This is a genomic window from Vibrio sp. Y58_MX_L22, from assembly GCF_024181865.1.
Taxonomy (GTDB): domain Bacteria; phylum Pseudomonadota; class Gammaproteobacteria; order Enterobacterales; family Vibrionaceae; genus Vibrio; species Vibrio alginolyticus.
Window position 1 is genome coordinate 1 of the sequence record NZ_JAMZAN010000010.1, and the last position, 115,343, is coordinate 115,343.

At 45.5% G+C, this 115,343-nt stretch carries 95 protein-coding genes, 1 tRNA gene, 1 other RNA gene and 1 other annotated feature (1 of these 98 running past the window's edge); of the genes, 62 read left to right on the forward strand and 35 right to left on the reverse strand.

Annotation, left to right across the window (positions count from 1 at the left end; genetic code table 11):
- Positions 1–76 precede the first annotated feature (76 nt).
- The 5 genes from NL626_RS19065 to rpsU form a co-directional block, all read right to left on the reverse strand.
- Positions 77–152 (reverse strand) — tRNA-Ile (locus NL626_RS19065).
- Positions 153–307: 155 nt separating this feature from the next.
- Complete coding sequence (rpoD, locus tag NL626_RS19070; protein WP_005395986.1) at positions 308–2,170, reverse strand: RNA polymerase sigma factor RpoD; 1,863 nt, start codon at positions 2,168–2,170, stop codon at positions 308–310.
- Between the two features lie 99 nt (positions 2,171–2,269).
- Positions 2,270–4,036: a DNA primase gene (gene dnaG, locus NL626_RS19075; RefSeq protein WP_253657652.1), complete on the reverse strand. Its 1,767-nt coding sequence runs from the start codon at positions 4,034–4,036 to the stop codon at positions 2,270–2,272.
- A 149-nt stretch (positions 4,037–4,185) separates the two neighbouring features.
- The gene (locus NL626_RS19080) at positions 4,186–4,629 is read right to left on the reverse strand and encodes a GatB/YqeY domain-containing protein (protein WP_253657653.1); all 444 of its coding nucleotides are present in this window, start codon (positions 4,627–4,629) and stop codon (positions 4,186–4,188) included.
- Between the two features lie 27 nt (positions 4,630–4,656).
- Positions 4,657–4,872: a 30S ribosomal protein S21 gene (gene rpsU, locus NL626_RS19085; protein ID WP_001145625.1), complete on the reverse strand. Its 216-nt coding sequence runs from the start codon at positions 4,870–4,872 to the stop codon at positions 4,657–4,659.
- A 230-nt stretch (positions 4,873–5,102) separates the two neighbouring features.
- Here rpsU and tsaD point away from each other — a divergent pair, with 230 nt between their 5' ends.
- Both tsaD and NL626_RS19095 read left to right on the forward strand, forming a co-directional pair.
- A complete protein-coding gene (tsaD, locus tag NL626_RS19090) occupies positions 5,103–6,119 on the forward strand; it encodes a tRNA (adenosine(37)-N6)-threonylcarbamoyltransferase complex transferase subunit TsaD (RefSeq protein WP_005379854.1) in 1,017 nt (338 codons plus the stop codon).
- Between the two features lie 176 nt (positions 6,120–6,295).
- The gene (locus NL626_RS19095; RefSeq protein WP_237306519.1) at positions 6,296–7,111 is read left to right on the forward strand and encodes an alpha/beta fold hydrolase; all 816 of its coding nucleotides are present in this window, start codon (positions 6,296–6,298) and stop codon (positions 7,109–7,111) included.
- A 34-nt stretch (positions 7,112–7,145) separates the two neighbouring features.
- Here NL626_RS19095 and plsY read toward each other — a convergent pair whose 3' ends face one another.
- Positions 7,146–7,757, reverse strand: coding sequence for a glycerol-3-phosphate 1-O-acyltransferase PlsY (gene plsY / locus NL626_RS19100; RefSeq protein WP_005379857.1), 612 nt, complete (start codon positions 7,755–7,757; stop codon positions 7,146–7,148).
- Between the two features lie 250 nt (positions 7,758–8,007).
- On the opposite strand from plsY, the gene folB reads away from it, so the two are divergent.
- From folB to NL626_RS19115, 3 genes are read left to right on the forward strand one after another with little or no spacing between them, the layout of a single operon-like run.
- Positions 8,008–8,367 (forward strand): bifunctional dihydroneopterin aldolase/7,8-dihydroneopterin epimerase, encoded by a 360-nt coding sequence (gene folB, locus NL626_RS19105; RefSeq protein ID WP_025768390.1) that lies wholly within the window; start codon positions 8,008–8,010, stop codon positions 8,365–8,367.
- Positions 8,364–8,846, forward strand: coding sequence for a 2-amino-4-hydroxy-6-hydroxymethyldihydropteridine diphosphokinase (gene folK, locus NL626_RS19110; RefSeq protein WP_005387457.1), 483 nt, complete (start codon positions 8,364–8,366; stop codon positions 8,844–8,846). Before folB ends, folK begins: the two co-directional genes overlap by 4 nt.
- 14 nt (positions 8,847–8,860) lie before the next feature.
- On the forward strand, positions 8,861–9,664 hold the full coding sequence (locus tag NL626_RS19115; RefSeq protein WP_137281697.1) for an undecaprenyl-diphosphate phosphatase: 804 nt from the start codon (positions 8,861–8,863) through the stop codon (positions 9,662–9,664).
- Positions 9,665–9,716: 52 nt separating this feature from the next.
- On the opposite strand, the gene NL626_RS19120 is transcribed toward NL626_RS19115, so the two are convergent.
- Entirely contained in the window at positions 9,717–10,937 is a 1,221-nt protein-coding gene (locus tag NL626_RS19120; protein WP_253657654.1) for a multifunctional CCA addition/repair protein, read from the reverse strand.
- 138 nt (positions 10,938–11,075) lie between these two features.
- On the opposite strand from NL626_RS19120, the gene NL626_RS19125 reads away from it, so the two are divergent.
- From NL626_RS19125 to ggt, 3 genes are all read left to right on the forward strand, one after another.
- Entirely contained in the window at positions 11,076–12,692 is a 1,617-nt protein-coding gene (locus NL626_RS19125; RefSeq protein WP_033906082.1) for an ExeA family protein, read from the forward strand.
- Complete coding sequence (locus NL626_RS19130) at positions 12,692–13,378, forward strand: general secretion pathway protein GspB (protein WP_005387437.1); 687 nt, start codon at positions 12,692–12,694, stop codon at positions 13,376–13,378. The genes NL626_RS19125 and NL626_RS19130 overlap by 1 nt, the downstream gene beginning before the upstream one ends.
- Positions 13,379–13,660: 282 nt before the next feature.
- Positions 13,661–15,391 (forward strand): gamma-glutamyltransferase, encoded by a 1,731-nt coding sequence (gene ggt, locus NL626_RS19135; protein ID WP_253657655.1) that lies wholly within the window; start codon positions 13,661–13,663, stop codon positions 15,389–15,391.
- 88 nt (positions 15,392–15,479) lie between these two features.
- Here the strand turns inward: ggt and NL626_RS19140 are convergent, their stop codons facing one another.
- From NL626_RS19140 to NL626_RS19150, 3 genes are all read right to left on the reverse strand, one after another.
- A complete protein-coding gene (locus NL626_RS19140; RefSeq protein ID WP_005379900.1) occupies positions 15,480–16,091 on the reverse strand; it encodes a TIGR04211 family SH3 domain-containing protein in 612 nt (203 codons plus the stop codon).
- A 178-nt stretch (positions 16,092–16,269) separates the two neighbouring features.
- Entirely contained in the window at positions 16,270–17,529 is a 1,260-nt protein-coding gene (locus NL626_RS19145; RefSeq protein WP_005379898.1) for an inorganic phosphate transporter, read from the reverse strand.
- A 131-nt stretch (positions 17,530–17,660) separates the two neighbouring features.
- Positions 17,661–18,341: a TIGR00153 family protein gene (locus NL626_RS19150; RefSeq protein ID WP_005379896.1), complete on the reverse strand. Its 681-nt coding sequence runs from the start codon at positions 18,339–18,341 to the stop codon at positions 17,661–17,663.
- A 212-nt stretch (positions 18,342–18,553) separates the two neighbouring features.
- Here NL626_RS19150 and NL626_RS19155 point away from each other — a divergent pair, with 212 nt between their 5' ends.
- Positions 18,554–20,086, forward strand: coding sequence for an inorganic triphosphatase (locus tag NL626_RS19155; RefSeq protein ID WP_253657656.1), 1,533 nt, complete (start codon positions 18,554–18,556; stop codon positions 20,084–20,086).
- 41 nt (positions 20,087–20,127) lie between these two features.
- Here NL626_RS19155 and NL626_RS19160 read toward each other — a convergent pair whose 3' ends face one another.
- A complete protein-coding gene (locus NL626_RS19160; protein WP_213967418.1) occupies positions 20,128–20,901 on the reverse strand; it encodes a potassium channel family protein in 774 nt (257 codons plus the stop codon).
- A 105-nt stretch (positions 20,902–21,006) separates the two neighbouring features.
- On the opposite strand from NL626_RS19160, the gene NL626_RS19165 reads away from it, so the two are divergent.
- The 3 genes from NL626_RS19165 (at position 21,007) to hldE (ending at position 26,718) form a co-directional block, all read left to right on the forward strand.
- Positions 21,007–22,263, forward strand: coding sequence for a methyl-accepting chemotaxis protein (locus NL626_RS19165; protein ID WP_005379890.1), 1,257 nt, complete (start codon positions 21,007–21,009; stop codon positions 22,261–22,263).
- Between the two features lie 113 nt (positions 22,264–22,376).
- Positions 22,377–25,220 carry a bifunctional [glutamate--ammonia ligase]-adenylyl-L-tyrosine phosphorylase/[glutamate--ammonia-ligase] adenylyltransferase gene (glnE, locus tag NL626_RS19170; RefSeq protein ID WP_253657657.1) on the forward strand — a complete coding sequence of 948 codons (2,844 nt, stop codon included), beginning with the start codon at positions 22,377–22,379 and terminating at the stop codon, positions 25,218–25,220.
- 67 nt (positions 25,221–25,287) lie between these two features.
- Positions 25,288–26,718: a bifunctional D-glycero-beta-D-manno-heptose-7-phosphate kinase/D-glycero-beta-D-manno-heptose 1-phosphate adenylyltransferase HldE gene (gene hldE / locus NL626_RS19175; protein WP_017633601.1), complete on the forward strand. Its 1,431-nt coding sequence runs from the start codon at positions 25,288–25,290 to the stop codon at positions 26,716–26,718.
- A gap of 176 nt (positions 26,719–26,894) precedes the next feature.
- Here the strand turns inward: hldE and tolC are convergent, their stop codons facing one another.
- A complete protein-coding gene (tolC, locus tag NL626_RS19180) occupies positions 26,895–28,223 on the reverse strand; it encodes an outer membrane channel protein TolC (RefSeq protein ID WP_005379884.1) in 1,329 nt (442 codons plus the stop codon).
- 229 nt (positions 28,224–28,452) lie between these two features.
- Between tolC and nudF the strand changes: the two genes are divergently transcribed.
- The 6 genes from nudF (at position 28,453) to parC (ending at position 35,465) form a co-directional block, all read left to right on the forward strand.
- Positions 28,453–29,103 carry an ADP-ribose diphosphatase gene (gene nudF / locus NL626_RS19185; RefSeq protein ID WP_017633602.1) on the forward strand — a complete coding sequence of 217 codons (651 nt, stop codon included), beginning with the start codon at positions 28,453–28,455 and terminating at the stop codon, positions 29,101–29,103.
- Complete coding sequence (locus NL626_RS19190) at positions 29,103–29,546, forward strand: DUF1249 family protein (RefSeq protein WP_017633603.1); 444 nt, start codon at positions 29,103–29,105, stop codon at positions 29,544–29,546. Before nudF ends, NL626_RS19190 begins: the two co-directional genes overlap by 1 nt.
- Before the next feature lie 61 nt (positions 29,547–29,607).
- On the forward strand, positions 29,608–30,414 hold the full coding sequence (cpdA, locus tag NL626_RS19195) for a 3',5'-cyclic-AMP phosphodiesterase (RefSeq protein WP_005387419.1): 807 nt from the start codon (positions 29,608–29,610) through the stop codon (positions 30,412–30,414).
- A 47-nt stretch (positions 30,415–30,461) separates the two neighbouring features.
- Positions 30,462–31,046 carry an esterase YqiA gene (gene yqiA / locus NL626_RS19200; RefSeq protein WP_005379875.1) on the forward strand — a complete coding sequence of 195 codons (585 nt, stop codon included), beginning with the start codon at positions 30,462–30,464 and terminating at the stop codon, positions 31,044–31,046.
- Positions 31,047–31,295: 249 nt separating this feature from the next.
- On the forward strand, positions 31,296–33,176 hold the full coding sequence (gene parE / locus NL626_RS19205; protein ID WP_005379872.1) for a DNA topoisomerase IV subunit B: 1,881 nt from the start codon (positions 31,296–31,298) through the stop codon (positions 33,174–33,176).
- Between the two features lie 3 nt (positions 33,177–33,179).
- Positions 33,180–35,465: a DNA topoisomerase IV subunit A gene (gene parC / locus NL626_RS19210; RefSeq protein ID WP_005379870.1), complete on the forward strand. Its 2,286-nt coding sequence runs from the start codon at positions 33,180–33,182 to the stop codon at positions 35,463–35,465.
- Positions 35,466–35,502: 37 nt separating this feature from the next.
- Here the strand turns inward: parC and degS are convergent, their stop codons facing one another.
- The 3 genes from degS to zapG form a co-directional block, all read right to left on the reverse strand.
- Positions 35,503–36,567, reverse strand: a complete 1,065-nt coding sequence (degS, locus tag NL626_RS19215) for an outer membrane-stress sensor serine endopeptidase DegS (RefSeq protein WP_017633606.1) — start codon at positions 36,565–36,567, stop codon at positions 35,503–35,505.
- Between the two features lie 190 nt (positions 36,568–36,757).
- Entirely contained in the window at positions 36,758–38,125 is a 1,368-nt protein-coding gene (locus NL626_RS19220; RefSeq protein WP_025768400.1) for a Do family serine endopeptidase, read from the reverse strand.
- 200 nt (positions 38,126–38,325) lie between these two features.
- Positions 38,326–38,769 carry a Z-ring associated protein ZapG gene (zapG, locus tag NL626_RS19225; RefSeq protein WP_005379861.1) on the reverse strand — a complete coding sequence of 148 codons (444 nt, stop codon included), beginning with the start codon at positions 38,767–38,769 and terminating at the stop codon, positions 38,326–38,328.
- 196 nt (positions 38,770–38,965) lie between these two features.
- Between zapG and zapE the strand changes: the two genes are divergently transcribed.
- The 8 genes from zapE (at position 38,966) to sspB (ending at position 45,676) form a co-directional block, all read left to right on the forward strand.
- On the forward strand, positions 38,966–40,069 hold the full coding sequence (zapE, locus tag NL626_RS19230) for a cell division protein ZapE (protein ID WP_005387411.1): 1,104 nt from the start codon (positions 38,966–38,968) through the stop codon (positions 40,067–40,069).
- Positions 40,070–40,320: 251 nt separating this feature from the next.
- Positions 40,321–40,749, forward strand: coding sequence for a 50S ribosomal protein L13 (gene rplM, locus NL626_RS19235; RefSeq protein ID WP_005372872.1), 429 nt, complete (start codon positions 40,321–40,323; stop codon positions 40,747–40,749).
- A 15-nt stretch (positions 40,750–40,764) separates the two neighbouring features.
- Positions 40,765–41,157, forward strand: a complete 393-nt coding sequence (gene rpsI, locus NL626_RS19240; RefSeq protein WP_005372876.1) for a 30S ribosomal protein S9 — start codon at positions 40,765–40,767, stop codon at positions 41,155–41,157.
- A 694-nt stretch (positions 41,158–41,851) separates the two neighbouring features.
- Positions 41,852–42,442 (forward strand): ubiquinol-cytochrome c reductase iron-sulfur subunit, encoded by a 591-nt coding sequence (gene petA / locus NL626_RS19245; protein ID WP_005372877.1) that lies wholly within the window; start codon positions 41,852–41,854, stop codon positions 42,440–42,442.
- Positions 42,442–43,707, forward strand: a complete 1,266-nt coding sequence (locus tag NL626_RS19250) for a cytochrome bc complex cytochrome b subunit (RefSeq protein WP_005372880.1) — start codon at positions 42,442–42,444, stop codon at positions 43,705–43,707. The genes petA and NL626_RS19250 overlap by 1 nt, the downstream gene beginning before the upstream one ends.
- The gene (locus NL626_RS19255) at positions 43,704–44,441 is read left to right on the forward strand and encodes a cytochrome c1 (protein ID WP_005372881.1); all 738 of its coding nucleotides are present in this window, start codon (positions 43,704–43,706) and stop codon (positions 44,439–44,441) included. The genes NL626_RS19250 and NL626_RS19255 overlap by 4 nt, the downstream gene beginning before the upstream one ends.
- A gap of 96 nt (positions 44,442–44,537) precedes the next feature.
- On the forward strand, positions 44,538–45,173 hold the full coding sequence (sspA, locus tag NL626_RS19260; protein WP_005372897.1) for a stringent starvation protein SspA: 636 nt from the start codon (positions 44,538–44,540) through the stop codon (positions 45,171–45,173).
- Positions 45,174–45,190: 17 nt separating this feature from the next.
- On the forward strand, positions 45,191–45,676 hold the full coding sequence (gene sspB / locus NL626_RS19265) for a ClpXP protease specificity-enhancing factor (RefSeq protein ID WP_005387408.1): 486 nt from the start codon (positions 45,191–45,193) through the stop codon (positions 45,674–45,676).
- A gap of 71 nt (positions 45,677–45,747) precedes the next feature.
- Here the strand turns inward: sspB and NL626_RS19270 are convergent, their stop codons facing one another.
- From NL626_RS19270 to NL626_RS19285, 4 genes are read right to left on the reverse strand one after another with little or no spacing between them, the layout of a single operon-like run.
- The gene (locus NL626_RS19270; protein WP_017633609.1) at positions 45,748–46,416 is read right to left on the reverse strand and encodes a BON domain-containing protein; all 669 of its coding nucleotides are present in this window, start codon (positions 46,414–46,416) and stop codon (positions 45,748–45,750) included.
- A 21-nt stretch (positions 46,417–46,437) separates the two neighbouring features.
- Complete coding sequence (locus NL626_RS19275) at positions 46,438–47,028, reverse strand: phosphoheptose isomerase (protein WP_005372901.1); 591 nt, start codon at positions 47,026–47,028, stop codon at positions 46,438–46,440.
- Between the two features lie 3 nt (positions 47,029–47,031).
- A complete protein-coding gene (locus tag NL626_RS19280) occupies positions 47,032–47,400 on the reverse strand; it encodes a YraN family protein (RefSeq protein WP_005372903.1) in 369 nt (122 codons plus the stop codon).
- Positions 47,387–49,198 (reverse strand): penicillin-binding protein activator, encoded by a 1,812-nt coding sequence (locus tag NL626_RS19285; protein ID WP_005372905.1) that lies wholly within the window; start codon positions 49,196–49,198, stop codon positions 47,387–47,389. Before NL626_RS19285 ends, NL626_RS19280 begins: the two co-directional genes overlap by 14 nt.
- A gap of 68 nt (positions 49,199–49,266) precedes the next feature.
- On the opposite strand from NL626_RS19285, the gene rsmI reads away from it, so the two are divergent.
- The 16 genes from rsmI to lpxC all read left to right on the forward strand — a co-directional run bounded on the left by rsmI (position 49,267) and on the right by lpxC (position 67,575).
- Positions 49,267–50,130 (forward strand): 16S rRNA (cytidine(1402)-2'-O)-methyltransferase, encoded by an 864-nt coding sequence (gene rsmI, locus NL626_RS19290; protein ID WP_005372907.1) that lies wholly within the window; start codon positions 49,267–49,269, stop codon positions 50,128–50,130.
- 167 nt (positions 50,131–50,297) lie between these two features.
- Positions 50,298–50,728: RNase P RNA component class A (gene rnpB, locus NL626_RS19295), an RNA gene on the forward strand.
- 175 nt (positions 50,729–50,903) lie between these two features.
- Positions 50,904–51,854, forward strand: a complete 951-nt coding sequence (rsmH, locus tag NL626_RS19300; RefSeq protein WP_005372918.1) for a 16S rRNA (cytosine(1402)-N(4))-methyltransferase RsmH — start codon at positions 50,904–50,906, stop codon at positions 51,852–51,854.
- A 5-nt stretch (positions 51,855–51,859) separates the two neighbouring features.
- A complete protein-coding gene (gene ftsL, locus NL626_RS19305) occupies positions 51,860–52,177 on the forward strand; it encodes a cell division protein FtsL (RefSeq protein WP_005372920.1) in 318 nt (105 codons plus the stop codon).
- Positions 52,174–53,967: a penicillin-binding transpeptidase domain-containing protein gene (locus NL626_RS19310; RefSeq protein WP_213883601.1), complete on the forward strand. Its 1,794-nt coding sequence runs from the start codon at positions 52,174–52,176 to the stop codon at positions 53,965–53,967. Before ftsL ends, NL626_RS19310 begins: the two co-directional genes overlap by 4 nt.
- 62 nt (positions 53,968–54,029) lie before the next feature.
- A complete protein-coding gene (murE, locus tag NL626_RS19315; RefSeq protein WP_253657658.1) occupies positions 54,030–55,511 on the forward strand; it encodes a UDP-N-acetylmuramoyl-L-alanyl-D-glutamate--2,6-diaminopimelate ligase in 1,482 nt (493 codons plus the stop codon).
- A complete protein-coding gene (gene murF, locus NL626_RS19320; RefSeq protein WP_017821486.1) occupies positions 55,508–56,872 on the forward strand; it encodes a UDP-N-acetylmuramoyl-tripeptide--D-alanyl-D-alanine ligase in 1,365 nt (454 codons plus the stop codon). The genes murE and murF overlap by 4 nt, the downstream gene beginning before the upstream one ends.
- Entirely contained in the window at positions 56,872–57,954 is a 1,083-nt protein-coding gene (gene mraY, locus NL626_RS19325; RefSeq protein ID WP_005372931.1) for a phospho-N-acetylmuramoyl-pentapeptide-transferase, read from the forward strand. Before murF ends, mraY begins: the two co-directional genes overlap by 1 nt.
- Positions 57,955–57,993: 39 nt before the next feature.
- Positions 57,994–59,307 (forward strand): UDP-N-acetylmuramoyl-L-alanine--D-glutamate ligase, encoded by a 1,314-nt coding sequence (gene murD / locus NL626_RS19330; RefSeq protein ID WP_253657659.1) that lies wholly within the window; start codon positions 57,994–57,996, stop codon positions 59,305–59,307.
- 18 nt (positions 59,308–59,325) lie between these two features.
- On the forward strand, positions 59,326–60,522 hold the full coding sequence (gene ftsW, locus NL626_RS19335) for a cell division protein FtsW (protein WP_005372933.1): 1,197 nt from the start codon (positions 59,326–59,328) through the stop codon (positions 60,520–60,522).
- Positions 60,509–61,576, forward strand: a complete 1,068-nt coding sequence (murG, locus tag NL626_RS19340; protein WP_031781122.1) for an undecaprenyldiphospho-muramoylpentapeptide beta-N-acetylglucosaminyltransferase — start codon at positions 60,509–60,511, stop codon at positions 61,574–61,576. The genes ftsW and murG overlap by 14 nt, the downstream gene beginning before the upstream one ends.
- A 23-nt stretch (positions 61,577–61,599) precedes the next feature.
- Entirely contained in the window at positions 61,600–63,057 is a 1,458-nt protein-coding gene (murC, locus tag NL626_RS19345) for a UDP-N-acetylmuramate--L-alanine ligase (RefSeq protein ID WP_005387395.1), read from the forward strand.
- Positions 63,058–63,249: 192 nt separating this feature from the next.
- The gene (locus tag NL626_RS19350) at positions 63,250–64,032 is read left to right on the forward strand and encodes a cell division protein FtsQ/DivIB (RefSeq protein WP_005387393.1); all 783 of its coding nucleotides are present in this window, start codon (positions 63,250–63,252) and stop codon (positions 64,030–64,032) included.
- The gene (gene ftsA, locus NL626_RS19355; RefSeq protein ID WP_005372946.1) at positions 64,025–65,287 is read left to right on the forward strand and encodes a cell division protein FtsA; all 1,263 of its coding nucleotides are present in this window, start codon (positions 64,025–64,027) and stop codon (positions 65,285–65,287) included. The genes NL626_RS19350 and ftsA overlap by 8 nt, the downstream gene beginning before the upstream one ends.
- 30 nt (positions 65,288–65,317) lie before the next feature.
- Positions 65,318–66,556, forward strand: coding sequence for a cell division protein FtsZ (ftsZ, locus tag NL626_RS19360; protein WP_017633617.1), 1,239 nt, complete (start codon positions 65,318–65,320; stop codon positions 66,554–66,556).
- Between the two features lie 101 nt (positions 66,557–66,657).
- Positions 66,658–67,575, forward strand: a complete 918-nt coding sequence (gene lpxC, locus NL626_RS19365; protein WP_005381871.1) for a UDP-3-O-acyl-N-acetylglucosamine deacetylase — start codon at positions 66,658–66,660, stop codon at positions 67,573–67,575.
- Positions 67,576–67,688: 113 nt separating this feature from the next.
- Here lpxC and NL626_RS19370 read toward each other — a convergent pair whose 3' ends face one another.
- Positions 67,689–68,147, reverse strand: a complete 459-nt coding sequence (locus NL626_RS19370; RefSeq protein ID WP_005381869.1) for a DUF721 domain-containing protein — start codon at positions 68,145–68,147, stop codon at positions 67,689–67,691.
- Positions 68,148–68,554: 407 nt separating this feature from the next.
- On the opposite strand from NL626_RS19370, the gene secA reads away from it, so the two are divergent.
- The 5 genes from secA (at position 68,555) to carB (ending at position 77,629) form a co-directional block, all read left to right on the forward strand.
- Positions 68,555–71,284 (forward strand): preprotein translocase subunit SecA, encoded by a 2,730-nt coding sequence (secA, locus tag NL626_RS19375; RefSeq protein WP_176311268.1) that lies wholly within the window; start codon positions 68,555–68,557, stop codon positions 71,282–71,284.
- A gap of 155 nt (positions 71,285–71,439) precedes the next feature.
- Positions 71,440–71,838, forward strand: coding sequence for an 8-oxo-dGTP diphosphatase MutT (gene mutT, locus NL626_RS19380; protein ID WP_005387387.1), 399 nt, complete (start codon positions 71,440–71,442; stop codon positions 71,836–71,838).
- 110 nt (positions 71,839–71,948) lie between these two features.
- Positions 71,949–72,758 carry a 4-hydroxy-tetrahydrodipicolinate reductase gene (dapB, locus tag NL626_RS19385; RefSeq protein ID WP_053304339.1) on the forward strand — a complete coding sequence of 270 codons (810 nt, stop codon included), beginning with the start codon at positions 71,949–71,951 and terminating at the stop codon, positions 72,756–72,758.
- A 481-nt stretch (positions 72,759–73,239) separates the two neighbouring features.
- Positions 73,240–74,379, forward strand: a complete 1,140-nt coding sequence (gene carA / locus NL626_RS19390; RefSeq protein ID WP_017821483.1) for a glutamine-hydrolyzing carbamoyl-phosphate synthase small subunit — start codon at positions 73,240–73,242, stop codon at positions 74,377–74,379.
- Positions 74,380–74,395: 16 nt separating this feature from the next.
- Positions 74,396–77,629 carry a carbamoyl-phosphate synthase large subunit gene (gene carB / locus NL626_RS19395; RefSeq protein ID WP_213912405.1) on the forward strand — a complete coding sequence of 1,078 codons (3,234 nt, stop codon included), beginning with the start codon at positions 74,396–74,398 and terminating at the stop codon, positions 77,627–77,629.
- A gap of 323 nt (positions 77,630–77,952) precedes the next feature.
- On the opposite strand, the gene NL626_RS19400 is transcribed toward carB, so the two are convergent.
- Both NL626_RS19400 and NL626_RS19405 read right to left on the reverse strand, forming a co-directional pair.
- Entirely contained in the window at positions 77,953–78,378 is a 426-nt protein-coding gene (locus tag NL626_RS19400) for a hypothetical protein (RefSeq protein WP_017633621.1), read from the reverse strand.
- The gene (locus NL626_RS19405) at positions 78,375–79,244 is read right to left on the reverse strand and encodes a hypothetical protein (RefSeq protein ID WP_017633622.1); all 870 of its coding nucleotides are present in this window, start codon (positions 79,242–79,244) and stop codon (positions 78,375–78,377) included. Before NL626_RS19405 ends, NL626_RS19400 begins: the two co-directional genes overlap by 4 nt.
- 304 nt (positions 79,245–79,548) lie before the next feature.
- Here NL626_RS19405 and NL626_RS19410 point away from each other — a divergent pair, with 304 nt between their 5' ends.
- Positions 79,549–80,328, forward strand: coding sequence for a TSUP family transporter (locus NL626_RS19410; RefSeq protein ID WP_017821480.1), 780 nt, complete (start codon positions 79,549–79,551; stop codon positions 80,326–80,328).
- On the opposite strand, the gene NL626_RS19415 is transcribed toward NL626_RS19410, so the two are convergent.
- The 10 genes from NL626_RS19415 to gltB (NL626_RS19460) form a co-directional block, all read right to left on the reverse strand.
- On the reverse strand, positions 80,270–81,124 hold the full coding sequence (locus NL626_RS19415; protein WP_064353625.1) for a LysR family transcriptional regulator: 855 nt from the start codon (positions 81,122–81,124) through the stop codon (positions 80,270–80,272). The two genes, NL626_RS19410 and NL626_RS19415, sit on opposite strands and share 59 nt — an antisense overlap.
- A gap of 128 nt (positions 81,125–81,252) precedes the next feature.
- On the reverse strand, positions 81,253–81,873 hold the full coding sequence (locus NL626_RS19420) for a TRIC cation channel family protein (protein WP_005387377.1): 621 nt from the start codon (positions 81,871–81,873) through the stop codon (positions 81,253–81,255).
- A 69-nt stretch (positions 81,874–81,942) separates the two neighbouring features.
- Positions 81,943–82,764, reverse strand: a complete 822-nt coding sequence (btuF, locus tag NL626_RS19425) for a vitamin B12 ABC transporter substrate-binding protein BtuF (RefSeq protein ID WP_017633625.1) — start codon at positions 82,762–82,764, stop codon at positions 81,943–81,945.
- Positions 82,764–83,717, reverse strand: coding sequence for a cobalamin biosynthesis family protein (locus NL626_RS19430; RefSeq protein WP_167415015.1), 954 nt, complete (start codon positions 83,715–83,717; stop codon positions 82,764–82,766). Before NL626_RS19430 ends, btuF begins: the two co-directional genes overlap by 1 nt.
- An 11-nt stretch (positions 83,718–83,728) precedes the next feature.
- On the reverse strand, positions 83,729–84,424 hold the full coding sequence (gene mtnN, locus NL626_RS19435) for a 5'-methylthioadenosine/S-adenosylhomocysteine nucleosidase (RefSeq protein ID WP_005381837.1): 696 nt from the start codon (positions 84,422–84,424) through the stop codon (positions 83,729–83,731).
- 63 nt (positions 84,425–84,487) lie between these two features.
- Entirely contained in the window at positions 84,488–84,916 is a 429-nt protein-coding gene (locus NL626_RS19440) for a DUF1499 domain-containing protein (RefSeq protein WP_025768418.1), read from the reverse strand.
- Positions 84,917–85,007: 91 nt separating this feature from the next.
- Positions 85,008–86,420 carry an FAD-dependent oxidoreductase gene (locus NL626_RS19445; protein ID WP_005381833.1) on the reverse strand — a complete coding sequence of 471 codons (1,413 nt, stop codon included), beginning with the start codon at positions 86,418–86,420 and terminating at the stop codon, positions 85,008–85,010.
- Positions 86,421–86,440: 20 nt separating this feature from the next.
- Positions 86,441–90,904, reverse strand: coding sequence for a glutamate synthase large subunit (gene gltB, locus NL626_RS19450; RefSeq protein WP_213968476.1), 4,464 nt, complete (start codon positions 90,902–90,904; stop codon positions 86,441–86,443).
- A 448-nt stretch (positions 90,905–91,352) separates the two neighbouring features.
- Positions 91,353–92,822 (reverse strand): glutamate synthase subunit beta, encoded by a 1,470-nt coding sequence (locus NL626_RS19455; RefSeq protein WP_025768420.1) that lies wholly within the window; start codon positions 92,820–92,822, stop codon positions 91,353–91,355.
- Complete coding sequence (gltB, locus tag NL626_RS19460; protein ID WP_213968475.1) at positions 92,822–97,372, reverse strand: glutamate synthase large subunit; 4,551 nt, start codon at positions 97,370–97,372, stop codon at positions 92,822–92,824. The genes NL626_RS19455 and gltB (NL626_RS19460) overlap by 1 nt, the downstream gene beginning before the upstream one ends.
- 551 nt (positions 97,373–97,923) lie before the next feature.
- On the opposite strand from gltB (NL626_RS19460), the gene NL626_RS19465 reads away from it, so the two are divergent.
- The 4 genes from NL626_RS19465 to NL626_RS19480 all read left to right on the forward strand — a co-directional run bounded on the left by NL626_RS19465 (position 97,924) and on the right by NL626_RS19480 (position 103,707).
- Positions 97,924–98,883 carry a TIGR01212 family radical SAM protein gene (locus NL626_RS19465; RefSeq protein ID WP_238952208.1) on the forward strand — a complete coding sequence of 320 codons (960 nt, stop codon included), beginning with the start codon at positions 97,924–97,926 and terminating at the stop codon, positions 98,881–98,883.
- 35 nt (positions 98,884–98,918) lie between these two features.
- The gene (locus NL626_RS19470; protein ID WP_054728787.1) at positions 98,919–100,664 is read left to right on the forward strand and encodes a GGDEF domain-containing protein; all 1,746 of its coding nucleotides are present in this window, start codon (positions 98,919–98,921) and stop codon (positions 100,662–100,664) included.
- A 237-nt stretch (positions 100,665–100,901) separates the two neighbouring features.
- On the forward strand, positions 100,902–103,256 hold the full coding sequence (gene arcB / locus NL626_RS19475) for an aerobic respiration two-component sensor histidine kinase ArcB (RefSeq protein ID WP_005381826.1): 2,355 nt from the start codon (positions 100,902–100,904) through the stop codon (positions 103,254–103,256).
- A 1-nt stretch (position 103,257) separates the two neighbouring features.
- Positions 103,258–103,707 carry a hypothetical protein gene (locus NL626_RS19480; RefSeq protein ID WP_005381825.1) on the forward strand — a complete coding sequence of 150 codons (450 nt, stop codon included), beginning with the start codon at positions 103,258–103,260 and terminating at the stop codon, positions 103,705–103,707.
- A gap of 85 nt (positions 103,708–103,792) precedes the next feature.
- On the opposite strand, the gene arcA is transcribed toward NL626_RS19480, so the two are convergent.
- Positions 103,793–104,509 (reverse strand): two-component system response regulator ArcA, encoded by a 717-nt coding sequence (gene arcA, locus NL626_RS19485; protein WP_005381824.1) that lies wholly within the window; start codon positions 104,507–104,509, stop codon positions 103,793–103,795.
- A gap of 361 nt (positions 104,510–104,870) precedes the next feature.
- On the opposite strand from arcA, the gene NL626_RS19490 reads away from it, so the two are divergent.
- The gene (locus NL626_RS19490; protein WP_005381823.1) at positions 104,871–105,278 is read left to right on the forward strand and encodes a DUF3293 domain-containing protein; all 408 of its coding nucleotides are present in this window, start codon (positions 104,871–104,873) and stop codon (positions 105,276–105,278) included.
- A 64-nt stretch (positions 105,279–105,342) separates the two neighbouring features.
- The gene (locus tag NL626_RS19495) at positions 105,343–105,825 is read left to right on the forward strand and encodes a putative 4-hydroxy-4-methyl-2-oxoglutarate aldolase (RefSeq protein ID WP_005381822.1); all 483 of its coding nucleotides are present in this window, start codon (positions 105,343–105,345) and stop codon (positions 105,823–105,825) included.
- Here NL626_RS19495 and NL626_RS19500 read toward each other — a convergent pair.
- Positions 105,822–106,292: a hypothetical protein gene (locus tag NL626_RS19500; RefSeq protein ID WP_005381821.1), complete on the reverse strand. Its 471-nt coding sequence runs from the start codon at positions 106,290–106,292 to the stop codon at positions 105,822–105,824. The genes NL626_RS19495 and NL626_RS19500 overlap by 4 nt on opposite strands.
- A 423-nt stretch (positions 106,293–106,715) precedes the next feature.
- Here NL626_RS19500 and thrL point away from each other — a divergent pair, with 423 nt between their 5' ends.
- The 5 genes from thrL (at position 106,716) to NL626_RS19525 (ending at position 112,414) form a co-directional block, all read left to right on the forward strand.
- Positions 106,716–106,793 (forward strand): thr operon leader peptide, encoded by a 78-nt coding sequence (thrL, locus tag NL626_RS19505; RefSeq protein ID WP_074192076.1) that lies wholly within the window; start codon positions 106,716–106,718, stop codon positions 106,791–106,793.
- Positions 106,729–106,848, forward strand: a sequence feature (Thr leader region). It overlaps the preceding gene by 65 nt.
- Before the next feature lie 53 nt (positions 106,849–106,901).
- The gene (gene thrA / locus NL626_RS19510) at positions 106,902–109,361 is read left to right on the forward strand and encodes a bifunctional aspartate kinase/homoserine dehydrogenase I (RefSeq protein ID WP_017821509.1); all 2,460 of its coding nucleotides are present in this window, start codon (positions 106,902–106,904) and stop codon (positions 109,359–109,361) included.
- A 20-nt stretch (positions 109,362–109,381) separates the two neighbouring features.
- Positions 109,382–110,338: a homoserine kinase gene (gene thrB, locus NL626_RS19515; RefSeq protein ID WP_017635074.1), complete on the forward strand. Its 957-nt coding sequence runs from the start codon at positions 109,382–109,384 to the stop codon at positions 110,336–110,338.
- Positions 110,335–111,615: a threonine synthase gene (gene thrC / locus NL626_RS19520; RefSeq protein ID WP_005381818.1), complete on the forward strand. Its 1,281-nt coding sequence runs from the start codon at positions 110,335–110,337 to the stop codon at positions 111,613–111,615. Before thrB ends, thrC begins: the two co-directional genes overlap by 4 nt.
- 139 nt (positions 111,616–111,754) lie before the next feature.
- The gene (locus tag NL626_RS19525) at positions 111,755–112,414 is read left to right on the forward strand and encodes an NADPH-dependent FMN reductase (protein WP_017635073.1); all 660 of its coding nucleotides are present in this window, start codon (positions 111,755–111,757) and stop codon (positions 112,412–112,414) included.
- 110 nt (positions 112,415–112,524) lie between these two features.
- Here NL626_RS19525 and grcA read toward each other — a convergent pair whose 3' ends face one another.
- On the reverse strand, positions 112,525–112,902 hold the full coding sequence (gene grcA, locus NL626_RS19530) for an autonomous glycyl radical cofactor GrcA (protein ID WP_005381814.1): 378 nt from the start codon (positions 112,900–112,902) through the stop codon (positions 112,525–112,527).
- Between the two features lie 326 nt (positions 112,903–113,228).
- On the opposite strand from grcA, the gene nfo reads away from it, so the two are divergent.
- From nfo to NL626_RS19545, 3 genes are all read left to right on the forward strand, one after another.
- Complete coding sequence (gene nfo, locus NL626_RS19535) at positions 113,229–114,113, forward strand: deoxyribonuclease IV (protein WP_005382844.1); 885 nt, start codon at positions 113,229–113,231, stop codon at positions 114,111–114,113.
- Positions 114,114–114,402: 289 nt separating this feature from the next.
- Positions 114,403–115,083, forward strand: coding sequence for a uracil-DNA glycosylase (gene ung / locus NL626_RS19540; RefSeq protein ID WP_005382846.1), 681 nt, complete (start codon positions 114,403–114,405; stop codon positions 115,081–115,083).
- Between the two features lie 113 nt (positions 115,084–115,196).
- A protein-coding gene (locus NL626_RS19545; protein WP_005381807.1) for a hemerythrin domain-containing protein crosses the window boundary here: on the forward strand, positions 115,197–115,343 show its start. It continues 405 nt past the right edge of the window; the window shows 147 of its 552 coding nt (coding positions 1–147); the start codon lies at positions 115,197–115,199; the stop codon falls past the right edge of the window.

Sequence of the window (115,343 nt, forward strand, 5' to 3'; positions counted from 1 at the left end):
AGTAATTGCGGACCGGATATGGAAAGGACTAGAACGAAAAAAGGCTTACGGATTTCTCCATAAGCCTTCTGCAATATGGTGGCCCCTCGCAGACTTGAACTGCGGACCAATCGATTATGAGTCGACTGCTCTAACCACTGAGCTAAGGGGCCTTAATAGGACAACGATTATAGGGGAAGCGTTGCAAGGTGTCTAGATACCAACTAGGGCAATTGCGCTTAGTTTTTATCCACTTAGAACAGTAGATAATAAAAAAGGTGACCTAAAGTCACCTTTTTTGATTTCTAAAAGCTTGTATGCGCTGCGATTATTCGTCTAGGAAGCTGCGCAGAGTCTCTGAGCGGCTTGGGTGACGAAGTTTACGTAGTGCTTTTGCTTCGATCTGACGGATACGCTCACGAGTAACGTCGAACTGCTTACCAACTTCTTCTAGAGTATGGTCAGTGTTCATGTCAATACCAAAACGCATACGAAGTACTTTCGCTTCACGTGGCGTTAGACCTGCAAGCACGTCTTTTGTTGCCACTTTAAGGCTAGTTGCTGTTGCAGAATCTAGCGGAAGTTCTAGCGTTGTATCTTCGATAAAATCACCTAGATGCGAATCTTCGTCGTCACCGATTGGTGTCTCCATTGAGATAGGCTCTTTAGCGATTTTTAGAACTTTACGAATCTTGTCTTCTGGCATTTGCATGCGCTCTGCCAGTTCTTCCGGTAGTGGCTCGCGACCCATCTCTTGCAACATTTGACGAGAGATACGGTTTAGCTTGTTGATCGTTTCGATCATGTGTACCGGAATACGAATCGTACGTGCTTGGTCCGCGATTGAACGAGTGATAGCCTGACGGATCCACCACGTTGCGTAAGTCGAGAACTTGTAACCACGACGATATTCGAATTTATCTACCGCTTTCATCAGACCGATGTTACCTTCTTGGATCAGATCCAAGAACTGTAGGCCACGGTTGGTGTATTTCTTAGCGATAGAAATTACAAGACGCAAGTTCGCTTCAACCATCTCTTTCTTCGCACGGCGAGCTTTTGCTTCACCGATAGACATACGACGGCTGATGTCTTTAATGTTCTGTACGTTTAGAGAAGTCTCTTCTTCAATCATTTTTAGCTTAGCGATTGAACGACGGATTTCTTCTTCGTTACGTTTGATCTTTTCAGCGTATGGCTTGTCTGAAGCAAGAACTTCATCCAACCAAGCTTCACTTGATTCATTACCAGTGAACAGCGCGATGAATGATTTCTTCGGCATTTTGCCGTATTCAACGACAGACTTCATGATCAGGCGCTCTTGAGTACGAACGCGATCCATAGCAGTACGCAGTTCATTCACTAGGTGATCAAACTGTTTAGGCGTTAGACGAAACTCGCGGAATACGTCTAGCATCATTTCATTAGCAACGGTTGCTTTCGGGCTGTTATAGCCGTACTCGTTGATTGCTAATTGAAGATTTTGATAGGTGCTGCGTAGTTGGTTGAATTTCTCTAGCGCTAATTCTGGATCGATACCTACATCTTCTTCAGAATCATCTGAATCGTCATCGCTATCTTCGTCGTCATCAACGTCTTCATCGTCTTCTTCTTCTAACTGAGATTCAGTCAGTTCAGAACCGATGTGTGTTGCCGTTGGTGCAGCGGTGTCGTCAGCATCTGGATCTACAAAACCTGAAATTAGGTCTGTAAGACGTAGTTCTTCAGCTTGAACTTTGTCAAATTGCTCAAGAATGTACGGAATTGTGCCTGGGTATTCAGCAACAGACGATTGAACTTGGTTAATACCTTCTTCAATACGTTTTGCGATGTCGATTTCGCCTTCGCGAGTTAGAAGTTCGACAGTACCCATCTCACGCATGTACATACGTACTGGGTCTGTTGTACGACCAATCTCACTCTCTACGCTAGAAAGTGCAGCGGCTGCAGCTTCGGCTGCATCTTCATCGGTAATATTTGTGTCATCGTTCAGTGCTAAATCATCAGCATCAGGAGCAGTTTCTACTACCTTAATGCCCATGTCGTTGATCATCTGAATGATGTCTTCTACCTGTTCTGAATCTACGATTTCAGCAGGTAGGTGGTCATTTACTTCGGCGTAGGTCAGATAGCCTTGTTCCTTGCCTTTAATAACAAGTGACTTTAGCTGTGACTGCGGATTGTGATCCATAGACGGTATCCAACTTCGTAATCTGGTGAAGGAATCAGTATGCGAAATGCAAACCACTTACTATAACAAATTAAATCGTTGCTGACTAATTAAACAGGGTTACGCTTTTAAATCTAGCATAAGTGCTAGCAGCTCCCTTTTCTCTTCGGCTGATAAACCGACACTTCTTGCTTTGGCCTGCAGGTTTTCAATTTGTTTTTCTACGCACTGGGCAATAATTTTATCCAGTGAGTCTAAAAAGATTTCTTCTTGGTTGTCCTCATCGAGTGGAATGTCCCAACTCGCGAGACGAGACAGAAGGGTCTCATTTTGGCTGTTTCGCCAATGCTCTAATAATTGGCCTGTGTTGATATGGGGATGCGCTTGGCATTTATCAAGTACATCAACAAATAAACTTAGACCAGGAATGGGCAAATCTCTAACGCTAGTTAGATCTGGCACCATACTTACGTATTGTGGGTTTTGAATCAGTAACGCGATCACTTCTCGCATCGGCGTTCGCTTGATTTCTTTATGAGGTTGAGGCCTTTTATCCTCTTTACCTTGTTTTGAAATTAGCTGCTGTAGTTGGCGTTCATCAACCAAACCCAAACGGCGGCCAAGCAATTCTCTCAAGTATAGTCTTAAAGTGCCGCCAGGGACTTTATCAATGAGAGGAACCGCAAGAGTACTCAGTTTTGCCATGCCTTCTTTCGTGCTCATATCGACCTGCTGAGTCAATGAGCTGAACATGAATTCAGACAAGGGCATGGCATTAGACACTTGCTGCTCAAATGCTTGTTTTCCGTTTTGTCGGATATAAGAGTCGGGATCTTCTCCATCCGGCAAAAACATGAATTTTAACTGGCGACCATCCGTTAGGTAAGGCAATGCATTTTCCATGGCACGCCACGCGGCTTCACGGCCTGCGCGGTCACCGTCATAACAACACACGACGGTGCTTGTTTGCCTGAATAACACCTGCAAGTGATCGCCCGTTGTCGAGGTTCCCAATGAGGCAACGGAATAATCTACGCCATATTGAGCAAGCGCGACAACATCCATATAGCCTTCAACCACTAAAATTTGTGGTGGCTCACGATACGCTTGTAGTACTTCATAAAGGCCATACAACTCTTTACCTTTATGAAATATCGGGGTTTCGGGTGAGTTGAGATATTTTGGTGTCCCATCACCTAATACTCGACCACCAAAGCCTATTACTCGGCCGCGTCTGTCTCGAATAGGAAACATCACTCGACCACGGAATCGGTCGTAGCGGTTGCCTTTATCGTTTTCAATCAACATGCCGCCTGTGACGAGCATGTCTTGGTTTTCTTTATTCTGGCCAAAGTTCTTACGAACTAAATCCCATTCATCAGCCACATAGCCGATGCCAAACTTCTGGACGATTTCACCAGACAGGCCACGATCTTTTAGATACTCAATCGCCACCTTACTTGCTGGCTGTTTGAGTTGGTTACGATAAAATTGAGCAATGCTGCCCATTAAGTCGTATAGGTTACGTTTTTCACTGCTGCTTGCTTGTGGGCCTGATTTAAACGAACCATTACCGCCGCTACGTTGTTCGCGAGGAACATCTAAACCCAAGTATGAAGCGAGTTCTTCAATGGCTTCGACGAATTCTAGTCGGTCGAATTCCATCAAAAAATCGATGGCATTTCCATGCGCGCCACAACCAAAACAATGGTAGAACTGCTTTTCTTGACTGACACTGAATGAGGGTGTCTTTTCGTTGTGGAAAGGGCAGCATGCGCCGTAGTTTTTGCCTTTTTTCTTAAGTTTCACACGTGCGTCGATGATATCGACAATATCAAGTCGAGCTAGAAGGTCATCGATAAAACTGCGAGGGATGTGTCCAGCCATAAAACCTAACAAAAAAAGAAGATGATGAGTGGAGTGAATGCCTTAAAAGAATGAGCGTATTGCCCATTGATTTCATTCCATCCATCCAGATACAAACAAGCCGTGCGCTCCAAAGGATAGCACGGCTTGCTGCAATTGGGTGGGGTACCTTAAGCCAATTTAGCGCGAACTAAACCGCTTACTTTACCCATATCTGCACGCCCTTGAATTTGCGGTTTCAGAACGCCCATTACTTTGCCCATGTCTTGCATGCCAGCTGCGCCAGATTCAGCAATCGCGTTCTCGATGAGAGTCGCTACTTCTTCGTCTGTCAGTGGTTGAGGCATAAAGTCCTCAAGAACGGTAATTTCTGCTTGTTCCGCATCAGCAAGATCTTGACGACCCGCTGCTTCAAACTGCGCTACAGAATCGCGACGTTGTTTAACCATCTTGGTCAATACTGCAAGAATGTCGTCATCGTTCAGAGTAATCTGTTCGTCAACTTCACGTTGCTTGATTGCTGATAGGGCTAAACGAATAGTACCAAGGCGCAATTTGTCCTTGGCTTTCATCGCTAATTTTTGCTCTTCTTTGAGTTGATCAATCAGAGCCATAACTAAATTCCTTTTGGAGCTCAGTTATTAGTACAGGCGAACGCGACGAGCGTTTTCGCGAGCTAGCTTCTTAGCGTGACGCTTTTGAGCTGCTGCTTTAGCGCGTTTGCGAACTGTAGTTGGTTTTTCGTAGTGCTCACGACGACGCACTTCAGAAAGGATACCTGCTTTTTCGCAAGAGCGCTTAAAACGACGTAGAGCAACGTCGAACGGTTCGTTTTCACGTACTTTAACTACTGGCATATGCCTTTCACCTCAGGGGTTATTCGTTAACGCTGGTATTCAACAGACCAAATCACAATTGTTAGGTCTCTTACCAGCTTGATCAAAAATGGTGCGGAATTTTAATCCGATCACAACTACTTTGTAAAGCCTTTTGTCGATTATTGTCTGTACAAAATTTGTTTGCAGCACCAAGGCGAGGTAATATGACGCCCAAATTTCCTCTATACAGAAAGCATACTGAGAAAACCATGCGCATTATTGGTATTGAAACCTCTTGTGACGAGACTGGCATCGCAATTTATGACGATGAAAACGGTCTCTTGTCACACAAGCTATACAGCCAAGTAAAACTGCACGCAGATTACGGCGGTGTGGTGCCTGAGTTGGCTTCACGTGACCACGTAAAGAAAACCATTCCTCTTATTAAAGAGGCACTAAAAGAAGCGAACTTAACTTCAAAAGACATCGATGGTGTCGCGTATACCGCGGGGCCTGGTCTTGTTGGGGCGCTATTAGTGGGTGCGACTATCGGTCGCAGTATTGCTTATGCTTGGGGAGTGCCAGCGGTACCTGTTCATCATATGGAAGGTCACCTATTGGCCCCAATGTTGGAAGATAACCCTCCACCGTTCCCGTTTGTGGCGGTATTAGTATCGGGCGGTCACTCTATGATGGTGGAGGTGAGAGGCATCGGTGAGTACAAAATTCTAGGTGAGTCGATTGATGATGCGGCGGGCGAAGCGTTTGATAAAACAGCGAAGCTAATGGGTTTGGATTACCCAGGCGGTCCACTATTATCTAAACTGGCGGAAAAAGGTACACCGGGCCGCTTTAAGTTCCCGCGCCCAATGACGAATGTGCCAGGTTTGGACATGAGTTTCTCTGGCCTAAAAACCTTTACGGCTAACACGATTGCTGCAAACGGTGATGACGAGCAAACTCGCGCGGACATCGCATTGGCATTTGAAGAGGCTGTGTGTGCTACGTTGGCTATTAAATGTAAGCGCGCGCTTGAGCAAACAGGCATGAAACGCATTGTTATTGCTGGTGGTGTGAGTGCTAACCGTCGTTTGCGAGCTGAGTTAGAGAAGTTAGCGAAGAAAGTTGGCGGCGAAGTTTACTACCCACGTACTGAGTTCTGTACAGATAACGGTGCGATGATCGCTTACGCAGGCATGCAGCGCTTGAAGAATGGCGAAGTGGCTGATATGTCAGTAGAGGCTCGTCCACGTTGGCCAATTGATCAACTAACACCTGTCGCTTAATCAAATTTATGCAGTAAGTTTGAAACCGGTTCTGTGTAATAAAGGTCTCTGCTCCTCAGAGGCCTTTATTTTTAATTATTCAATGAACCGCCTCGTTTTACATTCTGACTGATGCGAGCAGTTCGCTATTGTTTCAGTGCTAGGATGACGTGGAAGAATAAGAAATGGATATAACAATGAATAAGTTTGAAATTGAAGGTCAGCAACTTGCTTATCTAGATAAAGGTGAGGGCCCTGTGCTTTTATTTGGTCATAGTTACCTTTGGGATAGCCAAATGTGGGCGCCGCAAGTTGAGGTTTTAAGCCAGTCATTCCGTTGTATTGTGCCAGATCTTTGGGCACATGGTGAATCGGACGCTGCACCTGCATCGACACAGTCATTGGCCGACTATGCACAACATATGTTGGCATTGATGGATCATTTAGATATCGAAGAGTTCTCGATAGTGGGCTTATCTGTTGGCGGCATGTGGGGAGCAGAGCTAACGGCTCAAGCGCCGCAACGTGTTAAGTCACTGGTATTGATGGATACCTTCATTGGCTGGGAGCCAGAAGTTACGTATAAGAAGTATTTTGCAATGCTTGATACCATCAGCCAAGTCCAAGCAGTGCCTGCGCCAATTATTGAAGCCGTTGTGCCGCTGTTCTTTGCCAACAACGTCAATCAGGATAACCCTAAACTTGTCGCTTCATTCAAACGCAGTTTAGAAGACCTGAATGGTGAGCGTGCGGTGGAAGTAGCTCGCATAGGGCGCATGGTGTTTGGTCGCCGTGATGTGATTGAGGATTCGGAAAAATTTGCTCTGCCGACGTTAATTGCAGTGGGCTGTGAAGATAAACCCCGTCCAGTTTTTGAATCTTATTTAATGAAAGACTGTATCACAGGCAGTGAGTTGGTGGAGATTCCTCAAGCGGGACACATCAGTTGTTTAGAGCAACCTGAGTTCGTCAACCAGATGTTGTTGAGCTTCCTGAATCGAGTTCATGCGTAACCAATACATCCTTCTTTAAACGAAAAACTCGGCATTAAGCCGAGTTTTTTTGTGTCAGTTTTTTCTCGCCGATTTTTGGCTCGTCGCCAGACAAAAGCCGACGAATATTTTGATGATGCTTAAATACGATTAAGCAGCACAGCATAGCAACAGGTAACGTGTATTGCGGTTTAAACATCCAAGTATAAAACGGAGTGACCAAAACCGTGACGAGAGCCGCTAAGGATGAATAGCGGAATAGCGCGGCTACTGACAGCCAAGTTAACATTACCAATCCTGTTAAGTCCAAACCAATCGGAGCGATAGCGCCAAGCGCGGTTGCGACACCTTTTCCGCCTTTAAAGTGGAAAAAGATGGGGTACATGTGGCCAAGACAGGCAGCAATGGCGATGACGCCAAGAATGATAGGGTCGATACCAAGAAAGTATCCGCCCCACACGGGGATAGTGCCTTTGAGCATATCGCACAACAAGACTGAAACAGCGGCTCCTCGTCCGCCAATACGCAATACGTTCGTTGCTCCAGGATTGTTAGATCCCACACTGCGTGGGTCTGGCAGTTTTAAGAGTCGACAGATCAAAACCGCACTGGAAACCGAACCTAATAAATAGGCGGCCATTGTCATTATCAGTGCCAGTGCGTCCATAGAAGTCCTTGATGGATTGGAATTTAATGCTCGGTTCCCGCGTAGTTGCTATCATACCCCGAATTTACATAATGCAGAAATCCTCACTGTGATAGAGCTTGCATTATGTGATTTCTTGTATATAAAGATGCTTTCGCAGTTTATACCTAAGTAACATTGTGATGACCAAAGTAAATGTTACTTAGGTATAGAATACTACGATCAAATTACCCCTCACGGGTATCCGACCTCTGTAATAGAAGGACATAAGATGGCTCTGGATAAAGTTTTTATTGAACAGTTAGAAGTAATCACCACCATTGGCGTGTACGACTGGGAACAACAAATCAAACAAAAGTTGGTTCTGGATATTGAAATGGCACACGATAATAAACCTGCGGGCAAAAGTGATGATGTGCAAGATGCACTGGATTATTCGCAGGTGAGTGAGGCGGTACTTAACCACGTTGAAAATGGTCGTTTCTTACTGGTCGAGCGCGTGGCTGAAGAAGTAGCAGAGCTTATCATGCTGCGTTTCTCAGTGCCTTGGGTGAAAATCCGCCTAGCGAAGCCTGGCGCCGTGCCACAAGCACGTGCTGTTGGTGTGGTGATTGAGCGAGGCCGAGCATGATCACCACCTATATCGGTGTTGGGACGAACGTAGAAAGAGAGCAACATGTGCTTGCTGCGTATCAGGAGCTGCAACGGCTTGGAGAAAATCTCCTCGTATCACCGATATATGAATGCGAACCTATTGGTTTTAGCAGCAAGAATTTCTACAACTTTGTCGTTGCAATGCGTACCGAGTTGTCATTAGAAGAGTTGAGCCATCAACTACGCGAGATTGAATTTAAGTGGGGACGCGAAGAAAACGCGCAAAAGTATCAGGATCGAACACTGGATCTCGATATAGTGTTGTTCGGTGAGCGCGTCTCCAAGAAAAAACCTGAGCTACCTCGCAGTGATATCTACAAATATCCTTTTGTCACAAAGCCGCTGTATGATCTCGAACCGCAATTAGTGATCCCAGGCGATGGACGCACAGTCGCAGACATTTGGCATGCTATGCAGCCAGTCGATTCGCTCAAACCCGTTTCCTTTCATTTTTAATTTGAGTTGTTTACATGAGTTATTTTGAAGCCTTTATTTTGGCTCTGATTCAGGGGCTGACAGAGTTTTTGCCTATCTCAAGCTCTGCCCATTTGATCCTGCCTTCCGCTATTTTAGGATGGGAAGACCAAGGTCTGGCCTTTGATGTTGCTGTTCACGTCGGTACATTAATGGCTGTCGTGATCTATTTTCGTCATGAAGTAATCACTTTGTTTCAAGCGTTATTTGCTTCGATCTTTAAAGGAGATCGCAGTAAAGAAGCTAAATTGGCTTGGATGATCGTGATTGCGACAATTCCAGCTTGTGTGTTCGGCTTATTGATGAAAGACATCATTGAAGTGTATCTACGTAGCGCTTACGTCATCGCGACTACCACGATCGTATTTGGCTTGTTGCTATGGTGGGTAGACAAAAACGCTGAACTCGTTGCCGATGAATACCAAACGGGTTGGAAGAAAGCTGTATTTATCGGTATTGCCCAAGCCTTAGCGATGATTCCTGGAACTTCACGTTCAGGGGCGACCATTACAGCAGCGCTTTACCTTGGCTTTACTCGAGAAGCGGCTGCCCGCTTTTCATTTTTAATGTCGATCCCAATCATTACATTAGCTGGTAGCTACTTAGGTATGAAGTTAGTGACCAGTGGTGAACCTGTCCATGTTGGTTTCTTACTGACTGGCATTATCACATCGTTTATCAGTGCGTACATCTGTATCCACTTCTTCTTGAAGATGATTTCACGCATGGGCATGACACCGTTTGTGATTTACCGTCTGATTTTGGGCGTCGGTTTGTTCGCTTTTCTATTAAGTGCATAATTGATGTTAACGAAAAACGCCCGTGAAATCCGCGGGCGTTTTTGTTTGTTCGTTACTTCTTAAGTGCTGCTTTCACTGCTTCAATACGTCGTTTTTCTTGCTCGTCACGAATCGCAGGGCCTTTAAAGCCCTCTTTGATTATGGTTTGAACGTCAACTGCCGCTGCTGCTTGGTAGGCTTGCCTAAAAATATCCGCCTGTGGATATGGTTGCGTTTCCAGTCCTTTACGACCAGCGTGATCCGCTTGGCAGCAAAGCAAGATATCTTGCAGACGTTCGGACTTACGCCACACATCAAGTTTATTGAGTATTTTAATTATGGTGTGTGGTTTAAGTTCAGCCGCGCGATGAATATTGGAGTGCTGTTCGCACACCATCAAGGCTAAATCACGAAACTCATTTGGTACCCGGACACGTTCGCACAGCTTTTTGATCAGTTTTAATCCTGTATGGCAATGCATTTTGTGGCTTGGCCATTCGCTCTCTGGCGTCACGCCTTTACCCAAGTCATGCACTTGGGCGGCAAACCTGACGGGGAGTGAGTTACTCAATTTTGCGGCTTGCTCTGCCACCATCAAAGTATGGATGCCAGTATCGATTTCTGGATGCCACTTCTCAGGTTGAGGTACGCCAAATAGTGCATCAATTTCAGGTAACACCACGGTTAATGCACCACAGTCTCGTAGAACCGATAAGAAAATATCAGGGCGAGGAGTAGAGAGAGATTTATGCCATTCTTGCCAAACACGCTCGGGAGTCAGTGTGCTCAGCTCTCCGGACTCTGCCATGTGACGCATTAACCGCATAGTTTCGTCGGCAACCATAAAGTCTAGATCAGCCAGCTTTGCAGCGAAGCGAGCGACACGTAAAACGCGTAGAGGGTCTTCAATAAAGGCGTCTGATACATGGCGTAGCAGTTTATCGTTGAGATCTTGCTGGCCACCATATGGGTCATGGATCGTGCCATCACTCTCCATTGCCATCGCGTTAATGGTTAAATCACGACGTATCAAATCTTCTTCTAAGGTGACGTTTTGATCGAAGAAACATTCAAAGCCAGTGTAACCAGAACCTGACTTTCTCTCTGTTCGTGCAAGGGCATGTTCTTCTTTACTTTTGGGATGCAGAAATACAGGAAAGTCTTTACCAACGGCGGTGTACCCTTGGGACAACATCATCTCAGGCGTCGCGCCTACGACCACCCAATCGTTGTCATAACTATCAATTCCGAGCAATTTATCTCGAACAGCGCCACCTACTAAATAAACTTGCACGAATTACCTCTTAATTTATGGATATGCCGTTGGACATTGTAGCAAGCAATGGTACTTTTCTTTACTCCCGAGAGTAGATGCGGCTATGTTTATATTATATCTGACTATTCTCAGGTGGTTTTTTAGCTGGAGAGCCTAATGTATAAGGACTTTTTTGGGTTTGTCGAACAACCATTTTCGATTGTTCCAAACTCACGTTATTTGTATTTAAGCCAACGTCATAAAGAGGCAATCACACATCTCCAAGCTGGGCTAGGCGATGGCGGTGGCTTTGCTATGCTTACTGGCGAAGTAGGTACAGGCAAAACGACTGTCGCAAAAGCGATGCTGGCGAATTTGGGTGATAACACCAAAGCGGGTCTTATCCTCAATCCCACGTTTTCGAGCAGAGACTTGCTCGAAGCCATTTGTGATGAGTTCAAAATCACCTATCCGCCAGACGCAAACCTCAAACAGCTAAACCAGGTTATCCATCAATATTTGCTGCGTAATTATCGTTCAGGTTGGCAGACATTGCTGGTCATTGATGAGGCTCAACACCTTGCTGCCGACGTTCTAGAGCAGTTGCGCTTGTTGACCAACTTGGAAACCGATACCAGAAAACTGCTCAAAGTGTTGTTGGTCGGGCAGCCTGAATTGCAGCGGTTATTACAAACAACACAACTACGCCAACTTGCCCAGCGTATTACCGGGCGTTATCACCTGTTGCCGTTGGATGAAAAAGAGACAGAAGATTACATCGCATTTCGACTACATACAGCAGGTGGCGACCAGCAACTGTTTAATCGTGCTTCTTGTAAACTTATAGCCAAATACAGTCACGGTATACCGCGGCTCATCAACCTTATCTGTGACAAATCCCTCAACATTAGTTATCACCAGGGTAATGTGGTTGTGGATAAGCAAACCGTTCAGCAGGCCTGTGAAGAGGTGATGCAGTTTCAGGCAGATATTTATCAGCAAGATAAAAAAGAGCGCCGGACTTTCCGTTGGCCTGCTTGGGGCTCTGTCACAGTAGGCCTTATTGCTGCATTAAGTACGGGGTGGGCGGTCGTGAATTATATGCCAGCTCAAGCGACGTCAGTGTTGACACAAGTGACGGAGCCAAGAGTAGAGCCAACACCAACCGTCGTCAGCCAACAGTTAACGGATGAGCAGCGTGATTTATTGTTAACACAAAAACAGTCGAACCTCGCTGTAAATGATTTGTATCGTTTGTGGGGATATCAAGCATCGGTTCGCGATAATCTTTGTTTGTCAGAACCGCAGTCGACTATGCGTTGTGAGCGTAAAATGGCGACTTGGCCGCTGTTGATGCAACAAAATCGCCCTGTGATCTTGGAGTTGAATTATCAAGGTGATGTTGGGTATGTCATTCTATATGCCGTCGGTAATGATCAAGCTGAAGTGCTCAATGGTAAGCAGCGTCTCCGTCTGCCAGTTTCGTGGCTAAAGCCGTTGTGGCAGGGCAATATTATCGAACTGTGGCATGCTCCGCTGAATGAAACATTACGTTTAGACATGGAAGGCCCTGCGATTGAAGTATTAGACCGATTATTAGCAGAAGCGGTGAGTGAGCCACTGCTTGAAACGTCTATTTTTGATGGTGCGATGAAAGAGCGAGTCGAATTATTTCAACGTTGGCAAGGAATTGGTGTCGATGGTATTGCAGGTAAGCGAACGCTAGACCGACTTCAGCAAAATGTTCAGCCAGATGCGCCTCAACTGGCGAGAATAGAAAAGGAGGACGCATAATGTCAGCTGTGAAACATATAGGTCTGTTCTTGCTGCCAATCACTGCTTCTGCTATTGGAGTCGCTTGGTACTTAGATCTCTTTGCACCGAGTGTTGAAGTAGATACAACGTCCCCGATAGAAAAGGTCGAAGTGGTATCACCTTTCAAAGTATTGGACTATCCAGAGAACACCCAGTTGGCCCAATTGCCAAGAGAGTGGCCAAGTGCAGAGCTATCGCGTGATTTTGGTACATTTACCACCCCCGATGAATACACGAGCCATACACCAAGCAGAGATGAAACACGCAACTCAGCATCAACCCAAACGACTTCTGCTGCTGAAGAGGACCTCGGGTTGTCTTTGGATGATCTGGATTTATCCTCATTATCTCCTGATTTAGCTAGGAAGGTCGAAAATGCCTTATCCCGAGATGATGACAATTCATCATCACAAACGGCACGCGTGAACGATTTAGAGCGCAACGCTCACCAGTGGCAAGGGCGTCTACCTGCGCTTAATTTGCAAACCCATATGTATGCTAGTGATGAAAATCGCCGTTGGGTGAAAATTAACAATGTTGAGTATCATCAAGGGGATGTCGTTGATGATCAGGTCACTCTAAGAGAAATACAACCGCAAGCTGTGATTGTTGAGTTCCAAGGTGAGCAAATTCGTATACCAGCGTTGTATGAGTGGAAAGGGTAACTCTTGTAGAAACACATCAAGCCAGCGAAATCATATCGCTGGCTTTTTATTTTTCAGAGCATCTTTTGCATCTTTTGCATCTATTCTGGTGATGATTTTTAGATACTCAAACAAGCAAAATATAGCTTTTCTCAGTCGTTTAAATAGCACCAATATCATTCATCTATTGATAGCGCGATTCCAGTCAGCGTTGTGTAAAAAGACACCATCTTCACGAACTTCGGAGTAATGACTTGGTCCACGTTAGACCCCATCACATAATAGGAGTCTAAACAGAGACACATGCGTATTCTGATTTTTTCTTTAAGTATTGTTGCATCGACAAGCTATGCAGCAAAGCCAGACCCATTCCCAGTTACACCAGATAGTCGCGGGCAAGATTTCATGGTCAGTGCGACGAATCCTTACGTGAGCAGTACCGGTTACTCAATATTGAAAGAAGGCGGTAACGCTGTTGATGCTATGGTCGCGATGCAGATGGTGATGTCTGTCGTTGAGCCAGATATGACCGGAGTTGGCGGCGGGACTTTCGCGCTGTTTTATCAACATGACGAGAAAAAATTTCTGGCCCTTGATGGTCGAGATGAAGCGCCCTCTAGCGCGAACCCTGAAATGTTTGTTGAGAATGGGGAAGTACTCAGTCGCAACGAAATATTAGGCCCTCGTTCTGTTGCGGTTCCGGGCACGTTGCGGTTGCTTTACACCACTCATGAACAATACGGCAAGTTGCCATGGGCAGAGCTGATTAAGCCGGCGATTACATTGGCGAGCAATGGGTACGCGATGAACAGCTACACCTACGACATCGTAGTAAGAGAGCAAAGCCGACTTGAGCAAGATCCGGAAGTGAAAGCCTTGTATTGGCAAGGGGACGATATTAAGCCGACGGGAACCTTGATGAAGAACCCTAAGATGGCTGAGACGCTGAGGAAGATCGCGCAACAAGGCGATAGTTACCTTTATGGTGGTGAGCTTGGTCAGCACATCGTAGAGACGGTTAATAGTCGTATTGACGACCAACACGAGAAGTTGTCTTTAGAAGATTTTAAACATTACCAAGTGAAGCAGCGTGACATCATTGAGAGCGACTACCGTGGGAATAAAATCGTCTCTTTTGGTTACCCAGCTTCGGGCGGTGTGATGGTCGCTCAGAGTCTTGAACTGCTTGCACCCTATGACATTGCCCATATGGCGAAAACGGATGTGGAACCTTGGCGTCTCATGACTGAAGCGATGCGAATTGCAAAAGCCGATCGTATTGCGTATGCCGGAGATCCGGATTATGTGGAAGCGCCAGTTGAACAGTTGTTGTCTAAAGCCTATCTAGATCAGAGACGTGATTTAATCCCCGATAATGGCACTTCAAAAGAGGATCCAAAAGCAGGACAGATAACGCAAACTCAGTATGCGCAATATCAAGGCTTCGAGAGCAAAGATACAGGGCATATTTCTATCGTCGATAGAGATGGAAATGCAATAGCAATGACTAGTACGGTAGGAACAGGTATGGGCTCGGGTGTGATGGTCGATGGCGTTATCTTGAACGCGCAGATGGCTAACTTCTCACCTCAGCCAACTGTTAACGGTAAACCAACTCAGAACTCGATTGAAGCGGGTAAGCGTCCACGTTCGGCTATTACGCCATTAATGGTGATGGACAGTGATGATAACTTGCGTTTGGTGGTTGGGTCACCAGGTAGTTCACAAATCCCGGGGTATGTACTCAAAACCGTGGTTGGGGTGCTGGATTGGAACTTATCAGCGCAAGAGGCTATTGACTTACCAAACATCCAGTATGGCACTAAGATAGACCGCACCAAGTCTTATGACCCGACTGGTTTGCTGGTGGAAAAGAAAACGTTCGCAGAAATGTTGGTGCCTGAGTTTATGGAGCTTGGCTACCCAGTGCACGTTATTCCAGTGGTAAGCGGTTTGAATGCAATTGAGCTAAAAGATGGCAAGCTTTATGGCGCAACGGATCGTCGTCGAGCCTCTAGTTCAATGGGGGAGTAGTACTCACTTCTATCAAACGAAGCAAACTAAAAAGCCAGTCAATATCGACTGGCTTTTGCGTTCTTTTTAAAGATAAAAGCGTAAGGGTTTATGCCCAACCCGCAGGAGAGCGCTTTCTACGAGGCATGACATGCGGAAGAATCAAACCAAATAGTAAACCTAAACCTGCGACACCGCCGCCATAAGTGAAGTACTTAAGCAGCATGTCATCTTTTTGTGTATCCAGTTTTGCGCGTAGCTCGCGGTTTTCTGTTTCAACAGAAGTAAGCTGATCACTGATCTCAGAGTATTTATTTTCTAGATCTGAAATTTGTTGGTTACGTGTTTCGAGAGAGGTAACAAGACCGGCTTTCTCTGCATCAGAAGTTTGACGAGCATTAGCAAGCTGCTCTTTGACTTCGGCTAGCTCTTTCTCAATGCGAGGAAGGCGAATTGCCATGCTCTCTTGGTTTGTCACAAACTTGCTTTGTACCCAACCAGTGCGACCACGGTCATCACGAACTTGCGTGTAGCCAGTATCTCGGTTGGTTTTAATCAGTTGTACTTTAGAACCGGCGTTAACACTACCAATAATACGGTAGGTGTTATTTGGACCTGAGTGCATAAAAGTGAAGAGGTCATCAGAAATATAACGGTCTGCTGCTAGGGCCGCTGGCGCTGCTAGCAAAGTAAACAAAACCGTGATGATTAGTTTTTTCACAGTAAATCCCTTAACGATTTTTCTTGGAGACAGCGTTGGCACCGAATGATTGGAGCCGGAAATAGACGAATAGTATGCAGTTTCAAACCTCGGTGCAACAAAGAAGGGAGGCAAAGCCTCCCTTTCTGTGCGTTTGAGTCAATAATGACAAAGCGCTTACATTCTATTGACGAGTGTCTTAAGCGAACATCGCTTGAAGTCCGTAGAAGAATACTACGGCTAATAACGCACCCGCTGGTAGTGTAACGATCCATGATGCCACGATGTTACGAACTACGCCTAGGTTCAGTGCTGCGATACCACGAGCAAAGCCAACACCGAGAACCGCACCAACCAATGTTTGAGTGGTTGAAATTGGCAGGCCTGTACCAGACGCTAGAACTACCGTACATGCTGTTGCTAGCTGTGCTGCAAAACCGCGGCTAGGCGTTAGCTCAGTGATGCCTGTACCAACGGTTGCCATTACTTTGTGACCCAGTGTTGCAAGACCGACCACGATACCAATACCACCAAGAGGTAGAATCCACCAAGCGATGGTGCTTTTCGTGCTGATTTCGCCCATGTGTTCAACAGTCGATACGACAGCAGACAGTGGACCAATGGCGTTTGCAACGTCGTTTGAACCGTGTGCAAATGCCATCGCACAAGCGGTGATAACCATCAGAACGCTGAAGATACCTTCCACGCCAGAAAAGCTGCGGTCTTCTTCGCGATTAGCGAATTTTTTCTGGATGTATACGTAGCCGCCAATCATCACAAGTGCTGAAACTGCTGCTGCCCACATCCAGGCTTCACCATTGGTCAGGTGAAGACCAACGTGTTTTAGACCTTTTTTGATGGTTACAAGTGCAATCACCATTGTTGTGATGAACATGTAAACAGGTACAAAACGTTTCGCATTAAACAGAGGGTTCTCTGTATCAAAAATCAGGCGTTGTGCGCTGACAAAGATAACGTAAGCAAAGAAACCTGAAATCACTGGCGTAATAATCCAGCTACCAACAATGCCTTGAACGCTGCCCCAGTCAACCGCTTCAGTACCTACTGATACGCATGCAAAACCAATGATTGCACCGATGATTGAGTGAGTCGTTGATACTGGCCAGCCCATGTAAGAAGCAAGAAGCAGCCATGTACCTGCTGCTAAAAGCGCAGACATCATGCCGTAGACAAGAACATCTGGTTGACTAGCAAATAAAGAAGTTTCGATTACACCTTTACGGATAGTGTCGGTTACTTCACCGCCTGCAAGGTAAGCACCTGCAAATTCGAAGATCATCGCAATGATGATAGCTTGTTTTACAGTTAGCGCTTTTGAACCTACAGATGTACCCATCGCATTAGCAACGTCGTTCGCGCCAATACCAATCGCCATCATGAAACCAAAAATCGCTGCAACAATAATCAGGACAGTGCCGTAGTTCGCAAGGATATCCATCGTAATACCTAGTTGTTTTATAACAAGCGGAACAAAATTTTACGCGCGCCAAACCATAAGACGATGAAAATAGTCATCGTCCCTATGACACGTGTTAATTATGCTCTTCGTTATGTCGTTAACTTTATGTTTTAAGATCGAGATAGCATGACTTCCAAACGAGCACCTACGCGCTGCGCTTGGTCGGCAATACCACCTACCCATTCAAGAATCTTGTACAGGAACATGACATCGATAGGGTTCATGTCAGCTTCAATCACCATCAACTGTTGGCGAAGTTCAATCTGCATGGCATCGGTATCATCTTCGATAACGTCTAATTGATGAATCATTTCAGCGACGAGCGTCACTTCACGGCCTTTGAAGCCGGTTTCTAGCAATTCATCAAGTTCATTGATTACCTTTTGCGCCTGATCGGCAGCATCAAGACAACGTTGAACGTAAGCGAGGAAGTTTGGTTGGAGAGCCTCAGGGATGACAAGTTGACGACCATATACACGGCCAGCAATGTCTTTTGCCAGGTTTGCAAGTTTGTCCTGTTGAGTCAAAAGCTCAAGCATGTCAGTACGGTCGACTGGCATGAACAAACCGCGAGGCAGTTTTAGACGGATTTCACGTTTCAGCACATCCGCTTCTTTCTCTAGGTGAGAAATTTGTGCACGGATTTCTGCTGCTTTTTCCCAATCACCCTTTGAAGATACTTCAAAGAATTTCACCAAGTGTGAACAACATTCGTTGACACACACAACGTGGCGTTGCAAAGGCTTAATTGGGGACTTTGCAAATAACCCCATAATTGTATTTACTGGCATGGTCATTCAACCTAATAACTATAACCTTAAAAAAACATACACCATTTCTGAGTGCTTGGCGAAATGTTGAACGATGGCTATAAAGGCGCGCATGGTAACGCATTAAATCGCTCATTAAAACTGTTTTAGATCATCAATCCGGCGATATTTCTCTCTTGCCGTGTGAGAAATTACGCAATATCCTGTTTCTATCTGCTTTGAAAGGTATAGCTATGGAAACCGAAATAGAACTGAAGTTTTTTGTTTCTCCTGAATTTTCAGAAACTTTAAAAGAAAAAATTTCTGAGACAAAAGTACTTCAGCATAGTTGTCGTGACTTGGGTAACACCTATTTTGATACTGCCGATAAATGGCTTCGAAAGCACGACATTGGTTTAAGAATTCGCCGTTTTGATGATGTATTCGTCCAAACCGTAAAGACAGCAGGACGCGTCGTCGCAGGCTTACATCAAAGACCAGAATACAATGCTGAGCACACTAGCGACGAGCCTAATCTGTCGCTTCATCCTCTTGATATTTGGCCTCCAGGTAAAGATGCAGAAACGCTGCAATCCGAGCTTATGCCATTATTCTCGACCAACTTCACACGTGAACAATGGCTGATTGGCATGCCCGATGGCAGTCAGGTTGAAGTTGCCTTTGACCAAGGCTTAGTTGTAGCCAAAGGTGAAGACGAAGAAGAGAAGCAAGAGCCGATTTGCGAAGTTGAACTGGAACTTAAGTCAGGCCAAACCGAAGCTTTATTCACGCTGGCACGCAGCTTTTGCGAGCAAGGCGGTATGCGCTTGGGTAACTTGAGCAAAGCGGCGAAAGGTTATCGACTTGCAAGTGGTTATGCGGGTGATGAAGTAAAATCATTGGCACTTGTGGACAGTAGTCCGACGGATACCGTTGAATTTTGCTTGATCAACTCTTTAGAGCACGCTTTGTCTCATTGGCATTATCACGAGCAAATTTATGCTGAGCGTGACAGCGTGGAAGCACTGCGTGAAATCAGTAATGCCATTCGTTTCATTCGTCAAACATTGACTATTTTTGGCGGGATTGTCCCTCGTCGCGCGAGCGCGATTCTGCGCCAAGAGCTTAAATGGTTGGAAGAAGAACTGAGTTGGTTGGATGAGCATGCACACCTTGAAGAGCTCTTAGATGACAAAGGCAATGTGCTGCGTAAGTTGGATGCGCGTAAGTTCTTAGTATCTGAGCTGACTCAGCAGTTACAAGAGTTGCCAAGCCGTGAAGAAGTGCTAGGGTTGCTCAATTCCGCGCGTTACACAGGGTTACTGCTGGATCTAAGCCGCTGGATCTTAGCGCGCGGTTGGCAGCCATTTCTTGATGAAAAAGCACGTGAAAAAATGGCAAGTAACATCATGCCGTTTTCAGTTACTCAGCTCGATCGCACTTGGGCTGAGCTAATGGAAGCTTTCCCAGCAGAGCGCGATTTGACGGCGCAAGAGTACGTTGATCAGCGTTATCGCTTATTGCGTAATCTCTATACTGGTATTGGTTTCGCGAGTTTGTATAACTCGGATGAGCGTAACAGCTTCCGTTTGCCATGGGCGGATCTGGTGCATGGTATCGATGATCTGCTAATGCTGAACCACTTGCTCCCGTTGGTTGATATGCTGGAAGACGCAGAAAAAGAGCAGTTAGAACGCTGGTTGCACCGTCAAGAGCGCTCAATTTTGCATGCAATGGATCAAACCCGAGCGATCAGTGTGGAAGTTCAGCCTTATTGGCGTGAATGATCGTTCTGGTGATAAGAACAAAAAAATAGGACCGCATGGTCCTATTTTTTTGTCTCTGTTTTACGTTGTTGTAGCTCTTTTTCCATGAAATCGAGTCGTTCTAGTATTTGCGCTTGTTGGCTTAGGAGCTGCTCGAGCATACGTTCTTTATTGATTGAACTGTGCGTCTGTTGTTTCGTTGGGGCAGCAAGGATAGAGGTGATAAGACCCGAGATCATACCAAAGATACCCACCCCGCAAACAATGATGATGACAGCCAAAAACTTTCCTATGGAGGTCACTGGATAATGATCGCCGTAACCAACCGTTGAGATTGTTACAAATACCCACCACAAAGCATCGGCGCCAGTACGAATATTCGCTTCTGGGTTTTTCGCTTCGATAAACAGCATTGCACTAGAACCGAGTGTTATGAGGATAACCATCAATAGCAGTATAGAGGCGACCGTGGTTTCGCGGCGGTTTTCTTTGAGCTGATGCAAAATGAACTTTGACGAACGCAGTACTAATACCACTCGCATAATATGAAAAATACGAGCAAAGCGCAGGGGCTCTATCAATGGGATGCTCGCCACGAAATCTATCCAATGACGTTTAAGGAATAACCAGCGATCTGTGGACCGGATCAAATCAATGGTGAGCTGTAGTAGGAAAATACTACAGATTATGAAATCCAGACCGATAAGAACTTGACGGGTTTCGTGATCGATCGGGAAAAACAACAAGCCAGAGATCACAAATAGTGCCATAAAAGACAATATTAGTGACAACAGGCCCATCGGTCGTGTGCTGTCTTTGATATCATTGTTTTTCATACGAAGCTCAAAATAAATCGCGTAACCACGCAAAGCGCGAACATAACTATAAGTAATATAAAGATTATAGATAAAGACTATATAAGACTCGGTGGAGAACTGACAATGGAAAAGCTGGCATTTAAGCCATGGGAAAGGGTCATATCCGACATTCGACTGGTGCCTAAAATGGTCATGTTGATGGTCTTCAGTACTGTCCTGATCGTGGCAAAACAACTGTGGGACGCAAACACTTTTTACGACTCACTTTTAGCGGCGACACAAAACGCGCAAGTTGCCCAACAGCATTATGAAGCATATTTAACGCAAGTTGCTTGGCAAACCGCCTTATTGATTGTGGTTTTTGTCGTGCTCTTATTAGCGGCGGCTAGAGTGATGTTGCGTCAAACACAGTATCTGAGCGACGCGATCAAACTGATGGCGAGCAAGAACCTCTCTGTTCCATTTGGTATGGATTGTAAAGATGAATACGGAGACGTGGCACGTGAATTAGAAAAGACACGTCGACAATTGCACGATGTTATTCAAATGCAAATTAATGCGTCTGATGAATTATCAACGCTCACCGAAGTCATGACGCTGAGCATGTCGGAAACGAAGGAATCGGCGCAAGAAGAGTTTAACGAAATTGATCAACTTGCTACGGCGATGAGTGAAATGTCGTCGACGGTCCAAACGGTTGCGGAACATGCCCAGACGGCATCTTCTCTAACAGAGCAAGCTTCCGCACAAGCAATTTCTGGTCAGCAGTTCTTGCAAAGTACAATGGCGAAAATGAGTGAACTTTCGTCGGATATCGCTTCATCGGCACAAGCGGTTAACCAAGTTGAAGAACGTGTTGAAGCCATTGGTAGCGTTGTAGGGACGATTCAAGGCATTTCTGAACAAACCAACCTGCTTGCACTGAATGCGGCGATTGAAGCGGCGCGAGCTGGCGAGGCTGGGCGGGGTTTTGCTGTGGTTGCAGATGAAGTTCGTAACCTTGCCCAACGTACACAACAAGCGACGGTAGAAATTCAAGAGATGATCGCACAGCTGCAAACCAGTGCTGAATCTGCGGTAGAACTCATGGAAAAAAGCGTTGTAGAAGCGGCAGATGGAAACGAGCTGGTTTCTAATGCTGGATCTGAGCTCGATGGTATTGTTGGGCAAGTGACGCAAATCAATGACATGAACTTCCAGATCGCGACGGCGTCTGGTCAGCAAAGCAGTGTTGCAGAAGAGATGAGCCAAAACCTCACCAATGTACGTGAGTTGGTTGAAGCCTCAGTTGTTGTTGTTACCGAGCTGCTAGAAACCTCTGAAATGATGCAAAATAATGCAGGTGAGCTAGACAAGAAGATCAAATCTTTCCAAGTTTAATATTCGATCCCGAACTTTTGATAAAACGCCCACAAACCTTTTGTGGGCGTTTTTATTTGCTTTCAGTCTGGTATAAAGAATGAGTTACCGTGCTTTTCAAACAAGGAAGAAAAATGCAGCTGCCTTCGCCACTGATTTCTATCGCTGAATCTGCCGTACAAAACGCCCAAGACGCAGGTTATTTTCCCCTTTGGCCCGATGAGGTTGCGCAGCAATTTCGTTATGTGGCGGGCTTAAGCCAGTTTATAACTGAAGCCATTCATCGCGATGAAGTCCTAGCCCGTGAGTTGCCAAGTATGTTAGCGCAGCCAAGTCGTCAGGAGTCTTACCGCTCACGCCTTGCTGAACTGTTGGAACAATGTCCTGATGAGATGTCTGGTCATCGCGTATTGCGTCAGTTTCGCAATCGAGAAATGGTGTACATTGCGTGGAAGGATTTCACGCATGCATGGTCTCTAGAGACGTCTTTAAGCCACTTATCTGAGTTGGCAGAAGCGATGATTTTTGAAACCTATCAATGGCAATATCAAGTGTGTTGTCAGGAGTGGGGCACGCCAACAAGTGAGGACGGTGAAGTGCAGCCGATGTTAATTATCGGCATGGGGAAACTGGGTGGTGGCGAGCTAAACTTTTCTTCCGATATTGATCTAATTTTCACGTATCCAGAGAATGGCGAAACCCAAGGCGCACGCCGCAGCATTGCCAATGCCCAGTTCTTTACTCGTCTTGGTCAACGCATCATCAAAGCGCTTGACCAACAAACCTTCGATGGTTTTTGCTACCGCGTCGACATGCGACTTCGCCCATTTGGAGAAAGTGGCCCTTTGGTAATGAGCTATGCCGCACTTGAAGATTATTACCAAGAACAGGGGCGAGATTGGGAACGTTACGCGATGATCAAAGCTCGGGTGATGGGATGTGAGATGTACCCGCAGTATCAAGAGCTACGCCAAATGCTGCGCCCTTTTGTTTTTCGTCGTTATATTGATTTCAGTGCGATTCAATCTTTGCGACGAATGAAGTCGATGATCAGTAGCGAGGTTCGCCGCCGAGGGTTGAATAACAACATTAAGCTAGGTGCGGGTGGCATCCGAGAAATTGAATTTATCGCTCAAGTTTTTCAATTGATTCGAGGTGGTCGAGAGCCTTCTTTGCGTAATCGAGGGCTGTTGGAAACGCTGCAAGGCATTGAAGAACTGGCATTGCTTACTCCAAAAGAAGTCAGCGATCTAGAAGCTGCATACAAGTACTTGCGTCAATTAGAAAACTTGTTGCAAGCAATGGCGGATAAGCAAACCCAGACGCTGCCTGATTGCGAAACCGAACGCTTAAAGCTCGCCACCGCGATGAAAATGAGCTGTTGGGAGCAATTGATTGAGCAAACCCAGCAGCATATGGCAAATGTTCACCAAGTTTTTGAATCACTAATTGGTGATGATGAAGAAGACGAGGGGACTACTGTTGCTCGTCATTTTCATGAGCTATGGGATATGGCCGACAAACAAGACGTTCTTGAGCATATCTTGCAGCAGGATATTCAGATTGAAGACTTTGCTTCATGCGCGAAAACCATCATCAACTTTAAAACCGATCTGGCCAAAAAAACGTTAGGCCCACGTGGACGCGAAGTGCTCAATCGTTTGATGCCGAAAGTGTTTGATGCGGTCTTTGCCCATCCTGATGCACAGTTTGGTTTATCTCGTGTACTTCACTTGCTACACAACATCTGCACTCGCACGACTTACTTGGAATTATTGGATGAGCATCCAGCGGCTCTGGTGCAGCTCGTACGTTTGTGTACCGCAAGTCCAATGATTTCAGAGCAGCTGTCTCGTTATCCTATCTTGCTTGATGAGTTAATCGACCCTGCGCAGCTGTACAATCCCATTCCATTAGACAGTTACCGTACAGAGCTGCGTGATTATTTGGCGCGTATTCCTGAAGATGATATGGAACAGCAAATGGAAGCGTTGCGTCAGTTTAAGCAAATTTGTATTTTGCGTATTGCAGCGGCAGATATTGCTGGCGCATTGCCAGTGATGAAAGTGAGTGACCATTTAACTTATTTAGCGGAAGCTATCGTTGATGCGGTGATCAGTCAGGCTTGGTTGCAAGTGTCTGAAAAGTACGGCGAGCCAACGCATGTGCAAGATCGTGAAGGCAAAGGCTTTGCTGTAATTGGTTATGGTAAAGTCGGAGGGTGGGAGCTCGGCTATAACTCCGATTTGGATATTGTCTTCATGCATGACTGCCCAGTCAATGTCTACACTGACGGCAAAAAAGAGATTGATGGTCGTCAGTTCTACCTTCGTTTAGCACAGCGTATCATTCATATTTTCTCCACTCGCACCGCTTCCGGTATTTTATACGAGGTCGATACCCGATTGCGTCCGTCCGGTGCATCGGGTTTGTTGGTTAGCCCAACGGACGCGTTCGACGACTATCAACATCAAGACGCGTGGACATGGGAGCATCAAGCACTTGTCCGCGCGCGCATGATTTATGGTGATGAACCACTGGCAATTGCATTTCACAATACGCGGCATGATGTGCTGTGCAAAGCACGCGATCAAGCTGAACTGAAAAAAGACGTTGTCGAAATGAGAGAAAAAATGCGCGGTCATCTTGGGGGGAAAAAGCCAGGCCGCTTTATGCTCAAGCAAGATGTGGGTGGGATTACCGATATCGAATTTGTCGCTCAGTACCTAGTGCTCAACTATAGTCACGATAAGCCGAAATTGACGCGTTGGTGTGATAATGTGCGCATCTTTGAAACGCTCATTGCGCAAGATGTTATGGACGAAGACCAAGCAATGCAGTTGATACGTGCTTACACGACAATGCGCAACGAAATACACCGCCGAAATCTACTCAATTTAGACGCTGATGTGGTGGAAGATAAGTTTGTTGCCGAAAGGGAGTGGGTAAAACAGGCTTGGAATCAGTGGTTCAGTTAAGACCATATATTTAGCCTCGATAAGGGCTGTGATAAACTCACTTCGATTTAATTTTTGGAGACCAACAATGAAACCAATTCTACCTGATTACAACAGCGCTGGTGTGCTCATTATCGGTGATGTCATGCTAGATCGTTACTGGTATGGCCCAACCGGGCGCATTTCTCCTGAAGCGCCGGTTCCTGTTGTAAAAGTAGAAAACAATGAAGAGCGTCCTGGTGGTGCTGCGAACGTTGCGATGAACATCGCATCACTAGGTGGCCATGCTCACATTGTTGGTCTAACTGGGGAAGATGAGCCTGCAAAAGTGCTGACGGAGACGCTGAGCTCACTCAATGTGAAGTGCGATTTCGTTGCACTGCCTGATTACCCAACGATTACGAAGCTTCGTGTAATGAGCCGTGGACAACAGCTTATTCGTCTCGACTTCGAAGACAAGTTTGAAAACACAGATTCTGCGCCAGTGTTATCTCGAATGGATGCCGCACTGCCAAACGTTAAAGCCGTGATTATGTCTGATTACGCAAAAGGTTCGTTAGAGCATGTTCAGGCATACATTCAAAAAGCGCGCGCAGCAAATATTCCGGTTTTCATTGACCCGAAAGGTGCGGATTTTGAACGCTACCGTGGCGCAACACTTCTTACGCCAAACATGAAAGAGTTCGAAGACGTTGTAGGTAAAGTGAAATCTGACCAAGAGCTAGTAGAGAAAGCACTGGCTTTGGTTGAAGAGTTTGAATTTGAAGCGCTTTTAGTGACACGCAGCGAAAACGGAATGACCTTGATTCGTCGTGGTCAGGAACCGTTCCACCTTCCAACTCAAGCGAAAGAAGTGTATGACGTGACAGGTGCGGGCGACACGGTTATCTCTGTATTGGCAGCGTCTGTTGCCGCAGGCAAATCATTTGAAGAAGCGTGTGCACTAGCAAACGCAGCGGCAGGTGTTGTAGTTGGTAAACTAGGCACGTCAACGCTTTCTGAGATTGAATTAGCAGAAGCGGTACATGGCAGCCAAGACACGGATTACGGTGTGATTTCAGAAAAAGCACTGATCGAAGCGGTGAAAAAAGCACGAGCTCGTGGCGAGAAAGTCGTTATGACAAATGGCTGCTTTGATATTCTGCACGCTGGGCATGTGTCTTACTTAAACCATGCTGCTGAACTGGGCGATCGCCTAATCGTTGCGGTAAATACCGATGAGTCAGTAAAACGCCTTAAAGGCCCTGGTCGTCCGGTAAACCCAACCGATCGCCGCATGGCGGTGTTGGCAGGTTTGGGCGCTGTGGATTGGGTTGTACCATTTAGTGAAGATACGCCGCAGCGTTTGATCTCAGAAGTTCTACCAAGCTTGCTAGTAAAAGGCGGTGACTACAAACCAGAAGAGATTGCTGGTGGTAAAGAAGTCATTGCGGCGGGTGGTGAAGTTCGTGTATTGAACTTTGAAGATGGCTGCTCGACCAGTGAAATCATTAATGCAATCAAAGGCGGTAAGGGCTAAGCCTGCTGTTTGTTAGCATTGAAATGCTATTTGCTCATAAAGGTCGCTAAGTGCGGCCTTTTTGATACTTTTAGTTCAGAGGCACTTTTAGGCCTGAACTACAAGTAATAAAAAACGCCAGCTGATAACTCAACTGGCGTTTTTATTTATTAAGACCTGAAGTATTCAGTTAGCGGTTATTTTGCCGCTTTCAAACCTGCATCAACGTCCAAGATGTCTTGTTCGCTTAGCGTACCAACTGCTTGGCGTAGCTGAAGAACACTTAAAATGTAGTCGTAACGAGCGTTCGATAGGTTTTTGTTCGCATCGTATAGACGACGAGTCGCGTCCAGTACATCAACGATAGTACGAGTACCTACATCAAAGCCAGCTTCTGTTGCTTCTAGTGCAGAGCGTGCAGAAATAACCGCTTGCTCATACGCACGTAATGCGCCGATAGAGGCGTTAATGTTGTTGTTTTGTGCGCGAACATCTTTGACTACGCTACGGTACTGTGCTTCAAGATCTTCGCTTGCTGCCACGTACGCGTATTCAGCTTGTTTGGTTTGAGAGGTTACGTTACCACCTGTGTATAGCGGTACTGCAAGGTTCACACCAATATTGAAGTTGTCTGTCGTGTTGTCACGAGAGCTATGAGAAGTATCACCGTAGTTGTAACCACCGTCTAGAGAGAGCGTTGGTAGGTGGCCAGAGCTTGCTAGTGAAATATTGTCACGCGCAATGTCTTGAAGAATACGTGATGATAGCAAGGTCAGGTTTTTGGTTTTTGCTTCATCAATGAGCGATTCAGCTGGTACGGTCGATGGGCTAGCAGTGAAGCGGCCAGTGTCCAAAATGTTGAGATCTTTGTGCTCTTGGCCTGTAATTTCACGCAGTGACTCGTAGCTATTAGTTAGCGCGTTTTCTGCCAACACTTCGTCCGCTAGCACTTGGTCGTACTGAGCTTGTGCGTCATGCACGTCAGTGATTGCAGACAAACCTACTTCAAAGCGCTGTTTAGTTTGCTCAAGTTGACGGCCAACCGCGGCTTTTTCTGCACGTACGAAAACAAGATTATCTTGTGCGCGTAGAACTTCAAAATACGCTTGTGACACGCGAAGAATCAGTGCCTGTTGCGTCGCTGCGTAAGTTGCGTCTGCTTGGCGAGCACTTTTCTCAGCAGTATCTAGAGAGATCCAAGATGCGCGGTTGTAAAGTGCTTGTGAAAAGCTAACACCAGCGGTTAGCGCGTTGCCATCGTTTGATACGTCACTAATTAGATTTGAATCGTATTCAGTATCACCACGAGTTAAATTGTAACCCGCAGTAAGGTTGATCTGTGGTAATAGAGCACTACGGCTTGAGGTGATTGCTTCGAAAGCTTGGTCACGTTGTGCTGCTACACTGAGCAATTGTGGATCATTTTGTTTTGCCAAGTCGTAGATTTCAGCCAAAGAGTCTGCGAACGCAGACGTACTCATGCTACCTAGCGCTGCACTGATAAATAGTGGAAGCAATTTTTTCATTTTCTATTCCCGCGGTCCATAGATTGGTTAATTCTCAGTAGTTTAACTCAATTTGCACGATATTTACTCTAAAGTTTGCACTTTTTTACACGTAATTATCCACTTGTGCAATAAATTTTTAGCAAAGACTTAAATTAATTTGTAACTATTATACAAAAAGTTGAGCCAAGTCCTTTGAGCAAGCGAATAACAATGAGTAAACTACAGGATTCACTCAGAGAGGTGTTGAATGCAACAGCGTGACAAACAACAACAAGATTTTACTTCGCGAGATGTAAAAGTCATCTCGAAAGAAACCTTATTTGAAGGTTTTTTCAAAATGGTGAAATACCGCTTTCAGCATAGGCTATTTGCTGGTGGTTGGAGTGGAGTTGTCGAACGAGAAATGTTCGAGCGTGGTCACGCAGCAGCGATGCTTCCTTATGATCCAAAGACGGACCAGGTCGTAATCATTGAACAGATTCGTATTGGCGCGTTGGAACATGAACACCCTTGGCAGCTAGAAATTGTCGCCGGTATGATTGACCGCGATGAATCTGCTGAAGCCGTAATTCGTCGAGAGGCTGTCGAAGAAGCGGGGATTCAGGTGGGGCGCGTTGTACCTGTTACGTCCTATTATCCTTCGGCTGGTGGTTGCTCGGAAAAGCTAGACGTCTTTGTTGGTGAAGTGGATGCGTCTAAAGCGCACGGCATTCATGGTTTAGACTATGAGAATGAAGATATCCGAGTTCATGTCATGAGTCGTGAAACGGCGTATCAATGGGTGAAGGACGGAAAATTTGAAAATGGTGCGTCGATTATTGCGTTGCAATGGCTGCAATTACACCATCAAGAGTTAAAGTCAGAATGGGGACTATCCCAAACGGTGGAGAGTGAGTAATGGCACAATTGGCTGAAAAACAACAATATCATGTTGATTTAGCTGGTCTTATGAGAACGTATGAGACCAACTACGCTAAATTGAATGCCTTATTGCCTGCTTCTGCCGAAGTTGGGGATGTACGTTGCTACCAAGCGGCGAACATGGTTTACCAATTGACCGTGAATGAAATCACAAAATACACCACAGTTGTTGAGATATGTCAGAGTGATGAAACGCCAGTGTTTCCTTTACCGACGATGTCTGTCAGGCTTTATCATGATGCGAGAGTAGCCGAAGTATGCTCAAGCGGAGAGTTCTCTCGCATAAAAGCTAAGTATGATTATCCCAATGACCAACTGATGCAGAAAGATGAAAAGCATCAATTAAACACATTCCTCGGTGAATGGCTGACGTTTTGTTTACGAAGTGGTATCAGTAGAACACCACTTGCCTTCAATTGATCGTCACTTCACTAAAGGAAAATAACAAATAACGATATAGTGGACGAATCAGGTTTTCATTTTGCAATCATCTAGTGACAGCATCAAACTTTTACAAATTACGGATACTCATCTGTTTGCTGCCGATGAGGGAAGTTTGCTAAGCGTAAAAACAGTCGATAGCTTTAATGCTGTTGTTGCTGATGTTTTACGCCGCAACGTGGCGTTTGATTACATTTTGGCGACGGGCGATATTTCCCAAGACCATAGTGCAGAATCTTATCAGCGCTTTGCCAACGGCATTGAACCGCTAGAGAAAGACTGCTTTTGGCTACCTGGTAATCATGATTACAAGCCTAATATGGGCAGTGTTTTGCCTTCGCCACAAATCAAAGCCGCAGAGCATGTGTTGCTTGGCGAGCATTGGCAGTTAATTCTTTTAGACTCGCAAGTTGTTGGCGTTCCTCATGGGCGCTTGAGTGATCAGCAATTAACGCTACTCGAAGAAAAGCTAGCCGAACACCCAGAAAGACACACACTTGTTTTGTTGCATCATCACCCGTTACTGGTGGGAAGCGCGTGGCTTGATCAACATACTTTAAAAGATGCCGAAGCGTTTTGGCAGGTTGTCGAGCGTTTTGATAACGTGAAAGGCATTCTCTGTGGTCATGTTCATCAAGATATGAATGTGCTTCACAAGGGCATTCGAGTGATGGCAACACCCTCAACTTGTGTTCAGTTTAAGCCTAACTCGGATGATTTTGCCCTTGATACCACTTCGCCTGGTTGGCGGGAGCTGCAACTACATGCTTGTGGCGATATTACGACCCAAGTAGGTCGGCTTCCTGATGGCCAGTTCCAACCAGACTTCTCTTCTAACGGCTACTAACGCGCCCGAGCTCTCTGTTCGGGCTCGCTTTTTTGTGCGAGATATCTATGAGTAAACCTTCACTTCTTCTCTATATCCATGGCTTTAATAGCTCTCCACTCTCCATGAAAGCGAATGTGATGAGAGCCTACTGCGAGCAACATAGGTCTGATATCAAGGTGATTGTTCCCCAGTTACCTTGTTATCCTCAGCAAGCGGCGAAAATGTTGTTGGATATTATCGAGCAATATAAAGATGACTATAAAATTGGTCTAGTGGGCAGCTCATTAGGCGGTTTTATGTCAACGTGGCTAAATGACAAGTTTGGGTTTAAAGCGGTAGTGGTTAACCCCGCAGTCAAGCCTTATGAGTTGCTAGTAGATTATTTGGGTAAGCAAACTAACCCATATACGCATGAAACCTATACACTTGAAGCTTGTCATATTGACGAGTTAAAAGCTCTTGATGTACAAAGCATCGCGTCGCCACATTCTTTTTGGTTATTGCAACAAACAGAAGATGAGGTTTTAGACTATCGACAAGCGGTAGATAAGTTTGCAGACGCTAAGCAAACAGTAGAACAAGGCGGTGATCACAGTTTTGTAGGCTTTGAGCGTTATCCTGCACAGATTATCGAATTTCTAGAACTGTAATTCGAAAGCGATTGGAAAAGGCTCATAGTTTTTATTGATATATCCAACCGTTTCTTGACATGAGCGGTATGCTTTCCGACTATGTTTTGCCAAAAGATCTTAAGGGTCGAGGACCCTGGCTACTTTGTTATGCATCATGTTTACAAACTCTTAGTGATGTGAACAGGGTGGCTTTTTCGTTTCCTGAGTATGGGTACGCCCATTGGTGATACTCAGGCAACAAGTAAACTTTGAGAATAATTCCGTATTATGACTGAACAATATAATGCTGGTGCCATTGAAGTACTGAATGGCTTAGAGCCAGTACGTCGCCGACCAGGGATGTATACGGATACAGCGCGCCCAAACCATTTGGGCCAAGAAGTTATCGACAACAGTGTCGATGAAGCGCTAGCCGGACATGCCTCAAAAGTACAAGTCATCCTACATGCTGACCAATCACTCGAAGTGATCGATGATGGTCGAGGCATGCCTGTTGATATCCACCCAGAAGAGAAAGTATCAGGCGTAGAGCTAATTCTATGTAAGCTACATGCGGGTGGTAAGTTCTCTAACAAAAACTACCAATTCTCTGGTGGTTTGCACGGGGTAGGTATATCTGTAGTAAACGCGTTGTCAAAACGCGTTGAAGTAACAGTTCGTCGTGATGGTCAAGTGTATGAAATTGCATTTGAACACGGCGAGAAAGTGTCTGATCTGACCGTAACTGGCACATGTGGTCGTCGCAATCGCGGTACCAGCGTACATTTCTGGCCTGATGCGAAGTACTTCGATTCGGCTAACTTCTCTGTGACGCGCTTAGTCAACAACCTGCGCGCAAAAGCGGTTTTGTGTCCGGGCTTAGAAATCACATTAACCGACAAAGTTAATGACAAAGACTATAAGTGGTACTACGAAGATGGTTTGAAAGACTATCTTGCGGAAGGTGTAAAAGGCTATCCAGTTATTCCTGAAGAACCATTTACTGGTGAGTTCTTGGCGGATACTGAAGCGGCAAACTGGGCGGTAATTTGGCAGCCAGAAGGCGGTGAGATGATCACCGAAAGCTACGTTAACCTGATCCCAACCGCTCAAGGTGGTACGCACGTTAATGGTTTACGCCAAGGCTTATTGGAAGCGATGCGCGAATTCTGTGAGTTCCGTAATCTATTACCTCGTGGTGTGAAGCTAACGGGTGATGACGTTTTCGACCGCTGTTCTTACGTGCTGTCGGTTAAAATTCAAGATCCACAATTTGCAGGCCAGACCAAGGAACGTCTCTCTTCTCGTCAAACCGCGGCATTTGTCTCTGGCGTTGTAAAAGATGCGTTCAGTCTTTGGTTGAACGAAAAGCCTCAGCTCGCAGAGCAATTGGCAGAAGTCTGTATCGCTAACGCGCACCGTCGTATGCGAGCGGCGAAAAAAGTCGTACGTAAGAAAGTGGCATCCGGCCCGGCATTGCCAGGCAAGTTGACCGACTGTTCTGCACAGGACTTAAGTCGCACGGAAATCTTCTTTGTGGAGGGTGACTCTGCGGGTGGCTCGGCAAAACAGGCACGTGACCGTGAATTCCAAGCTGTGATGCCACTGCGTGGTAAGATCTTGAACACGTGGGAAGTCTCTGCCGATCAAGTTCTTGCGTCTCAAGAAGTACACGATATCTCTGTTGCTTTGGGTATTGACCCAGATAGCGACAACCTCGAGAGTCTTCGTTACGGTAAGATCTGTATCCTTGCCGATGCGGACTCGGATGGTCTTCACATCGCAACGCTGCTTTGTGCTCTATTTACTCGTCACTTCCGCGCACTAGTGGAAGCGGGTCATATCTATGTGGCAATGCCGCCTCTGTATCGAATCGACTGCGGGAAAGAAGTGTTCTACGCCCTCGATGACGATGAAAAAGATGGCATTTTAGAGCGCTTGTCGAAGAAGAAAGCCAAAATCAACGTGCAACGATTCAAAGGTCTGGGTGAGATGAACCCACTTCAGTTGCGTGAAACCACCATGGATCCGAACACGCGTCGCTTAGTGCAGTTAACCATTGACGACTCTACGGCGACCATGGAAATGATGGACATGCTGCTAGGTAAAAAGCGTGCAGATGACCGTCGTTCTTGGCTACAAAACAACGGCGACTTGGCAGAGGTGTAACGGATGTCTACAGAAATTACCTACGATGGCGTCGAACAATTGCCAATGCGCAAGTTCACTGAAGACGCTTATCTGAACTACTCGATGTACGTAATCATGGACCGCGCCTTGCCATACATTGGTGATGGCTTAAAGCCGGTTCAACGACGCATCATTTATGCGATGTCAGAGCTTGGTCTCTCTGCATCAGCAAAATACAAAAAATCTGCACGTACCGTTGGTGACGTGCTAGGTAAATACCATCCGCACGGTGATTCAGCGTGTTACGAAGCGATGGTATTGATGGCTCAGCCATTCTCTTACCGCTATCCATTAGTGGATGGTCAAGGTAACTGGGGTGCGCCAGATGATCCGAAATCATTTGCGGCAATGCGTTATACCGAAGCAAAACTGTCTAAGTTTGCTGAAGTATTGCTTGGCGAACTTGGCCAGGGCACGGTTGAATGGCAACCTAACTTTGATGGCACAATGAAAGAGCCACAAATGTTGCCAGCACGTCTGCCTCATATCCTGCTTAACGGTGTAACCGGCATTGCCGTTGGTATGGCAACAGACATCCCACCGCACAACGTTCGTGAAATCGCAGATGCGACTATTCATTTGATCGACAACCCGAAAGCAGAACTGCCGGACGTGATGCAGTATGTCAAAGGTCCAGATTACCCAACAGAAGCAGAAATTATCTCGCCGCAAGCGGATATCGAGAAGATTTACCGCAACGGTCGTGGCAGCATCAAAATGCGCGCGGTTTGGCATAAAGAAGGTTCTGACATTGTTATCACTTCTTTGCCTCACCAAGTATCGGGTGCCAAACTGCTTGAGCAAATCGCTAACCAGATGCGTGCGAAGAAGCTGCCAATGGTTGACGATCTTCGTGACGAATCGGATCACGAGAACCCAACGCGTATCGTTGTGGTGCCTAAGTCAAACCGCGTCGATTGTGACTTGTTGATGAACCACTTGTTCGCATCAACGGATCTTGAGCGCAGTTACCGCGTTAACTTGAACATGATTGGTTTGGATAACCGTCCTCAAGTTAAAGGTCTGGTGCAAATTCTGTCTGAGTGGATCGAGTTCCGTCGTACGACTGTGCGTCGTCGTCTACAACATCGCCTAGACAAAGTAATGGCTCGTCTACACATCTTGGAAGGTTTGTTGGTTGCTTACCTCAACCTAGATGAAGTGATTGAGATCATCCGTACTGAAGACGATCCAAAAGCGGTGCTGATGGAACGCTTTGGTATTACCGATATCCAAGCGGATGCAATTTTAGATACCAAACTTCGTCATCTAGCAAAACTAGAAGAGATGAAGATCCGTGGTGAGCAAGACGAGCTAGAGAAAGAGCGTGAGAAGCTAGAACAGCTACTCGGTTCTGAGCGTCGTCTGAACACACTACTGAAAAAAGAAATCAAAGCAGACGCAGAGAAATACGGTGATGACCGTCGCTCTCCAATGGTTGAGCGTGCAGAAGCAAAAGCGCTGACTGAACGTGACCTCGTACCAAGTGAGCCAATCACGGTTGTGCTTTCTGAGAAAGGTTGGATTCGTCACGCGAAAGGCCATGACGTGGATGCCGAAGGCTTAAACTATAAGTCGGGTGATAAGTATTTAGCGCATGCTCGAGGTAAGAGTAATCAGCCTGCGGTATTCCTAGGTAGTGACGGTCGAAGTTACTCTCTGGAATCGCACTCACTGCCTTCTGCTCGTAGTCAAGGTGAGCCGATTACCGGTCGCTTGAATATTACGGCTGGTAGCAGTATTCGCCAAGTCATCATGAGTGAAGAAGAGCAGCTGTGGCTGGTGGGCTCAGATGCAGGTTACGGCTTTGTATGTAAAGGCGCGGACTTGCTGTCTAAAAACCGCAGTGGTAAAGCGCTCGTCACTTTACCTGCCAACTCTGAGATCATGACGCCAAAAGAGATTGAAGATTTAGACTCTGATGAAATCTTAGCAATCACTAACCAAGGTCGCATGCTGCTGTTCCCAATCAAAGACTTGCCACAACTGGCGAAAGGTAAAGGGAATAAGATCATCAACATTCCTGCTGCTAAAGCAAAAGAGCGAGAAGAAGTACTATCTCACTTAATGTCTTTACCAAAAGGTGCATCGTTAACGCTGTACGCGGGTAAGCGAAAGTTGGGTCTTAAACCGTCTGACCTTGATAACTTCCGTGGCGAACGTGGTCGCCGAGGTGGGTTATTACCGAGAGGTTTGCAGCGAGTCACTCGCATTGAAGTTGAGCTAGATGATTCCGATACGACGGAAACACCGAGCGATAGCGAGTAACGCACAAATAAAAATCCCAGCCAATGGCTGGGATTTTTTATGCTTCTTGCTTGTCTTCGGCAATGGTGACTTTCAAGGTCATCTCTTTTCCTTTGCGAATGATACCGACGTCCACGGTGGTGCCAGGACGTAAATCGGTGACGATATCCATAACGCTCTGACGCCCTTGCACTTTATTGCCATCAATACTGATAATGATGTCCTGCTTTTGGAAGCCTGCCGCATTGGCTGGACCATTTGGATCAATACCAAGTACGACAATACCACCTATGTGTTCATTTCCAAGCAGGCGAGCAGTGACCGCATTAATGTCTTGGCCGTCGATTCCAATATAACCACGAATCACGCGGCCATCAGCGATGATTTTCTGCATGATCTTACTGGCTAGCGGCGCAGGGATCGCAAAAGAAATACCGTAAGTTTCTAAGTCTGTCGCTTGCTGAAAAGAGGCGGTGTTAATGCCGACGAGCTCGCCTTGTGTGTTCACTAGGGCTCCACCAGAGTTACCTTCATTGATGGCGGCATCGGTTTGAATGAATGCTTGACGACCGTCGCTAATAGATGAACGACCTGTGGCTGAAATAATGCCGAACGTTGTGGTTTGTCCAAGGTTGTATGGGTTACCGATGGCTAGTACTACATCGCCCACTTGTGGTTTGTAATTAGAGTTCAGAGGGATTACGGGCAAATTCGAACCTTCGACACGCAGTACGGCTATATCAGTACGTTTATCTGTCCCTACGAGCTGAGCCGCTGCGGCTCTGCCGTCTTGTAATGCCACAACAATTTGATCAGCTTGAGCAACCACATGATAGTTAGTAATGATGTAGCCTTTCTCACTAACAATGACACCTGACCCCAGACCTTGAGTCGAGAGTTTACTGCGATCATTCTCAACATACTTACGGCTGTAGATGTTTACCACTGCAGGCGCTGCTCTTCGGACCGCTTGATTAAACGTCAACTCGACTGATGCGATATTAACAGGTTGAGGATCAAGCGCGGCAGGAATTACGTTGTTGCGCAAAGATGGAACCGCCAGTAATACCACTGCGGCAGTAGCCAAGCCTAAAAAGACAGAACGTAATAAAAAGCTGAGCATATCCTCTCCATGCGTGAGCGCCAAAATGGCATCGAAGATGAAGAATAGCATTACATTGAAAAATAACAAAAGGGCAGCACGTCATCGCGCTGCCCTTTTCATTAGTTATTGAGCGATAAGGAAAAGTGATCGAGCCTTATCACTCAGTACTATGCATCGAAAACCTTATTTTCTATCACTTTGAAAGTGGTTAACGAATGACAAGGTAAATAGTACGTTCACCACGTTGAATATTAAGAGCCAGTACACCTTTGTGTTTCTCTACGATTGTACGAAGCTCGGCAAGGTTTTTCACTCGTTGACGGTTCACACCGATAATAATGTCACCTTGTTGTAATTGATATTGAGCAGCCGGAGAGTTATCTGCAACGCTCGATACTTTAACACCTTGGATTACATCACTTGGTGTTGTATTGCTTAATTCCGCACCTTTGAGTCCCTCATGTAATGTCTCCGCTTTAGCTTTCATATTCGTAGATTCGCCAAGCGTTACATCAAAGGTTTTATTCTTACCATCTCGAACCACACCTAATGTGATTTCTTTACCTGCGCCCAGTGTTGCCACTTTTGCGCGGAGCTCTGAGAAAGTATTAATCGCTTTGCCGTTCACCGATACAATTACGTCACCGGCTTTTAACCCTGCTTTATCGGCTGCGCTGTCCGGTACGACTTGACCAATAAAGGCCCCTTTACTTGACTCGTAACCCAATGCATCAGCTAGCTCAGAGGTTACTTCGCCACCTTGCACACCCAACATGCCGCGTTTGACTTCACCAAACTCTAGAATTTGATCAGTGAGGTTTTTCATCATGTTTGATGGAATCGCAAAACCAATACCCACGTTACCGCCGTTAGGGCCTAAAATTGCAGTATTAATACCGATCAGCTCACCATTAAGGTTGACCAATGCACCACCAGAGTTACCGCTGTTAATTGCGGCATCGGTTTGGATGAAGTTTTCGAAGTTTTCAACGTTTAAGCCACTACGACCAAGGGCTGAAACAATACCCGAAGTTACGGTTTGACCGAGCCCAAATGGGTTACCAATCGCAACCGTAAAGTCACCGACACGCAGTTTGTCGGAATCCGCGACTTTAATCTGCGTTAAGTTTTTCGCTTTCTCTAATTTAAGTAACGCAACATCGGCCATTTCATCACCGCCAACGAGCGTAGCGTCATACTCGCGCCCGTCAAAGAGGCGAACTCGAATCTCATCTGCGCCCTTGATCACATGGTAGTTAGTGACAATATGGCCTTTCTTCGCATCAATAATGACACCAGACCCTAAACCTCTGAACGGGCGCTCTCGCCTTTGTTCCATAGGAAAGTCTGGGCCAAAGAAAAATTGAAATTGCTCGGGAATGCGGCTGGTTTGTACTTGTTTACCTTCTACAGCAATACTCACAACAGCTGGGGTCACCTTCTCAAGCATTGGTGCCAAGCTAGGTAACTGTTGGCCATCCACATTCAAAGGTAATGCGGCAGTGGCTTGAACTGGGGCAATAATCGAACCCAAACTCAGAGATAGAACGGTGAGCGCAAGCAGTGGTTTTTTCATCCAATAACTCCTCTTGAAACATGTCTGCCAAAAAGAAATATCCGAACGGTTAGTTCACTTTGTTAATAACTAATATAGGGTCTAGTTCGGACAATCAAAAGGGGAGGCAGTGCACACCCAAGTTAGAGCGAAGGTGAGGTGAAAAAGTTCAAAAAAGGGCCGATACAAATGTATCGGCCCTAGATAGAAGTAAGAGAGGATTATGATGCTTTTGCGGTTACCGCTTCGGGAGCATTAATGATTTCTTTCTCTTGATCCTTCAAAAGACCGGTGGCGCCATTAGCGTAGTCTTTTGGTTGTTCGTTAAACTCTGGTTGATCTTCTGCAATGGTTTCAGACGACATTGCCGTTTTCTTATCAAACGGGTTGTCTTGTTCTGGTAAGTTTGGCAAAAGCTCAGAAGAGGTCTTGGCCATATGTTGGTATAGCTTGGTGTAATCTTTACCTAGGGTGTCCAACATTTCTGCGGTTTGTGCAAAATGATCGACGAGCTCTTGACGTTGTTGCTCTAATTCAAACTTGGCCGCTTCAAGTTCTTTCTGCACAGACTTTTGTTTCTTGTATTCAGGGGTGGTTAGTCTACTAATGACTACGCCTACGATTGTACCGACCAGCAAACCCACAATGGCATAAATCCAAGGCATAACTGCTCCTTATAGTTGTTTTAACAAGTCTTTTACTACTTAGTTACACGCGGTGCTCGTCCATGTTACTATGGCTTGAACAGCCGATAAAGAAAAATAGCAGTATGTCTTCGGGGACTGATAACTACTTCTCTCTATTCTCAAAGTTGACCCCGAGGTAACCCTTTTCTCTATACCTCTATACGACTTACATACGATGACACCACTACAACAATATCAAAAAGACATAGCAGAACACGGGTTTCAGCGTGATGAAGCTCAGTATCAAGCGGTCGTTGCATTAGACAAGCTTTACCATGCTATCGTTGAATTTCAGTCAGCTCCTGTGCCTCAGCTTTCCAAATGGCAAAAGCTAATGGGGAAAAAAATCGACAAGCCTGAACCACCAAAAGGCCTTTACTTTTGGGGTGGAGTAGGTCGCGGTAAAACCTACCTTATGGACGCATTTTTTGATGCTTTACCGACCCAAAGAAAAATGCGCGTCCACTTCCATCGATTTATGTATCGAGTACATGATGAGTTGAAGCTGTTAGGTGATGTGGAAAATCCGCTATCAAAAGTGGCGGATAAATTTAAAGAAGAAGCCGATGTGGTTTGCTTTGATGAATTTTTTGTTTCCGACATTACTGATGCGATGATCCTCGCAACGCTACTTCAAGAAATGTTCAAGCGGCAGATGATCCTAGTCGCGACTTCAAACATCGAGCCGCAGAACTTATATCGTAACGGTTTGCAAAGAGCGCGCTTTTTGCCCGCGATCGATATGATTTTGGCACGTTGTGAAGTGTTGAATGTCGATAGTGGCGTTGATTATCGCTTAAGAACGTTAGAACAGGCTGAAATATACCATTACCCGCTTGATGAGCAGGCTAGCATAAACCTTAACAAATATTATCAGCAGCTGACTGGAGAGCGTCAGTTTGTTGCTCATCAAATCGAAGTTAACCACCGTCAACTAGCGGTGATTGAAGCAAGCGACGGGGTGCTGCATGCGTCGTTTGCTCAGTTGTGTCAAACTGCTCGCAGTCAAAATGACTACATTGAATTGTCTCGTATTTACCACACGGTATTACTGGCAGATGTTCAACAAATGAACCGAAAAATCGATGATGCGGCGAGACGCTTTATCGCGCTGGTCGATGAGTTTTACGAGCGCAATGTTAAGTTGATTATTTCTGCTGAAGTGCCAATGGCCGACTTATATACTGATGGGCAGTTAGAGTTCGAATTTAAGCGCTGTTTGTCTCGGCTTACTGAGATGCAAAGTCATGAGTATCTCGCGCGTGAACATTTGGCCTAGATCCAATGGGTTCTTAAAAAAGTGAAGAAAAAATTAGTGATTTGGCGCAAAAAAAGGTGATTTTTTCTTCGCTCTTCTCTATAATCCTGCGACCCACCGTTACTGCAGACCTGATTATCGAAGTTATTTCGAAATTGAAGGTCGAGAGTACCAACGACTCGAAGGGGTGATGACTGGGCTCTTAGACAGTGTGGGAGCACTATTGGGTGTTCCTTTAAAGTTTAAAATTTAATTAACGGGTTATTGTTAGCATGAAAACTTTCGTTGCTAAACCAGAAACTGTAAAACGCGACTGGTACGTTGTAGACGCTGAAGGTAAAACTCTTGGCCGTCTAGCAAGTGAAATTGCATCTCGCCTACGTGGCAAACATAAAGCTGAATACACTCCTCACGTTGACACTGGTGATTACATCATCGTTATCAACGCTGAGAAAGTTGCTGTAACTGGTAACAAAGCTAAGAACAAAGTGTACTACCGTCACTCTGAATTCCCAGGTGGTCTAAAATCTATCACTTTTGAAAAGTTGATCGATCGTAAACCTGAGATGGCTCTTGAGCTTGCAGTTAAAGGCATGCTTCCACGTGGTCCTCTAGGCCGTGCTATGTACCGTAAGCTAAAAGTTTACGCGGGCGCTGAGCACAACCATGTTGCTCAACAACCACAAGTACTAGACATCTAATTGGGGATTTCGGAAATGGCAGAGAATCAATACTACGGCACTGGCCGTCGCAAAAGCTCAGCTGCACGTGTTTTCATTAAACCAGGCAGCGGTAACATTGTAGTAAACAAGCGTAACCTTGACGAATACTTCGGTCGTCCAACAGCACGTATGGTTGTACAACAACCTCTAGAGCTAGTTGAACTAACTGAAAAGCTAGACCTTTACGTAACAGTTAAAGGCGGCGGTATTTCTGGTCAAGCTGGTGCTATCCGTCACGGTATCACTCGCGCGCTTATGGAATACGATGAGTCTCTACGTCCTGCTCTACGCGCGGCTGGCTACGTTACTCGTGACGCTCGTTGCGTTGAACGTAAGAAAGTTGGTCTACGTAAAGCACGTCGTCGTCCACAGTTCTCTAAGCGTTAATTTCCTCTTATCGGGAATTATGCTTTTCAGAGTTACTCTGGAAACTGTGTACCAAAAGCTCGGCTCTATGCCGGGCTTTTTTGTATTTAAGGACATCATACTTGTCTTCAAGCAACGAACAGCCTTCACTTATCATCACACTCCGAGCAGACCTTCTTATTCGTCCTCTTCGTCGAAAGGTTGCCAGTGCCGTTTTATATGTGTGCCTTATTTAACCGCGACTCACCACGCTTTCTCTTGCGATGCAGCATAGATGTATTCATCAACAAGAATGTCTTTGTATCTTATTCTTCCTGTAACATGTTTTAAAATGACTTACGTTCCTTTTTGAGCATTCTGCGTGCTACAAAATTGAAAATATAAACACAGTAAGCTGAACGCGTAATACGAAATATTTCTCTGTGTAATTAACTGAAAACTACCAAGATAAAAGGTTTTATCCGCTTTCAGCGGGGCTTCTATGTGGTGCTTTCTTGTTACAAATCACATCAATTTTTTATAATTCTGCCGCTTTTGTGACGACGCGAGCGATTTGCCTCACAAATGTTACAAAAAGGTAGCTTTATCTTGTCAAAAAGTAGGGTTTTCTTTATCATTTCCCTCCAATAAATAGAACTAAATTCATTATTTGTTAGCCATGCTCTTATAAGCGGAATAATAACGATCCAAAGGGAGCAAATGGGAGAATGTTTGGATGAGCAACGCGCCTTTAAATAACGGTCGCAGGCGTTTTCTAACCGCTACAACGGCAGTTGTTGGTGGGTTAGGGGCAGTCGCCGTCGCCGTGCCTTTTATCAAATCATGGAATCCGAGTGCTAAAGCCAAAGCGGCGGGCGCACCGGTTGAAGTGGATATAAGTAAAATTGAACCAGGTCAGCTGGTTCGTGTTGAGTGGCAGGGAAAACCTGTATGGATTGTTCGCCGCACTCAAAGCGTTCTGGATAACTTAAAATCGATCGGTGATAAGCTTCGCGATCCACAATCTGAAATGGAGCAGCAGCCTGAGTACGCTCAGAATGAGTTTCGTTCGATTAAGGAAGAGTTTTTCGTCGCAGTTGGTTTCTGTACCCACTTAGGTTGTTCACCAACCTATCTACCTGACTCTTTCTCAGAGCAGGTGCAGGGCGTAAGATCTGGCTTCTTCTGTCCTTGTCATGGTTCTAAGTTCGACATGGCTGGTCGAGTGTTCCAAGGAGTACCTGCTCCGTTGAACCTTGTCGTTCCTAAGCACATGTATTTGAGCGATACCAAGCTCATTGTGGGTGTTGATGAGGGAGATGCATAATGCAAGCAATGTTAGATTGGGTTGAAAAGCGTATTCCTGCAATGAATGCTTATAAAAAGCATTTGTCTGAATACCCAATGCCTAAGAACTTCAACTTTTGGTACCTTTTCGGTTCTCTGGCGATGCTGGTTCTTGTTAACCAAATCCTAACGGGTATTTGGCTAACGATGAACTATGTTCCTTCAGGTGACGGTGCATTTGCGTCTATCGAATACATTATGCGTGATGTAGAGTACGGTTGGCTTCTGCGTTACATGCATTCCACTGGCGCGTCAGCGTTTTTCGTTGTTGTGTATCTTCACATGTTCCGTGGTTTGATCTACGGTTCATACCAAAAACCTCGTGAACTATTGTGGATCTTCGGTATGTTGATCTTCCTTGTTCTCATGGCTGAAGCGTTCATGGGTTACCTACTTCCATGGGGTCAGATGTCATACTGGGGTGCGCAGGTAATCATTTCCCTGTTTGGCGCTATTCCTGTTATCGGTGATGACCTAACGCTTTGGATTCGTGGTGACTACATCATCTCTGGTGCAACGCTAAACCGTTTCTTCGCACTACACGTTATTGCCTTGCCTATTGTTTTGCTTCTTCTTGTTGTTCTGCACGTATTGGCGCTGCACGAAGTAGGCTCAAACAACCCGGATGGTATCGAAACTAAGCTGCCAAAAGGCTCAATGGGCGACGATTACAAAACGCAATTCAAGTTCCACGATTACTACACGAAGAAATATGACATCATTGATTCGATTCCTTTCCATCCGTACGGCACGGTTAAGGACTTGGTCGGTGTTGCTGGTTTCTTGTTCTTCTTCTGTTACGTGCTGTTCTTTAACCCAGAAATGGGTGGGTACTTCCTCGAGCCGCCTAACTTTGAAGCTGCAAACCCATTGAAGACACCAGAGCATATTGCTCCGGTATGGTACTTCACGCCGTTCTACGCAATCCTACGTGCGGTTCCAGACAAACTATTAGGTGTTATCCTAATGGGTGCGTCAATTGCAGTGCTGTTTGTTTTACCTTGGTTGGATCGTTGTAAAGTTCGTTCATACCGTTACCGTAGCAAACTTCATCTATTGAATATTGTACAGTTCACTATCGCCTTTATCGCTCTAGGTATTTTAGGTGCGTTACCAGCGACACCAACGTACACACTACTATCTCAGATCTTTAGCTTGTGTTACTTCATGTTCTTTGTGTTGCTGTTCTTCTACAGCAAAAATGAAGCAACCAAACCATTACCAGAGAGGGTGACATTCAAATGAAGAAGTGGATTGTAATTCTATTTGCTATGTTGCCATCACTAGCGATGGCAGCTGGGGCCAATGTTCCGCTGGATAAAGCGAATGTTGACCTTACGGATAAAGCTTCGCTACAAAACGGCGCGAAGTTATTCATGAACTACTGTTTTGCTTGTCACTCTACGCAATACCAGCGTTACGAGCGTGTAGCAACAGACTTGGAAATTCCAACAGACTTAATGAAAGAAAACCTGATTTTCAATCCTGAAGCGAAAATCGGTGATCTAATGGTCAATGCTATGCCACCGAAGCAAGCGGCAAACTGGTTTGGTGCTCCACCACCAGATCTTACGTTGGTTGCACGAGTTCGTGGTGCTGATTGGTTATACACTTACTTACGCTCTTTCTATGTTGATCCATCTCGTCCATTCGGCGTGAACAACATCGTCTTCCCGAGTGTTGGTATGCCGCATGTGCTTGAAGAGCTACAGGGCATCCCGACGCCGATTTACGATACGAAAATCGTAGATGGCGAAGAAGTACAAGTTGTTGTTGGTACTGAAACCGATGGCACGGGTGAGCTGAGTGAAGGCGAATATGACAAAGCGGTTGGCGATCTCGTTAACTTCTTAGTTTATTCAGGTGACCCAGTGCAGCTTGAGCGTCACGCTCTAGGCTGGTGGGTAATGGGCTTCTTAGTGCTTCTAACCATCGTTGTCGTGATGCTCAAGAAAGAGTATTGGCGCGATGTGCATTAATTGTGCTAAAATACCGTGCTAATTCCCAATTTTAATTGATGTACAATGGAGGCTTAGCCTCCATTGTTTTTATTTGTAAGTGTACTGGAGGGCTCCATGGCTGTAGCTGCCAATAAACGTTCTGTGATGACTCTTTTCTCAAGTGCATCAGATTTGTATAGCCATCAGGTTCGCATTGTACTAGCTGAAAAAGGTGTAAGTGTTGAAGTTGAGCTTGTTGACGAAGCAAACCTTCCTGCTGAGCTTGTTGAGCTAAACCCATATAAATCAGTGCCAACTCTTGTTGACCGTGAGCTAGCTCTTTACGATTCAAAAATCATCATGGAGTACTTGGACGAGCGTTTCCCTCATCCACCTCTAATGCCGGTTTACCCTGTTGCTCGTGGCAACAGCCGCTTGATGATGTACCGTATCGAACGCAACTGGTATTCACTCGCTGAAAAAGTGATGAAAGGTAATGCGGAAGAATCAGAAAAAGCACGCACAAAGCTGCGTAATGATCTTCTGACGTTAGCGCCAATTTTTGCGGAATATGAGTACTTCATGAGCGAAGAATTCAGCTTGATCGATTGTTACCTAGCTCCACTATTGTGGCGTTTGCCTCAACTTGGTATCGATCTTGTTGGCCCTGGTTCAAAAGAAATCAAGGTATACATGAACCGCGTATTTGAACGTGATTCGTTCCTTGCTTCTTTGACTGAAGCTGAACGTGAAATGCGCCTAGTTCGCTAAGCGATTTAAAACACGTTATGGATATTGCAAAAATGACTGCTCGCCGCCCGTATATGCTTCGCGCATTTTACGACTGGTTAGTAGACAATGACTTGACTCCTCACTTGGTTGTGGATGCAACAATGCCAGGGGTGCGTGTCCCGGTTGAATTTATTCAAGATGGTCAAATTATTTTGAATATTGCGCCACGTGCAGTGGGTAATCTTGAGTTAGGTAATGATGCGATTACCTTCCATGCTCGCTTTAGCGGTCGTCCGCACTCAGTGATCGTGCCTGTGTATGCTGTTCAAGCTATTTATGCACGTGAGAATGGTGCTGGTACTATGTTTGAACCAGAAGAAGCGTACACTCACATCGAAGAAGAAGCGATGACCGAGGAAGAATCATCCCCATCGTTCACAACGGTTAGCGATGAGCCTTCTGAGTTAGTTTCTGATTCAGATGCCGAAGAGGACGATGCTCCTCGACCAAAAGGCAAACCAAGCTTAAGAGTGATTAAATAATAAAAAAGCAGCGTAACGCTGCTTTTTTCTTTTTAACTTGTTGAAGATGATTTCAAGCCAGACTTTGGAAATTACTCACTAATCGTAAAGACTTCGACGTTCTCTTCACTTTCTGTACTTGCCTCACTTTCTATTGTTTGTACACCGTCACTCGGTAAGTCTACTTCAACAGGCTCCATTTCGCCGTATTGGAACCCTTTAATGACTTGTTTTACGCCTGAGATATTACGCGCGATTTCTGTCGCTCGATCGCCTTGCTCTGGCGTGACATAACCAAACAGAAAAACGTCGCCATCTTCGGTGATCACTTTAACCTTAACACCATTAAGCTCAGAATCAGTAAGCAAAGCTGACTTTACTTTGGTTGTGATCCAGCTGTCATTGCTAATCTGGGTAACAGTGAGTGGCTCTTTTTGTTTGATTTGATTGTGTATGACTTTTACACCACTAACTTCTCGAGCCCTTCGCTCTAAAGCAAGGATAAGGTCTTGTGTCGGAGCTTGTCCCATAAGGACTACAGTCCCATTATATGAACTGGCAACGACACGAACTTCACCTTTAAACGGTGCTTTATTGCCGATCGCCGCAACTTCGAATTCGATGTTATTGTCCTGCCAGATTTGTTTTGTCGTGCGTGTGTCCGTGACAATATTCGCTGTGGTTGCTGCACCTGCGATAAACAAACCTGCGCAACCACTTAAACTCAATGCTGTTAATAAGATAACGAGGCTACGTATCATAATTCTGACTCTCAGTCTTGGTTACTCTTCGTGAGCAGGGAAAAGCACCTGGTCAATAAGATCACAAAGACAATGGAGTGTTACCATATGTACTTCGTGAATACGTGCAGTGCGGTGTGATGGAATACGAATTTCGACGTCGTTCTCACCGAGCAGCCCTGCCATCTCTCCGCCATCTTTTCCTGTTAGCGCGATAATCGTCATGTCTCGAGTTACGGCTGCTTCCATCGCTTTGATAATATTTTTACTGTTACCGCTAGTCGACATGGCAAGCAAAATGTCGCCTGGTTGACCAAACGCTCGTACCTGTTTTGAGAAGATTTCCTGGTAGTGGTAATCGTTGGCCACTGCGGTTAGGGTGGTATTATCGGCGGTTAAGGCCATTGCTGGTAGGCTAGGGCGCTCAGTTTCAAAACGGTTTAAAAGACAAGAAACAAATTGTTGAGCGTTTGAAGCACTGCCGCCATTACCACAACATAAAATTTTATTGCCATTAAGCAGGCTCGACACCATCGCTTGAGCTGCATGAGTAATGGCATCAGGCAGCGCCTCTGCTGCTGCGATTTGAATTTGAATACTTTCTGTAAAGCTGTCTTTAATGCTGTCTAGCATCGCTTATCCTTCAGAGATTGCGTTTTCTATCCAGTTGATATCTCGCCCATTATCATGAATGGCGATGACATCAAATCGATAATCGATATTGTGTTTTAAGCGCTTTTGTTGGCTAAGCCAAACTTGTGCGGTTTTGACTAGCTTGCGCATTTTAGCGTGCGTCACCATTTCTGCTGCCGAGCCAAAGTGATTGTTCTTACGGTATTTGACTTCAACAAACACAATAGTTTCACCTTGTTGGAAGATTAAATCAATCTCACCGACCTTAGTCAGAAAATTTTGTTCAATAAAGTTTAAGCCCTGGCGTTGTAAATACTGCTTCGCCAGAGCTTCATATTGATTTCCGATTTGGCGCTTACTAAAGAGCCCCACGCTCAGCCCAGCTTAGCTCACGCTGTACAACACAATTATTGTCGATACTTAAAATACCGGTTTGGCCGCCAACTGAGTAGCCCGGAACGACCTTCATTTGTGGCAGCTCCCCAATCAATTTATACGCATCCATACCCAGTGCTTTCAAACGTTTTTCCATGTTAGATTGCTCTGACCACAGCTCGTTCATTTCAGCGGTCACGCTAGGGTCTGGGTCAATCAGTAATGGGATATCGCTGTAGATGATGCCTGTTAGATCTTCGTAAGTCGCGCCGCCACTGTTGCTACGCGAGCTAGAGAAAATTTGTGGTGCTTTGGCGTCTGGGTTAATCGCTACCTCAATAAACGGCTTGATCAAAGTCAGTTCCGTGCTTCTAGCAACAATATAAACCGCATCGACATCACGACGGCTACGTGGCTGTGTTTCAAGCTTGATACGCATTAGTGATTGCATCTGAGCAATACGTTGTTTGCTTTCTTGCAGACCAAATACTTCATTGATGTCTTTTTGAAGTTGGCGCTTGTCGCCAAAATAACTTGCTGCGACTTTATTAGAGCTGTACTTGCGCCATTCTTTGTTGAACGCTTCAGTTACGCGCTCACCAAAGCTGCCCTTTGGTGCCAGAATCAGAGGGAAGTTATAGCCTTCGCTGAACAAGTGTTTCGCTGCCTGTGCGGCTTCTTGTTCTGGTGATAATGCCAAGTAGCAAATATTGCTATCTGGTTGCACATCTTCGGGAATATTTAGCGCAAGGGCTGGAATCGTAGGACCATTTTCTGAGCCATCCATGGTTGTGTGCAATAGCTCAACGTTCTCTTTTTCTAGAGGACCAACAACAAAATCGATGTTTTCATTGATCAAACGTTGTTTAATTTGGTCGGCGTTATACGCATTAGTGTCTATTACCGTGAGGGTAGCGCTTGGATCACGGTTACGATCATTCATCATCGCAAACACAAAACCATCACGAATTAATTGCGCTTGTGGCGAGAATTTACCAGTAAGCGGCAGTAACAAAGCGGTGTTGTTTGGTTTAACAATGTCTAGAGAGAGAATGTTTTGAATCTCTTCTGGTGTGTAGATAGCGGCTGGGTGAGATGGGTTCTCGTTTAACCAGCGTTCTAGGGTATTTTTTAGTTGGGATAAGTTGCCCGACAGCGTTTTCGCATAAATAGCGAGTTGTAGCCAACCATCTAAAACATCTTCATTTGGCTCTGTTTCTAATGAGGTCAGTTCGTACTCGGAGTAGCTGCCAAAGTTCATCCAAATACGGCTAGAAATCTCTCTCTGCTCCGCGGACGATGCATATTGACCAAATGCAACCAGTTGGCGGTTTGCCTCAAACGCTTGGTTAAGACCTTGATAAGCGTCGGCACGCATCAAGTAATAGTCTTTCCATTGCTCATTTGGCAACTTCCACCAAGGTTTAAAATTCAACAATTGCAGCAACTGAGAGTAATTACCCTGTTTTTGCTGTATGGTCGCACGCGCTAGTTGCCACTCTGCTTGCTGAACTTCGGTTAACTGTTGACGAGCCAGGCGCTTGATCAACATTTCTGCTTGATCAAACTGGTTTGCTTGAATCGCGGCTTTGGTTGCCATGATCAACCAGTCATTTTGTAAACTGCCTTCCGTGCTATCAGCTTGGATCATATAGTTCTGAACAGACTGAGTAGGCTCAAGTGTTACATCAACGCCATCAGGCTGTCTTGGACCTGAAGAACAGGCGGCGAGCGTAATTGCTAGTGCAACAGGAGTAAGTATGCGTGGTACACTGAGTCTCTTATGGTTAATCATTGCCGTGAGTTCTCTATAATTTTGTACAAAATTGTCTCTATATTAATCGTTGAAGTGATGGTAAACAAATGACAGATAAAAATAAGTTGCCGAATGAGGGGCCAACTCTCTATATCGTACCGACTCCAATCGGAAATTTAGCGGATATCACCCAACGTGCTATCGAAATTCTGTCGACTGTGGACATCATTGCCGCTGAGGATACTCGACATACGGGCAAATTACTGTCTCACTTCAATATTCAAACCAAAACTTTTGCTCTACATGACCACAATGAGCAGCAAAAAGCACAAGTTTTGGTAGAAAAGCTGCTTTCCGGTCAGTCTATCGCATTAGTTTCTGACGCTGGTACGCCACTTATCAGCGACCCAGGATACCATTTGGTGACAAAATGTCGTCAAGCGGGCGTTAGAGTTGTGCCTCTTCCAGGTGCCTGTGCGGTCATTACGGCGTTAAGTGCCTCTGGCTTGCCATCGGATCGCTTTAGCTTCGAAGGTTTTTTACCACCGAAAAGCAAAGGTCGTAAGGATAAATTCCTAGAGATTGCTTCGGTAGAGCGTACGTGTATTTTTTACGAGTCACCGCACCGTATTTTAGACTCTCTACAAGACATGTTAGACGTTCTTGGCCCAGATAGAGAAGTTGTGTTGGCAAGAGAGCTAACAAAAACCTTTGAAACCATTCAAGGCATGCCGTTAGGTGAGCTGATTGAATGGGTGAAAAGTGACGATAACCAACAGCGTGGTGAAATGGTATTGTTGGTACATGGCCATCGTGAAACAACAGACGACTCACTACCTGAAGATGCTTTACGCACGTTAGGGATTTTGACCAAAGAGCTGCCTTTGAAAAAAGCAGCTGCTTTGGTGGCAGAAATACATAACTTGAAGAAGAATGCGCTATATAAATGGGGCTTAGAAAACTTAGACTAAGTGCCGCTAGCGAGATAAATGGTCAATGAGGGCTGATGTTTAGGCATCGGCCTTTTTATTATCTATTTTTGGCACGTTGACTAAAAAGTCATCACTTAGTGCATTCATTTCATCATATCTGTGATCTAACTAGACTCTGAAGTGAGAACTCTATACAATCCGCCCTCGGAGCTGACTGGGTAGTCGCTGCTTTGTTGATGTCCTTCGGGAGACTGACGTCGAAGTCCCTTTGGGAGACTGACGTTGACGTCCTTCGGGAGACTGACAAAGGGGAGGAAAGTCCGGGCTTCATAGAGCAAGGTGCCAGGTAACGCCTGGGGGGCGCAAGCCTACGACAAGTGCAGCAGAGAGAAGACCGCCGATGGCCCGTAAGGGTACAGGTAAGGGTGAAAGGGTGCGGTAAGAGCGCACCGGACGACTAGCAATAGTTCGTAGCAGGGTAAACTCCACCTGAAGCAAGACCAAATAGGCCTCCACATTGCGTTGCTCGCGTAAGGAGGCGGGTAGGTTGCTCGAGCCAGTGAGTGATTGCTGGCCTAGACGAATGGCTACCGCCGCGCAAGCGGAACAGAACCCGGCTTATGTGTCGGCTCCACCTATTCGAGACCCATCTCTACTTCGGTAGTGATGGGTTTTTTGCATTTAATTGACGCAAACTATGTCATTACCAATAAACTTGGCGTAAATCACGTCTAACTTTAGACTTGTGGTGGCGATGATGTAGGAAATCAGTACACTAAAGAATCGCTTCAAGATCATTCAACGAGAAAGCTATGACCGAAACCTTCCAACATATTTCCGTGTTATTAAATGAATCCATTGATGGCTTAGCTATCAAACCAGACGGCGTCTATATTGATGGAACATTTGGCCGTGGCGGTCACAGCCGGACAATTCTATCTAAACTCGGTGAAAATGGCCGACTGTACAGTATCGACCGTGACCCTCAAGCGATCGCTGAGGCAGGCAAAATCAATGACCCTCGCTTCACCATTATTCATGGTCCATTTTCTGGTATTGCTGAGTATGCTGAAGAGTATGGGCTAGTTGGAAAAGTGGATGGTGTTCTGCTGGATTTAGGCGTTTCTTCCCCTCAGTTAGACGACGCAGAGCGTGGCTTTAGCTTTATGAAAGACGGTCCGCTAGATATGCGTATGGACCCGACATCAGGTGTTCCAGTATCTCAATGGTTGATGGAAGCAGACCTCGATGATATCACTTGGGTCATTCGCGAGTTTGGGGAAGATAAACATGCGCGCCGTATTGCAAAAGCGATTGTTGCCTACCGTGAAGACGAAGAAAATGAGCCAATGGTTCGCACTGGTCAGCTGGCAAAATTGATTTCAGATGCCGCACCGAAAAGTTTTAAAGAGAAAAAACACCCTGCGACTCGTGCTTTCCAGGCTTTTCGTATTTACATCAACAGTGAGTTAGAAGAAATTGATACGGCACTTAAAGGCGCGGCGAGCATTCTAGCTCCTGAAGGCCGTTTATCTGTGATTAGCTTCCACTCTCTGGAAGACCGTATGGTCAAACGTTTTATCCGTAAAGAGAGCAAAGGGCCTGAAGTGCCACACGGTATTCCAATGACGGAAGAGCAAATTCGTGCTCTTGGTAGTGCGAATATGAAAGCGGTGAGCAAAGCGATTAAGCCAAGCAAACAAGAAATTGAAATGAACCCTCGCTCGCGCAGCTCTGTGTTAAGAATTGCGGAAAAGCTTTAATTATTATGACGAAATCCACTCCTAATCTTGCTAAGTTGATTGCAACAGATCTCCTCACTGTTGGTCGCTGGCCATTACTGTTGTTGCTATTGATCGTGGCATCGGCAATGGGAGTGGTATTTGCTACCCACCATGCGCGTCAAGCGATCACTGAGAAAGACCATACGTTGGTTGAACGAGAACGATTAGATAGCGAATGGCGTAACTTAATGTTGGAAGAAACTGCCCTCGCGGAACACAGTCGTGTTCAAGACCTTGCCAAAAAAGAACTTGAAATGAAACGACCTGATGGCGATAAAGAAGTGGTTGTCACGCTCAAATGATTAGAAAAAAATCCAACACGAAACAAGCCAATAAGCGTAAACCTGTAGCAAAAGATAAAGCGGCTACGGGGGATAAGAAAACCGATAATAAAGCAGTGAAAGTGGCGGTCGAAGAATCTTTCTTGATTCGTTGGCGCTTCCATCTATTACTGTTTTTTGTTTTTTGTGCATTTGCCCTTTTGGTGGCACGCGTAGCCTACATCCAAATCATTGAGCCAGATAACCTGATTAAACAAGGTGACCTACGTTCGGTTCGTGTTAAATCCATTCCTTCTGCTCGCGGTATTATTTCGGATCGAAATGGTGAGCCGCTTGCTGTCAGTGTACCGGTTGAGGCTGTTTGGGCAGATCCTGCCACGATATTTAAAGAAAACGCGTTAAGCCAGACCAAAAGTTGGCATGCATTAGCGGATGTTCTTGGTATTGACCGACAAGGGTTAATAGACAAAATCAAGCGCAATGAAAAACGCCGCTTTATCTACTTGCAGCGCCAGGTCAGTCCGGCCATGGCGAACTATATTCGTGAGTTAAAGCTGCCAGGTGTTGGCCTTAAGTCGGAATCTCGTCGTTATTATCCTGCAGGTGAGGTTAGTGCTCACTTAGTCGGTGTGACAGGCATTGACGGGCATGGCCTAGAAGGTGTGGAGCGTAGCTACGATGAGTGGCTCACTGGCGCGGCGGGTAAGAAAACTATTCGTAAAGACCGTTATGGTCGTGTTGTGGAAAACATTGCTTGGCAAGACAAGCAAGAAGGTAAATCACTTCAGTTAACTATCGATCAGCGTCTACAGGCGATTGCGTATCGTGCGATTAAGCAAGCCGTTGCGGACCACCGCGCCACTTCAGGTTCTGTTGTCATGTTGGATGTAAAAACGGGCGCCGTATTGGCCATGGTTAATGCTCCTTCTTACAACCCTAACAATCGTAGCGATTGGCAAAGCTATCAAATGCGTAACCGAGTGATCACGGACTCAATGGAGCCCGGTTCGACCATTAAGCCTTTCGTTATTTTAGCCGCCTTAGAAAATGGGATAGCCGATAAAGATACCATCGTAGATACCGGTAATGGTGTCCTACGTTTAGGTGGTAGTCGAGTCAGAGATGTCTCTCGCGTAGGCAAAGCGAGCTTGACCACGATCCTTAAAAAGTCGAGTAATATCGGTGTGACGAAGCTAGCAATGCAAATGCCGGTAGAGGCGCTTCTTGGGCTGTACAGTTCAGTGGGTTTTGGTGAGCTTTCTGGCCTAAACCTAGTTGGGGAAGTGACGGGTATTTTTCCTACACGAACTCGTTGGTCGCCAATTGAGCGCGCCACGATTGCGTTTGGTTACGGTCTATCAATTACACCAATCCAGCTAGCCCATGCTTATGCGACGCTTGGAAACCTTGGCAAATACGAGCCTATTCATATTATTGAAAGCAATGATCATGACATGTCACGTCAAGTGGTGAGTGCGAAGTATGCGCGTCAAGTATTAGACATGTTGGAAACCGTAACTCAAAAAGGGGGCTCGGCTCGCAGAGCGGCAGTTCCTGGTTATCGAGTGGGAGCGAAAACGGGTACATCACGTAAAGCTTCTGCCGGTGGGTACAGCGACGAGTACATCACCTACACGGCTGGGCTTGCTCCGGTTAGCGATCCGCGAATTGCTTTGGTGGTGATCGTAAATGAGCCTCAAGGCGATGACTACTATGGTGGTTCGGTAGCGTCTCCTGTCTTCTCTGAAATCATGAAAGGCGCGCTACAAATACTCAATGTTGCACCTGACGAAAACAAATTCCAACAGTAAGCCCTGTGGTTTACTGAGCAAACAAAATTAAGAAAACCTGAGCCAAAGCTCGGAGAACAAATATGACTAAAGCCATCAGTATGGACGTGCTGCTTTCCCCTTGGGTGGATTGCCCTAGCTTATCGTCCGTTCTTGTTTCTGAATTGGAGCTCGACAGCCGAAGAGTTCAACCTGGAACCACGTTTGTAGCAGTGATTGGCCATGTTGTGGATGGGCGTAAATTCATTGCTTCTGCAATTGAGCAAGGTGCAAATGCAGCCCTGGCGCAAGCCTGCGATGTCAAAACACATGGTACGGTGGAAATCATTGATGATGTTCCCGTCATTTACATCGATAGGTTGGACCAACGTTTATCCGCAATTGCTGGAAAGCTCTATGCTTACCCTAATATGGATTTGATTGGTGTCACTGGCACCAACGGCAAAACCACCATTACCCAGTTAATAGCGCAATGGCTAGAACTGCTTGACCATAAAGCGGCGGTAATGGGAACAACAGGAAATGGCTTCCTCAATAACTTGCAACAAGCTGCGAATACAACGGGGAATGCCGTTGAAATTCAGAAAACGCTCTCCTCTCTCGCAAATCAACAAGCCACATACACCGCGCTAGAAGTATCTTCTCATGGCCTGACGCAAGGTCGTGTCAAAGCATTATCATTTGCGGCGGGCGTGTTTACTAACTTAAGTCGTGACCACTTAGATTATCATGGCACGATGGAAGAGTATGCCAATGCAAAGCTTGGGTTGTTCACGCAACACCAATGTGAACGTTCCATTATCAATGTTGATGATGAAGTAGGTCATCAATGGGCGTCGCAGTTAAGTAATGCGATCGCTGTTTCGCTCAGGCCGAACACTGAATTTGAAAGCGCAATTTGGGCGACGGAAGTCAGTTACGCGGAGTCAGGGATTACTATTAAGTTCGATGGTAAATTTGGATCAGGTGAATTGCACGCGCCATTGATTGGTGAGTTTAATGCAACCAACTTAATGCTCGCTTTTGCGACCTTATTAAGCTTAGGTAAAGAGAAACAAGCGTTACTCGAAACCGCAGGTCAACTGCAACCTGTACTCGGCCGAATGGAGTTATTCCAAACTGAGGATCGTGCCAAAGTCGTGGTCGATTATGCTCATACTCCTGATGCTTTAGAAAAAGCGCTGCAAGCTTTACGAGTTCATTGTGAAGGCCAGCTGTGGGCTATTTTGGGCTGCGGTGGCGATCGCGATGCAGGTAAACGCCCGATGATGGCGGAAATTGCAGAGCGTCTAGGCGACAGAGTGGTGTTGACTGACGATAACCCACGCAGCGAAGATCCGGTTCAGATTGTGAAAGACATGTTAGCTGGGCTGTCAAAACCTGCTGAAGCGATTGTTCAGCATGACCGCTTCAAAGCACTGTCTTATGCCATTGAAAATGCTTCGCCAAACGACATTATCTTGTTAGCTGGGAAGGGTCATGAAGATTATCAGATTCGTAATGGCGAAACGATTCATTACTCCGACCGCGAGTCCGCAATGCAACTTTTAGGATTGACCTCATGATCAAAGTAACGTTATCTCAAATTGCAGACATCACTCGTGGCGAGCGATTCGGCGACGATCTACTTATCGACGCGGTTTCTACTGATACACGAACGATTGATCGTGGGGCTCTATTTGTGGCGTTAGTAGGGGAGCGCTTTGATGCGCACAACTTTTGCCAACAAGCGGTAGATGCAGGTGCCGGTGCTTTACTCGTGGAAAAACGCTTAGATGTGAATGTGCCGCAAATTGTGGTGTCGGATACCAAACTTGCATTGGGTGAGTTTGCTTCTTGGGTGCATCAAGCATGCCAAACACCTACCGTTGCCATCACCGGAAGTTGCGGTAAAACGACCGTAAAAGAAATGGTTGCGAGTATCCTGCAATTGAAAGGCAAAGTGCTATTCACGGCGGGTAACTTCAATAATGATATTGGTGTTCCGTTGACATTATTACGCTCACAGCAGGATGATGATTATGCCGTGATTGAGCTTGGTGCTAACCATATAGGTGAAATTGCTTACACGACTCAGTTAGTAAAACCAGATATCGCGTTAGTGAACAATGTAGCAGCCGCTCACCTTGAAGGCTTTGGTTCTATCGATGGCGTGAAACAAGCCAAAGGTGAAATCTACCAAGGCCTTTCAGCTGGTGGTATTGCGATTGTTAACCTAGACAGCAATGGTGAAGCCAAGTGGGATGAAGTGTTAGCAGATAAGAAAGTCATTACTTTTTCACAAAGTAATACTGATGCAGACTTCTTCGCTTCTAACATCGTATTGAACGCCGCAGGTGAAGCAAGCTTTGACTTACATATCGCAGCAAGCTCACAAGAAATTGAACTGTCTCTGGGTATTATAGGTCAACACAACGTTGCGAATGCCATCGCTGCTTCTATTATTGCGTTACAAATGGGCGCCACATTAGAAGAGGTTCGCGCTGGCCTTAAACATTTGAACAAAGTGAAAGGTCGCGTCGAGGTTGAAGCGCTGAGCGAAAAGATAAAATTGATTGACGACAGCTACAACGCGAGCGTGCCAGCCATGAAAGCGGCAGTTGATTTATTGGCCGCTTTCCCAGGTCAACGCTGGCTGATTTTAGGTAATATGGCGGAATTGGGCGAGGAAAGTCTTGCACTTCATCGTCAAGTCGGGGAACATGCTGCCCCACAAAAATTTGAACATGTTCTCACATATGGTGCAGACGCCAAGGTGATCAGTGATCTTTGCCAAGGCATTCATTTTGAGACGCACCAAGAGATGATTGAATACATCAAGCAGCATCTAGACCAAGCCGTTCCTGAAAACCATACGATATTGGTGAAAGGAGCGAACGGTGCACGTATGTTTGAAGTCGCTGCTGCTTTGAAGGAGTATTATTAATGATTATTTGGCTTGCAGAGCTGCTACAGCCATACCTGTCTTTTTTCCGATTGTTTGAATACTTGTCTTTTCGAGCAATCCTAAGCGTATTAACCGCTCTAGGTCTGTCATTATGGATGGGACCAATCATGATCAAGCGTTTGCAAATGCTGCAAATTGGTCAGGTAGTGCGTAACGAAGGTCCTGAATCTCACTTTAGTAAGCGTGGTACCCCAACAATGGGCGGTATCATGATCTTAGCGGCCATCTCAATCACGATTTTGCTATGGACAGACTTATCCAACCCTTACGTATGGGCGGTACTGACAGTCTTACTTGGCTACGGTGCGGTCGGATTTGTTGATGATTATCGTAAAGTGGTACGCAAAAATACCGATGGCTTGATCGCGCGTTGGAAGTACTTCTGGCAGTCGTTGATCGCGTTTGTCGTCGCTTTCGCATTGTATGCTTACGGTAAAGACACAGCAGCAACTCAGCTAGTGGTGCCATTCTTTAAAGACATAATGCCGCAGCTTGGTTTGATGTATATCATTCTGACTTACTTTGTCATTGTAGGTACAAGTAACGCGGTCAACCTGACTGATGGTCTAGACGGTTTGGCAATCATGCCAACGGTTCTTGTTGCAGCAGGCTTCGCGGTTATTGCATGGGCGACCGGTAACGTTAACTTCTCTGAATACCTTCATATACCATACTTACCACATGCTTCTGAATTAGTTGTCGTATGTACAGCAATCGTAGGTGCAGGCCTTGGTTTCTTGTGGTTTAACACGTACCCAGCACAAGTGTTCATGGGCGATGTGGGCTCACTAGCGCTTGGCGGTGCATTGGGCACCATTGCTGTTCTAGTTCGTCAAGAGTTGGTGTTGGTGATCATGGGTGGCGTATTTGTAATGGAAACGCTATCAGTCATCCTGCAGGTAGGTTCTTACAAATTACGTGGTCAGCGCATTTTCCGTATGGCACCAATTCACCACCACTACGAATTGAAAGGTTGGCCAGAACCTCGCGTAATCGTGCGCTTCTGGATTATTTCTATGGTTCTTGTTCTGATTGGTCTTGCGACATTGAAAGTGCGTTAATCGCGCTTTCCAAGAACAAGATTTACAGTGTGATCAAATATGGAACGTTGGCAAAACATACATAGTGTTGTCGTCGTAGGGCTCGGTATTACCGGGCTCTCTGTCGTTAAACACCTAAGAAAAAATCAGCCACAACTTGTGGTCAAAGTCATTGATACTCGTGTAAACCCTCCAGGTGCAGAGCGCTTGCCGGAAAGTGTTCAACTGCATAGTGGTGGTTGGAATACAGACTGGCTTTCTGACGCGGATCTTATCGTGACCAACCCTGGTATTGCGCTAGCGACACCAGAGATCCAAGCCGTATTAGCAAAAGGTACGGCCGTAGTAGGTGATATCGAGTTATTCGCTTGGGCGGTGCAGAAACCGGTGATTGCGATTACGGGCTCAAACGGTAAGAGCACAGTAACCGACCTCACAGGTGTGATGGCTGAGGCTGCAGGTTTGGATGTTGGCGTTGGTGGTAACATCGGTGTGCCTGCACTGGATTTGTTAGAACAAGACGCAGACCTATATGTACTCGAACTCTCGAGCTTCCAGTTAGAAACGACGTCAAGCTTAAAGCTCAAAGTCGCTGCGTTTCTGAATCTTTCTGAAGATCATATGGATCGTTATCAAGGTATGTCTGACTATCGACAAGCTAAGTTGCGTATTTTTAACCATGCTGCTCTTGCAGTCGTGAACCGTGATGATCAAGAAACCTTCCCAGACGCAGAGATGCCATTGGTGACATTTGGCAGCGACAATCAGGACTTTGGTCTCGAGGTGGATGGCAACCGTACTTGGCTGCTCGATCACGGTCAACGAGTTGTCGCAAGTGATGAGCTTAAGTTGGTTGGTAAGCACAACTTATCTAACGCTCTGGTTGCTTTAGCGCTATTAAAAGCTGCGGACGTAAACTATCACAAAGCATTGAATGCACTTAAAAATTACACGGGACTGACACACCGATGCCAGGTGGTTGCGGATAATCAAGGCGTCAAATGGGTGAATGACTCTAAAGCAACTAATATTGCCAGCACTATGGCTGCGCTATCTGGTTTGGAATCGACAGGCAAGCTCTACTTACTCGTTGGTGGTGTTGGCAAAGGTGCTGACTTCTCGCCATTAAAACCGATCTTCGCGACGCTTAACTTGCAACTGTGTTGCTTTGGCGCTGATGGCGATGAATTTATGCCACTGCATGAATCTGCAATACGTTTCGACACTATGGAAGATGTGATTCAACAAGTATCTTCGCAGTTAAAACCAGGTGATATGGTGATGCTGTCTCCTGCATGTGCTAGCTTTGATCAATTCGACAACTTTATGGCAAGAGGTGATGCTTTCGCTGCTCTTGCTCAGAAATATGCATAATTAAAGGTTACACACTTCGTGGGTTTAGGTAACGTTAAACGCAGTATTGGCAATTGGCTCAAGCATCCAGCCCCAGAGGCGATGTTTGATCGTCAGTTAGTGTGGATTGCACTGGGTTTGATGTTGACTGGTTTGGTCATGGTAACCTCTGCATCATTTCCAATCAGCTCTCGATTAACGGAACAGCCGTTCCACTTTATGTTTCGTCATGCGACGTTTCTCGTGCTGGCGTTAGGGACCTCCGCTGTTATTTTGCAAGTGCCTTTGCAAGAGTGGTTTAAGAAGAGCCATTACTTACTTTGGGCTTCTTTCGCACTGTTGATCATCGTGCTCTTGGCGGGTAAGTCGGTTAATGGTGCGTCTCGTTGGATTCCCCTCGGGCTGTTTAACCTTCAGCCAGCGGAGGTCGCGAAGCTATCGCTGTTTATCTTCATGTCTGGTTACTTAGTTCGAAAGCAAGACGAAGTACGACAAACGTTCTTTGGTGGCTTTATGAAGCCAATCATGGTGTTTGCCTTCTTTGCAGTATTACTACTTGGTCAGCCAGACTTGGGGACGGTTGTCGTGATGCTGGTCACGCTGTTTGGCATGCTTTTTATCGCAGGTGCAAAACTAACCCAGTTTCTCGCCTTGATGGTGGCAGGTATCGGCGCTGTGGTAGGTTTGATTCTCGTCGAGCCATACCGTATGCGACGAGTAACCTCCTTCCTTGACCCGTGGGAAGATCCATTTGGCAGTGGCTATCAGTTGACTCAGTCTTTGATGGCGTTTGGTCGTGGTGAATGGTTCGGACAAGGTCTCGGTAATTCAATTCAAAAACTGGAATATCTACCGGAAGCGCATACCGACTTTGTGTTTGCCGTACTTGCTGAAGAGCTTGGTTTCGTAGGCGTAGTGCTGGTCTTAATGCTGATTTTTAGCTTGGTGCTAAAAGCGGTTTACATCGGCAAGCGTGCATTTGAAGAAGGCGAAATGTTCGGAGGTTATCTGGCTTTCGGAATTGGTATTTGGTTTGCGTTTCAAACCTTGGTTAATGTTGGAGCTGCCGCCGGTATTGTTCCAACTAAAGGTTTAACACTTCCACTCATCAGTTATGGTGGTTCTAGTCTAATAATTATGTCCGTCGCAGTGTCCATACTACTGCGTATCGATTACGAATGCCGCTTGAAACGCGAGCAACAACAATCAGAACAACAAGCTAATGAAACAAAATAAACGTTTGATGGTGATGGCTGGTGGTACTGGCGGTCACGTATTCCCAGGTTTGGCGGTAGCAAAACAGCTTCAAGAGCAAGGTTGGGAGATCCGTTGGTTAGGTACGGCGGATCGAATGGAAGCGGATTTGGTGCCAAAACATGGCATTGAAATCGACTTTATCAAAGTGAAAGGGTTACGAGGTCAAGGCGTTAAACGTCTTCTTGCAGCACCATTTCAAATTATCAATGCCATTATGCAGGCTCGTGCTCACATGAAACGCTGGCAGCCAGACGCAGTGCTTGGTATGGGCGGTTATGTTAGCGGCCCGGGCGGTATTGCCGCTTGGATGAGTGGCATTCCTGTTGTTCTGCATGAACAAAATGCAGTAGCAGGTTTAACGAACCAATGGTTATCGAAAATCGCTAAGAAGGTTTTTCAGGCTTTCCCAGGCGCTTTTCCAAATGCCGAAGTGGTTGGGAACCCAGTTCGTGAAGACGTGACTCAATTAGCAGCGCCAACTGAGCGCATGCAAGAGCGCCAAGGTCCAATTCGCATTTTGGTGATGGGTGGCAGCCAAGGCGCACGTATTCTTAACCAAACTCTGCCAGAAGTGATGTCGAAATTGGGCGAAGATTACTGTATTCGTCATCAAGCGGGTAAAGGTGCCGCCGAAGAAGTGAATGCAGCATACCAAGCTAATGGTGTGGTAAATGCAGAAGTAATGGAATTCATTGATGACGTTGCAGAAGCTTACGCATGGGCTGACCTTTTAGTTTGTCGCTCTGGAGCGTTAACCGTATCTGAAGTCTCGGCGGCAGGTGTAGGCGCTATTTTTGTTCCATTCATGCACAAAGACCGCCAGCAAGCACTTAATGCAGACCACTTGGTGGATTGCGGCGCGGCGAAAATGATTGAACAACCAGATTTAACCGTTGAGTCTCTGACTCTGCAGATCCAACAATTGGATCGCCAAGCTTTACTTACAATGGCTGAGCAAGCGCGTGGCGCTGCAAAATTGAATGCTGACCGAGTTGTCGCACAAGCCATTGTCGCTTTGACCGAAAAGCGTTAACCGAATTATTGAGAATAGAATTGATGACAATCCAACATACACAAGACTTAGCTCAGATTCGCGCAATGGTGCCAGAGATGCGCCGCGTGAAATCCATCCACTTCATCGGTATTGGTGGTGCGGGCATGAGCGGCATTGCAGAAGTGCTGTTGAACGAAGGCTACCAAATCACAGGTTCTGATCTATCAGAGAACGCTGTGACAGAGCGTTTGGTATCAAAAGGTGCGACGGTATTTATTGGTCATCAAGCCAGTAATGTAGAAAAAGCCAGTGTGGTTGTTGTGTCAACGGCGATCAACGAAGAAAACCCTGAAGTGATGGCGGCACGTGAATTACGCATCCCTATTGTACGCCGCGCAGAGATGTTGGCTGAATTGATGCGATTCCGTCACGGTATTGCCGTTGCGGGTACACACGGTAAAACCACGACGACCGCTCTTGTTACTCAAATCTATTCTGAAGCCGGTCTTGATCCAACGTTTGTGAATGGCGGTTTGGTGAAAAGCGCAGGTACAAATGCGCGTCTAGGCTCGAGTCGTATTCTAATTGCAGAGGCAGATGAAAGTGACGCGTCATTCCTGCACTTGCAACCAATGGTGAGCATTGTTACCAATATCGAAGCCGATCATATGGATACCTATGGTGGTGACTTTGAAACCTTAAAGCAAACCTTCATCGATTTCCTTCATAATCTACCGTTTTACGGCCAAGCAATTGTTTGCATTGACGATCCTGTGGTTCGAGAGTTAATCCCACGTATTAGTCGTCAAGTGATAACTTACGGTTTTTCTGAAGATGCCGACGTGCGTATTGAAGATTATCGTCAAGAGGGACAGCAAGGCAAATTTACGGTAGTACGTAAAGGGCGAGCTAACTTAGATATCACGCTGAATATTCCAGGTCGTCACAATGCATTGAATGCGTCTGCTGCGATTGCGGTTGCTACTGAAGATGATATTGAAGACGATGCGATCCTAAAGGCAATGGCTGGTACGCAAGGTACGGGAAGACGTTTTGATCACCTTGGCGAGTTTGATACTGGCAACGGCCATGCAATGCTTGTTGATGATTACGGCCATCATCCAACAGAAGTGGATGTAACCATTAATGCAGCACGCAGTGGTTGGCAAGACAAGCGTTTGGTGATGATTTTCCAACCGCACCGTTATAGCCGTACTCGTGATTTATACGATGATTTCGCGAATGTGCTTGAACAGGTGGATGTATTAATCATGCTGGATGTTTACGCAGCGGGTGAAAAGCCGATTGCAGGTGCTGATGGGCGCGCTTTATGTCGCACAATTCGTAGCCGAGGCAAGGTAGATCCGATTTTTGTTCCAGAAATCGAGCAATTACCTTCAGTTTTAGCTAACGTTATACAAGACGGCGACCTAATCTTAACGCAAGGTGCGGGTGATATTGGTAAAGTGGCGAAACAGCTAGCAGGTCTTAAATTGAATATAAACAAGATGCTTGGCTGACACATATTGTTGACGCGAAGGACAGATAAAGACTCAGATCTCGATTTTGCGTCAATATCATTGTGATTTATTGCTATCAGTGTTTGATAGTTTACAAGAGCTCAGTATAATCCCAAGGTTAAAGTCAAGACTTTTACCTCTGCGTAATTATATGGGTAAAAAGTACACGACAAAAGTCAGGAAACGAAGACGTTGTTGAATATTGCACTGAATGACGAGCGACCAAACACGGGTAACAACCGTGGTCGCCAAGAAAAAATCTTGGGTGCGTTATTTTTCGTTGTGGTTGTGACTTTAATTAGTTCTGTTTTGTACGCGGCGATCAGTTGGATGTGGGATGACCAAAGGTTACCTCTCTCCAAAATAGTACTTCAGGGGAAACTGGAGTATGTCCAAGCTGACGATGTGCAGGCTGCATTTAGTCGAATTGATCACATCGGTACATTTATGTCTCAGGATATTGATGTATTACAGCAAAGTGTCGAAGCTCTGCCATGGGTAGCGCATGCCGCAATCCGAAAGCAGTGGCCGGATACAGTAAAAGTTTTTTTGACGGAGCATCAACCAGAAGCCATTTGGAATGGCAACGAACTGTTAGATAAAAACGGGTTCGTTTTTGATGGAGATGTTGCTCTGTTGCAAGAAGAAAAAGTGAAGCTGTACGGACCCAAAGATAGCGGACCGGAAGTCTTACAGACTTACCGTGATTTGAGTCCTAAGTTTCAGCAATTGGGTTTAGCGATATCGTCTCTGGTATTAAACGAGCGACGAGCTTGGCAAATCATCCTTGATAACGGTATTCGATTAGAGCTCGGTAAAGAGTCTCTTCTTGAGCGTATAGAGCGCTTTTTTAAGCTCTATAACAAGCTTGGCAGTGACACGCAAAGAATCAGTTATATCGATCTTAGGTACGATACAGGAGCCGCAGTTGGTTGGTTTCCTGAACAAGAGTTAGAAGAGAGTACAGATGACTAAGGCCGCTGATGACAACATTATTGTTGGTCTTGATATAGGCACTGCAACCGTATCGGCTCTAGTGGGTGAGGTTTTACCAGACGGTCAAATTAATATTATTGGCGCAGGTAGTAGCCCCTCACGCGGCATGGATAAAGGTGGCGTGAATGATTTGGAGTCGGTTGTAAAATCAGTACAACGTGCAATTGATCAAGCTGAATTAATGGCAGAGTGCCAGATCAGCCGAGTCTTCATTTCGTTGTCTGGTAAGCATATCGCAAGCCGAATTGAAAAAGGTATGGGCACGATTTCTGATGAAGAGGTGTCTCAAGAAGACATGGATCGCGCTATCCATACCGCAAAATCGATTAAAATCGGTGATGAACAGCGAATTCTTCATGTGATCCCGCAAGAGTTCACCATTGATTACCAAGAAGGAATCAAAAATCCGCTTGGTTTATCTGGGGTAAGAATGGAAGTGAGTGTCCACCTTATCTCATGCCATAATGACATGGCACGCAACATTATTAAGGCGGTAGAACGCTGCGGCCTTAAAGTAGAACAACTCGTATTTTCTGGGCTTGCTGCTAGCAATGCAGTAATCACCGAGGATGAAAGAGAGCTTGGAGTTTGTGTGGTTGATATTGGCGCCGGCACGATGGATGTGGCCATCTGGACTGGCGGTGCGTTACGTCACACAGAAGTATTTTCGTACGCAGGAAATGCTGTAACCAGTGATATTGCTTTTGCTTTTGGTACGCCAGTGAGCGATGCTGAAGAAATAAAAGTCAAATATGGCTGTGCTTTGAGTGAACTGGTCAGTAAGGATGACACGGTTAATGTACCAAGCGTAGGTGGACGACCATCACGTAGCCTGCAACGTCAAACGTTGTCAGAAGTGATTGAGCCACGCTACTCTGAGCTTATGGGACTGGTTAACCAAACTATCGACTCTGTACAAGCAAAATTGCGCGAAGAGGGTATCAAGCACCATCTGGCTGCGGGAGTTGTACTCACCGGCGGTGCTGCGCAAATGGACGGAGTGGTAGAATGTGCGGAACGCGTATTCCGCAATCAAGTAAGGGTCGGCAAACCGCTCGAAGTCAGCGGATTAACTGACTATGTAAAAGAGCCGTACCATTCTACGGCAGTTGGATTACTTCATTACGCAAGAGACATGCAGTCTAGCGACGATAGCGATTATAATGAACCTAAACGCTCATCTGTAACTGGCTTTTTCGATAAATTGCGTAACTGGATACAAAAAGAGTTTTAACCTGAGTTGCAGGATAAACGGAGACAACACATGTTTGAACCGATGATGGAAATGTCTGACGATGCAGTAATCAAGGTCGTTGGGGTTGGTGGCGGCGGTGGTAACGCCGTTGAACACATGGTGCGTGAATCCATCGAAGGTGTGGAATTCATCAGCGTCAACACTGATGCGCAAGCACTTCGTAAGACAAGCGTTGGCAATGTTATTCAGATCGGTGGTGATATCACTAAAGGTCTGGGTGCAGGTGCTAATCCACAGGTTGGCCGTGACGCAGCTCTCGAAGACAGAGATCGAATTAAAGATTCCCTGACTGGCGCCGATATGGTGTTTATCGCAGCTGGTATGGGTGGCGGTACCGGTACTGGTGCAGCGCCTGTTATTGCTGAAGTGGCTAAAGAGCTTGGCATTCTAACAGTAGCGGTAGTAACTAAACCGTTTAGTTTTGAAGGTAAAAAGCGTTTGGCATTTGCTGAGCAAGGTATCGATGAGCTGTCTAAGCATGTTGACTCTTTGATCACGATTCCAAACGAAAAGCTACTTAAAGTACTTGGTCGTGGTGTAACACTACTAGAAGCTTTTGCAAGCGCTAACGATGTTCTTAAGAATGCCGTTCAAGGTATTGCTGAGCTAATTACTCGCCCTGGCATGATCAACGTCGACTTTGCGGACGTAAGAACTGTAATGTCTGAAATGGGTCACGCAATGATGGGTAGCGGCATCGCCAAAGGTGAAGACCGTGCTGAAGAAGCGGCTGAAATGGCAATTTCTAGCCCACTTCTCGAAGACATCGATCTAGCGGGCGCTCGTGGTGTTCTTGTCAATATTACTGCTGGTCTGGATATGCGTCTTGACGAGTTTGAGACGGTTGGTAATACAGTGAAGGCATTCGCTTCTGACAATGCGACTGTTGTTATCGGTACTTCTCTAGACCCTGATATGACTGACGAAATCCGCGTAACAGTTGTAGCGACAGGTATTGGTAATGAGAAAAAGCCAGATATCACGCTAGTTGCGGGTGGTAAAGCTAAAGTGGCACCGACGCCGCAAGCTCAACCACAGCAACAAGCAGCGGCAACGCAAGCTGAAGAAAAACCGGCACAGACCTTGCAAAATAATCAAGTGCAAGAGAAGCCACAGGTAACTCCTCAGCCGACAAACACTGCTCCTTCTTCTCCAGCTTCGTCGAGCCAAAGTTCTGCGGCTCCAAAGCAAGAAAAGGAAAGTGGTTATTTAGATATACCGGCATTTTTGCGTCGTCAGGCTGATTAATCTTTAACCCATAAATTTGACATGGCTCAAAATTATGGTAGCATTCACGGTCGACGTTACAGACGGCCGTGTTTTGTAGCAAATTTTTGAGAGGCAAGCAGATGATCAGACAACGTACTCTGAAAGAAATAGTGAAAACAACTGGTGTGGGTCTCCACTCTGGTCGTAAAGTCACACTTACTCTGCGCCCGGCTGCTGCAAATACAGGTATCATTTACCGTCGTACAGATGTAAATCCACCTGTAGATTTTCCAGCTGATCCAGCTTCGGTTCGTGACACCATGCTTTGTACTGCATTGGTAAACGATGAAGGTGTGCGTATTTCAACTGTTGAGCACTTGAATGCGGCACTTGCTGGTATGGGCATCGATAACATTGTTGTCGAAGTAGACGCACCTGAAATTCCGATCATGGATGGTAGTGCAAGCCCATTTGTATACTTGCTACAACAAGCAGGTATCGAAACGCAAAATGCGCCAAAACGCTTCATCCGTATCAAAAAGCCAGTTCGTTTTGAAGATGGTGATAAATGGGCAGAATTTGTACCATTTAACGGCTTCCGTATGGACTTCGAAATTGAGTTTAATCACCCAGCGATTGAATCAGACGAGCAACGTTTGCTGTTTGATTTCTCGTCAAAAGGCTTTGTTCGTGAGATTTCTCGAGCACGTACGTTTGGCTTTATGCGTGATATCGAATATCTACAATCTCAAAACCTAGTTTTGGGTGGTAGTTTTGACAATGCTATCGTTTTGGATGATTACCGTATTCTTAATGAAGAAGGTCTACGCTTTGAAAATGAGTTTGTGACTCACAAAGTGTTGGATGCGATTGGTGACCTTTACATGTGTGGCCACCCAATCATTGGTGAATTCCGTGCCTTTAAATCTGGCCACGGTTTAAATAACCAACTGTTACGTGCTGTTCTTGCAGATCAGGAAGCGTGGGAGTGGACTACATTCGAAGAAGAAGTCGGCTCACCAGTAGCATTCGCAGAACCAAATATGGTGCTTGCGTAAATACTTGGCATTAGAATTAATAAAAAACCAGGCTTATGCCTGGTTTTTTGCTATTTGGCTTTAATCTTCGACTTATCAATAACATTCAAGCTTTCAGCATATTGAAATAACGTTCACTTACGATCTTCCTTTTCTGCCATATCGGCTAATCGTTTTAAACGCTCTTGAATTTTAGGTGGCGCCATGTCGGCAATCGTCATTAATGACTTTGCTGCAGATTCGGTTAGTGGTGGACGCTTAGGTCTGTCGTCTTGTTGAAAGCGGTTTCTATATAGTGAAGGATTGATCCTCACTTCAACGCTCATCAGCTTGGCAAAGCCTTGAGTACGAAGTTTATTTAGGATCATGAGGCGATCGTAATCGATCTTCATTTTGATTGCGGCACTAGAGACATCGATCAATAGATGGCCGTTACGAACATTCGCTACTCGGCAATGATCGGCCGTCCCCATGGGTAAGACCTCTTGCAAAGCTTGGTTAAGCTGTAAGATTTCTCCAGCATGTTCTTGAATCTGCTTGAACTGTGACTCAGCAATAACATCTTCAGTCGAGGTTGGACGGTGATCACGCATAGGTAAAATCTAATTTTGTTGAGATATAGCTATTCTAGAGCAGCTTTCTATCAAGGTATAGTTTACATTAACGTCTTTAGCTTCAGTTTTACAATGTAGCAAGGTAAAAAGCAAAGTTTGCTCTGGATGGATTACACATATTGCGGTATGCAATATCGGCTAATCAGTCACCACTTTAAGTAAAAACTTCAGAGTGCTTCAAACAAATACGTCTATTTATGGTTGTATCGATTAAAAATCCTTACACTAAGCCACATTGTTTCAAAACTTAGCCTTGAAATATGGATGTTTGAACTCAATATCTTTGATAAATGATTTATCTCAGTATTCTTAGTTCCAAACTGGCAGAGACTGAAGGCATTATGAGTAGATCGGGAACGGTCTGAATAAAGAGAGATTCACGAAAAATGATAACTAAGCTACTGACAAAAGTGATTGGCAGTCGCAACGACCGAACACTGCGCCGCCTTAGAAAAATTGTAAAAGAAATTAATAACTATGAGCCAACATTCGAGGCTCTAAGTGATGAAGAGTTAAAAGCAAAGACGGTTGAATTCCGTGAGCGCCTAGAGAAAGGTGAAACTCTTGATAAACTACTTCCAGAAGCTTTTGCTACGGTTCGTGAAGCATCTAAGCGTGTCTACGGTATGCGCCACTTCGACGTCCAGCTTATCGGCGGTATGGTTCTAAATGCGGGTCAAATCGCTGAAATGCGTACGGGTGAAGGTAAAACGCTGACGGCAACGCTTCCTGCTTACCTAAATGCCCTGGCTGGTAAAGGCGTTCACATTGTAACAGTGAACGATTATCTAGCTAAACGTGATGCAGAGACAAACCGCCCTCTATTTGAATTTTTAGGTATGACTGTTGGCGTAAACGTGCCAAACATGCCTCCTCAAGAGAAAAAAGAAGCGTACCAAGCTGACATCTTGTACGGAACGAACAATGAATTTGGTTTTGACTACCTTCGTGACAATATGGCTTTCCGTAGCGAAGATCGCGTACAACGTGAACGCTTCTTTGCAGTTGTCGATGAGGTGGACTCAATCCTAATTGATGAAGCTCGTACCCCTTTAATCATTTCTGGTCCTGCTGAAGATAGCTCTGAGCTATACACCCGAATCAACCTTTTGATCCCGCATCTTAAAAAGCAAGACAAAGAAGACTCTGAAGAATATCGTGGTGATGGTCACTACACTGTTGATGAGAAATCAAAGCAAGTATATCTCACAGAAACGGGCCAAGAGTACGTTGAAGAACTGTTGGTGAAAAATGGTCTTATGGAAGAGGGTGACACACTTTACTCTCCGACTAACATCAGCATGTTACATCACGTGAATGCCGCTTTGCGTGCTCATGTGTTGTTTGAGCGCAACGTTGATTACATCGTTACTGACGAAGGTGAAGTAGTAATTGTTGATGAACATACTGGTCGTACAATGCCAGGTCGTCGTTGGTCTGAAGGTCTTCATCAAGCAGTAGAAGCGAAAGAAGGCGTTAAGATTCAAAACGAAAACCAAACTTTGGCTTCGATTACCTTCCAGAACTACTTCCGCTTATACGAAAAACTGTCTGGTATGACAGGTACTGCGGATACTGAAGCGTTTGAGTTCCAATCTATTTATGGCTTGGAAACTGTTGTTATTCCAACCAACAAACCAATGATTCGTAACGATATGCCGGATGTGGTGTACCGTACCGAAGCTGAGAAGTTTGCGGCAATCATTGAAGATATCAAAGAGCGCGTTGCGAAAGGTCAGCCAACATTGGTTGGTACCGTATCGATTGAAAAATCAGAACTTCTTTCTAACGCATTGAAGAAAGCGAAGATCAAACACAACGTATTGAATGCGAAATTCCATGAGAAGGAAGCGGAAATTGTCGCTGAAGCGGGTATGCCTGGTGCGGTAACTATCGCGACCAACATGGCCGGTCGTGGTACGGATATTGTGCTTGGCGGTAGTTGGCAATCAAAAGTGGAAGCTTTGGCGAACCCAACTCAAGAACAAATCGATGCGATTAAAGCAGAGTGGAAAGTGGTACATGATCAAGTACTAGATGCTGGTGGTCTACACATCATTGGTACTGAGCGCCACGAATCTCGCCGTATTGATAACCAGCTACGTGGTCGTTCTGGTCGTCAAGGTGATGCGGGTTCATCGCGCTTCTACCTATCTATGGAAGACTCTTTGTTACGTATTTTCACTTCTGATCGTATGGCGAGCCTTATTCAAAGTGGTATGGAAGAAGGTGAAGCTATTGAATCGAAAATGCTTTCTCGCTCAATTGAAAAAGCACAGCGCAAAGTGGAAGGTCGTAACTTTGATATCCGTAAGCAGCTACTAGAATACGATGATGTGGCGAACGATCAGCGTAAGGTTGTCTACGAGCTGCGCGACGAATTGATGAACGTTGAAGACATCAGCGGTATGATCGAGCAAAACCGTGAAGATGTGCTAACAGCGGTTATTGATGAGTACATCCCGCCACAATCACTAGAAGATATGTGGGACGTTGAAGGTCTGCAAGAGCGCTTGAAAGCAGACTTCGATCTTGATGCACCAGTGAAGCAATGGCTTGAAGAAGACGATAAGCTTTACGAAGAGGCGCTACGCGAGAAGATCATCAATCTAGCCGTTGAAGTGTACAAAGAGAAAGAGGAAGTGGTGGGTGCGCAAGTGCTTCGTAACTTCGAGAAATCGGTTATGCTTCAAACTCTGGATACGCTTTGGAAAGAGCACTTGGCAGCAATGGATCACTTGCGTCAGGGTATTCACTTACGCGGCTATGCGCAGAAGAACCCGAAACAGGAATACAAGCGTGAATCGTTTGAACTGTTTGAAGGTCTACTAGAAGCGCTGAAAACTGATGTGATTACTGTTCTATCTCGCGTTCGAGTTCAGCAACAAGAAGAAGTTGAACGTATGGAAGAGCAACGTCGTGCGCAAGCTGAAGAGGCGGCTCGTCGTGCTCAAGCGCAACACGCAGCAGCACAAAACCCTCTTTCTGAAGGTGAAGAATCTGAAGAAGGTTCAAGTCAGCCAATGGTACGTGATGAACGTAAAGTAGGTCGCAATGAGCCTTGCCCTTGTGGTAGTGGTAAGAAGTATAAACAGTGCCACGGCAAAATCGACTAACGTATTAGTCAGATAATTTTTTAAAGAGTCGCCTAGGCGGCTCTTTTTTTAAGCAAATTCTGTGGCTGTCGAATTTCATAAGTTTTGATAGCATCGGATAGTTTTAGAGATTCAAAGACCGTTGAAGTGTAACGGCTTGAGAGTTAGGAACCCCTATGAAAAGAATTCACATAGTCGCGGCTATTATTTTTAACCAAGACAAATCAAAAATTTTTATTACAAAGCGTCCAGACGACAAGCATAAAGGCGGGTTTTGGGAGTTTCCCGGTGGGAAAGTCGAGTCAGGAGAAAGTATTGAACATGCTCTAGCAAGAGAACTTGAAGAAGAAGTAGGAATTGAAGTTACTGAGCAAGCCCTTTTCGAGCATTTGGAATATGACTATCCAGACAAATCACTTAAGTTTGATTTTATTACGGTATCTAAGTTCAGTAATGAGCCTTACGGCCGAGAAGGTCAAGAAGGTCGCTGGGTCGAGATAAGAGAATTGGGTAACTATGCCTTTCCTGAAGCGAACGTGCCTATCTTGGAGCGTGTCGTAAAAGAGTTCGCTTAAGCCTGATGAACTTGCTTGTGGTAACCACGGTATGTTGTTAGTTTAAACAGATTAAGCGAAACGAGAGAACGAGAGCAAACCTCGTTATCCAGAGAAGGAGAGAAAGCGCAATGGTTCGTATTGCAATCGCAGGAGCAGCAGGCCGAATGGGCCGTAATTTGGTTAAAGCTTCACACCTTAATCCAGAGGCGACAGTGAGCGCGGGATCAGAACGACCTGAGTCCTCACTTGTCGGTGTCGATATCGGTGAACTTTGTGGTGAAGGCAAATTCGATGTGTTCTTAACGGATGATCTTGCTAAAGACGTCGATAATTTTGATGTAATCATCGATTTTACTGCCCCAGTAAGTACGTTGGCGAATCTTGAACTGTGTAAGAAGCATGGAAAGAGTATTGTGATTGGGACGACTGGTTTCAGTGATGCAGAGCGTGAACTGATTGACGAAGCCGCTAAGCAAGTGCCTGTTGTCATGGCTCCGAACTACTCTGTTGGTGTGAACCTAGTATTTAAGCTTCTTGAGAAAGCAGCCAAAGTGATGGGCGGCTACTGTGATGTTGAGATTGTCGAAGCACATCATCGTCATAAAGTTGATGCTCCTTCTGGTACCGCTATCGGGATGGGCGAAGCCATTGCTGGTGCGATGGGCAACAAGCTGAATGATGTAGCTGTCTATGCGCGAGAAGGTATCACAGGTGAACGTACTAAAGATGAGATCGGCTTTGCTACAATTCGCGCTGGCGATATTGTCGGTGAGCACACAGCCATGTTTGCTGATATCGGGGAACGAGTGGAGATAACGCACAAAGCGACCGATCGTATGACGTTTGCTAATGGCGCCGTCAAGGCCGCTGTTTGGTTGAGTGCCAAACCAGCGGGCTTTTATACCATGACAGATGTTTTGGGATTGAATGAACTCTAAATACATAATTATTCGCCGGCGGTAGCCGGCTTTTTTATATCTATAGAATTATTTGTAAATGAAATGATTCTAACAGAAAGTATTTTGGTGCTTACTTTTGTTGTTGTTTTGGTTGTTTTGTGTATATTTTTGGTTTTGATGTCTAAAAACTAATGTCTTTTTTGTCGAGTGAACGTTTGCGTGAAAAACTCATACTTTTTTGTGATCTCTAAAAAGTTCAAATTTGTAAAATTCATTAAACCTCTATGCCTCTCTATGTAATAGCATGTAAAAGTTATCTTTTTGGGCCTTACTGATTCAAAATGACCTTACTCGCTAGAAATTAATCATTTATTTTTGATTGTAGGTTGACAGGTTTCGAGTCCAACTTTAGAATACCGCCAATTTGTCTGAAATACCTATTTATGTAGATTTTATAGGTAAAGGAAGGCATGTTTGCAGTTTGATTTATTTTTTTTGCATTTTTATTCTGGAGGTTGTCTTGGGTAAATTAGCACTGTTGGTCCTAGAAGATGGGACAGTGTTCCGCGGAGTGTCCATAGGGGCAGATGGTCTTTCCGTTGGTGAAGTCGTTTTTAATACCTCGATGACGGGGTATCAAGAAATCCTCACTGATCCTTCCTATTCTCAGCAAATCGTCACTCTCACTTATCCTCACATTGGCAATACCGGAACCACTTCCGAAGATGAAGAATCCTCTTCCATTCATGCACAAGGCCTTGTGATTCGCGATCTTCCTCTAATCGCTTCTAACTTCCGTAACGAACAATCCCTCTCTGATTATCTTAAGTCTCAAAATATCGTTGGCATCGCTGATATCGATACTCGTAAGCTCACTCGTATCCTGCGTGAAAAAGGTGCTCAAAACGGCTGTATTGTTGCGGGCAACAACCTAGACGAAGCTTTGGCACTAGCGAAAGCAAAAGAATTCCCAGGCTTAAAAGGAATGGACCTTGCGAAAGAAGTTACAACAAAAGAAGCGTATCAATGGAAGCAAGGTTCGTGGACGCTTGAAGGTGGACTTCCAGAGGCGAAAGATGACAGCGAGCTGCCATACCACGTTGTCGCTTACGACTTCGGCGCAAAACGCAACATCTTACGAATGTTGGTTGACCGTGGCTGCCGCTTAACGGTTGTACCTGCAGAAACGTCAGCGGAAGAAGTTCTGGCACTAAATCCAGATGGCGTATTCTTATCAAACGGCCCTGGTGACCCAGAACCATGTACTTACGCGATTGAAGCAACCAAAGTGTTCCTAGAAAAAGGCCTGCCAATTTTTGGTATTTGTCTAGGTCACCAAATTCTGGCGCTAGCATCAGGTGCGCAAACGGTGAAAATGAAGTTTGGTCACCACGGTGCAAACCACCCAGTAAAAGATTTAGAGCGTAACGTTGTGATGATCACTTCGCAAAACCACGGCTTTGCGGCAGATGAAGCAACATTACCGGAAAACTTACGTGCTACTCACGTATCGCTATTTGATGGCTCTTTGCAAGGTATCCACCGCACAGACAAGCCAGCATTTAGCTTCCAAGGTCACCCAGAAGCGAGCCCTGGTCCACATGACGCGGCACCGCTATTTGACCACTTTATCGAACTAATCAAAAAACACAGCGCTTAATTCGGAGTAGTAGATAATGCCAAAACGTACTGACATTCAAAGTATTCTAATTCTTGGTGCTGGTCCGATTGTTATCGGTCAGGCATGTGAGTTTGACTACTCTGGCGCACAAGCGTGTAAAGCTCTTCGCGAAGAAGGCTACCGAGTTATCCTGGTTAACTCTAACCCAGCAACGATTATGACTGACCCAGAGATGGCAGATGCGACTTACATCGAGCCGATTCAGTGGGAAGTTGTACGCAAGATCATCGAGAAAGAACGTCCTGATGCAGTTCTGCCAACTATGGGTGGTCAGACAGCACTTAACTGTGCGTTAGATTTAGAGAAGCACGGCGTTCTCGCAGAGTTTGGCGTAGAGATGATTGGTGCAACGGCTGATGCAATCGACAAAGCGGAAGACCGTTCTCGTTTTGATAAAGCGATGAAGTCTATCGGCCTTGAGTGTCCTCGCGCAGATACAGCGAAGAGCATGGAAGAAGCTTACAAAGTTTTAGATATGGTTGGCTTCCCTTGTATCATTCGTCCATCGTTCACCATGGGTGGCACTGGTGGTGGTATCGCGTACAACAAAGAAGAGTTCGAAGAAATCTGTCGTCGCGGTCTGGACTTATCTCCGACCAACGAACTTCTTATCGATGAGTCACTCATCGGTTGGAAAGAGTACGAAATGGAAGTCGTTCGTGACAAAGCGGACAACTGTATCATCGTATGTTCAATCGAGAACTTTGACCCAATGGGCATCCACACGGGTGACTCAATCACGGTTGCTCCAGCACAAACACTGACTGACAAAGAATACCAGCTTATGCGTAATGCATCGCTAGCCGTTCTACGTGAGATTGGTGTTGAAACAGGTGGTTCAAACGTACAGTTTGGTATCAACCCGAAAGATGGTCGTATGGTCATCATCGAGATGAACCCGCGTGTATCTCGCTCTTCTGCGCTAGCATCAAAAGCAACAGGCTTCCCAATCGCGAAAATTGCCGCGAAACTGGCTGTTGGCTTTACGCTAGACGAACTACAAAACGACATCACAGGTGGTGCAACACCTGCGTCATTTGAACCAACTATCGACTACGTCGTAACTAAGATCCCTCGCTTTAACTTCGAGAAATTTGCTGGTGCAAACGATCGTCTGACAACTCAGATGAAATCGGTTGGTGAGGTAATGGCGATTGGTCGTAACCAACAAGAATCTCTTCACAAAGCACTGCGTGGCCTAGAAGTTGGCGCAACTGGTTTTGATGAGATGGTCGATCTGGAAGCGCCAGATGCACTGACTAAGATTCGTCACGAACTTAAAGAAGCAGGTGCAGAGCGTATCTGGTACATCGCCGATGCATTCCGAGCGGGTATGTCAGTCGACGGTGTGTTCAACTTGACTCAAATCGACCGCTGGTTCCTAGTTCAAATCGAAGAAATTGTAAAACTCGAAGAGAAAGTCAAGGCTGGCGGCTACGCAGGTTTGACCAAAGAAGTGCTTCGTCAGATGAAACGCAAAGGCTTCTCTGATGCTCGCTTGTCTAAATTGCTTGGTGTCGCTGAAAGTGAAATTCGCCGTGCTCGTGAGCAGTTTGATATTCATCCGGTTTACAAACGTGTGGATACATGTGCAGCAGAGTTTTCTTCTGACACGGCTTACATGTACTCATCTTACGATGAAGAATGTGAAGCAAACCCAACAGACAAAGATAAGATCATGGTTCTTGGTGGCGGTCCAAACCGTATCGGCCAAGGTATCGAATTCGATTACTGTTGTGTTCATGCATCACTTGCGCTGCGTGAAGACGGTTACGAAACCATTATGGTTAACTGTAACCCAGAAACGGTATCTACTGACTACGATACGTCTGATCGTCTGTACTTCGAGCCAGTAACTCTGGAAGATGTACTGTCTATCGCTCGCGTTGAAAAACCAAAAGGTGTGATTGTTCAGTACGGTGGTCAAACGCCACTTAAACTGGCTCGTGCTCTAGAAGCGGCTGGTGTGCCAATCATTGGTACTAGCCCAGATGCTATCGACCGTGCGGAAGACCGTGAACGCTTCCAAGCCGCTGTTGACCGTTTAGGTCTACTTCAGCCAGAAAACGCGACAGTAACAACGATGGAGCAAGCGGTTGAGAAATCGAAAGAAATTGGCTTCCCATTAGTTGTTCGTCCATCTTATGTACTCGGTGGTCGTGCGATGGAAATCGTATACGACGAGCAAGACCTGCGTCGCTACTTCAACGAAGCAGTAAGCGTATCGAACGAGTCTCCAGTTCTGCTAGACCGTTTCTTGGATGATGCAACCGAAGTTGATATTGATGCTATCTGTGACGGTGAACGCGTCGTTATCGGCGGTATCATGGAGCACATCGAACAAGCGGGTGTTCACTCTGGTGACTCTGCATGTTCACTGCCTGCATACACGCTAAGTCAGGAAATTCAAGACAAGATGCGTGAGCAAGTTGAGAAGTTAGCATTCGAACTCGGTGTGCGCGGTTTGATGAACACGCAGTTTGCTGTGAAAGATAACGACGTTTATCTAATTGAAGTGAACCCTCGTGCTGCTCGTACGGTACCATTCGTATCGAAAGCGACAGGCGCTCCTCTAGCGAAAATCGCTGCACGTGTAATGGCGGGTCAATCTCTAGAGTCACAAGGCTTTACTAAAGAGATTATCCCTCCTTACTACTCAGTGAAAGAAGTGGTTCTGCCGTTCAACAAATTCCCTGGTGTTGACCCTCTATTGGGCCCTGAAATGCGTTCAACAGGTGAAGTAATGGGTGTGGGTGCAACGTTCGCAGAAGCTTACGCGAAAGCAGAGCTAGGTTGTGGTGCGGTTTATCCTGAAGGTGGTCGTGCGCTACTGTCTGTACGTGAAGGTGATAAAGAGCGTGTTGTTGACCTAGCTTCTAAGTTAGTGAAACTGGGTTACCAGTTGGATGCGACACACGGTACTGCTGTAATTCTGGGCGAAGCGGGTATTAACCCACGTTTGGTAAACAAAGTACACGAAGGTCGTCCACACATTCTTGACCGCATCAAGAACAACGAATACACCTACATCGTAAACACGGCTGCTGGTCGTCAAGCGATTGAAGATTCGAAAGTTCTACGCCGTGGTGCACTGGCAGAAAAAGTGAACTACACAACGACACTGAATGCAGCGTTCGCTACATGTATGTCTCATACTGCAGACGCAAAAGCGTCAGTAACTTCGGTTCAAGAGTTACACGCTAAAGTGAAAGCGAGTCTAGACGCGTAACAGATAAAAATCAGTAAGCTCATTAATCAGGGCTTACATGACAACCTCATTGCCCGCTCATTTGAGCGGGCTTTTTTATATCGAGGTTTTTCTAAAATGAAGAGCATTAAAGTGTGCTAGGAACGATTGGTATGCTTCGCTTTTGAAGATCATCAAGCTAATGATGGCAAGCAATGTGCCCAAAGAGGAAGAAATAGTACTACCACTTGCTACAACAAAATTAATGCTGTAGGACTGAGGTATTAAGCCGACCATAACTCTTTAAGCAGATAGGTAATTAGAAAAAGTTAAAATAAGCAGTGTCGAGCTTAAAAACATACTAACTATGGAGTGCTTCGATAGGTTCTTTTTTCTAAGACTAAGTTATAAGTTGATTCTTCAGTATCAAGAGAGTATCCGTTACTTTTTGCAAAAACATCTGCTGCTAGTAGCGAGGGATAAAGAAGAAAAAAACTAGTTACCGATATAGTTAGGAATATCTTACTAGAGCTTTTAAACTCACTTTTAGTTAGGAAATTATTTGATTTTAATGTTTTTACGGACATTCTAGAGCATTCAAATAAGATCAAACTAGAGCCTATAATCAAAATATCAGCCTGATCAAAAGATGAATAACTTTCATTATTATAGATGTTAAGATAAAAGTCTGACAATCCATCAAAACCATATATTAACAGTGATATTGCTGATGCTAATAAAATTATTAAATAAAAAAACACTTGCGTTCGGTCGTAACTCCCTTTTTTCATCGTAACAAACCTCGCTGTATTTCTTGCGAGAAAATCATACTTTGAGTTTTACGTTGAATCTCATTATATTCTTCTTTTGCTCTTCTCTTTGCTTCTATATCTCTTTGCTTTAAGTAAATATCTATAGAGGCTATTAACTTCTGTGTTAAACCTCGTTTATCATTTTCTCTATTCAATAAAAGACCTACAGCCGAGCTTATCAGAATAGCCCCTAATAATGGGCCAGCACTTAAAGTTACAACACTGCCACCCACTGCTGCGGCAAAGTTTACAAATATAGCTGCTGCAGCTGACGATAACCCGATAGTGATTATATCACTAGCTAAAGTACCAAATAGTTTGGCTAAGGTTTGACGGTCATTGAGGAAAAAGTCAATCACTCTGTATGTGGATATTAAGATAATTGTTATTATGCCCCCACTTCTAATGGATTGTAATGCCCCTTCTGGTCCAACAGCGAACTTTGCCACAGTTGGAGTGGGAAGAAATTTTCCTAATCCAGAAAGCTTTGAGTGCATAGCAGGGGAGCCTGTGAGTATGATATGTGGAGCTCCAGAATAATTTTTAACGATAACAGAGCTATTATTTCCGTACAAATAGTTTGATAAGTTGGTTATAAAAACTAAGTCCTGTCCTGTAGCATAATAGTTTGCTGTATTTTCAAACATTCCCTTTATCTTTTCCCAACGTTCTAATTTCGCTTTATCTTTTACATTGTTCTTGACAACGATATCGAAGCTCTCGATAGATAAGATAATGGTTTCTTGATTTCGATGTTGATGATTTGATTTATAAAGAGGGTAGGTGCTTATACTACCACTATTTTTTGAGGATTGATGTCGTGATAAAGGGTAGTTGCTAGTCATGTATTTTCCTCAGATATCGGGCCTTGAGCGCTGACAATGTAAACTCTACATGCTGAACAGATCTTTCATACTCGTCTAGTTTTATATTTAAAGGTAAGCGTTTGATCTCATTATCAGGAATAGATTTGTGACAGTGATTCAATTCTTTCTGACAACTAAATTTTATATAAAAGTTTGGAGTCAAGTTTAAGCATTAATTCTATGAAAATTAGGAATAGATTGGTGTCTTGACTTTCCATTGGTAGTTTTGTGAATAAGTGCTACCGTTTCTTCCTCTTTGATACCTCTTCAAAAAGGAAGTGTAGTGGAAATCACGGTTGAGATTTTGTTGGCCTTATTTTTGGTTGCGACTGCCGCAGGCTTTATTGATGCGATGGCTGGTGGGGGAGGGCTCATTACGCTCCCTGCGCTTTTGGCTGCGGGGTTGAGTCCGACTCAAGCTCTAGCAACCAATAAGTTACAAAGTTCGTTTGGCAGTTTCTCTGCTAGCTGGTATTTCGTGCGTAACGGTATTGTTAGCTTAAAGGAAATGCGTTTTGCGATACTCTGCACTTTTATAGGCGCTGCAATCGGTGCCGAGGCTGTGCAGTTTATTGATGCTAGCGTACTCACCAGTTTGATCCCTGTTCTTTTGATAGCCATTTCCCTCTATTTTTTACTCGCGCCAAGTACGCGAAAAATCGATGGAGAACCAAAGTTATCTGAAGCGATGTTTGCGCTATGCATTGGTGGCGGGATCGGTTTCTATGATGGCTTTTTTGGCCCTGGGACTGGATCTATTTTTACTGTTTGTTTTGTTGCACTAGGTCACTTTTCTTTGGTCGAAGCCACAGCTAGAACCAAAATCCTCAATTTCACGTCAAACATTGCGGCACTACTCTTTTTTATCTTAGCTGGGTTGCCCGTGTGGAAGCTTGGCTTAACCATGGCTGTTGGCGGTTTTCTTGGTGCTCAGTTAGGAGCGAAGGTCGTGGTAAGTAAAGGACAAAAATGGATTCGTCCTCTAGTTATAGTGATGTCGATGCTTATGGCAACGAAACTTCTTTGGCAACAACATCAGCAATGGATTCTGTCAGTGCTTTAACTCGTTCGCTACGATATGTGCTGTGACGTAAGCAGATATGTATTGGTCGAACTAACTGATCTAGCTCTTCAAAGTCATAGCAGAACTTAGATGTGATATTAAGTGTCGTTAGGATAGATTTAGGGATTAAAGCGGGAGCCATACCTCCCAAAGCCAGTTGTGCTGCCGCAGTATACGAATCCATTTCCATCAAAGGTTCGATTCCGTGTTTGGATAAAATAGCTTGTTGATATGTGTTGGCAGGGTTAGTTAGGTCATTGGTCAAAATAGCTTTAGGTAGTTGTGAAAGTGAATGTCGACTGACAATTGAGAAAGGTTCATCGGCGAGGTGAAGGCTCATTAATCCATGATGAGGTGGTAGATAGCCAGCGCAAAATCCCAATGTTGCTTTGCCTGATTTCACATTCTCAATAATGCGTGGCGTATGATTGGTCGATATTCGTATGTACTGATCATGGGCAAAGTGTTCTGCCATGATCATGCTGAGGTATCCCGCCACTAAGGTTTCAGAGCAGTCCATTTTGATTAAAGAAGTATCTTCTATTTGTTGTTGATCGTGGATTTTTCCTCTTAACTCATTGAACGTGGGTTCTATTGTGTTTATGAGGGCAAGGCCATCGGAGGTCAGCTTTATGTGCCGACCATTTGGCTCTATCAATTTTTTTCCTAACTTCTTCTCTAGATTTGAAATACGTTTACTCACGGCAGATTGACTAATATAGAGTTGACTGCCTGTGCGGCTCATGGTTTTTTCTTTACTGAGGACAAGTAACGTTTCAATACCTTCAAGCAACATAATGATTAATGAAAGTTAGGAATGGTTGAGATAATTTAGCGAATTGCCCAAGAATTGGCGAATCAAATGAGCATAAATGAGAGGAGCCGACACTTGGTCGACTCCATAATGAGTGATGTTGTTGGTGTTTAACGGTTAATGGCGAAAGTTGGCAGGGATAGATGCCAACGAATCGCACCGAGACGTATAATGAGCGTTGAGATTACACCAGCGAGTAAAGCCGTTGAGTGGTCATAACCCATGTTTACCGCCATCGTATGGAAGATGCCGCCAATAATACATGCCGTAGCATAGACTTCACTTCTTAATACCATAGGAACTTCGCGAGCCAGCACGTCTCGTATAATGCCACCGCCACAGCCAGTAATAACCCCCATTATCACCGCGACCATCCCAGATGCATTGTAGGCGAGTGCCTTTTCTACTCCTATTCCTACAAATACAGCGAGACCGATGGCATCACAAACGGGTAATACCCACCATGAGAGTCGCTTGGGTCTTCGAATAACAAGCATGGTTAGTAGACACGTAACAAATATCACCCATAAGTAAGTCGTATCTGTTATCCAAAATACGGGAGTGGCACCAAGCGCCATGTCTCGGATTGTTCCGCCACCTATAGCAGTCACACTGCCGAGCACGATAACGCCGAATGGATCCATTTTTAAACGGCCCGCCAGTAATACGCCAGAGATAGCGAAAACAGCGGTACCGAACAAATCGATCATATAAAGCAGCATGGAGTCCATGTTACTTAGTACCTTTAAATAGTGTGAGAAAAAATGGGCGGAAATTGTACGGTATTTGCCACGAAATCGTTAGCGTTTTTGACGAACGCTTTTAAAGTGCTCACACACTTCCTTGATCGCGTTCAATGTGCGTGGTGTCGGACGGTTAATCCAATCAGAGTTTAGGGACCAGATGTGTTTGTTTTTAAGAGCAAGAAGCTCATTACTCCACTCAGCCCACATACCATCGTTACTCATTGCGTGACGAGAAGTAAAAATAACCTCTGGCTGGCGAGTAATGACTTGCTCGATGCTAACTTGAGGATAAGGCGCGCTAGATGCGGCGAAAATGTTCTCACCACCGCAAAAAGTAAAGACTTCACTTGGCCAGTTCTTTCCGGCGACAGTGATGATAGGCTTTTCACTCAACTGATAAAAGTAACTAACTTTCTCGTTCGTGTTGTACTGTTCTTTTAGTGTACTCAGCTGCGTTCTAAAATCTTCAGCGGCCTTTTTTCCTACTTGTGGAGTTTCGCTGTATTGGCTGAGTTGCTCGATATTATTGGCGATATCTTCTAATGAACCTGTAGTGGAGTAATAGATAGGAATACCGAACTGTTTAATTTTCTCCAACTCTTTAGCGGGGTTTCCGGCTGGCCAAGCAATCACTAAGTCCGGCTGAAGAGCAATAATGCGCTCTAATTTAATTCCTTGATAATTTGAGACTCTTTCTAGCTGCTTTGCCTGTTCTGGATAATCGCTCATTTCGCTGACAGCAACAAGCTGCTCTCCTAGCCCTGCTGCAAAGGCAATTTCGGTGGCATGTGGAGCTAAACTTATAATGCGTTGAGCGGGTTGAGCGAAGGTCGCTGTCGAAACAAACAGCGTTAATGCGAAGCATAATTTATTCATCATAATCCTTGATAAATTATTCCTAAAAGCAAACTTTGGATTGCGATCCAAGCCAGGACGCGCCAAACGAGCAGCGTATGTATTTGTGAAAGGTGAATAGCCGATGGCGCAATGCGCCCACCGATTTTTGCGCGCTCTGCACGCACACCTTGATAGATAGCAGGGCCGCATAAAGACAGTTGTAGTTTGTGTCCGATAGTACATAACACCCAGCTAGGTCCTGGTAAGGGCCAAGACTTCGCTTGCTGTTGTATTCCAGAGAGCACATTACTTGTATTCTTTCCGGCAGCTAAAAGTATGGCAAAGAGACGAAGTGGAATAATATCCAGAGTAGCAACCAGTTGAATCACAGGTTTACCAAAGGGCAAATATTGGCGTCGGCTAGGGGACCACACTCGCGCTAATTCTGTTGTGAGTCGATACATTAACGCACCAATACTACCTGTTAGTGCGTACCAAAATAGCACGCCGATCACGTTGCGGCTGTATCCCATAATCAGGGTTTCTGAGCCAGCTTTACCTATGCCAACGATCGAGAGGTTACCAGTGTCGCGATTAAGATATGGTTGCAGTAATGCTCGACATTGGGCTTTGTCTTCCGAAGAGATACTTGTGACGAGCTGTTTCGTTAACGTTTCGCTGTTGCGCCAGTCTAGCGCAAGGATCAATAGAACCAGTTCATATAAAGGGATTTGCCAAACAAATGGCTTTACTGCAATCAGTAATATCAAGCAAGGAAACAGCATCAAGCCTAATGCAAGACTGCCTGAGATTACACTCTGTGAGTAATTGTGATTATTGTTCACTTTGTTGGCTAGCTGTTCTGCTAGCTTTCGCCATAAAGTGATAGGGTGCGCTGAATGGGGGATTGGCACTAAAAGGTGCAAGATCAGTGCACCCCACATAATGAGGAGCGCACCGTTGGCATAAAATGACTGAAAAACTTCTTCCATGAATGAGTCGTTTACTTAATGAGTTCCAGCATTTTGAATACCATTTCGGAAGAGCTTTTTGCTGCTAGAGGCAGGAACTCATCAAAGCTCATTGGTGATTCTTTATCAGCGACATCAGAGATTGCACGCACAACAACAAACGGTGTGTTGAATTGGTGACAAGTTTGAGCGATAGCAGATGCTTCCATTTCTACAGCGATAACTGACGGGAAGTGTTTACGAATAAACTCTTGACGCTCAGCGGTACAAACAAACGCATCGCCAGTACAAATTAGGCCGCGAACCGCATGAGTGTTTTCCATTTGTGCTAGGGCTTTTTCTGCTAAGTCCATTAGCTTGTCATCCGCTTTGAATGCAGCTGGTTGACCGGCCATTTGGCCAATTTCATAGCCAAAAGCGGTTACGTCTGCATCGTGATGACGAACTTCTGTAGAGATAACTACATCGCCAAGGTTTAAGCTTGAATCGAAACCGCCAGCAGAGCCTGTGTTAATCACAACGTCTGGTTGGTATTCATCAAGAAGGATTGTCGTGCCCACTGCCGCTGCAACTTTACCGATGCCCGATTGTAGTACGACGACTTCAACATCGTTAATTTGACCAGAGAAAAACGTACAACCTGCTTTATTTACAGTTTTGCAGTTTGTAATTGCTTGCTTCAGGATGGTCACTTCTTGTTCCATCGCACCGATGATACCAACTTTCATAACACTCTCTTTAAGTAAATATTTTAGTTGGCCGAGAGTATAGCACTCCCCGTTGGCAGTTTTCTATTTGATGAGCTTCGCTTGAGTGAGCTTTTCTCGTAATTGATCGGCGCGCTTTCTGTTTACGCCAAAGTCAGAGTAGCCCACACGAGATTCCGAGCGCACAATCAGTTGGTCTCCTGCTATTTTTAGTTCGAGGTCATCCACGAAGCGCATGATTTTAGATGTGCACTCGATACGAAGGTAGTTGCTTTCTTTCACCGCGGTTTTCGCGCCTGGCAGTTCAAGCGCAACTTGCTCAATAGCGTCGATGTTCGCTGAATCAACTAAGATAAATGGCGTTAGGTTGTATTTTTCTCGCGTGTCTTGGGTGGAGACGCAGTTTGGTTTGTCACCACAAGGTGATTGAGAACGATCCGTCATGGTTGTGACTCCTTGGCTACAAGCGGTTAAGCCGAGCAAAGTAATGGAAAGGAGAGCGGCTTTTTTCATTGTATTTACTCTTATAATTTTGTTTCTAATTATATGGATACAAAAGAAAAAGGATCCAATAACAGGACCCTTTTTGTGAGGTTAGCTGAGATTAAACTTCGAGGTAATCGAGAATGCCTTCTGCCGCTTTTCGTCCTTCATCAATAGCGGTTACAACAAGATCAGAACCTCGTACCGCATCGCCACCCGCGAAGATCTTTTCGTTGCTGGTCTGGAATTGGAACTCTTGCTTAGCAGGGGCTTTGATACGACCCCATTGATCCAAATCGACATCAAACGGTGCTAACCAGTCCATTTTGTGCGGCTGGAAACCAAACGCCATGATAACAACGTCTGCTGGTAGAACGTGCTCGCTGCCTTCAACGGGCTCTGGACGTCGGCGACCTGCTTCATCAGGTTCACCAAGTGCGGTTTTCACCACTTTGACCCCCGATACTTTGCCTGACGCATCCACTTCCACTCCCAAAGGCTGAAGGTTGAACATGAACTTCACGCCTTCTTCCTTTGCGTTTTTTACCTCGCGACGAGAGCCTGGCATGTTGGCCTCATCACGACGATAAGCACAAACTACGTTGGAGGCACCTTGGCGAATTGAGGTACGAACGCAGTCCATTGCTGTATCACCACCACCCAGTACGACGACTTTCTTTCCTGCCATATCGATAAAGGGTTGGTTACTCTCAAGATCCATGACTTTGTAGGTGTTCGAAACTAAAAATGGCAGCGCGTCATACACACCCGGCGCATCTTCATTATCTAGACCTGCACGCATGTATTTATAGGTGCCAACGCCCAAGAAAACAGCATCGTATTCATCAAGCAGCTCTTGCATTTGGACATCTTTGCCTACTTCCATGTTCATGCGGAACTCGACGCCCATTTCAGTGAACACACGGCGGCGGTTTTCCATCACGCCTTTTTCAAGCTTGAAGGAAGGAATACCGAAGGTCAGAAGGCCTCCAATTTCAGGGTAGCGGTCAAACACGACTGGCTTAACGCCATTGCGCACTAGGATATCCGCTGCAGCCAAGCCAGCTGGGCCAGCTCCAATGATTGCAACCTTTTTATCGGTCCACTCCACCTTGGACATATCTGGTTTCCAGCCCATTTCAAACGCTTTGTCGGTAATGTACTTTTCTATGTTACCGATGGTGACGGCACCAAAGTCATCATTAAGCGTGCATGAACCTTCACATAGGCGGTCTTGAGGACAAACGCGCCCACATACTTCCGGTAGGCTATTGGTTTGATGCGATAGTTCAACCGCTTCAAGAATACGACCTTCATTGGCAAGTTTTAACCATTGAGGGATGTAGTTGTGGACTGGGCATTTCCATTCACAATATGGGTTGCCACAATCTAAGCAGCGATCCGCTTGTGCAGTCGCCTGTTGTTTAGTGAACGGTTCATAGATTTCAACGAACTCGATCTTACGAACTTTTATAGGCTTTTTCGCAGGATCTACACGCTGCACATCGATAAATTGATAAACGTTCTGGCTCATGATTCAAACATCCTCCATGATTACTGTGCTTGAACACGCAGCTCTGCGGCACTGCGGCTCTGGTGACCAAGTAGCGTGCGAAGATCTGCCGCTTGTGGTTTCACCAAATAAAACTTTGGAATCCATTCATCAAAGTTCGCCAAAATATTTTCAGCATGACTCGACCCTGTTTCTTCAAGGTGTTCCGCAATTAGGCCACGCAAATGTTCTTGGTGGATGTAAAGATCGGACAATGAGATGGCTTCGACAGACTCAGTATTAACTCGACCTTCAAAGCTTTGGTTCTCATCCAGAACATAGGCAAAGCCTCCAGTCATACCCGCGCCAAAGTTCACACCTGTCGCACCAAGAATGGCAACAATACCGCCAGTCATGTACTCACAAGCGTTATCGCCAGCACCTTCAATGACGGCTATCGTACCTGAGTTTCGTACGCCGAAACGCTCACCTGCTTTACCGGCTGCAAATAGTTTACCGCCGGTCGCGCCGTACAGACAGGTGTTACCAATGATGGTTGCTTCATTACACTTAAATGCAGTGCCAAGGTGAGGTTTGATAACCACTTTACCACCCGCCATGCCTTTGCCCACGTAGTCGTTCGCATCGCCCGTGAGGTAAAGCTCTACACCACCTGCGTTCCAAACACCAAAGGACTGACCTGCGGTGCCGTCAAGATAGATTTTGATAGGGGAAGCCGCTAACCCTTGGTTGCCATAGCGTTTTGCTATTTCGCCAGATAAGCGTGCACCAACAGATCGATCAGTGTTGATGACATTGTAGAAGAAACTTGCCGATTGACTGTTTTCGACCGCATGCATTGCATCATCAACGATCTTTTGGTTGAGCTCAGCTTTATCAAACGGTTTGTTTGGCTCTGTCCAAAATAGCGGATGGCCCTCAGGTGATACTGGAGCTTCTAGAATATTGGATAGATCCAGCTTGGTCTGTTTCGCTGTAAATCCCTCTACTGCCTCAAGTAAATCGGTACGACCAATCAAGTCCGTCAGCTTTTCAACGCCAAGTTCGGCGAGTAATCCGCGCACTTCGTCTGCCAAGCCGATGAAGTAATTCATCACCATTTCTGGTAGACCTTTGAAGTATTCTTTACGCAGTGTCTCGTCTTGAGTCGCAACCCCAGTTGCACAGTTGTTGAGGTGACAAATTCGTAGGAACTTACAACCCATAGCGACCATTGGCGCAGTACCAAAACCGAAGCTTTCTGCACCGAGAATCGCCGCTTTCACCACATCTAGGCCAGTCTTTAGACCGCCATCTACTTGCAGGCGAATCTTATGACGTAGACCATTGGCAACCAGTGCTTGTTGGGTTTCTGCCAGTCCCAATTCCCAAGGGCTACCTGCGTATTTCACTGAGGTTAATGGGCTTGCTGCGGTACCGCCGTCGTAACCCGAGATGGTAATGAGATCAGCGTAGGCCTTCGCGACACCTGTTGCGATGGTGCCGACACCAGGCTCAGATACTAATTTCACCGAAACCAGCGCATTTGGGTTGACTTGTTTAAGGTCGAAGATCAGCTGGGCTAAGTCTTCAATCGAATAAATATCGTGGTGTGGAGGAGGGGAAATCAGAGTCACTCCCTGTACCGAATAACGCAGTTTCGCGATTTCTGCGGTAACTTTGTGTCCCGGTAACTGACCACCTTCGCCCGGCTTCGCACCCTGTGCGACCTTGATCTGCAGCACGTCTGCATTGGTTAGGTAGTGAGGCGTAACACCAAATCGACCCGAAGCAATCTGTTTGATACGCGAGTTACGCTCTGTACCGAAGCGACGTGGATCTTCACCGCCTTCACCCGAGTTGGAGTAACCACCAAGACGGTTCATCGCTGTTGCAAGTGCTTCGTGCGCTTCTGGGCTAAGTGCGCCAATGGACATCGCGGCTGAGTCAAAGCGTTTGAAGAGCTCAGTGCTAGGCTCAATTTGCTCTAAAGGTAGCGGTGAGTCTGATTTTTTCAGCGCCATTAAGTCACGCAGCATGGCAACAGGACGTTGGTTCACCTGTTTAGCAAAGCTCTGATAATCGTTGCTTTCGCCTGATTTCACCGCAGTTTGCAGTGTGCCAACCACGTCTGGATTGTAGGCGTGATATTCACCACCGTGGACATATTTCAATAAACCACCATGCTCGATGGCTTTACGTTTCGCCCATGCTTTACGAGATAAGTTTGTAAGATCTTGCTGGAAGTCGTCAAAATTCGCGCCTTCAATTCGAGTTGTGACGCCTTTAAAACACAGATCGACCACATCTTGGCTCAAGCCAACTGCTTCAAACAGTTGTGAGCAGCGGTAAGAGGCGATGGTTGAGATCCCCATTTTCGACATGATCTTGTACAGGCCTTTGTTGATGCCGTATTGGTAGTTTTGCATCACATCGCGGTAGTCTTTCTCTAGTGCTTTATCATCAATCAGTTTACCTAACGCTTCATAAGCAAGGTATGGGTAAACCGCAGTAGCACCAAAGCCAAGCAAGACAGCAAATTGGTGTGGGTCACGAGCTGTTGCGGTCTCAACAACAATGTTGGCATCACAACGTAAGTTGGCATCGATCAAGCGAGTTTGAACCGCACCGACCGCCATTGCTGCAGGAATTGGCAGCTTGCCTTTGAATAAAGCGCGATCTGAAAGCACGACTAGAACCGTGCCTTCACGCACCACTTGTTCTGCTTGCTCACACAGATCATCAATGGCTTGTTTGAGATCTTTCTGTTGTGGATCGTAGTTGATATCGAGAATGGTATTACGGTAATGATCGTCACTCAGCTCTAGTAGTTGCTGCATGTCTGAATAGAGCAGTACTGGAGAATCAAAGGTTACACGATGCGCGTGGCCATCGGTTTCACAGAAGACGTTCATCTCCTGGCCGATGCTGGTCGCCAGCGACATGACGTGTTTCTCACGCAGCGGATCGATTGGTGGGTTGGTGACCTGCGCAAACTTCTGACGGAAGTAATCAGTCACCAAGCGCTCTTTCGAAGAAAGAACCGCCATCGGGGTGTCATCACCCATCGAACCGACGGCTTCTTGCCCCATATCACCGAGGACACGCAATACTTGATCGACTTCTTCATTGCTCATGGCAAACTGCTTTTGATAAGTCTTAAGCAAGTCTTCATCAAAGCTACGCTCACCTACTTGATCTTCAGGCAGCTGAGAGAACGGTGTTAGTTTGCGAACGTTGTTCTCCATCCATTCGCGATAAGGGTGACGAGATTTCAGGTCATTATCGATCTCGCTAGACTGCCAAAGCTTACCTTTACGAGTGTCGATGACGAGCAATTCCCCCGGACCTACACGACCTTTTTTGGCAACTTCATCTGGGGCGTAATTCCAAATCCCTACCTCAGATGCCAGAGTGATCAACTTGTCTTTGGTAATTACATAACGAGCTGGACGCAGACCGTTTCGGTCTAGGTTACAAGCAGCATAACGACCATCGGACAGTACGATACCTGCTGGACCATCCCATGGTTCCATGTGTTTGGAGTTGAAATCGTAAAACGCACGCAAATCCGGATCCATGTCAGGGTGGTTTTGCCATGCTGGCGGCACAAGCATACGCATGGCACGGAAGATATCCATGCCGCCAGCTAAAAAGAGATCTAGCATATTATCTAAGCTAGACGAGTCTGATCCTGTCTCGTTCACAAACGGTGCTGCAGTTTGTAGGTCAGGCAGCAGTGGTGACGAGAACTTATAAGCACGAGCGCGTGCCCATTGTCGGTTACCTTCAATGGTATTGATCTCACCATTATGAGCAAGGTAGCGGAACGGTTGAGCTAATGGCCAACGCGGTTGAGTGTTGGTAGAGAAACGCTGGTGGAACAGACAGATAGCAGATTCCATACGTAGATCGGCTAGATCAAGATAAAAGCGCGGTAAGTCTGCAGGCATGCATAGGCCTTTGTACACCAAAACTTGAGTCGACAAGCTACAGATGTAGAAATCCGGATCTTCGGTGATTTGTTTCTCGATGCGACGGCGTGCGATGTAGAGACGACGTTCAATGTCGCGTTCGCGCCAACCTGCCGGTGCAGAGACAAAGACTTGCTGAATATTTGGAAGCGAGTTGGCCGCAATTGGACCGAGTACTTCTGAATTAGTTGGTACTTCACGCCAACCAGCCACAGTTAGCGTCTCTTGCGCCAGTTCTTTGTTGACGATGTCTTTAGCGAGTTGAGCTTTGACTGGATCTTGGTTGAAGAAAATCATCCCTACGGCGTATTGCTTGCCAAGGTTGAAACCATTTTCTTCGGCAATAAGACGTAAATAGGAATCGGGCTTTTGTAATAGAAGACCACAACCATCACCAGTTTTACCATCGGCGGCGATACCACCACGGTGAGTCATGCGGTCAAGTGCAGAAATTGCTGTACGTACCAGCTTGTGGCTTTGTTCGCCTTCCATATGCGCGATCAAGCCAAATCCACAGTTGTCTTTCTCAAGACTTGGATCATAAAGAGCCATTGCAATTCTCCCTTTGCTTATCCGTCATCCCGACAGATATATCAACACTGCTTACGTTGATATCGATGACTAACTATGCGTCATCTTTATAGCTTTATGTATAATTATTCAGTAAAAGTTGTGAAATATTTAACATTTTTTGAGTGTTTTATTTTCATCAACTTCACAAGCTATAGCTTATTGTAAAAAAGGTCAAGTTATTAGTGGATCATCACGTGAATATACGATTTACCATTTAATAAGCTAAAATAGTTTAATAATTTCAAATAGATAGAAAATTGATTGTTACAAAAAAGTAACATTTGATTCTGTGGGAGATAAAAAAGACCAGCATAAAATGCTGGTCAAAATAGAAAGATTGGAAGGAATTGTTTTCTTTCTTCACCGATAGCCATCGATATTGCTGATGGCTATTAGGCAATTGAAAGAGAGAAGCATGACTGCTTCGTTAAGCAGAAAGCATCAGTGAATCTGCTTTTGCTTCTAGGTTTGTGCCACCCATTAGATAATCATCGATAGCACGGGCACATTCGCGGCCTTCATTGATACAACGAACCACCAAAGATTGGCCTGTTCGCATATCACCAGCAGCAAATACGCCTTCTTGGTTAGTAGCAAAATCTTGAGTTGCTACGTTACCGCGATCGTCTAGTGCGATATCCAGTTGAGCAAGTACGCCTGTTGGTTCAGGGTGTAGGAAGCCCATCGCTAGAAATGCCATATCACATGGAATCACACGCTCGCTGCCTTCTACTTCTTTGAAGCTTGGGCGCTCGCCTGGTTTTGCATCTTGCCAAACGATATCAGCAAGACGAAGGCCTGTGACTTCACCTTTGTCATTTCCGATGAACTCTTTGGTCAGGATGTTCCAGTGACGATCGACACCTTCTTCATGAGAGGTCGAAGTACGTAGGATCATTGGGTATTGAGGCCAAGGCATATTGGCTGGGCGCTTCTCTGGTGGAATCGGCATGATTTCCACTTGAGTTACACTTGCTGCGCCGTGACGGTTTGATGTTCCCACACAGTCTGAACCCGTATCACCACCACCGATAACCACAACATGTTTACCCGCAGCGTGAATTTCTTCCGTTTTCAGGTCCATGTTATTGGCGCGACGGTTGTTTTGACCTAGGAATTCCATCGCGAAGTGAACGCCTTTTAGTTCACGACCCGGAACGGGCAAATCACGTGGAACCGTTGAGCCACCGGTTAGTAGAACCACATCGAACTCTTGACGCAATTGTTGAGCATTTACATCAACACCGACGTGTTGGTTTACTTTAAACTCAATGCCAGCTTCTGCCATTAGATTGATCTTGCGATCAATGACTTCCATGCTCAGTTTAAAGTCTGGGATACCAAAACGTAGCAGACCGCCCACTTTCTCGTCTCGCTCGAATACCGTCACAGTATGACCAGCGCTGTTTAACTGCTCAGCAGCCGCAAGGCCAGCAGGGCCCGAACCGATGATCGCAACGGTTTTGCCAGTTCGAGAGCGTGGTGTTTTTGGTTTGGCGTACCCTTCACGATACGCCGTTTCTACGATGGTTTTCTCGATATTACAGATAGTGATTGGGTCTTGGTTGATGCCAAGTACACAAGCACTTTCACATGGAGCAGGGCAAACACGACCAGTGAACTCTGGGAAGTTATTGGTTGAGCTTAGAATGTTCCATGCTTCTTCCCAGCTATCACGATAAACCGCGTCGTTAAATTCTGGGATGATGTTACCGATAGGGCAGCCGTTATGACAAAACGGCACACCACAATCCATACAACGAGAAGCCTGAGTATTGATCTTGTCACCAAACTCCTCGTTCAGAACGAACTCTTTGTTGTTCTTGATGCGTTCAGCTGGGTCAATCTTCTGTGGTAGTTCACGACCATGCTCTAAAAATCCAGTAGGCTTACCCATTATACGGCCTCCACTTGAGTTTCGTTTCCTTGAGACAGTGCTTCAGCTTTGCGTTTTTGAAGAACCGCTTTGTAATCACGCGGCATTACCTTAGCCATAGAGGCTAGGCTAGCTTCAAAATTGTCTAGGAAAGACTGCGCGACTTCACTTCCTGTGAATTGAACGTGCTTAGTTAGCATGTCGAGTAATAGATCTCTGTCTTCTTTCTCGATTGGATCTAGGTCTACTAACTCTGGGTTCAGTTTTGACTCAAAGTCACCTGATTTATCCCATACGTAAGCCACGCCACCACTCATACCTGCGGCAAAGTTACGACCTGTTGACCCAAGGATGATGGCTGCACCGCCAGTCATGTATTCACAACCGTGGTCACCGACGCCTTCTACTACTACTTTCGCGCCTGAGTTACGAACACAGAAACGTTCACCAGCCATACCACGAATGAAAGACTCACCCGAAGTTGCACCGTAGAAGCACACGTTACCAACCACGATGTTGTCTTCCGCGACAATACTTGATTTTGCATCTGGGTAAAGTATTAAGGTACCGCCAGATAAGCCTTTACCCCAGTAGTCGTTCGCGTCGCCTTCCACCTCGAACTTCACGCCCTTAGCTAGGAATGCACCGAATGACTGACCCGCAGAACCTTTGAACTTCACGTTCATTGGCTGAGGTAGACCCGCATCTTTGTACACTTTCGAGATTTCGTTCGACAACATGGTACCTGCAGAGCGGTCCGTGTTGACGATAGGGAACTCGGCATTCACCGCTTCGCCTTTCTCTAGTGCAGGGATAGCTGCTTGAATCAGCTTACGGTCTAGCACTTCTTCTAGGTTGTGGTTCTGTTGAGCTTGGTTGAATACACCATCAGCTTCACGTGGTCGCTCAACGTGGAGAACAGGAGACAGATCTAGGTTCTTGTATTTCCAGTGAGAAATGTCTTGGCGAATCTTCAGCTTCTGACCTTGACCGACCATTTCATCGATAGTGCGGAAGCCAAGTTCAGCCATGATTTCACGTAGACCTTGTGCCATGTATTGGAAGAAGGTTACGACGTCTTCTACGCGACCATCAAAGCGCTCGCGAAGTGTTTTGTTTTGAGTCGCGATACCAACAGGACAGGTGTTCTTATGACACTTACGCATCATGATACAACCTTCAACCACCAATGCTGCGGTTGCCACGCCCCATTCTTCTGCACCAAGTAGTGTTGCCACTGCAAGGTCGCGAGGTGTCTTCATCTGACCATCCGCTTGAACCACGATACGGTTACGTAGACCGTTCTTTAGTAGCGTTTGGTGCGTTTCTGCCAAGCCAAGTTCCCAAGGAAGACCGGTATGACGGATTGAAGACATTGGTGATGCACCTGTACCACCGTCGAAACCAGCGATAAGTACAACGTCCGCTTTCGCTTTCGCTACACCAGAAGCGATCGTACCTACGCCAGCTTCCGATACCAGCTTCACGTTTACACGGCCCGCGCGGTTCGCGTTCTTCAAGTCATAGATAAGCTGAGCCAAATCCTCGATTGAGTAGATATCGTGGTGTGGCGGTGGCGAGATAAGGCCAACGCCTGGAGTTGAGTGACGTGTAGCACCGATCCAGTCATCTACTTTATCGCCTGGTAGCTGACCACCTTCACCTGGCTTCGCGCCTTGAGCCATCTTGATTTGTAGCTCTTCAGCGTTAGTTAGGTAGTAAGAGGTTACGCCGAAACGACCTGAAGCCACCTGTTTGATTGCAGAGCGTTCCCAATCGCCGTTCTCTTTGCGCTCGAAACGCATTGGGTCTTCACCACCTTCACCAGAGTTCGATTTCGCGCCAAGACGGTTCATCGCAACAGCCAGTGTGGAGTGTGCTTCGTAAGAAATAGAACCGAATGACATTGCACCTGTCGCGAAGCGTTTCACGATGCTTTCAATTGGCTCGACGTCGTCGATAGAGATAGAACCAGCGGGGTTCTTAATGAACTCAAGTTGGCTACGCAGGGTTACCGCGTTGTCACCTTGCTTATCTACAGCAGTCGCGTATTGCTTGAACTGATCGTAGTTCTTGTTGCGCGTAGACTCTTGCAGTAGAGAAATGGTTTCTGGGTTGAATAGGTGCTTCTCACCACGCTGTTTCCATTGGTAAACACCACCAACATCCAGCATTTGAATTGGGATTTCGCGTTGTGGGTAACCGATGCGGTGACGGATAAGTACTTCTTTGGCGATATCATCAAGGGTTAGACCTTGGATACGAGAAACCGTCCCTGTGAAGTATTTGTCGACCACGGATTTGTGGATACCCAATGCTTCGAAGATTTGCGCACCATGGTACGACTGTAGCGTAGAGATGCCCATCTTCGAGAAGATCTTCAGAAGACCGCCATTGATCGCTTTACGGTAGTTGTTGAACAGATCGCGAGGGTTCGCTTCTGGATCCAACTTCTTCGTACGTTGAAGTTCAATGATGGTTTCAATCACTAGGTAAGGGTTAACCGCATTCGCACCGTAACCAAGTAGCGTTGCAAAGTGGTGCGTTTCACGCGCGTCACCAGTTTCAACCACGATGTCACACTTCGCACGTAGACCTTTACGGATCAAGTGGTGGTGTACTGCGCCAACTGCCAGCATTGCTGGGATCGCCGCGTGGTTTGAATTCACTGCGCGGTCAGTGAGTAGGATGATTGAATAACCATCGATAACCGCGTCTTCTGCGTATTGGCAGATACGTTTTAATGCACGCTCAAGTTTGCCTTGATCTTCACTAGCTTGGAATACGATATCCAACGTTTTCGCTTGTAGGTGCTCGTTATCGATCGCACGCAGTTTTTCAAGCTCTGAGTTCGCCAGAACCGGCGATTCTAATTCGACTTTCTGACAGTGAAGTGGTGTTTCAGTCAGAAGGTTTTGGTCTTTACCCAAGTAAGTGTTCAGCGACATAACCATACGCTCACGGATCGGGTCGATCGGTGGGTTAGTTACCTGTGCAAACAGCTGCTTGAAGTAGTTTGAAAGATGCTGAGATTGATGAGATAGAACCGCAAGAGGCCAGTCGGCACCCATTGCTGATAATGGCTCTTTCGCATCATTCGCCATTGGAACGATGATTTCGTTCACTTCTTCAGTGCTTACGCCAAACGCTTGTTGGCGGTGTAGAAGGTGTTCTGGCTTAGGCTGGCTGAACTGGTTGCTCGCGTCTGGCAGCTTCTTCAAGCTCAGTAGGTTTTCTTCTACCCACTTCTCGTAAGGCTGCGCTGTTGCGATGGTGTCTTTCACTTCTTCATCAGAGATGATGCGACCTTGCTCTAGGTCTGCAACGAAGATACGACCTGGCTGTAGACGACCGCGGAACTCTACGTTCTCTGGTTCAATATCCACAACACCAGATTCAGATGCCATCACTAGGAAGTTATCTTTGGTCACTGTGTAGCGAGAAGGGCGCAGACCGTTACGGTCTAGTGTCGCACCAACTTGAACACCATCAGTAAAACATACTGAAGCTGGACCATCCCATGGTTCCATAATGTTCGCGTGGTACTGATAGAACGCGCGACGTTTAGGATCCATGTTTTTGTTTTCTTGCCATGCTTCTGGGATCATCATCATCAATGCGTGTGGCAGGCTGCGACCAGAAAGAACTAGGAGCTCAAGTGCCATGTCAAAGTTAGATGAATCTGAGCTGCCTTCCTGACAGATTGGAAGAAGCATGTCGATTTCAGCCTGAGTAAACAGGTTTGATTCTAGAATTGCTTCACGGGCTTTCATCCAGTTCAAGTTACCGCGAACTGTATTGATTTCACCGTTGTGGGCAATGTAACGGAAAGGCTGTGCAAGACGCCATTTCGGGAAGGTATTGGTAGAGAAGCGAGAGTGTACCAGTGCTAGTGCAGTCACCATGGTCGGGTTTTGCAGATCAAGGAAGTACTGAGGTACTTGCTCGGTCGTTAACTGACCTTTGTACACCAATGTCTTGTAAGACATTGAGTTAATGTAGAAGTCGTCACCAATGTTCGAAACGCTTTCTAGGCAAACACGTACAGTGTAGTTACGAAGTACGTACAGTTTGCGCTCTAGCTCTTCAGGTGTGATGCCAGGGCCACCAGAGATAAACACATGCTCAAACTGAGGTTCTGTGCTTAGTGGGTCTGCACCGATCATTGAGTTATCGGTTGGCAATACGCGGTAGCCGATAACTTCAAGGTCTAGACGTTGTGCATTACGTTCTAGAATGTCACGGCATTGCTCGCGTTTGTATTCGTCTTTCGGGAAAAGAACGACACCAACACCATACTTTTCAAACGAAGGCAGTTTAATGCCTAGCTTAACGGCTTCTTCTAATAGGAATTCATGAGGTTTTTGTAGCAAGATACCCGCACCGTCACCGCTGCATGGGTCACAACCTTGACCACCACGGTGTTCCATGCGAGCCAGCATATCCAATGCTTGAGTCACTACTTCATGAGATTTACGGTTTTTAAGGTGAGCAACAAAACCGATACCACAAGCGTCATGCTCCAGTTCCGGAGTGTACAGACCCTGTGGATTTTGCTCTCTATCTACCATAGATACATCCTTCCAGTTCAATGTCGACGCAAAAGTACCGGGCAGCAAATACTACCTAGACTATTGATTACGTCTTGTCCTTTATATTTATTATCGCCACCGATCTAGGTTGACCGGTCTTGATTCCTTTCCGTATCTCGCAGGAAAAGTTTTGCGAGAAAAACAATCCTTGGTGGTATCCCTTTATTTATTATCACTATTCAGTGATTTATATAGGTAGGAGTGGGATAACACCGACAAATCCCGCAGTGTGCTTTGTAATAAAAGTCACAAAAATAACGGGGTTGTGTAAGTATCCTACAATTTTGTCACTTCAGAATGCAATGAAAAAGTCGGCGTTGTGACCCAATTTTTTCGTTTAATTATGCATTTTTAGTTTAACATTTACGCAACATGAACGATTTTTGTCTTTAATTATGCAAGTTTATTGATTTTGACCCGCATGATGGGTGTTTGAATTGATTAATATTGTGTGTTTTTTCTTGCAGGGATGTAATTTATTTACACAGATCGTAGTGAGATTGATTACGATTTATTGATGGTGAGAATTTATGCAGTTACATGAGTTGGTCAATACAATCGGCCAAGATCTTCAGCGTCGATACGGTGAAAAGGTTCATAAGTTAACATTGCACGGTGGATTTAGTTGCCCTAACCGCGATGGCACGATTGGTCGGGGAGGATGTACATTTTGCAATGTAGCTTCGTTTGCAGATGAAGAAGTCCAGATAAAAAGCATTCACGGACAGTTAAAAGATCGCGCAGGTGAAATTCACAGAGCGAAGAAGTATCTCGCTTATTTTCAGGCCTACACCAGTACCTATGCAGAAGTACAAGTTCTCAAAAACATGTATGAGGAAGCACTAAAGGCTGCAGACATGGTTGGTCTTTGTGTGGGGACGCGTCCTGATTGCGTCCCTGATGCGGTATTGGATTTACTGTCGGGCTATGTACAGCAAGGTTATGAAATTTGGCTAGAACTAGGTCTTCAAACCGCCAACAATGACACCCTAAAACGTATCAATCGTGGTCATGACTTTGAGTGCTACGCAGAAATCACCAAACGCGCTCGTGCTCTGGGCATTAAAGTGTGTACCCATCTGATCGTTGGTTTACCGAAAGAAACTCGCGACGACAACTTTGAAACGATGCGTAAAGTGCTCGAAGTTGGCACCGATGGCATTAAGCTACACGGTTTGCACATTGTTGAAGGTAGCACCATGGCGAAAGCTTGGCGTGCTGGAAAGCTAGAAGCCCCTGAATTAGAAGAATATGTTGCGATCGCCAGTGAAATGATTCGTATGACACCACCAGATGTGATTTATCATCGCGTTTCATCAGCAGCCAGGAGGCCCACGTTATTATCGCCTCTGTGGTGTGAAAACCGTTGGCTAGCGATGACGGAAATTGGTCGAGATCTCAGTGCTCATGGTGCTCAAGGGAGCCTTACGGGGAATGCCTTTATCTATACTAAACCGGAATTAATAGCAGATCGCTCAATAAATAACTGATATATTTTAACCAGTGTTCTTTGAAGGTTTAAACGATGGATCAGTTACTCAATTGGCTTTGGGGTGGTCAAGGCGGTTATGGCTATGTCGTCTTGTTATTAATCGCAGGCGTGTGCGCGTTAGCACTGATCTATTTGCACTTTCAGACGTCACTTAAGCAACTAGTAACGGATTCTCCCTATCCAGTCATAGTGGTGGACACTAGCCATGCTCAGCTCTTGCTATCTAACCGGGCTGCGATGCAGTTATTAGGCATTCGCTCTTTGGGAACGGGATATTTGTATCCTGCTTTATTCGATATTCATGAGCTTGAGCAGTTTCTCGATCGCTTCTCTAGTCGTCATTTTCGTCAGCAGGCTTTTGACTGGCGACTATCTGATAGTGAATCTATTAAAGTGGAGCTGTCAGGCAGAAAGAGTTTATTGCGCAATCATCGAGTTTGGATTCTTTATGCTCAGCCATATCAAGCCACTCACCAAGAGCAGCAACAAGAACTTGCCCAATTAATCATCGCACGTTCGGCATTAGACTCACTTTCAGAGCTGATTTGTACCCAAGACCGCCAAGGCAATCTGTTAACGACCAATCGAGCATTTGATCAATTCTGGCAAGGGCGAAGGGAAGAAGCTTGCGCATCCAAGACCTTGGGTGAGATGACCAGAAAAAGCGAACGTAAATGGACAACGGATCCACAAGGTCGAAGTTGCTTACTGGAAGTCAATCAAAACTCTCTTGTTTCGCCGAGTGGTGAGCTTATCGGTACGCTGTCTATTAGTCATGACGTGACTGAATGGCACAAGATGCAACAGAATCTGCGAGATGAAATGGAGCGTCGCAAAGATACAGAGGTGGCGCTAGCGCAAAGAGATACTATCTTACAAACGATTCTGGATGCCAGTCCGGACTCTATTGGTATTTTCAATGAGAACATGGTCTATCAAGCGTGTAATCAGCCTTTTGTTAAGGCGTTAGGAATTTCAAAAATTTCTGATTTGATAGGTAAGCGCCTCCAAGACGTGATTCCTAAAGAGATGTACGCGCGCTTAGCAGACAGTGACTTAGAAGCATTACGCCAGTTAGAGCCAGTTCGATACATAGATAAAGTCGTGAGCAGTGATGGTAAAAGTACGTGGTTTGATGTGGTGAAATCGCCTTTTAAAGATAAAGCATCAGGAACGAATGGTGTGCTGATCATGGCGCGTGATATTTCTGAGCGTTATCTTGCAGAACAAAAGTTGGAAAAAGCCAACCTAGAGTTAGAAAAATTGAGCTTTATGGATAGCTTAACTCAAGTATCGAACCGACGCCGTTTCGATGAACAACTGCAGGTATTGTGGTACCACCATGCTAGAGAAAAGCTGCCGCTCACCATCATGTTATGTGACATCGACTTTTTCAAAGATTACAACGACTGTTACGGTCACCAACAAGGTGATGAAGCGTTAGTCAGTGTTGCTACCGTGTTTACACAAGTCATCAATCGTTCTTCGGATTGTGTTGCGCGTTATGGTGGCGAGGAGTTTGGTTTTATCTTGCCGAATACCACCACGGAAGGTGCGCGCAACGTAGCACAGCGTATTCATGAGAAAATTCTACAGCTTGATATGGAACACGACAGTTCAGAAGCATCTGAACGCCTTACCGTCAGTATCGGTCTGGTCTCTTACATTCCTCAGCATGGTGATGAACCCGAAATGGGCATCGCTATGGCTGACAGTGCGTTATATCAAGCTAAAGCTGATGGACGTAATCGCACTTGTATTCACCCCAGTTCTTGCTAACGCTTTGTGACCGCTTGCTCTAAGTTGATAGCTGATTGTTTAAATCACCGTATTAAACACGTTAAACTTACACAAGCCTGTGCGCTCGTTGGTTTATCTTTTTATCTCGTATCACAAGAGCAGATCGCACCGTGTGTTTTTCACTAATCAAACAGACCTAAATTGCGTTAGGTCGAGTGCATTTACCTGTTTTTCATCATCGAATGGCGCTATCTAGCCACCACCATGGAGTAGTTAATGAAACCCATGAAAAATCTCGCCCAGTATTATGTCGACTTGCTAGTCAAACTGGGGATTGTTCGCTTCTCTATTTTGCTAGCCCTTGCGCTGGTGGCATTAGCTGTTGTGGTGCAGGTAGGGATTACTTTAGCTCTCAAAGGGCGAGTAGATGATATCGACATTGTCCGTTCGGTGTTTTTTGGTCTATTGATCACCCCTTGGGCGGTTTACTTCCTCTCTGTGGTTGTCGATCAACTAGAAGAGTCTCGCCAGCGTTTAACTAAGCTGGTGTCCAAACTGAAGGACATGCGTTCGCGAGATCAAGAGCTGAATTACCAACTTCAACAAAACATTGAAAAGCTTAACCAAGAAATTGAAGAGCGTATTAAAGCGGAAGAAGCACGTGAAGAGGCGATGCAAGACCTCGAAAATGAGGTGTTCCAACGCGAACGTACTCAATTAGAGTTGGCAGAACGTACCGCATTACTGCGTTCATTTATTGATGCCTCACCAGACTTAATTTACTACCGCAATGCGGATGGTGTTTTCTCTGGCTGTAACCGCGCGATGGAAGAGCTAACGGGCAAGAAAGAGCACCAGTTAGTCGGATTAAGCCCTTGGGATGTGTATAGCAAAGAAATCGCCGAGCATATCGTTGATACTGACCAAAAGGTTTTTGCCGATAATCAAGCAATTACTTACGAGCAATGGCTCGAATACCCAGATGGTCGCAAGCATTACTTTGAGCTGCGTAAAGTGCCATTTTACAGCAAAGATGGCCGCCACCTTGGTCTCGTTGGGTTCGGTCGTGATATCACTGAACGTAAGCGCCATGAAGAGTCGTTAGAGAAAGCAAGCCGCGACAAAACTACCTTCATCTCAACCATCAGTCATGAGCTGCGAACGCCGCTGAATGGCATTGTAGGCTTAAGTCGTATGCTTCTAGATAGTCCGTTGACAGAAGAGCAGCGTAAACACATGCAGACCATCAATGTGAGTGCGATTACTCTAGGTAACATCTTCAACGATATTATCGATATGGATAAATTTGATCGCCGTAAGTTAGAACTATTACCTGCGCCACTTAACTTCGAAGACTTCGTCGCAGAGATTGAGAGTATCTCAGCTCTGATGGCGGAACAAAAAGGGTTACGCTTTGACTTAGAACGTTTAAGCGACTTGCCAAAAGCAATTGAAGTGGATGCAACCCGTCTACGTCAGGTGATTTGGAACTTGGTCAGCAACGCAATGAAGTTCACCAAGGAAGGTGGCGTTGTGATGACAGTGAGCGCGGATGTCGAAGACGATTTTGCGACCATTATTATGGAAGTGGAAGACACAGGTATTGGTATCCCAGACGAAGAGCTAGATAAGATCTTTGCGATGTACTACCAAGTGAAATCAGGCAAGGACAACCTGCATGCGGTCGGTACAGGTATTGGTTTGGCGGTATCTAAGCAACTGATCAATATGATGGATGGTGACATTACGGTTACCAGTGAGGAAGGCTTTGGTAGCACTTTTACTGTATCGATCCACGTTCCGATTGTTGAACTAGCTGAGCCAGTCATTGATGCGAAACGCGACAATGTGCGCCTCAACATATTTATGGTCGAAGACATCGAGCTTAACGTAACTGTGGCTAAATCGTTACTAGAGAGCCTAGGGCACTCTGTCACCGTGGCAATGACGGGCCAAGAAGCGTTAGTGAACTTTGTGCCAGAAAAATACGACTTAGCGTTGTTGGATATCCAACTGCCTGATATGACGGGCTTTGATGTCGCCAATTATTACCGCAAGCATTATAACAATCTTCCTCCATTGGTCGCCTTAACTGCTAATGTAATGAAAGATCGTCGTGAATACTTAGATAACGGCATGGATGATGCGATCAGTAAACCGCTGGCAGTGAATGCTATTCAGTCAGTGATTGATAAATTCTTCGCTCACCAGTTAGAACAACCTAAGGAAGTGGTGAGCGGTCCCGAAACAGTGGAAGAGCCAGTGCCTTCTCCTGTGATTGAGACACATTTGCTCGATATGGATATGTTAGAGTCTTACGTCGACATTGTTGGTGCAAAACCTGTCTACGACAGCATAAAAATGTTTGAAGATATGATGCCAGACTATATCGATGTCTTAGATTCGAACATGACAGCGAAAGATCAAGATGGGATTGTTTCTGAAGCGCATAAAATCAAAGGTGCTGCAGGTTCAATTGGCCTGAAACGTATCCAAAGTGTGGCGCAAAAAGCGCAATCGCCCGATATGCCAGCATGGTGGGAAAACATTTCAGACTGGGTTGAAGAGATCAAAAATGAATACCAAAACGATATTCAAGTCCTCAAAAGTTGGTTGGAACAAAGGAAATAACATGAAAAGAATCGCACCATTGGCATTAGCCATGGCATTGATGGCAGGCTGTAGTTCCGTTCCAAATGTGAATTGGCAACAAAACAGTCAGATTACGATTAATGAGGTTAATGTTGAGCTCAAAAGTAATTTATGGGTGAACCTCATGCCGAATATTGGGGACGTGGAAGAGCAAAGTATTCAAGGTGCACTTTACCTCGAAGGAGATCAGTTACTTCCTGCAAATCTAACGGCAGAAGCTCTTATTATTAAACAGGGGCAAAAAGAGTGGTTGGTGGACAGTGCGTCTTTAGATACTCGAACGCACAGTGAAAGCCGATGGGAGGTGGCGTTCTCGTCTCACATTGATGTGAACACAGAAAAATCGGTTGATATCGCAGTGCTTCTAGACGATGCGGGTAAACAGCGTTGGTTAGTCGAAAAGTACGTGAAGATTAACAAGGTTTATTAACCGCAATGATGTTGCATTAGTCGTTAGACCTAAAACAAAAAGGGCTTGCTCAATGAGCAAGCCCTTTGCATATTAGCGGTTAAATCTAGTCTTCTAGATCGCCACAGAAGCGGTAACCTTCGCCGTGGATAGTGGCGATGATTTCTGGCGTACCTGAAACAGACTCAAAGTGCTTACGGATACGACGAATCGTTACGTCTACAGTACGGTCGTGTGGCTTAAGTTCACGACCAGTCATCTTCTTAAGAAGATCTGCACGAGTTTGAATCTTACCCGGGTTCTCACAGAAGTGCAGTAATGCGCGGAACTCAGAGCGAGGTAGCTTGTAGCTATCACCAGCAGGGCTTACTAGAGAGCGGCTGTTGATGTCTAGTACCCAACCGTTGAATTCATACTTTTCTACCGAGCGCTTCTCTTCTTGCACCGCGTTAGAGCTCATTGAGCGACTAAGTAGGTTACGTGCACGAATAGTTAGTTCACGTGGGTTGAATGGTTTAGTGATGTAGTCATCTGCACCAATCTCAAGACCTAGGATCTTGTCTACTTCATTGTCACGGCCTGTCAGGAACATTAAAGCAATGTTCGCTTGCTCGCGTAATTCACGCGCTAGTAGAAGGCCATTCTTGCCTGGAAGATTAATGTCCATAATAACCAAGTTGACTGAGTTATCAGACAACACTTGGTGCATCTCTTCACCGTCACTGGCTTCAAAAACAGCGTATCCCTCTGCTTCAAAAATACTCTTAAGAGTGTTACGAGTTACTTGCTCATCTTCAACGATAAGAATCTGCGGGGTTTGCATTGGCGGTACCTAAATTTGTGACAAAATTGTGCTAATAGAATAAATTCTAGGCAAAAATATAACATACAGGTAATGTGATTTTGATAATAAATCAAGTTGATCAAAAAAACACTTCTTTCAGTTATCCGCCCTCCATGGAATTTTGCCAACTCACCAGTATCCAATGGCGACGTTTATTCTAAAGGGCTTGTTTACCTTTCATTTCCTGCTTTCAGTGGGGCCTGAAACGTAAACACCCTAAGATATTGAGCGGATTTTATATTGTTAACAGCATGCTAACAATGCTCAAATGTTAATTCCATTCAGTTTGTTGATTTATATCAATTGATGAAATGTAACTGTTATTAATCGTTTAAGACTTATGATAGAAAAAAGTAATAAGAACATAGACGCATCGTTATGGAATGCTTATTCAGAATCTTTTTTCAGATTCGAAGCCGAGTGGCGTGTTTCAAACTATGCTGTGATAACCGCTTGGAACCCATACAGTAACTTGAGGTCCAAAGAAGAGAACAGCATAAACAATCACGCGTTAGAAAAACAGCTACAGCACGTTAATTACGCGCCTGTCACGGTAGGTGATAGCGCTTTTACATGGTATGAGGAAAGCTTTGCCGTCGAGTTGTCGCCAGAGGTAGCCGTTGAATTGGCGAGTGACTTTCAACAAAACGCGATTTATTACGTCATTAATGACCAACTTTATCTTATTGCGTGCTCGCAGCCGAAAGTTTTTCATACGTTAGGCTCCATTAAACCTCGGCTCGTATAGAAGGTATAGAAAAGGATACTGCTCACTGAAGCACCGCTTGGGTGAGAAAATTCACGGAGGAAATATGAGAGACATTACACCCGATATTTGTGACCAATTTGAAGACCAAGTGAGCTTGCTTACTTTACCATTGCAGAACTTTGGTCAACGTAGCGCTTTTTACGGTGAAATCGTTACGGTGCGCTGCTATCACGATAACTCGAAAGTGCGTGAAGTACTGGGCGAAGATGGAACGGGTAAAGTATTGATTGTTGACGGACATGGCTCGTGTCAGAGAGCATTACTCGGCGATCAATTAGCGATACTCGGAATAGAAAATGGGTGGGAAGGTATCATTGTCTATGGTGCAATACGCGACGTAGCACAAATATCTCAAATGGACATTGGCGTTCAAGCTCTTGGAACTAACCCGTTTAAAACAGAGAAACGCGGGATAGGAGAGGTAAACGTAACCTTAACGATGCAAAACCAAATCGTTCAACCTAAGCACTACGTTTACGCGGACTGGAACGGTGTGTTGATTTCTAAGCAAAAGCTGGACTTCTAAAAACGAAAGCCTAAACCAACCTCAAAGCCTTGTTGCCAATCTTGGTAATCAAGAGTCGCGTGAAGATCCAGTTTATCGGTAATTTTTACGCGACTTGATACTTCAGCCGCGAGGCTACTGTCGTCTTGGCGAATACCTTCCGCTGTTTCGTTCTTGTAAGAGCGAACTGTACTTTTCAGCGTGACACGATCATTAAAGTGATAGCTGATCCCACTCAAAAAACCACTTTGATTTTTGGTAGGAGAGTTATTGACTCGCGCACCGACATAAACGTCTACCGAATCAAAAAGTTCGTAAGCGTAACCCGTATCGATATTCCAAACATCAAAACTGTCAGACTGATAACTGTCGCTGGAAATGAATAGTTTATGAGGAGAAGGGGATGTTTTACCTGGAAGCGGCGGAAGCTCGTTTGCTAGACAAACACCAGGCACAAAAAACAGCAACAGAAAAAGCCCTCTTTTCATGTTCACCACTCCTTGTGTCAACTTTTTTATTAGTATGCGCCCAAAGCTTCTCACTATTAAAGCATAGAATATGAAAGCTAGCTCACCTATTTTCTAAATAATTCGATCCTATGAACATAAGTCACAGTTAAGTTGTTGTTATGTGTCACAACCCTCTCGAATTATTTGATCGTACGTTTTATGGCAAAGATCAGACTAGTTATTAGATAAAAAACCGAACTGGTGATGATGGTTAAGTCCTTTACAAAAACTAACTGTAGATTTTTAAATGATCAATAATGTGTAATTAACTATAAATATCAATGACATTGCTTAGCAGAATTCTCTGAAAGATGGAAAAACAAACAATTTTTTGTTGACTATGTATCAGAAACTCGGTAAACGTAGAGTTAAGCAAACACAATTAACGTTGAATATTTATTTATGCCATCTAACAGCCTAGTAGTAATGACCACGACCATTATTATTACCGACACGACACATGTTGGGGCAGGCTGCTGAGCGAAAGAAATTCACAAAAAAGGCCTGTATCCAACAAGATACAGGCCTTTTTTTATGCTTTTTTATCCAGAATTTAGACAAATTTAAGAAGATATACCGGAGGAAGGGATGCGAGTATTGAAGTTTGGCGGATCATCACTAGCTGATGCAGATCGCTTTTTGAGAGCGGCAGACATTATTGCCAATAACGCTCAACAAGAAGAAGTGGCGGTTGTTCTTTCCGCTCCTGGTAAAACAACAAACAAATTGGTTGCGGTCATTGAAGGCGCATTGCGCAATGGTGAAGCAGAACTACAAATCAAAGAGTTGGAGGAGTCGTTTAAAACGCTCTTCACTCAAGTCCAAGCAGTACTACCCAATATCGATGGTTCAGCTTTCGATAACCAAGTGAAAACTTCTCTCTCTCAATTACGCCAATTCGTTCATGGCATCAATCTTCTTGGCATGTGCCCAAACAATGTTAATGCACGTATTATTAGCAAAGGCGAACGCGTTTCGATTCAATTGATGAAAGCGGTGTTAGAAGCCAAAGGCCAGCCTGCACATCTTATCGACCCAGTTGAATACCTATACGCAAAAGGTGATCACCTTGAAGCCATGGTCGATGTTGAAGTTTCGACTCAGAACTTCCGCCAGAATCCTCTTCCTCAAGGTCATGTGAACATCATGCCTGGCTTTACTGCCGGTAACGAGAAAGGTGAACTAGTTACACTAGGTCGTAATGGTTCAGACTACTCAGCGGCGGTTCTTGCGGCGTGTCTGCGCGCAGATTGCTGTGAGATCTGGACAGACGTAGATGGTGTGTACAACTGTGACCCTCGCTTAGTCGAAGATGCTCGCCTACTTAAATCTCTTAGCTATCAAGAAGCGATGGAGCTTTCTTACTTCGGTGCTTCCGTTCTGCACCCGAAAACCATCGCCCCAATCGCACAGTTCCACATCCCATGTCTGATCAAAAACAGCTTTAACCCACAAGGTGCAGGAACTTTGATTGGGCAAGACACTGGTGAAGACAATCTGGCGATCAAAGGTATCACGACGCTAAACGACCTAACTATGGTTAACGTCTCCGGCCCAGGTATGAAGGGTATGGTTGGCATGGCAAGCCGCGTATTTGGCGCAATGTCTTCCGCTGGTGTGTCTATTGTTCTTATTACTCAGTCTTCTTCTGAGTACAGCATTAGCTTCTGTATTGAGGCAGAAGATAAAGCAAAAGCGCAACAAGTACTGGCCGATGCGTTTGAGTTGGAACTGAAAGATAGCTTATTAGAGCCGGTCGAGTTTATTGATAATGTTTCAATCATAACGTTGGTTGGTGACGGCATGCGTACATCGCGCGGTGTTGCATCTCGCTTCTTCTCATCTCTTGCTGAAGTGAACGTAAACATTGTAGCCATCGCACAGGGCTCATCTGAGCGTGCTATCTCAGCCGTGATTCCTGAAGATAAAATCTCTGAAGCGATCAAAGCGTGTCACGAAAACCTATTCAACTCTAAGCACTTCTTAGACGTATTCGTGGTTGGTATTGGTGGCGTTGGTGGTGAGCTGGTGGATCAGATCGAGCGTCAACAGGCGAAGCTTGCGGAAAAAGGCATCGTTATTCGCGTGTGTGGCTTGGCAAACAGCAAAGGTCTTCTGCTTGATAGTGAAGGTCTGCCACTCGATCATTGGCGTGATCGTATGTCGGCAGCGACAGAAGAGTTCAGCCTAGCGCGTTTGATTTCTTTGGTTCAACGTAACCACATCATCAACCCAGTATTGGTTGACTGTACATCAAGTGAAGATATTGCGAATCAATACGCTGATTTCCTAGCTGCTGGTTTCCATGTCGTTACACCAAATAAAAAAGCAAATACAGCAAGCATGGCTTACTACCATCAGCTTCGCGATGTTGCGCGCAGCTCTCGTCGCAAGCTGATGTACGAAACAACTGTGGGGGCGGGTCTACCGGTAATCGAAAACCTGCAAAACCTAATCTCAGCGGGTGATGAGCTAGAGCGCTTCAGCGGTATTCTTTCTGGCTCTCTGTCATACATCTTCGGTAAGTTAGATGAAGGTATGAGCCTAAGTGAAGCAACTAATATCGCAAAAGAAAATGGTTTTACTGAACCGGATCCTCGTGATGACCTTTCTGGTATGGATGTCGCGCGTAAGCTTCTGATCCTAGCTCGTGAAGCAGGCATGTCTCTAGAACTAGAAGACGTTGTGGTTGATCAAGCACTGCCACCAGGTTTTGATGATTCTGGTAGCGTTGATGAATTTATGGCGCGTTTACCTGAAGCAGACGCCTACTTTAAAGAATTATCTGCAAAGGCAGCGGAAGAAGGCAAAGTACTGCGCTACGTTGGTGAGATTAATGAGGGCAAGTGCACAGTAAGCATCGCTGCGGTGGATGAAAACGATCCAATGTATAAAATCAAGGACGGTGAAAACGCACTGGCATTTTACAGCCGTTACTATCAGCCAATCCCACTAGTGTTACGTGGCTATGGTGCAGGCACCGAAGTAACGGCTGCGGGTGTATTTTCTGACGTGATGCGTACTTTAGGTTGGAAACTAGGGGTATAACAATAATGAGTTCAAGTGATATGGATGTAGTGGTTTATGCCCCAGCATCAATTGGTAATGTAAGCGTTGGCTTTGATGTGCTGGGGGCTGCCGTGTCTCCAGTGGATGGCACACTATTGGGTGACCGTGTATTGGTGAAATCTGGGGCTGATCCGTTCAGCCTTAAAACGGCGGGTGATTTTGTTGAGAAATTGCCAACTGAACCAAAAGAGAACATCGTCTACGACTGTTGGCTTGTGTTTGCTCGTGAGTTAGACAAAAAAGGCGTTGAGCTAAAACCACTTGAGATGACGCTAGAAAAGAACATGCCAATTGGCTCTGGTTTAGGCTCAAGTGCATGTTCTATCGTTGCTGCATTAGATGCATTGAACCGATTCCATGGACAGCCACTTAACGAGACAGAATTACTAGCGCTGATGGGAGAGATGGAAGGCAAGATCTCTGGTGGTATTCACTACGACAACGTTGCGCCATGTTACCTTGGTGGTGTGCAACTGATGCTTGAAGAGTTGGGTATCATCAGTCAAGAAGTGCCTTGCTTTGATGATTGGTACTGGGTGATGGCGTATCCGGGTATCAAGGTATCAACGGCGGAAGCGCGTGAGATCCTACCATCTCAATACCGCCGACAAGATATCATCGCTCATGGTCGCCACCTTGCGGGCTTTATTCATGCGTGTCATTCTGGTCAGCCAGAACTTGCTGCAAAAATGATCAAAGACGTGATCGCAGAACCGTATCGTGAGAAACTGCTTCCAGGTTTTGCGAATGCACGTCAATACGCAGCGTCTGCGGGTGCATTGGCAACCGGTATTTCTGGCAGTGGTCCGACACTGTTCAGTATTTGCAAAGAGAAAGATGTCGCTGAGCGAGTTGCTCGCTGGTTAGAACAAAACTACGTACAAAACGAAGAAGGATTCGTCCACGTTTGTCGTCTAGATAAGCAGGGTTCGAAAGTAACAGGAAGTGAGCTATGAAGCTTTACAATATAAAAGAAAATGATGAACAAGTTTCCTTTGGCCAAGCCGTTCGCCAAGGGTTAGGTCGCAATCAAGGCCTATTTTTCCCATCGGAATTACCAAAATTTGAAGATATCGATGCGCTGCTTGCAGAAGACTTTGTCTCTCGTAGCACTAAGATTCTATCGGCGTTAATTGGAGATGAACTTACAGAGGAGCAAGTGAATGCTCTTGTTGATGCTGCATTCCAATTCCCTGCGCCAATTAATCAGGTCAAAGACGGTGTTTACGCTCTGGAACTGTTCCATGGTCCAACGCTTGCATTTAAAGACTTTGGTGGTCGCTTTATGGCGCAATCTCTTGCTGCGGTTTCGGACGGCGGCAAGATCACTATCCTAACTGCAACTTCCGGCGATACTGGCGCAGCCGTTGCGCATGCTTTCTACGGTATGGAAGACATCAACGTTGTGATTCTTTACCCGAAAGGCAAGATCAGCCCACTGCAAGAGAAGCTATTCTGTACGCTTGGTAAGAACATCCATACTGTCGCGATCGATGGAGACTTCGATGCGTGTCAGGCACTGGTTAAGCAAGCTTTTGATGATTCTGCACTGCGTGAAGAGATCGGTCTGAACTCTGCCAACTCAATCAACATCAGCCGTTTGATGGCGCAAATCTGTTACTACTTTGAAGCAGCTGCGCAAATGAGCAAGCAAGAGCGTGAAAACCTAGTGGTATCAGTACCAAGTGGTAACTTTGGTAACCTAACTGCTGGTCTACTGGCAAAAGCGCTGGGCTTGCCTATCAAACGCTTTATCGCGGCAACTAATGCCAATGACACTGTTCCTCGCTACCTAGAAACAGGTAAGTGGGAGCCAAAACCAACAGTCGCAACAACATCGAACGCGATGGACGTGAGCCAACCAAACAACTGGCCTCGTATTGAAGAGCTGTGCCGCGTGAAAGAGTGGGGCTTGGAGACGTTAGGTAAAGGCGCAGTATCTGATGAGCAAAGCGCACAGTCAGTGAAAGATTTACATGCTCTAGGCTACCTATGCGAACCGCATGGTGCGATTGCTTACCGAGTGCTTGAAGAACAATTGCAAGACGGTGAAACCGGTCTGTTCCTATGTACTGCTCACCCTGCGAAGTTCAAAGAAGTCGTGGATGATATTCTAGAATCCGATATCGAGCTTCCTGCGCCACTAGCGAAGCACGCTGCGATGGAGCTGCTATCGGAAGAGCTCGACGCAGACTTTGACGCATTGAAACAAGTACTGCGCCGCGTGCAGTAAGCTTCAAAGTATAGTAAGTATCAAAAACAGAAATAACGAGAGGTGAATGAGTAATCATTCACCTTTTTTATTGTCGGTAAGTTTTGACTCTCTTTATGATTGAGAAACGAACTTAACTAAATGAGATGGAAAGAGAAGCATGCATTTTTTGATTTTTCTTGGCTCAGTGAGAGACAGCACTCCACCACGACCAGCCCGTTTAGGAATGCGAGTCAGTAAAGCGTGTGAAAAACTCATCGCGAGTCAACATTCGCAACATACGGTCGAAATCATCGACCCTTTGAATTACGACTTTGGTGATGTGTTTAAGCCCGAGTTTGCTTATCACCGCTCTAAAGTTCCGCAGCACCTAAGTGAGCTAGCAGACAAAATCAAACATGCGGATGGGTATGTGATGGTTAGCCCGGAATATAACCATTCGATGAGTCCTGCTTTGGCGAACATGCTTAACCATTTCGGCAGTTCGCTGTTTTCTTACAAGCCGAGTGCTATCGTGACCTATTCTGCCGGACAATGGGGTGGTGTTAGAGCTGCCGTTTCTATGCGTACCTTCTTATCTGAACTTGGATGTCTACCTGTCTCTGCGATGATCCACATTCCGAAAGCGCAAGAAGTGTTTGATGAGCAGGGCGTTGCTGCGGATGAGTCGGAGCAGACGCAGTGGGACAACTATATGAATCGCACTATGCATCAATTGATTTGGTGGGCAGAAGGGGCGTCACTGCAAAGAGATAGGCTTGATCCAACCTCTGTAGCGCAAGCGTTTCAGAAAGATCCTTCGCAAAGAAATGCACCTTAGAGGCGAGTTGCTTTCCATTATAGAAAGGGGTTAGAAGGATTCTGAAACAAAAAAGCTTGGTCATTGCTGACCAAGCTTTTTAAATTCTAGCGAGCTAGTTTACTGAGAGATTATAGAGTCTCAGTAAAAGTACGAGCGATTACATCACGTTGTTGCTCTGGAGTTAGCGAGTTAAAACGTACTGCGTAACCAGAAACACGAATAGTTAGTTGTGGGTATTTCTCTGGGTGTGCAACTGCATCTTCTAGTGTTTCGCGTTTAAGCACGTTCACGTTTAGGTGTTGGCCGCCTTCGATACGAGGAGCAGTTTCGATTGCAACTTCACGGCTTTCGTATTCACCTAGGTCGCTGATTGCGATAACTTGGTCTGCTTCGTAGCCAGCAGTTGCAGCAACACAACGAGCTTCATTTTTTTCGCTATCTAATAGCCAGATAGAGTTTAGTAGGTCGTCGTTTGCCGCTTTTGTAATTTGGATACCTTGGATCATCACTATCTCCTAGACCACTTACGTGGTGATTATTGGTGTTAATTTTCGAATTTTCGTTGAGCTGAGTATTATATAGCTAATATCCACTATTTTAATATTGATTTAAGTCAATAAACAACCAAAAACATTATTTTTATTAAGGTAATTTCATTGAGTTAAATCAATAAAACCTTTGAAAACAAACTAATTACAATTTATTTGATAATATAAAAAATATTTAATAACTGGTTTTGTTGTAAATTTACTACAAATTGAGATTGAAGTTTAAACTGGTTAACGCAACTATCTGTATTTAGGTAGCAATACTGAAAGTCTAAAGTGATTAAATGACAAACATGAAAAACAAGCTTGGGAATAAACTCATTGGTGCACATGTCTCTGCTGCTGGTGGGGTCGATCAAGCTCCGTTGAGAGCTCGTGAAATTGGCGCGAATGCATTCGCACTATTTACAAAAAACCAACGCCAGTGGGTGGCGAAGCCTTTAGAAGCAAAAACCATCAGTGCGTTTAAAGCGAACTGTAAAATGCTGGGTTTCGGAGCAGAACATATTCTTCCCCATGATTCTTATCTGATTAACTTGGGTGCGCCGGAAGAAGAAAAGCTGAATAAATCCCGCGCGGCATTTATTGATGAAATGGAGCGTTGTAATCAGTTAGGGCTGACTTTGCTTAACTTCCACCCGGGTAGTCACCTAAAGAAAGTCTCTGAACAGGAGTGCCTCGCAACGATCGCCGAGTCGATCAATCTTGCGCATAAAGCGGTGCCGAATGTGATCGCTGTTATCGAGAATACGGCAGGTCAAGGCACTAACTTAGGCTGGAAGTTTGAGCACCTTGCTGAAATCATCGAGCAAGTGGAAGATAAAGATCGTGTCGGCGTTTGTATTGATACCTGCCATACCTTTACGGCTGGTTATGACTTACGTACTAAAGAAGATTGCGAGCGCACCTTTGCAGAGTTCGACCGTATCGTAGGTATGCACTATTTAAGAGCAATGCATCTAAATGATTCAAAAGTAGAGTTTGCCAGCAAAGTAGATCGCCACCATTCGCTAGGTAAAGGAGAGATCGGGTGGGATTGCTTTGAGTACATCGCGAAAGACCCTCGTTTTGATGGTATCCCTCTGATTTTGGAAACAATTGATCCAGATATTTGGCAGCAAGAGATCAACACGTTGCGTCAATTCCATTTAGCGGCCATTGCCAGTTAATGGCGTAACCACAAAGTTGGCACCTTTCTTTCTTAGTCATTGAACATCAATCTCTGAATTAGCAAAGAAGGATGCCAACATGTCTCGACCACTCTCTTTTACTCCTTATGCTTTCACTCGTCGCGTGCTTCGCTTACCGATGCCTAATCGTCACATTACCGGACAGGGGCATTTTCGAACGCCACAGAAGCATTAGTCTTTTATTACTTGTCTCAAGTTCGTGGTAAGTTTTTGTTTGTTTGAGTTTCGCTCGTTAGAATAGAAGCAAAATTTAGGACAGGAACTTTCCATGAATCAGTCACCCACTTGGCACGATGTGATCGGCGAAGAGAAAAAGCAGAGCTACTTTGTAGACACCTTGAATTTTGTTGAAGCCGAACGCGCCGCAGGCAAAGCTATTTTTCCTCCCGCAAAAGATGTCTTTAACGCGTTTCGTTTTACCGAGTTCAAAGACGTTAAGGTCGTGATTCTAGGACAAGACCCATACCACGGCCCAAATCAGGCGCATGGCCTGTGTTTCTCTGTACTTCCTGGCATTAAAACGCCACCGTCACTGGTTAATATGTATAAAGAGCTGGCGCAAGATATTGAAGGTTTCCAAATCCCTCAGCATGGTTTTTTGCAAAGCTGGGCTGAACAAGGCGTATTGTTACTCAATACGGTATTAACGGTGGAGCAAGGTAAAGCGCATTCACATTCAAAGACAGGTTGGGAAACGTTTACTGATCGAGTGATTGAAGCCATTAATCAGCATCAAGAAGGTGTAGTGTTCTTGCTGTGGGGTTCACATGCACAGAAGAAAGGTCGTTTTATCGATCGCAATAAGCACCATGTGTTAGCTGCCCCACACCCATCGCCACTTTCTGCACATCGAGGCTTTTTCGGTTGTAAGCATTTCTCTCAAGCAAACCAGTTGCTTACATCACAAGAAAAAGCACCAATTAACTGGCATTTGCCATTAACGGTATAAATGAAGAGACAGCGATCATGGATGGTATGATCGCTGTTTTTTTGAGCACGCTCGAGGCTGATAGTAAATTTCTCATGTACACTTACTAAAAGTAGGTGTTAAGGAGAGACGCTATGATGATCGAAAGAATTCGACGCGAACATGGTTATATGGTTCGTCTGTTGGCGATACTGCGCCATAAGCTTAATGAGATAAAAAAAGAACGTGTAATCAACTATGCGTTAGTAAGCGAGATTGTTGATTACCTCTCTAATCATTCG

What these genes read in the sequence shown, in the direction of transcription:
- NL626_RS19495 (WP_005381822.1), top strand. Translation starts at nt 105,343, where the DNA reads ATGAGAGACATTACACCCGATATTTGTGACCAATTTGAAGACCAAGTG.
- murE (WP_253657658.1), top strand. Translation starts at nt 54,030, where the DNA reads ATGACTAAAGCCATCAGTATGGACGTGCTGCTTTCCCCTTGGGTGGAT.
- ftsA (WP_005372946.1), top strand. Translation starts at nt 64,025, where the DNA reads ATGACTAAGGCCGCTGATGACAACATTATTGTTGGTCTTGATATAGGC.
- carB (WP_213912405.1), top strand. Translation starts at nt 74,396, where the DNA reads ATGCCAAAACGTACTGACATTCAAAGTATTCTAATTCTTGGTGCTGGT.
- NL626_RS19125 (WP_033906082.1), top strand. Translation starts at nt 11,076, where the DNA reads ATGTATAAGGACTTTTTTGGGTTTGTCGAACAACCATTTTCGATTGTT.
- rsmH (WP_005372918.1), top strand. Translation starts at nt 50,904, where the DNA reads ATGACCGAAACCTTCCAACATATTTCCGTGTTATTAAATGAATCCATT.
- NL626_RS19480 (WP_005381825.1), top strand. Translation starts at nt 103,258, where the DNA reads ATGAAAAGAATCGCACCATTGGCATTAGCCATGGCATTGATGGCAGGC.
- NL626_RS19415 (WP_064353625.1), bottom strand. Translation starts at nt 81,124, where the DNA reads ATGTTGCTTGAAGGTATTGAAACGTTACTTGTCCTCAGTAAAGAAAAA.
- sspA (WP_005372897.1), top strand. Translation starts at nt 44,538, where the DNA reads ATGGCTGTAGCTGCCAATAAACGTTCTGTGATGACTCTTTTCTCAAGT.
- nfo (WP_005382844.1), top strand. Translation starts at nt 113,229, where the DNA reads ATGACAAACATGAAAAACAAGCTTGGGAATAAACTCATTGGTGCACAT.
- NL626_RS19455 (WP_025768420.1), bottom strand. Translation starts at nt 92,822, where the DNA reads ATGGGTAAGCCTACTGGATTTTTAGAGCATGGTCGTGAACTACCACAG.
- NL626_RS19095 (WP_237306519.1), top strand. Translation starts at nt 6,296, where the DNA reads ATGAATAAGTTTGAAATTGAAGGTCAGCAACTTGCTTATCTAGATAAA.
- ung (WP_005382846.1), top strand. Translation starts at nt 114,403, where the DNA reads ATGAATCAGTCACCCACTTGGCACGATGTGATCGGCGAAGAGAAAAAG.
- ftsZ (WP_017633617.1), top strand. Translation starts at nt 65,318, where the DNA reads ATGTTTGAACCGATGATGGAAATGTCTGACGATGCAGTAATCAAGGTC.
- murF (WP_017821486.1), top strand. Translation starts at nt 55,508, where the DNA reads ATGATCAAAGTAACGTTATCTCAAATTGCAGACATCACTCGTGGCGAG.
- ftsL (WP_005372920.1), top strand. Translation starts at nt 51,860, where the DNA reads ATGACGAAATCCACTCCTAATCTTGCTAAGTTGATTGCAACAGATCTC.
- glnE (WP_253657657.1), top strand. Translation starts at nt 22,377, where the DNA reads ATGCAGCTGCCTTCGCCACTGATTTCTATCGCTGAATCTGCCGTACAA.
- rplM (WP_005372872.1), top strand. Translation starts at nt 40,321, where the DNA reads ATGAAAACTTTCGTTGCTAAACCAGAAACTGTAAAACGCGACTGGTAC.
- NL626_RS19525 (WP_017635073.1), top strand. Translation starts at nt 111,755, where the DNA reads ATGCATTTTTTGATTTTTCTTGGCTCAGTGAGAGACAGCACTCCACCA.
- thrB (WP_017635074.1), top strand. Translation starts at nt 109,382, where the DNA reads ATGGATGTAGTGGTTTATGCCCCAGCATCAATTGGTAATGTAAGCGTT.
- NL626_RS19220 (WP_025768400.1), bottom strand. Translation starts at nt 38,125, where the DNA reads ATGAAAAAACCACTGCTTGCGCTCACCGTTCTATCTCTGAGTTTGGGT.
- NL626_RS19190 (WP_017633603.1), top strand. Translation starts at nt 29,103, where the DNA reads ATGGCACAATTGGCTGAAAAACAACAATATCATGTTGATTTAGCTGGT.
- rsmI (WP_005372907.1), top strand. Translation starts at nt 49,267, where the DNA reads ATGACAGATAAAAATAAGTTGCCGAATGAGGGGCCAACTCTCTATATC.
- grcA (WP_005381814.1), bottom strand. Translation starts at nt 112,902, where the DNA reads ATGATCCAAGGTATCCAAATTACAAAAGCGGCAAACGACGACCTACTA.
- NL626_RS19440 (WP_025768418.1), bottom strand. Translation starts at nt 84,916, where the DNA reads ATGAAAAAAGCCGCTCTCCTTTCCATTACTTTGCTCGGCTTAACCGCT.
- NL626_RS19255 (WP_005372881.1), top strand. Translation starts at nt 43,704, where the DNA reads ATGAAGAAGTGGATTGTAATTCTATTTGCTATGTTGCCATCACTAGCG.
- murG (WP_031781122.1), top strand. Translation starts at nt 60,509, where the DNA reads ATGAAACAAAATAAACGTTTGATGGTGATGGCTGGTGGTACTGGCGGT.
- NL626_RS19270 (WP_017633609.1), bottom strand. Translation starts at nt 46,416, where the DNA reads ATGATACGTAGCCTCGTTATCTTATTAACAGCATTGAGTTTAAGTGGT.
- NL626_RS19115 (WP_137281697.1), top strand. Translation starts at nt 8,861, where the DNA reads ATGAGTTATTTTGAAGCCTTTATTTTGGCTCTGATTCAGGGGCTGACA.
- NL626_RS19080 (WP_253657653.1), bottom strand. Translation starts at nt 4,629, where the DNA reads ATGGCTCTGATTGATCAACTCAAAGAAGAGCAAAAATTAGCGATGAAA.
- NL626_RS19160 (WP_213967418.1), bottom strand. Translation starts at nt 20,901, where the DNA reads ATGAAAAACAATGATATCAAAGACAGCACACGACCGATGGGCCTGTTG.
- gltB (WP_213968475.1), bottom strand. Translation starts at nt 97,372, where the DNA reads ATGGTAGATAGAGAGCAAAATCCACAGGGTCTGTACACTCCGGAACTG.
- mraY (WP_005372931.1), top strand. Translation starts at nt 56,872, where the DNA reads ATGATTATTTGGCTTGCAGAGCTGCTACAGCCATACCTGTCTTTTTTC.
- gltB (WP_213968476.1), bottom strand. Translation starts at nt 90,904, where the DNA reads ATGGCTCTTTATGATCCAAGTCTTGAGAAAGACAACTGTGGATTTGGC.
- parC (WP_005379870.1), top strand. Translation starts at nt 33,180, where the DNA reads ATGTCTACAGAAATTACCTACGATGGCGTCGAACAATTGCCAATGCGC.
- thrA (WP_017821509.1), top strand. Translation starts at nt 106,902, where the DNA reads ATGCGAGTATTGAAGTTTGGCGGATCATCACTAGCTGATGCAGATCGC.
- btuF (WP_017633625.1), bottom strand. Translation starts at nt 82,764, where the DNA reads ATGAATAAATTATGCTTCGCATTAACGCTGTTTGTTTCGACAGCGACC.
- lpxC (WP_005381871.1), top strand. Translation starts at nt 66,658, where the DNA reads ATGATCAGACAACGTACTCTGAAAGAAATAGTGAAAACAACTGGTGTG.
- NL626_RS19275 (WP_005372901.1), bottom strand. Translation starts at nt 47,028, where the DNA reads ATGCTAGACAGCATTAAAGACAGCTTTACAGAAAGTATTCAAATTCAA.
- dapB (WP_053304339.1), top strand. Translation starts at nt 71,949, where the DNA reads ATGGTTCGTATTGCAATCGCAGGAGCAGCAGGCCGAATGGGCCGTAAT.
- NL626_RS19445 (WP_005381833.1), bottom strand. Translation starts at nt 86,420, where the DNA reads ATGAGCCAGAACGTTTATCAATTTATCGATGTGCAGCGTGTAGATCCT.
- NL626_RS19165 (WP_005379890.1), top strand. Translation starts at nt 21,007, where the DNA reads ATGGAAAAGCTGGCATTTAAGCCATGGGAAAGGGTCATATCCGACATT.
- folK (WP_005387457.1), top strand. Translation starts at nt 8,364, where the DNA reads ATGATCACCACCTATATCGGTGTTGGGACGAACGTAGAAAGAGAGCAA.
- NL626_RS19150 (WP_005379896.1), bottom strand. Translation starts at nt 18,341, where the DNA reads ATGCCAGTAAATACAATTATGGGGTTATTTGCAAAGTCCCCAATTAAG.
- tolC (WP_005379884.1), bottom strand. Translation starts at nt 28,223, where the DNA reads ATGAAAAAATTGCTTCCACTATTTATCAGTGCAGCGCTAGGTAGCATG.
- arcA (WP_005381824.1), bottom strand. Translation starts at nt 104,509, where the DNA reads ATGCAAACCCCGCAGATTCTTATCGTTGAAGATGAGCAAGTAACTCGT.
- dnaG (WP_253657652.1), bottom strand. Translation starts at nt 4,036, where the DNA reads ATGGCTGGACACATCCCTCGCAGTTTTATCGATGACCTTCTAGCTCGA.
- thrL (WP_074192076.1), top strand. Translation starts at nt 106,716, where the DNA reads ATGCCATCTAACAGCCTAGTAGTAATGACCACGACCATTATTATTACC.
- NL626_RS19285 (WP_005372905.1), bottom strand. Translation starts at nt 49,198, where the DNA reads ATGATTAACCATAAGAGACTCAGTGTACCACGCATACTTACTCCTGTT.
- plsY (WP_005379857.1), bottom strand. Translation starts at nt 7,757, where the DNA reads ATGGACGCACTGGCACTGATAATGACAATGGCCGCCTATTTATTAGGT.
- NL626_RS19405 (WP_017633622.1), bottom strand. Translation starts at nt 79,244, where the DNA reads ATGACTAGCAACTACCCTTTATCACGACATCAATCCTCAAAAAATAGT.
- murD (WP_253657659.1), top strand. Translation starts at nt 57,994, where the DNA reads ATGGAACGTTGGCAAAACATACATAGTGTTGTCGTCGTAGGGCTCGGT.
- murC (WP_005387395.1), top strand. Translation starts at nt 61,600, where the DNA reads ATGACAATCCAACATACACAAGACTTAGCTCAGATTCGCGCAATGGTG.
- mutT (WP_005387387.1), top strand. Translation starts at nt 71,440, where the DNA reads ATGAAAAGAATTCACATAGTCGCGGCTATTATTTTTAACCAAGACAAA.
- sspB (WP_005387408.1), top strand. Translation starts at nt 45,191, where the DNA reads ATGGATATTGCAAAAATGACTGCTCGCCGCCCGTATATGCTTCGCGCA.
- petA (WP_005372877.1), top strand. Translation starts at nt 41,852, where the DNA reads ATGAGCAACGCGCCTTTAAATAACGGTCGCAGGCGTTTTCTAACCGCT.
- NL626_RS19130 (WP_005387437.1), top strand. Translation starts at nt 12,692, where the DNA reads ATGTCAGCTGTGAAACATATAGGTCTGTTCTTGCTGCCAATCACTGCT.
- rpsU (WP_001145625.1), bottom strand. Translation starts at nt 4,872, where the DNA reads ATGCCAGTAGTTAAAGTACGTGAAAACGAACCGTTCGACGTTGCTCTA.
- NL626_RS19420 (WP_005387377.1), bottom strand. Translation starts at nt 81,873, where the DNA reads ATGGACTCCATGCTGCTTTATATGATCGATTTGTTCGGTACCGCTGTT.
- tsaD (WP_005379854.1), top strand. Translation starts at nt 5,103, where the DNA reads ATGCGCATTATTGGTATTGAAACCTCTTGTGACGAGACTGGCATCGCA.
- parE (WP_005379872.1), top strand. Translation starts at nt 31,296, where the DNA reads ATGACTGAACAATATAATGCTGGTGCCATTGAAGTACTGAATGGCTTA.
- NL626_RS19490 (WP_005381823.1), top strand. Translation starts at nt 104,871, where the DNA reads ATGATAGAAAAAAGTAATAAGAACATAGACGCATCGTTATGGAATGCT.
- NL626_RS19465 (WP_238952208.1), top strand. Translation starts at nt 97,924, where the DNA reads ATGCAGTTACATGAGTTGGTCAATACAATCGGCCAAGATCTTCAGCGT.
- NL626_RS19250 (WP_005372880.1), top strand. Translation starts at nt 42,442, where the DNA reads ATGCAAGCAATGTTAGATTGGGTTGAAAAGCGTATTCCTGCAATGAAT.
- NL626_RS19400 (WP_017633621.1), bottom strand. Translation starts at nt 78,378, where the DNA reads ATGAAAAAAGGGAGTTACGACCGAACGCAAGTGTTTTTTTATTTAATA.
- mtnN (WP_005381837.1), bottom strand. Translation starts at nt 84,424, where the DNA reads ATGAAAGTTGGTATCATCGGTGCGATGGAACAAGAAGTGACCATCCTG.
- NL626_RS19155 (WP_253657656.1), top strand. Translation starts at nt 18,554, where the DNA reads ATGGAAACCGAAATAGAACTGAAGTTTTTTGTTTCTCCTGAATTTTCA.
- NL626_RS19430 (WP_167415015.1), bottom strand. Translation starts at nt 83,717, where the DNA reads ATGGAAGAAGTTTTTCAGTCATTTTATGCCAACGGTGCGCTCCTCATT.
- degS (WP_017633606.1), bottom strand. Translation starts at nt 36,567, where the DNA reads ATGCTCAGCTTTTTATTACGTTCTGTCTTTTTAGGCTTGGCTACTGCC.
- hldE (WP_017633601.1), top strand. Translation starts at nt 25,288, where the DNA reads ATGAAACCAATTCTACCTGATTACAACAGCGCTGGTGTGCTCATTATC.
- NL626_RS19310 (WP_213883601.1), top strand. Translation starts at nt 52,174, where the DNA reads ATGATTAGAAAAAAATCCAACACGAAACAAGCCAATAAGCGTAAACCT.
- zapG (WP_005379861.1), bottom strand. Translation starts at nt 38,769, where the DNA reads ATGCCTTGGATTTATGCCATTGTGGGTTTGCTGGTCGGTACAATCGTA.
- rpsI (WP_005372876.1), top strand. Translation starts at nt 40,765, where the DNA reads ATGGCAGAGAATCAATACTACGGCACTGGCCGTCGCAAAAGCTCAGCT.
- NL626_RS19370 (WP_005381869.1), bottom strand. Translation starts at nt 68,147, where the DNA reads ATGCGTGATCACCGTCCAACCTCGACTGAAGATGTTATTGCTGAGTCA.
- zapE (WP_005387411.1), top strand. Translation starts at nt 38,966, where the DNA reads ATGACACCACTACAACAATATCAAAAAGACATAGCAGAACACGGGTTT.
- arcB (WP_005381826.1), top strand. Translation starts at nt 100,902, where the DNA reads ATGAAACCCATGAAAAATCTCGCCCAGTATTATGTCGACTTGCTAGTC.
- rpoD (WP_005395986.1), bottom strand. Translation starts at nt 2,170, where the DNA reads ATGGATCACAATCCGCAGTCACAGCTAAAGTCACTTGTTATTAAAGGC.
- folB (WP_025768390.1), top strand. Translation starts at nt 8,008, where the DNA reads ATGGCTCTGGATAAAGTTTTTATTGAACAGTTAGAAGTAATCACCACC.
- NL626_RS19500 (WP_005381821.1), bottom strand. Translation starts at nt 106,292, where the DNA reads ATGAAAAGAGGGCTTTTTCTGTTGCTGTTTTTTGTGCCTGGTGTTTGT.
- yqiA (WP_005379875.1), top strand. Translation starts at nt 30,462, where the DNA reads ATGAGTAAACCTTCACTTCTTCTCTATATCCATGGCTTTAATAGCTCT.
- thrC (WP_005381818.1), top strand. Translation starts at nt 110,335, where the DNA reads ATGAAGCTTTACAATATAAAAGAAAATGATGAACAAGTTTCCTTTGGC.
- NL626_RS19145 (WP_005379898.1), bottom strand. Translation starts at nt 17,529, where the DNA reads ATGGATATCCTTGCGAACTACGGCACTGTCCTGATTATTGTTGCAGCG.
- secA (WP_176311268.1), top strand. Translation starts at nt 68,555, where the DNA reads ATGATAACTAAGCTACTGACAAAAGTGATTGGCAGTCGCAACGACCGA.
- nudF (WP_017633602.1), top strand. Translation starts at nt 28,453, where the DNA reads ATGCAACAGCGTGACAAACAACAACAAGATTTTACTTCGCGAGATGTA.
- ggt (WP_253657655.1), top strand. Translation starts at nt 13,661, where the DNA reads ATGCGTATTCTGATTTTTTCTTTAAGTATTGTTGCATCGACAAGCTAT.
- NL626_RS19470 (WP_054728787.1), top strand. Translation starts at nt 98,919, where the DNA reads ATGGATCAGTTACTCAATTGGCTTTGGGGTGGTCAAGGCGGTTATGGC.